Source organism: Falsirhodobacter xinxiangensis, from assembly GCF_004959935.1.
In the GTDB taxonomy this organism is placed as follows: Bacteria; Pseudomonadota; Alphaproteobacteria; order Rhodobacterales; family Rhodobacteraceae; genus Falsirhodobacter; species Falsirhodobacter xinxiangensis.
Genome location: NZ_SMYN01000003.1, coordinates 230,090 through 338,155, shown reverse-complemented (window position 1 = coordinate 338,155; position 108,066 = coordinate 230,090). Strand labels below are relative to the sequence as shown.

Annotated in this window: 118 protein-coding genes (1 of these 118 running past the window's edge); 60 read left to right on the top strand and 58 right to left on the bottom strand. The window is 66.4% G+C overall.

All coding sequences use genetic code 11. The features are described from left to right. Positions 1-700 carry the 3' portion of an ammonium transporter gene (locus E2K76_RS05715; RefSeq protein WP_136683307.1) on the top strand. The gene continues 608 nt to the left of window position 1, outside the view, so the window shows 700 of its 1,308 coding nt (coding positions 609-1,308); its start codon lies off the left edge, out of view; its stop codon occupies positions 698-700. Between the two features lie 34 nt (positions 701-734). Here E2K76_RS05715 and E2K76_RS05710 read toward each other — a convergent pair whose 3' ends face one another. From E2K76_RS05710 to dapA, 4 genes are all read right to left on the bottom strand, one after another. After that, positions 735-1,910 carry an amino acid aminotransferase gene (locus E2K76_RS05710; protein WP_136683306.1) on the bottom strand — a complete coding sequence of 392 codons (1,176 nt, stop codon included), beginning with the start codon at positions 1,908-1,910 and terminating at the stop codon, positions 735-737. 124 nt (positions 1,911-2,034) lie between these two features. Beyond that, positions 2,035-2,352: a hypothetical protein gene (locus E2K76_RS05705; protein ID WP_136683305.1), complete on the bottom strand. Its 318-nt coding sequence runs from the start codon at positions 2,350-2,352 to the stop codon at positions 2,035-2,037. Between the two features lie 69 nt (positions 2,353-2,421). After that, entirely contained in the window at positions 2,422-2,895 is a 474-nt protein-coding gene (gene smpB, locus E2K76_RS05700) for an SsrA-binding protein SmpB (protein WP_136683304.1), read from the bottom strand. A gap of 45 nt (positions 2,896-2,940) precedes the next feature. Further along, positions 2,941-3,816, bottom strand: a complete 876-nt coding sequence (gene dapA / locus E2K76_RS05695; RefSeq protein ID WP_136683303.1) for a 4-hydroxy-tetrahydrodipicolinate synthase — start codon at positions 3,814-3,816, stop codon at positions 2,941-2,943. 147 nt (positions 3,817-3,963) lie between these two features. Here dapA and E2K76_RS05690 point away from each other — a divergent pair, with 147 nt between their 5' ends. Then, positions 3,964-5,874 carry a lytic transglycosylase domain-containing protein gene (locus E2K76_RS05690; RefSeq protein ID WP_136683302.1) on the top strand — a complete coding sequence of 637 codons (1,911 nt, stop codon included), beginning with the start codon at positions 3,964-3,966 and terminating at the stop codon, positions 5,872-5,874. Here the strand turns inward: E2K76_RS05690 and E2K76_RS05685 are convergent. Then, positions 5,852-6,742: a DMT family transporter gene (locus E2K76_RS05685; protein WP_136683301.1), complete on the bottom strand. Its 891-nt coding sequence runs from the start codon at positions 6,740-6,742 to the stop codon at positions 5,852-5,854. The two genes, E2K76_RS05690 and E2K76_RS05685, sit on opposite strands and share 23 nt — an antisense overlap. Continuing rightward, positions 6,739-7,401, bottom strand: a complete 663-nt coding sequence (mnmD, locus tag E2K76_RS05680; protein WP_136683300.1) for a tRNA (5-methylaminomethyl-2-thiouridine)(34)-methyltransferase MnmD — start codon at positions 7,399-7,401, stop codon at positions 6,739-6,741. Before mnmD ends, E2K76_RS05685 begins: the two co-directional genes overlap by 4 nt. Before the next feature lie 74 nt (positions 7,402-7,475). Here mnmD and E2K76_RS05675 point away from each other — a divergent pair, with 74 nt between their 5' ends. After that, positions 7,476-8,477 (top strand): NAD(P)/FAD-dependent oxidoreductase, encoded by a 1,002-nt coding sequence (locus E2K76_RS05675; protein ID WP_136683299.1) that lies wholly within the window; start codon positions 7,476-7,478, stop codon positions 8,475-8,477. On the opposite strand, the gene E2K76_RS05670 is transcribed toward E2K76_RS05675, so the two are convergent. Together E2K76_RS05670 and leuD are read right to left on the bottom strand one after the other, a co-directional pair. Further along, positions 8,474-9,370 (bottom strand): endonuclease/exonuclease/phosphatase family protein, encoded by an 897-nt coding sequence (locus E2K76_RS05670; protein WP_136683298.1) that lies wholly within the window; start codon positions 9,368-9,370, stop codon positions 8,474-8,476. The genes E2K76_RS05675 and E2K76_RS05670 overlap by 4 nt on opposite strands. Before the next feature lie 54 nt (positions 9,371-9,424). Continuing rightward, on the bottom strand, positions 9,425-10,030 hold the full coding sequence (gene leuD / locus E2K76_RS05665; protein ID WP_136683297.1) for a 3-isopropylmalate dehydratase small subunit: 606 nt from the start codon (positions 10,028-10,030) through the stop codon (positions 9,425-9,427). Positions 10,031-10,200: 170 nt separating this feature from the next. On the opposite strand from leuD, the gene E2K76_RS05660 reads away from it, so the two are divergent. Then, a complete protein-coding gene (locus E2K76_RS05660; RefSeq protein WP_136683296.1) occupies positions 10,201-10,992 on the top strand; it encodes a VPLPA-CTERM sorting domain-containing protein in 792 nt (263 codons plus the stop codon). Between the two features lie 38 nt (positions 10,993-11,030). Here E2K76_RS05660 and leuC read toward each other — a convergent pair whose 3' ends face one another. Further along, the gene (leuC, locus tag E2K76_RS05655) at positions 11,031-12,458 is read right to left on the bottom strand and encodes a 3-isopropylmalate dehydratase large subunit (RefSeq protein ID WP_136683295.1); all 1,428 of its coding nucleotides are present in this window, start codon (positions 12,456-12,458) and stop codon (positions 11,031-11,033) included. Between the two features lie 255 nt (positions 12,459-12,713). Between leuC and E2K76_RS05650 the strand changes: the two genes are divergently transcribed. The 3 genes from E2K76_RS05650 to rlmH all read left to right on the top strand — a co-directional run bounded on the left by E2K76_RS05650 (position 12,714) and on the right by rlmH (position 14,161). Continuing rightward, on the top strand, positions 12,714-13,181 hold the full coding sequence (locus E2K76_RS05650) for a hypothetical protein (protein ID WP_136683294.1): 468 nt from the start codon (positions 12,714-12,716) through the stop codon (positions 13,179-13,181). Between the two features lie 132 nt (positions 13,182-13,313). Then, the gene (rsfS, locus tag E2K76_RS05645) at positions 13,314-13,691 is read left to right on the top strand and encodes a ribosome silencing factor (protein WP_246032902.1); all 378 of its coding nucleotides are present in this window, start codon (positions 13,314-13,316) and stop codon (positions 13,689-13,691) included. Then, on the top strand, positions 13,691-14,161 hold the full coding sequence (rlmH, locus tag E2K76_RS05640) for a 23S rRNA (pseudouridine(1915)-N(3))-methyltransferase RlmH (RefSeq protein WP_136683293.1): 471 nt from the start codon (positions 13,691-13,693) through the stop codon (positions 14,159-14,161). Before rsfS ends, rlmH begins: the two co-directional genes overlap by 1 nt. On the opposite strand, the gene E2K76_RS05635 is transcribed toward rlmH, so the two are convergent. Continuing rightward, the gene (locus E2K76_RS05635; RefSeq protein ID WP_136683292.1) at positions 14,149-15,744 is read right to left on the bottom strand and encodes an alpha-glucosidase; all 1,596 of its coding nucleotides are present in this window, start codon (positions 15,742-15,744) and stop codon (positions 14,149-14,151) included. The genes rlmH and E2K76_RS05635 overlap by 13 nt on opposite strands. An 89-nt stretch (positions 15,745-15,833) precedes the next feature. Between E2K76_RS05635 and E2K76_RS05630 the strand changes: the two genes are divergently transcribed. The 5 genes from E2K76_RS05630 to E2K76_RS05610 all read left to right on the top strand — a co-directional run bounded on the left by E2K76_RS05630 (position 15,834) and on the right by E2K76_RS05610 (position 20,378). Next, positions 15,834-17,069, top strand: coding sequence for an MFS transporter (locus E2K76_RS05630; RefSeq protein ID WP_136683291.1), 1,236 nt, complete (start codon positions 15,834-15,836; stop codon positions 17,067-17,069). A gap of 27 nt (positions 17,070-17,096) precedes the next feature. Continuing rightward, the gene (locus E2K76_RS05625) at positions 17,097-18,119 is read left to right on the top strand and encodes a glycosyltransferase family 4 protein (protein WP_136683351.1); all 1,023 of its coding nucleotides are present in this window, start codon (positions 17,097-17,099) and stop codon (positions 18,117-18,119) included. Then, on the top strand, positions 18,116-18,739 hold the full coding sequence (locus E2K76_RS05620; RefSeq protein WP_136683290.1) for a glycosyltransferase family 29 protein: 624 nt from the start codon (positions 18,116-18,118) through the stop codon (positions 18,737-18,739). The genes E2K76_RS05625 and E2K76_RS05620 overlap by 4 nt, the downstream gene beginning before the upstream one ends. Positions 18,740-18,806: 67 nt before the next feature. Next, positions 18,807-19,829 (top strand): aspartate-semialdehyde dehydrogenase, encoded by a 1,023-nt coding sequence (locus E2K76_RS05615; RefSeq protein WP_136683289.1) that lies wholly within the window; start codon positions 18,807-18,809, stop codon positions 19,827-19,829. Positions 19,830-19,910: 81 nt separating this feature from the next. Beyond that, positions 19,911-20,378: a GNAT family N-acetyltransferase gene (locus E2K76_RS05610; protein ID WP_136683288.1), complete on the top strand. Its 468-nt coding sequence runs from the start codon at positions 19,911-19,913 to the stop codon at positions 20,376-20,378. Positions 20,379-20,457: 79 nt separating this feature from the next. On the opposite strand, the gene E2K76_RS05605 is transcribed toward E2K76_RS05610, so the two are convergent. Continuing rightward, on the bottom strand, positions 20,458-21,105 hold the full coding sequence (locus E2K76_RS05605; protein ID WP_136683287.1) for a carbonic anhydrase: 648 nt from the start codon (positions 21,103-21,105) through the stop codon (positions 20,458-20,460). A gap of 148 nt (positions 21,106-21,253) precedes the next feature. On the opposite strand from E2K76_RS05605, the gene E2K76_RS05600 reads away from it, so the two are divergent. The 3 genes from E2K76_RS05600 (at position 21,254) to E2K76_RS05590 (ending at position 23,881) form a co-directional block, all read left to right on the top strand. Next, a complete protein-coding gene (locus tag E2K76_RS05600; protein WP_246032901.1) occupies positions 21,254-21,637 on the top strand; it encodes a hypothetical protein in 384 nt (127 codons plus the stop codon). Positions 21,638-21,698: 61 nt separating this feature from the next. Next, the gene (locus tag E2K76_RS05595; RefSeq protein WP_136683349.1) at positions 21,699-23,069 is read left to right on the top strand and encodes a leucyl aminopeptidase family protein; all 1,371 of its coding nucleotides are present in this window, start codon (positions 21,699-21,701) and stop codon (positions 23,067-23,069) included. Positions 23,070-23,071: 2 nt separating this feature from the next. Continuing rightward, positions 23,072-23,881, top strand: coding sequence for a C40 family peptidase (locus E2K76_RS05590; RefSeq protein WP_136683286.1), 810 nt, complete (start codon positions 23,072-23,074; stop codon positions 23,879-23,881). On the opposite strand, the gene E2K76_RS05585 is transcribed toward E2K76_RS05590, so the two are convergent. Continuing rightward, positions 23,878-24,210 (bottom strand): DUF2794 domain-containing protein, encoded by a 333-nt coding sequence (locus E2K76_RS05585; RefSeq protein WP_136683285.1) that lies wholly within the window; start codon positions 24,208-24,210, stop codon positions 23,878-23,880. The two genes, E2K76_RS05590 and E2K76_RS05585, sit on opposite strands and share 4 nt — an antisense overlap. A 157-nt stretch (positions 24,211-24,367) precedes the next feature. On the opposite strand from E2K76_RS05585, the gene E2K76_RS05580 reads away from it, so the two are divergent. The 4 genes from E2K76_RS05580 (at position 24,368) to E2K76_RS05565 (ending at position 27,545) form a co-directional block, all read left to right on the top strand. Next, positions 24,368-24,883, top strand: a complete 516-nt coding sequence (locus tag E2K76_RS05580; protein WP_136683284.1) for an invasion associated locus B family protein — start codon at positions 24,368-24,370, stop codon at positions 24,881-24,883. A 103-nt stretch (positions 24,884-24,986) separates the two neighbouring features. Then, positions 24,987-26,165 carry a 23S rRNA (adenine(2503)-C(2))-methyltransferase RlmN gene (rlmN, locus tag E2K76_RS05575; protein ID WP_136683283.1) on the top strand — a complete coding sequence of 393 codons (1,179 nt, stop codon included), beginning with the start codon at positions 24,987-24,989 and terminating at the stop codon, positions 26,163-26,165. A gap of 34 nt (positions 26,166-26,199) precedes the next feature. Then, a complete protein-coding gene (locus E2K76_RS05570; protein WP_136683282.1) occupies positions 26,200-26,415 on the top strand; it encodes a hypervirulence associated TUDOR domain-containing protein in 216 nt (71 codons plus the stop codon). Beyond that, positions 26,412-27,545 carry a winged helix-turn-helix domain-containing protein gene (locus tag E2K76_RS05565; RefSeq protein ID WP_136683348.1) on the top strand — a complete coding sequence of 378 codons (1,134 nt, stop codon included), beginning with the start codon at positions 26,412-26,414 and terminating at the stop codon, positions 27,543-27,545. The genes E2K76_RS05570 and E2K76_RS05565 overlap by 4 nt, the downstream gene beginning before the upstream one ends. On the opposite strand, the gene E2K76_RS05560 is transcribed toward E2K76_RS05565, so the two are convergent. After that, on the bottom strand, positions 27,542-28,381 hold the full coding sequence (locus E2K76_RS05560; RefSeq protein ID WP_136683281.1) for an LOG family protein: 840 nt from the start codon (positions 28,379-28,381) through the stop codon (positions 27,542-27,544). The genes E2K76_RS05565 and E2K76_RS05560 overlap by 4 nt on opposite strands. 69 nt (positions 28,382-28,450) lie before the next feature. Between E2K76_RS05560 and dapD the strand changes: the two genes are divergently transcribed. From dapD to dapE, 5 genes are read left to right on the top strand one after another with little or no spacing between them, the layout of a single operon-like run. After that, on the top strand, positions 28,451-29,272 hold the full coding sequence (gene dapD, locus E2K76_RS05555) for a 2,3,4,5-tetrahydropyridine-2,6-dicarboxylate N-succinyltransferase (RefSeq protein ID WP_136683280.1): 822 nt from the start codon (positions 28,451-28,453) through the stop codon (positions 29,270-29,272). Positions 29,273-29,332: 60 nt separating this feature from the next. Beyond that, positions 29,333-29,581 carry a GlsB/YeaQ/YmgE family stress response membrane protein gene (locus E2K76_RS05550; protein ID WP_136683279.1) on the top strand — a complete coding sequence of 83 codons (249 nt, stop codon included), beginning with the start codon at positions 29,333-29,335 and terminating at the stop codon, positions 29,579-29,581. Then, complete coding sequence (locus E2K76_RS05545) at positions 29,582-30,241, top strand: DUF421 domain-containing protein (RefSeq protein ID WP_136683278.1); 660 nt, start codon at positions 29,582-29,584, stop codon at positions 30,239-30,241. Positions 30,242-30,284: 43 nt separating this feature from the next. Next, positions 30,285-30,605: a hypothetical protein gene (locus E2K76_RS05540; protein WP_136683277.1), complete on the top strand. Its 321-nt coding sequence runs from the start codon at positions 30,285-30,287 to the stop codon at positions 30,603-30,605. Beyond that, positions 30,598-31,734 (top strand): succinyl-diaminopimelate desuccinylase, encoded by a 1,137-nt coding sequence (gene dapE / locus E2K76_RS05535; protein ID WP_136683276.1) that lies wholly within the window; start codon positions 30,598-30,600, stop codon positions 31,732-31,734. Before E2K76_RS05540 ends, dapE begins: the two co-directional genes overlap by 8 nt. Here dapE and E2K76_RS05530 read toward each other — a convergent pair. Beyond that, the gene (locus E2K76_RS05530; protein WP_136683275.1) at positions 31,731-32,444 is read right to left on the bottom strand and encodes an NYN domain-containing protein; all 714 of its coding nucleotides are present in this window, start codon (positions 32,442-32,444) and stop codon (positions 31,731-31,733) included. The genes dapE and E2K76_RS05530 overlap by 4 nt on opposite strands. 84 nt (positions 32,445-32,528) lie before the next feature. On the opposite strand from E2K76_RS05530, the gene E2K76_RS05525 reads away from it, so the two are divergent. Then, positions 32,529-32,804 carry an I78 family peptidase inhibitor gene (locus tag E2K76_RS05525; protein WP_136683274.1) on the top strand — a complete coding sequence of 92 codons (276 nt, stop codon included), beginning with the start codon at positions 32,529-32,531 and terminating at the stop codon, positions 32,802-32,804. 1 nt (position 32,805) lies between these two features. Here E2K76_RS05525 and E2K76_RS05520 read toward each other — a convergent pair whose 3' ends face one another. The 7 genes from E2K76_RS05520 to ilvD form a co-directional block, all read right to left on the bottom strand. Continuing rightward, positions 32,806-33,219: a c-type cytochrome gene (locus E2K76_RS05520; RefSeq protein WP_169053212.1), complete on the bottom strand. Its 414-nt coding sequence runs from the start codon at positions 33,217-33,219 to the stop codon at positions 32,806-32,808. Positions 33,220-33,286: 67 nt separating this feature from the next. Then, entirely contained in the window at positions 33,287-34,522 is a 1,236-nt protein-coding gene (locus E2K76_RS05515) for a lytic murein transglycosylase (protein ID WP_136683272.1), read from the bottom strand. Between the two features lie 64 nt (positions 34,523-34,586). After that, positions 34,587-36,788 carry a ribonuclease R gene (gene rnr / locus E2K76_RS05510; protein WP_136683271.1) on the bottom strand — a complete coding sequence of 734 codons (2,202 nt, stop codon included), beginning with the start codon at positions 36,786-36,788 and terminating at the stop codon, positions 34,587-34,589. A gap of 38 nt (positions 36,789-36,826) precedes the next feature. Continuing rightward, positions 36,827-37,186: a hypothetical protein gene (locus E2K76_RS05505; protein ID WP_136683270.1), complete on the bottom strand. Its 360-nt coding sequence runs from the start codon at positions 37,184-37,186 to the stop codon at positions 36,827-36,829. A gap of 1 nt (position 37,187) precedes the next feature. Then, positions 37,188-37,946 carry a DUF6478 family protein gene (locus E2K76_RS05500; protein WP_246032900.1) on the bottom strand — a complete coding sequence of 253 codons (759 nt, stop codon included), beginning with the start codon at positions 37,944-37,946 and terminating at the stop codon, positions 37,188-37,190. A 75-nt stretch (positions 37,947-38,021) separates the two neighbouring features. Beyond that, positions 38,022-38,495, bottom strand: a complete 474-nt coding sequence (locus E2K76_RS05495) for a cation transport ATPase (protein ID WP_136683269.1) — start codon at positions 38,493-38,495, stop codon at positions 38,022-38,024. After that, positions 38,476-40,209 carry a dihydroxy-acid dehydratase gene (gene ilvD, locus E2K76_RS05490; RefSeq protein WP_136683268.1) on the bottom strand — a complete coding sequence of 578 codons (1,734 nt, stop codon included), beginning with the start codon at positions 40,207-40,209 and terminating at the stop codon, positions 38,476-38,478. The genes E2K76_RS05495 and ilvD overlap by 20 nt, the downstream gene beginning before the upstream one ends. 126 nt (positions 40,210-40,335) lie before the next feature. Between ilvD and trhA the strand changes: the two genes are divergently transcribed. Then, entirely contained in the window at positions 40,336-40,992 is a 657-nt protein-coding gene (gene trhA, locus E2K76_RS05485) for a PAQR family membrane homeostasis protein TrhA (RefSeq protein ID WP_136683267.1), read from the top strand. Here the strand turns inward: trhA and E2K76_RS05480 are convergent. From E2K76_RS05480 to rbfA, 4 genes are read right to left on the bottom strand one after another with little or no spacing between them, the layout of a single operon-like run. Continuing rightward, positions 40,968-41,477: a DUF1643 domain-containing protein gene (locus tag E2K76_RS05480; RefSeq protein WP_136683266.1), complete on the bottom strand. Its 510-nt coding sequence runs from the start codon at positions 41,475-41,477 to the stop codon at positions 40,968-40,970. The two genes, trhA and E2K76_RS05480, sit on opposite strands and share 25 nt — an antisense overlap. Next, complete coding sequence (truB, locus tag E2K76_RS05475; protein WP_136683265.1) at positions 41,474-42,379, bottom strand: tRNA pseudouridine(55) synthase TruB; 906 nt, start codon at positions 42,377-42,379, stop codon at positions 41,474-41,476. Before truB ends, E2K76_RS05480 begins: the two co-directional genes overlap by 4 nt. A 50-nt stretch (positions 42,380-42,429) precedes the next feature. Then, the gene (locus tag E2K76_RS05470) at positions 42,430-43,167 is read right to left on the bottom strand and encodes a phosphodiester glycosidase family protein (RefSeq protein WP_136683264.1); all 738 of its coding nucleotides are present in this window, start codon (positions 43,165-43,167) and stop codon (positions 42,430-42,432) included. Beyond that, complete coding sequence (gene rbfA / locus E2K76_RS05465) at positions 43,157-43,570, bottom strand: 30S ribosome-binding factor RbfA (RefSeq protein WP_136683263.1); 414 nt, start codon at positions 43,568-43,570, stop codon at positions 43,157-43,159. Before rbfA ends, E2K76_RS05470 begins: the two co-directional genes overlap by 11 nt. A gap of 69 nt (positions 43,571-43,639) precedes the next feature. Here rbfA and dapB point away from each other — a divergent pair, with 69 nt between their 5' ends. Beyond that, complete coding sequence (dapB, locus tag E2K76_RS05460) at positions 43,640-44,425, top strand: 4-hydroxy-tetrahydrodipicolinate reductase (protein WP_136683262.1); 786 nt, start codon at positions 43,640-43,642, stop codon at positions 44,423-44,425. On the opposite strand, the gene E2K76_RS05455 is transcribed toward dapB, so the two are convergent. Further along, complete coding sequence (locus tag E2K76_RS05455) at positions 44,422-44,589, bottom strand: DUF1674 domain-containing protein (RefSeq protein WP_136683261.1); 168 nt, start codon at positions 44,587-44,589, stop codon at positions 44,422-44,424. The two genes, dapB and E2K76_RS05455, sit on opposite strands and share 4 nt — an antisense overlap. Before the next feature lie 68 nt (positions 44,590-44,657). On the opposite strand from E2K76_RS05455, the gene E2K76_RS05450 reads away from it, so the two are divergent. From E2K76_RS05450 to mutL, 8 genes are all read left to right on the top strand, one after another. Next, positions 44,658-45,881, top strand: a complete 1,224-nt coding sequence (locus E2K76_RS05450) for an RsmB/NOP family class I SAM-dependent RNA methyltransferase (RefSeq protein WP_136683260.1) — start codon at positions 44,658-44,660, stop codon at positions 45,879-45,881. 44 nt (positions 45,882-45,925) lie between these two features. Then, positions 45,926-47,500 carry a heparinase II/III family protein gene (locus E2K76_RS05445; RefSeq protein WP_136683259.1) on the top strand — a complete coding sequence of 525 codons (1,575 nt, stop codon included), beginning with the start codon at positions 45,926-45,928 and terminating at the stop codon, positions 47,498-47,500. Beyond that, positions 47,497-49,074: a bifunctional phosphoribosylaminoimidazolecarboxamide formyltransferase/IMP cyclohydrolase gene (gene purH / locus E2K76_RS05440; protein ID WP_136683258.1), complete on the top strand. Its 1,578-nt coding sequence runs from the start codon at positions 47,497-47,499 to the stop codon at positions 49,072-49,074. Before E2K76_RS05445 ends, purH begins: the two co-directional genes overlap by 4 nt. Before the next feature lies 1 nt (position 49,075). Beyond that, the gene (gene lspA / locus E2K76_RS05435; protein WP_136683257.1) at positions 49,076-49,570 is read left to right on the top strand and encodes a signal peptidase II; all 495 of its coding nucleotides are present in this window, start codon (positions 49,076-49,078) and stop codon (positions 49,568-49,570) included. A gap of 54 nt (positions 49,571-49,624) precedes the next feature. Continuing rightward, positions 49,625-50,137 (top strand): DUF3035 domain-containing protein, encoded by a 513-nt coding sequence (locus E2K76_RS05430; protein ID WP_136683256.1) that lies wholly within the window; start codon positions 49,625-49,627, stop codon positions 50,135-50,137. A gap of 74 nt (positions 50,138-50,211) precedes the next feature. Further along, positions 50,212-51,543 carry a M16 family metallopeptidase gene (locus tag E2K76_RS05425; protein WP_136683255.1) on the top strand — a complete coding sequence of 444 codons (1,332 nt, stop codon included), beginning with the start codon at positions 50,212-50,214 and terminating at the stop codon, positions 51,541-51,543. Beyond that, positions 51,540-52,844, top strand: a complete 1,305-nt coding sequence (locus tag E2K76_RS05420) for a M16 family metallopeptidase (protein WP_136683254.1) — start codon at positions 51,540-51,542, stop codon at positions 52,842-52,844. Before E2K76_RS05425 ends, E2K76_RS05420 begins: the two co-directional genes overlap by 4 nt. A 28-nt stretch (positions 52,845-52,872) precedes the next feature. Then, positions 52,873-54,639: a DNA mismatch repair endonuclease MutL gene (gene mutL / locus E2K76_RS05415; RefSeq protein ID WP_136683253.1), complete on the top strand. Its 1,767-nt coding sequence runs from the start codon at positions 52,873-52,875 to the stop codon at positions 54,637-54,639. On the opposite strand, the gene E2K76_RS05410 is transcribed toward mutL, so the two are convergent. Continuing rightward, entirely contained in the window at positions 54,636-55,667 is a 1,032-nt protein-coding gene (locus tag E2K76_RS05410; protein WP_136683252.1) for a saccharopine dehydrogenase, read from the bottom strand. The two genes, mutL and E2K76_RS05410, sit on opposite strands and share 4 nt — an antisense overlap. Then, entirely contained in the window at positions 55,664-55,888 is a 225-nt protein-coding gene (locus tag E2K76_RS05405) for a WGR domain-containing protein (RefSeq protein ID WP_136683251.1), read from the bottom strand. The genes E2K76_RS05410 and E2K76_RS05405 overlap by 4 nt, the downstream gene beginning before the upstream one ends. A gap of 410 nt (positions 55,889-56,298) precedes the next feature. Between E2K76_RS05405 and E2K76_RS05400 the strand changes: the two genes are divergently transcribed. Continuing rightward, positions 56,299-56,979, top strand: a complete 681-nt coding sequence (locus E2K76_RS05400) for a sugar transferase (RefSeq protein WP_136683250.1) — start codon at positions 56,299-56,301, stop codon at positions 56,977-56,979. Here E2K76_RS05400 and E2K76_RS05395 read toward each other — a convergent pair. From E2K76_RS05395 to E2K76_RS05370, 6 genes are read right to left on the bottom strand one after another with little or no spacing between them, the layout of a single operon-like run. Further along, positions 56,976-58,058, bottom strand: a complete 1,083-nt coding sequence (locus tag E2K76_RS05395) for a flagellar basal body P-ring protein FlgI (RefSeq protein ID WP_394343926.1) — start codon at positions 58,056-58,058, stop codon at positions 56,976-56,978. The two genes, E2K76_RS05400 and E2K76_RS05395, sit on opposite strands and share 4 nt — an antisense overlap. Beyond that, positions 58,058-59,047 (bottom strand): flagellin, encoded by a 990-nt coding sequence (locus E2K76_RS05390; protein WP_136683248.1) that lies wholly within the window; start codon positions 59,045-59,047, stop codon positions 58,058-58,060. Before E2K76_RS05390 ends, E2K76_RS05395 begins: the two co-directional genes overlap by 1 nt. Before the next feature lie 2 nt (positions 59,048-59,049). Beyond that, positions 59,050-60,336 carry a flagellar hook-associated protein FlgK gene (flgK, locus tag E2K76_RS05385; RefSeq protein WP_136683247.1) on the bottom strand — a complete coding sequence of 429 codons (1,287 nt, stop codon included), beginning with the start codon at positions 60,334-60,336 and terminating at the stop codon, positions 59,050-59,052. Positions 60,337-60,346: 10 nt separating this feature from the next. Further along, positions 60,347-61,624, bottom strand: coding sequence for a flagellar hook protein FlgE (locus E2K76_RS05380; protein ID WP_136683246.1), 1,278 nt, complete (start codon positions 61,622-61,624; stop codon positions 60,347-60,349). A 58-nt stretch (positions 61,625-61,682) separates the two neighbouring features. After that, entirely contained in the window at positions 61,683-62,507 is an 825-nt protein-coding gene (locus E2K76_RS05375) for a flagellar motor protein MotB (RefSeq protein WP_136683245.1), read from the bottom strand. Between the two features lie 52 nt (positions 62,508-62,559). Continuing rightward, positions 62,560-63,369, bottom strand: a complete 810-nt coding sequence (locus E2K76_RS05370; protein ID WP_136683244.1) for a hypothetical protein — start codon at positions 63,367-63,369, stop codon at positions 62,560-62,562. Positions 63,370-63,466: 97 nt separating this feature from the next. Here E2K76_RS05370 and E2K76_RS05365 point away from each other — a divergent pair, with 97 nt between their 5' ends. Beyond that, on the top strand, positions 63,467-65,128 hold the full coding sequence (locus E2K76_RS05365) for a glycosyltransferase family 2 protein (RefSeq protein WP_246032899.1): 1,662 nt from the start codon (positions 63,467-63,469) through the stop codon (positions 65,126-65,128). Here the strand turns inward: E2K76_RS05365 and E2K76_RS05360 are convergent. From E2K76_RS05360 to E2K76_RS05340, 5 genes are all read right to left on the bottom strand, one after another. Next, positions 65,121-68,195, bottom strand: a complete 3,075-nt coding sequence (locus E2K76_RS05360) for an efflux RND transporter permease subunit (RefSeq protein WP_136683243.1) — start codon at positions 68,193-68,195, stop codon at positions 65,121-65,123. The two genes, E2K76_RS05365 and E2K76_RS05360, sit on opposite strands and share 8 nt — an antisense overlap. A 3-nt stretch (positions 68,196-68,198) precedes the next feature. Beyond that, positions 68,199-69,305, bottom strand: coding sequence for an efflux RND transporter periplasmic adaptor subunit (locus E2K76_RS05355; RefSeq protein ID WP_136683242.1), 1,107 nt, complete (start codon positions 69,303-69,305; stop codon positions 68,199-68,201). 66 nt (positions 69,306-69,371) lie between these two features. Continuing rightward, complete coding sequence (locus E2K76_RS05350; RefSeq protein WP_136683241.1) at positions 69,372-70,421, bottom strand: N-acetylglucosamine-6-phosphate deacetylase; 1,050 nt, start codon at positions 70,419-70,421, stop codon at positions 69,372-69,374. After that, positions 70,418-71,227, bottom strand: a complete 810-nt coding sequence (locus tag E2K76_RS05345; RefSeq protein ID WP_136683240.1) for a BadF/BadG/BcrA/BcrD ATPase family protein — start codon at positions 71,225-71,227, stop codon at positions 70,418-70,420. The genes E2K76_RS05350 and E2K76_RS05345 overlap by 4 nt, the downstream gene beginning before the upstream one ends. Positions 71,228-71,284: 57 nt before the next feature. Further along, on the bottom strand, positions 71,285-72,310 hold the full coding sequence (locus E2K76_RS05340) for a 3-carboxy-cis,cis-muconate cycloisomerase (RefSeq protein WP_136683239.1): 1,026 nt from the start codon (positions 72,308-72,310) through the stop codon (positions 71,285-71,287). 187 nt (positions 72,311-72,497) lie between these two features. Here E2K76_RS05340 and exbB point away from each other — a divergent pair, with 187 nt between their 5' ends. Genes exbB through E2K76_RS05320 form a run of 4 tightly spaced genes read left to right on the top strand, consistent with a single transcriptional unit; the run spans position 72,498 to position 75,048 of the window. Then, positions 72,498-73,466: a tonB-system energizer ExbB gene (exbB, locus tag E2K76_RS05335; RefSeq protein WP_136683238.1), complete on the top strand. Its 969-nt coding sequence runs from the start codon at positions 72,498-72,500 to the stop codon at positions 73,464-73,466. A gap of 3 nt (positions 73,467-73,469) precedes the next feature. Continuing rightward, complete coding sequence (gene exbD, locus E2K76_RS05330) at positions 73,470-73,910, top strand: TonB system transport protein ExbD (RefSeq protein WP_136683237.1); 441 nt, start codon at positions 73,470-73,472, stop codon at positions 73,908-73,910. Further along, positions 73,907-74,776 (top strand): energy transducer TonB family protein, encoded by an 870-nt coding sequence (locus E2K76_RS05325; RefSeq protein ID WP_136683236.1) that lies wholly within the window; start codon positions 73,907-73,909, stop codon positions 74,774-74,776. The genes exbD and E2K76_RS05325 overlap by 4 nt, the downstream gene beginning before the upstream one ends. Further along, positions 74,773-75,048 carry a DUF2218 domain-containing protein gene (locus tag E2K76_RS05320; protein WP_136683235.1) on the top strand — a complete coding sequence of 92 codons (276 nt, stop codon included), beginning with the start codon at positions 74,773-74,775 and terminating at the stop codon, positions 75,046-75,048. Before E2K76_RS05325 ends, E2K76_RS05320 begins: the two co-directional genes overlap by 4 nt. Positions 75,049-75,050: 2 nt before the next feature. Here the strand turns inward: E2K76_RS05320 and E2K76_RS05315 are convergent, their stop codons facing one another. After that, a complete protein-coding gene (locus E2K76_RS05315; RefSeq protein WP_136683234.1) occupies positions 75,051-75,224 on the bottom strand; it encodes a DUF1328 domain-containing protein in 174 nt (57 codons plus the stop codon). A gap of 164 nt (positions 75,225-75,388) precedes the next feature. On the opposite strand from E2K76_RS05315, the gene E2K76_RS05310 reads away from it, so the two are divergent. From E2K76_RS05310 to E2K76_RS05295, 4 genes are read left to right on the top strand one after another with little or no spacing between them, the layout of a single operon-like run. After that, positions 75,389-75,592, top strand: coding sequence for a PLD nuclease N-terminal domain-containing protein (locus tag E2K76_RS05310; protein ID WP_246032907.1), 204 nt, complete (start codon positions 75,389-75,391; stop codon positions 75,590-75,592). A gap of 10 nt (positions 75,593-75,602) precedes the next feature. Further along, on the top strand, positions 75,603-75,848 hold the full coding sequence (locus E2K76_RS05305; RefSeq protein ID WP_136683233.1) for a hypothetical protein: 246 nt from the start codon (positions 75,603-75,605) through the stop codon (positions 75,846-75,848). Further along, positions 75,845-76,246, top strand: coding sequence for a phage holin family protein (locus tag E2K76_RS05300; RefSeq protein WP_136683232.1), 402 nt, complete (start codon positions 75,845-75,847; stop codon positions 76,244-76,246). Before E2K76_RS05305 ends, E2K76_RS05300 begins: the two co-directional genes overlap by 4 nt. After that, a complete protein-coding gene (locus tag E2K76_RS05295; RefSeq protein ID WP_136683231.1) occupies positions 76,230-77,069 on the top strand; it encodes a hypothetical protein in 840 nt (279 codons plus the stop codon). Before E2K76_RS05300 ends, E2K76_RS05295 begins: the two co-directional genes overlap by 17 nt. A gap of 51 nt (positions 77,070-77,120) precedes the next feature. Here E2K76_RS05295 and E2K76_RS05290 read toward each other — a convergent pair whose 3' ends face one another. Beyond that, positions 77,121-77,318, bottom strand: a complete 198-nt coding sequence (locus E2K76_RS05290; RefSeq protein WP_136683230.1) for a CsbD family protein — start codon at positions 77,316-77,318, stop codon at positions 77,121-77,123. Between the two features lie 114 nt (positions 77,319-77,432). Between E2K76_RS05290 and E2K76_RS05285 the strand changes: the two genes are divergently transcribed. Further along, entirely contained in the window at positions 77,433-78,479 is a 1,047-nt protein-coding gene (locus E2K76_RS05285; RefSeq protein ID WP_136683229.1) for an AI-2E family transporter, read from the top strand. Here E2K76_RS05285 and E2K76_RS05280 read toward each other — a convergent pair. From E2K76_RS05280 to E2K76_RS05270, 3 genes are read right to left on the bottom strand one after another with little or no spacing between them, the layout of a single operon-like run. Further along, positions 78,476-80,233, bottom strand: coding sequence for a sensor histidine kinase (locus tag E2K76_RS05280; protein WP_136683228.1), 1,758 nt, complete (start codon positions 80,231-80,233; stop codon positions 78,476-78,478). The genes E2K76_RS05285 and E2K76_RS05280 overlap by 4 nt on opposite strands. Beyond that, positions 80,230-80,805 carry an RNA polymerase sigma factor gene (locus E2K76_RS05275; RefSeq protein WP_136683227.1) on the bottom strand — a complete coding sequence of 192 codons (576 nt, stop codon included), beginning with the start codon at positions 80,803-80,805 and terminating at the stop codon, positions 80,230-80,232. The genes E2K76_RS05280 and E2K76_RS05275 overlap by 4 nt, the downstream gene beginning before the upstream one ends. After that, positions 80,802-80,957: a NepR family anti-sigma factor gene (locus E2K76_RS05270; RefSeq protein WP_136683226.1), complete on the bottom strand. Its 156-nt coding sequence runs from the start codon at positions 80,955-80,957 to the stop codon at positions 80,802-80,804. The genes E2K76_RS05275 and E2K76_RS05270 overlap by 4 nt, the downstream gene beginning before the upstream one ends. A gap of 102 nt (positions 80,958-81,059) precedes the next feature. Here E2K76_RS05270 and E2K76_RS05265 point away from each other — a divergent pair, with 102 nt between their 5' ends. Further along, positions 81,060-81,869 carry a response regulator gene (locus E2K76_RS05265; RefSeq protein WP_136683225.1) on the top strand — a complete coding sequence of 270 codons (810 nt, stop codon included), beginning with the start codon at positions 81,060-81,062 and terminating at the stop codon, positions 81,867-81,869. An 82-nt stretch (positions 81,870-81,951) separates the two neighbouring features. Here E2K76_RS05265 and E2K76_RS05260 read toward each other — a convergent pair whose 3' ends face one another. Further along, on the bottom strand, positions 81,952-82,329 hold the full coding sequence (locus tag E2K76_RS05260; RefSeq protein ID WP_136683224.1) for a hypothetical protein: 378 nt from the start codon (positions 82,327-82,329) through the stop codon (positions 81,952-81,954). Between the two features lie 81 nt (positions 82,330-82,410). Between E2K76_RS05260 and E2K76_RS05255 the strand changes: the two genes are divergently transcribed. Both E2K76_RS05255 and E2K76_RS05250 read left to right on the top strand, forming a co-directional pair. Next, on the top strand, positions 82,411-83,142 hold the full coding sequence (locus E2K76_RS05255) for a Crp/Fnr family transcriptional regulator (protein ID WP_136683223.1): 732 nt from the start codon (positions 82,411-82,413) through the stop codon (positions 83,140-83,142). A 93-nt stretch (positions 83,143-83,235) separates the two neighbouring features. Continuing rightward, positions 83,236-83,727: a hypothetical protein gene (locus E2K76_RS05250; RefSeq protein WP_136683222.1), complete on the top strand. Its 492-nt coding sequence runs from the start codon at positions 83,236-83,238 to the stop codon at positions 83,725-83,727. 45 nt (positions 83,728-83,772) lie between these two features. Here E2K76_RS05250 and E2K76_RS05245 read toward each other — a convergent pair whose 3' ends face one another. Continuing rightward, the gene (locus tag E2K76_RS05245) at positions 83,773-85,290 is read right to left on the bottom strand and encodes a phospholipase D-like domain-containing protein (RefSeq protein ID WP_136683221.1); all 1,518 of its coding nucleotides are present in this window, start codon (positions 85,288-85,290) and stop codon (positions 83,773-83,775) included. After that, complete coding sequence (locus tag E2K76_RS05240) at positions 85,287-86,009, bottom strand: endonuclease/exonuclease/phosphatase family protein (protein ID WP_136683220.1); 723 nt, start codon at positions 86,007-86,009, stop codon at positions 85,287-85,289. Before E2K76_RS05240 ends, E2K76_RS05245 begins: the two co-directional genes overlap by 4 nt. A gap of 126 nt (positions 86,010-86,135) precedes the next feature. Between E2K76_RS05240 and E2K76_RS05235 the strand changes: the two genes are divergently transcribed. Genes E2K76_RS05235 through E2K76_RS05215 form a run of 5 tightly spaced genes read left to right on the top strand, consistent with a single transcriptional unit; the run spans position 86,136 to position 90,760 of the window. Continuing rightward, a complete protein-coding gene (locus tag E2K76_RS05235; RefSeq protein WP_136683219.1) occupies positions 86,136-87,101 on the top strand; it encodes an ABC transporter substrate-binding protein in 966 nt (321 codons plus the stop codon). Then, on the top strand, positions 87,098-88,087 hold the full coding sequence (locus tag E2K76_RS05230) for a FecCD family ABC transporter permease (protein WP_220432173.1): 990 nt from the start codon (positions 87,098-87,100) through the stop codon (positions 88,085-88,087). Before E2K76_RS05235 ends, E2K76_RS05230 begins: the two co-directional genes overlap by 4 nt. Continuing rightward, on the top strand, positions 88,084-89,022 hold the full coding sequence (locus tag E2K76_RS05225) for a FecCD family ABC transporter permease (RefSeq protein WP_136683218.1): 939 nt from the start codon (positions 88,084-88,086) through the stop codon (positions 89,020-89,022). The genes E2K76_RS05230 and E2K76_RS05225 overlap by 4 nt, the downstream gene beginning before the upstream one ends. Next, a complete protein-coding gene (locus E2K76_RS05220) occupies positions 89,019-89,789 on the top strand; it encodes an ABC transporter ATP-binding protein (protein ID WP_136683217.1) in 771 nt (256 codons plus the stop codon). The genes E2K76_RS05225 and E2K76_RS05220 overlap by 4 nt, the downstream gene beginning before the upstream one ends. Then, a complete protein-coding gene (locus E2K76_RS05215) occupies positions 89,786-90,760 on the top strand; it encodes a siderophore-interacting protein (RefSeq protein WP_136683216.1) in 975 nt (324 codons plus the stop codon). The genes E2K76_RS05220 and E2K76_RS05215 overlap by 4 nt, the downstream gene beginning before the upstream one ends. Here E2K76_RS05215 and E2K76_RS05210 read toward each other — a convergent pair. From E2K76_RS05210 to E2K76_RS05200, 3 genes are all read right to left on the bottom strand, one after another. Continuing rightward, positions 90,757-92,460, bottom strand: coding sequence for an ABC transporter ATP-binding protein (locus E2K76_RS05210; RefSeq protein WP_136683215.1), 1,704 nt, complete (start codon positions 92,458-92,460; stop codon positions 90,757-90,759). The genes E2K76_RS05215 and E2K76_RS05210 overlap by 4 nt on opposite strands. Before the next feature lie 81 nt (positions 92,461-92,541). Continuing rightward, the gene (locus E2K76_RS05205) at positions 92,542-94,479 is read right to left on the bottom strand and encodes a MacB family efflux pump subunit (RefSeq protein ID WP_136683214.1); all 1,938 of its coding nucleotides are present in this window, start codon (positions 94,477-94,479) and stop codon (positions 92,542-92,544) included. Beyond that, positions 94,479-95,648 carry an efflux RND transporter periplasmic adaptor subunit gene (locus E2K76_RS05200; protein ID WP_220432172.1) on the bottom strand — a complete coding sequence of 390 codons (1,170 nt, stop codon included), beginning with the start codon at positions 95,646-95,648 and terminating at the stop codon, positions 94,479-94,481. Before E2K76_RS05200 ends, E2K76_RS05205 begins: the two co-directional genes overlap by 1 nt. Positions 95,649-95,768: 120 nt before the next feature. Here E2K76_RS05200 and E2K76_RS05195 point away from each other — a divergent pair, with 120 nt between their 5' ends. From E2K76_RS05195 to E2K76_RS05185, 3 genes are read left to right on the top strand one after another with little or no spacing between them, the layout of a single operon-like run. Further along, complete coding sequence (locus E2K76_RS05195; protein ID WP_136683212.1) at positions 95,769-96,710, top strand: MGH1-like glycoside hydrolase domain-containing protein; 942 nt, start codon at positions 95,769-95,771, stop codon at positions 96,708-96,710. Positions 96,711-96,747: 37 nt separating this feature from the next. After that, on the top strand, positions 96,748-97,650 hold the full coding sequence (locus E2K76_RS05190; RefSeq protein ID WP_136683211.1) for an NAD(P)H-dependent flavin oxidoreductase: 903 nt from the start codon (positions 96,748-96,750) through the stop codon (positions 97,648-97,650). Positions 97,651-97,677: 27 nt separating this feature from the next. Beyond that, positions 97,678-98,544 (top strand): SDR family oxidoreductase, encoded by an 867-nt coding sequence (locus E2K76_RS05185; protein ID WP_246032898.1) that lies wholly within the window; start codon positions 97,678-97,680, stop codon positions 98,542-98,544. Here the strand turns inward: E2K76_RS05185 and E2K76_RS05180 are convergent. Further along, positions 98,433-99,629 (bottom strand): MFS transporter, encoded by a 1,197-nt coding sequence (locus E2K76_RS05180; RefSeq protein WP_136683210.1) that lies wholly within the window; start codon positions 99,627-99,629, stop codon positions 98,433-98,435. The genes E2K76_RS05185 and E2K76_RS05180 overlap by 112 nt on opposite strands. Positions 99,630-99,866: 237 nt before the next feature. Between E2K76_RS05180 and E2K76_RS05175 the strand changes: the two genes are divergently transcribed. Both E2K76_RS05175 and E2K76_RS05170 read left to right on the top strand, forming a co-directional pair. Beyond that, entirely contained in the window at positions 99,867-100,646 is a 780-nt protein-coding gene (locus tag E2K76_RS05175) for a ThuA domain-containing protein (protein WP_136683209.1), read from the top strand. A gap of 1 nt (position 100,647) precedes the next feature. Next, complete coding sequence (locus E2K76_RS05170; protein ID WP_136683208.1) at positions 100,648-101,730, top strand: Gfo/Idh/MocA family protein; 1,083 nt, start codon at positions 100,648-100,650, stop codon at positions 101,728-101,730. Here E2K76_RS05170 and dxs read toward each other — a convergent pair. The 6 genes from dxs to E2K76_RS05140 are packed head-to-tail and all read right to left on the bottom strand — an operon-like array spanning position 101,727 to position 106,786. Next, positions 101,727-103,637: a 1-deoxy-D-xylulose-5-phosphate synthase gene (gene dxs, locus E2K76_RS05165; protein ID WP_136683207.1), complete on the bottom strand. Its 1,911-nt coding sequence runs from the start codon at positions 103,635-103,637 to the stop codon at positions 101,727-101,729. The two genes, E2K76_RS05170 and dxs, sit on opposite strands and share 4 nt — an antisense overlap. 12 nt (positions 103,638-103,649) lie before the next feature. Next, a complete protein-coding gene (locus E2K76_RS05160) occupies positions 103,650-104,495 on the bottom strand; it encodes a polyprenyl synthetase family protein (protein ID WP_136683206.1) in 846 nt (281 codons plus the stop codon). After that, positions 104,492-104,728, bottom strand: a complete 237-nt coding sequence (locus tag E2K76_RS05155; RefSeq protein WP_136683205.1) for an exodeoxyribonuclease VII small subunit — start codon at positions 104,726-104,728, stop codon at positions 104,492-104,494. Before E2K76_RS05155 ends, E2K76_RS05160 begins: the two co-directional genes overlap by 4 nt. Next, on the bottom strand, positions 104,725-105,597 hold the full coding sequence (locus E2K76_RS05150) for a histone deacetylase family protein (RefSeq protein ID WP_246032897.1): 873 nt from the start codon (positions 105,595-105,597) through the stop codon (positions 104,725-104,727). The genes E2K76_RS05155 and E2K76_RS05150 overlap by 4 nt, the downstream gene beginning before the upstream one ends. Continuing rightward, entirely contained in the window at positions 105,597-106,298 is a 702-nt protein-coding gene (locus tag E2K76_RS05145; protein ID WP_136683204.1) for a response regulator, read from the bottom strand. Before E2K76_RS05145 ends, E2K76_RS05150 begins: the two co-directional genes overlap by 1 nt. Further along, positions 106,295-106,786 (bottom strand): MarR family winged helix-turn-helix transcriptional regulator, encoded by a 492-nt coding sequence (locus tag E2K76_RS05140; RefSeq protein WP_136683203.1) that lies wholly within the window; start codon positions 106,784-106,786, stop codon positions 106,295-106,297. Before E2K76_RS05140 ends, E2K76_RS05145 begins: the two co-directional genes overlap by 4 nt. 140 nt (positions 106,787-106,926) lie before the next feature. On the opposite strand from E2K76_RS05140, the gene E2K76_RS05135 reads away from it, so the two are divergent. Further along, entirely contained in the window at positions 106,927-107,796 is an 870-nt protein-coding gene (locus tag E2K76_RS05135) for a branched-chain amino acid aminotransferase (RefSeq protein WP_136683202.1), read from the top strand. A gap of 16 nt (positions 107,797-107,812) precedes the next feature. Here the strand turns inward: E2K76_RS05135 and E2K76_RS05130 are convergent, their stop codons facing one another. After that, positions 107,813-108,010: a hypothetical protein gene (locus E2K76_RS05130; RefSeq protein ID WP_136683201.1), complete on the bottom strand. Its 198-nt coding sequence runs from the start codon at positions 108,008-108,010 to the stop codon at positions 107,813-107,815. Positions 108,011-108,066: the final 56 nt, after the last annotated feature.

The window sequence follows — 108,066 nt, the reverse complement described above, 5'->3', positions numbered from 1 at the left end:
GGCGCTGGTCGGCTCCATCGTCGTCGGCAAGCGCGTCGGCTACGGCAAGGACAACATGGCTCCGCATTCGATGACGCTGACCATGGTCGGGGCTTCGATGCTGTTCGTCGGCTGGTTCGGCTTCAACGCGGGCTCGGCCCTCTCGGCTGGTGCAGGCGCGGGTCTGGCGATGATCAACACCTTCACCGCGACGGCTGCCGGCGTTCTGGCATGGGCCATCGTGGAAGGCATGGCACGCGGCAAGGCATCCATGCTGGGCGCAGTGTCGGGCATGATCTGCGGTCTGGTCGCCGTCACCCCCGCCGCCGGCTGGGTCGGCCCGATGGGCGCGATCGTTCTGGGCGCCGTGGCTTCGGTCATCTGCTACTACTTCGTCGCCGTCGTGAAGCCGAAGCTGGGTTATGACGACAGCCTCGACGTGTTCGGCATCCACGGCATCGGCGGCATCGTCGGCGCGATCGGCACCGGCATCTTCGCAGCCCCCGGCCTCGGCGGCGCAGGCTTCCCCGAGGGTGTGACCATGGGCGGCCAGCTTTGGACACAGATCCTTGCGGTCCTGATCACCATCGTCTGGTGCGGGGTCGTCTCGTTCATCCTGTTCAAGCTGGTGGATGCGATCGTCGGTCTGCGCGTCTCCACCGATCAGGAACGCGAGGGGCTGGACACCACCAGCCATGGCGAAAGCGCCTACCACACCTGAAAACGAAAGGGCGCCCCTCGGGGCGCCCTTTGCATTACAGAACCGCTGCCACGGCCTTGGCCAGAACCGGCACGGTCTGCGCGTTCAGCCCCGCGATGTTGATGCGGCTGTCCCCCACCATATAGATCCCGTGATCCGCCCGAAGTTTCTCGACCTGATCCGGCGACAGGCCCAGACGCGAGAACATCCCCCGATGCTCGGCCACGAAGCCGAAACGGTCCGACCCGGTCGCATCGCGCAGCGCATCCGCCAGTGCCTGACGCAAGGTCAGCATGTTCAAGCGGACCTCCTCCAGCTCGGCCTTCCAATCGGCGCGCAGGGCGTCATCCTCAAGGATCATCGTCACCAGCCGCGCACCGTGATCCGGCGGGAAGGAATAGTTCTGCCGGTTCAGGAAGGCGAGGTTCCCCTGCGTCACCGTCCGGTCGGCCGAGCCGATGGCGATCAGGATGCCCGTCCGCTCGCGATAGATGCCGAAGTTCTTCGAACAGGAGGCCGCGATCAGCACCTCGGGCAATTCGCGTGCCACCAGCCGCGTCGCCTCGGCATCCGCATCCAGCCCGTCACCGAAGCCCTGATAGGCGATGTCGACGAAAGCGACTGCCTGCTTGGCCTTCAACAGCGCCACGACTTCGCGCCATTGCACCAAGTTCAGGTTGGCGCCGGTCGGGTTGTGGCAGCAGCCGTGCAGCAGAACCACGTCGCCGGGTTTCACGCGGTCCAGATCGGCCAGCATCCCGTCGAAATCGACCCCGCCGGTTTCCGCGTCGAAATAGCGGTATTCCTGCATCGCAATGCCAAGGAACTTGATGATCGAAGGGTGGTTCGGCCAGGTCGGGTTGGAAATCCACACCGTCGCATTGGGCGATGCCATCTTGACCAGCTCCAGCGCCTGACGGATCGCGCCCGTGCCGCCGGGGGTCGCGATGGCGGCGACCTTCTCGGCCGGGACTGCATCGCCAAGGATCAGCCTCGTCAGCGCCGAAAGATAGGCAGGCTCGCCCGCAAGCCCGGTATAGGCCTTGGTCGTCTCGGCTTCCCACAGCTTCTTCTCGGCCGCCTTCACGGCGCGCATCACCGGGGTCAGCCCGGTCGCATCCTTGTAAACGCCCACACCGAGGTCGATCTTCACCTCGCGCGGGTCGTCCTTATACATCTGGATCAGTTGCAGGATCTTGTCCGCAGGTTGCGGCTTCAGTTCGGTCAGCATCTCGGCTCCCTCCACCATGGCGATGCGACGACGCCCGCGGCAGGAGGATATTCCGCATGCGGCGCGCGCTCGCCGCAATTCGATAGCCCGCCGCAGCCCCACGTTCAAGGCTGCGGCGGATCGATCATTTGGCCATAGACCGGCGGATCGCGCCGACGATCGCCGTCAGCACACCGCCGCTGACGCCGCCCGACAGGACCGAGGCGATAATGCTACCGAAATCGAGACCGCCACCCGCGACCGCATCGGCGGCTGCACCCGTCGTCGCCGGATCGACCCCCGCCGTGCCCCCAAGCAGCGCCGCAAGAATTTGCCCGCCGACACCGCCGCCGATCAACCCGACGACCGCGTTCAGGACGGGACCGAGGCTGATGTTCTTCGCAGCACCCCCGGCAGCGGTGCCGCCCAGCGCGCCTGCGATCAGTTGGATCAACAGTTCCATCACATACTCCCTCATACGGCGTTGTGCCGCAGGGTAAGCATGCGCCCGGCCTGTAAAATCACAAAGAGATTAAGCGTTCTGTTTCAGCAGCCGCTGTTTCTGGCGGTTCCAGTCACGCTTGGCCGACGTCTCGCGCTTGTCGGCCAGCTTCTTGCCTTTGGCGATACCGATGGCGACCTTCACCATGCCGCGGTCGTTGAAATACATCCGCAGCGGCACCAGCGTCATCCCTTCGCGCGCGGTGGCGGACCACAGGCGCGACAACTCCTTGCGCGACACCAGCAGCTTGCGGCGGCGGCGTTCCTCGTGCCCCCAGGTCTTGGCCTGAAGATAAGGCGCGATATAGCCGTTGATCAGCCACAGCTCGCCATTTTCGACCGAGGCATAGCTTTCGCCGATGTTCGATCCACCCTGCCGCAGAGACTTCACCTCGGACCCGAGCAGGATGATCCCCGCCTCGATATCGTCCTCGATGGCGTAATCGAACCGCGCGCGGCGGTTTTCTGCGATGAGCTTGCTGTTGGGGTCGGATTTCTGGGCCATGATCTGGCCCAGATAGGTGACGCCGCGCCCTTAGTCCAGAGGCGCCTAGTTGATCAGGCCCGCGTGACGCATCGCAGCGTCCATCCGCGCCTTGGCATTGTCGGTCAGCCCGACCAGCGGCAGGCGCACCTCCTCCGAGCACAGGCCAAGCCGCGACAGGCCGTATTTCGCGCTGACCAGACCCGGCTCGATGAAGATCGCCTCGTGCAGCGGCATCAGACGGTCCTGATATTCCAATGCCTTGGCATAGTCACCCGACAGCGTCGCCGCCTGAAACTCGGCGCACAGACGGGGGGCGACGTTGGCGGTCACGGAAATGCAGCCGATGCCGCCATGGGCGTTGAAGCCCAGCGCCGTCGCATCCTCGCCCGAAAGCTGGATGAAATCCGCGCCGCAGGTGATGCGCTGCTGGCTCACCCGTTCCAGCTTGCCGGTCGCGTCCTTGACGCCGACGATGCGCGGCAGCTTGGCCAGAGCGCCCATCGTTTCCGGCGTCATGTCCACGACCGAACGGCCCGGAATGTTATAGATGATGATCGGCAGGTTGCACGAATCGTGGATCGCCTTGAAATGCGCGATCATCCCCGCCTGCGTCGGCTTGTTGTAATAGGGGGTCACGACCAGCGCGGCATCGGCGCCCACGGCCTCGGCATGTTGGATCAGTCCGATCCCCTCGGCCGTGTTGTTCGACCCTGCGCCTGCGATGACCGGGATGCGGCCAGCAGCGAATTCGACGGTTTTCGCCACCACGAGCTGGTGTTCCTCGTGGCTCAGCACCGGGGTTTCGCCGGTGGTGCCGACGGGAACGATGCCCGACGATCCTTCGGCCACGTGCCAATCCACCAGCTTCTTCAGCGTATCAAGATCCACGGCGCCGTTCTTGAACGGCGTCACGAGGGCTGGAATGGACCCTTTGAACATGACACGCTTCTCCTGTGGATCGGGCAGACTGGCCCGGTTTCGAATCCGCTCTCCTTATCCGCGTGCGCGGGGCTTGCCAAGCTGCCCTGCCGCTGCTGTCGTCGTTGTGTGTTGCCGCGCGGGCGCGGGTTTGGCACAGTCCGCGCCATGATCCGCCTTGCCCTCGCCCTTGCCCTGCTGCTCCCCGCTCCCGCCATGGCGCAGGACGGCACCGCGCTGAAGGCCGCGCTGCGCCTTGCCGCCGCGCGCGACTGGTCCGCCGCGCTTGGCCGGGCCGAAGCGGGCGTTCCGCGCGACATCGTCGAATGGCAGCGGTTGCGGGCGGGCAACGGCACCGCGGGCGAATACGAGGCGTTCCTTGCCCGCAATCCCGATTGGCCGGGCATCGCCCTTCTGCGCCGCCGGGGTGAAGGGGCCATCGCGGGGTCGGGCGACGCCCAGCGCATCATCGCCTATTTCGCGCAGCAGGCTCCGCTGACCGCCGAAGGGGCCATCGCCCTGTCCCGCGCCTTTCTTGCCGCCAACCGCGCACCGGAGGCCGAGGCCGAGGCCATCCGCGCCTGGCGCGACATGGCCCTGACCGAAGGCGAAGAAGCGATTCTGCGCCAGATGTATCCGGTGCCGCTGGCCGGGGCCGACATCGCGCGCACCGACCGCCTGCTTTGGGATGGCGAGATGAACGAGGCGCTGCGCATGGTGCCGCGCCTGTCCGCTGGGTGGCAGGCGCTGGCCCGCGCCCGCATCGCGCTGCGGTCGGGCGACGATGGCGTGGATGCCATGATCGCCGCGGTCCCGGAGGGGCTGTCGGACGATCCCGGCCTTGCCTATGAACGCTTCATGTGGCGCATCCGCAAGGGCCGCGATGCCGATGCCGCCGCCTTGATGCTGAACCGCAGCGGCAGCGCCGAATCTCTGGGCCGCCCCGCCGAATGGGCCTCGCGCCGCGCCTATCTTGCGCGCGAGTTCGAGGAGGCGGACCCGACGCTGGCCTATAGCCTTGCGGCCAGCCATCACCTGACCTCGGGTGGCAGTTTCGCGGATCTGGAGTTTCTGGCCGGGCACATCGCGCTGCGGCGGCTGAACCAGCCATCACTGGCGCTGGACCATTTCCGCCGTCTGGGACAAGGCGTATCCACCCCGATCAGCCTGTCCCGCGCGCTGTATTGGGAAGGCCGCGCGTTGGAGGAGATGGGCAATTTCGACGCCGCCATGGCCGCGTTCGAAGAAGCGTCGATGCATTCCTCGGCCTATTACGGCCTTCTGGCGGCGGAACGGCTGGGGAAAAGCATCGACCCCGCGCTGCTGTCCGACGCCCGCCCCGCCGATTGGCGGCAGGCAGGCTTCGCGCAGTCCAGCGTGTTTCAGGCGGCGCAGATGCTGCTAGACGCGGGCGATTACGATCAGGGCCGCCGCTTCATCCTGCATCTGGCCGAATCGCAGGATGCCACCGGGCTGGACCAGCTTGCCGACATGGCGCTGGCGATGAACGAGCCGAACATCGCCGTCTTGATCGGCAAACAGGCGGCAGAGCGCGGGATCATCCTGCCCCGTGCCTATTACCCCGTGCCAGCGATGGTGCCGGACGATCTGCCCGTGACCCGCGCGCTGGCGCTGGCGATCAGCCGCCGCGAATCCGAATTCAACCCGGTCGTCGTGAGCCCCGCCGGGGCGCGCGGGCTGATGCAGGTGATGCCGGGCACCGCCAAGCTGATGGCGACCAAGCTGGGCACCGACTATGCGGCCTCGCGCCTGTCGGACCCCGCCTATAACGTCCGTATGGGCACCGCATACCTCGCACAGTTGATCGAGGAGTTCGGGCCTTCTGTCGCACTGGTCGCCTCGGGCTACAACGCCGGGCCGGGGCGTCCGCGGGGTTGGGTGACGCAGTTCGGCGATCCGCGCGATCCTGGCGTCGATGTGGTGGACTGGGTCGAGGATATCCCGTTCGGCGAAACCCGCACCTATGTGATGCGGGTCGTCGAATCGCTGGTGATCTATCGCGCCAAGCTGGCCGGAGTTTCGATCCCCGTCCGCGTCACCGCGGAGCTGCGGGGGTAACCTCGCCCTTGACCTTGGCGCGCCACAGCGTGAACAGCCCCGCCGCGATGACGACGCCCGCACCGACCAGAATGTTCAGGTGCAGCTCTTCGTGGAAGAAGAACACGCCCACCCCGGTCGCCCAAAGGATCTGAAGGAACGAGAAGGGCTGCACCGCGCTCGCCTCGGCCGCGTCGAAGGACCGGATCAGGCACCAATGGCCCAGAACCCCGGTGCAGCACAGCGTCGCCATCAGCGGCCAATCCTCGGGCCGCAGCGGTTGCCACGAAATCAGCCCGACGATGGTGATCGCCACGGCCCCCACCGTGCCCGCCCAGAAGAAGCTGACCGCGGGCCCGTCCCCCCGCGCAACATAGCGGGTCAGCAGACCATAGATCGCGAACATCGCCGCCGCCGCCAACGGCACCAGCGACCAGAAGGACAGCACCCCCGCGCCCGGGTTCAGGATGATGATGACCCCGACGAAGCCGATCGCCACCGCCGTCCAGCGCCGCCAGCCCACCGTTTCCCCCAGGACCGGACCCGAAAGGGCCGAAACCAGCAGCGGATAGCAGGCAAACACCGCATGGGTCGCGATCAGGCCCAGCTTCACGAAGGCGATGACCATTACGCAGATCTCGGCCACCAGAAGCAGCCCGCGCAGGGATTGCAGCACCGGATACCGGCTGCGCAGCACCCCGCGCAGCCCGCCCGAAGACCGAAGCGCCAGCGCGATGACGAAGGCGGCGAAGAACCAGTATCGGATCATCACCACGACGAAGACGTTGTTATGCGCCCCCAGCATCCGCGACAGCGCATCCTGCGCCGTGAAGACGAGCGTGGCGGCGATCATGAAAAGGATACCGAGGCGGGTATTCTGCTGGGTCATGCTGCACCTGGGGATGCCAGCCTTCCGGCCGACATATGTCTTTTCCCCCCATATCCCGGCAAGCGTGTGACCGCAAACCCTGCCGACTGCAAGGCCCGCCGCACATGGCCGGCAGCGGTATATGTGGCAAAGCTGCCACCGGGCGCGGTATGGGCGGCGACGGCGGCCATCATCTCCTCGCCCCAAAGCTCGGGGTTCTTGGCGGGCGAGAACCCGTCGAGGAACCACGCATCCGCCCGGCCCTGCCATGCAGGCAGCGTCTCGCGCGCGTCGCCCACGATCACCTCCACCTCCATCGCGCCGAGGCTGAACCGCGTCCGGCCTGCCGCCCACGCCGCAAGGAACGGCGCGGCGACGGCTTCCGCCTCGGGAAAGGCGGCAAGGGCGCGGACGATCTGGGCGGCATCCATCGGAAACGCCTCGAACGAGGTGAATCGCACCGGCACACCGTTCGAGGCGATCAGCAGTGCCAGCATGTTCAGCCCGGTGCCGAAGCCCAGTTCCGCCACATGGAACCCGCCGCGCAGCCGTTCGGGCAACCCGTTGCCGCGCAGGAAGACATGCCGCGTCTCCTCCAGCCCGCCGTTCAGCGAGAAGTAGGGATCGTCGAACCGGGTGGAGACCGGAATCCCGCCGTCCCGCCATTCAAGTTCCGCCATGCCGCACCTCCGTTCCCCTCATTCCATGCGCCCGCAGGCTGGAAAGCGCAACCACGCCGCGATATGGCGGGGGGATGAGCGGACCAGACATCATCATCAACGGGGCAGGCATCTTCGGCCTGTCCATCGCGTGGGAGGCCGCGCGGCGCGGCGCGGGGGTGCTGGTCGTGGACCCGAACGGCATCGGCGCGGGCGCCTCGGGCGGGATCGTCGGCGCCATGGCCCCTCATGTGCCGGAGAACTGGAACGCGAAGAAGGCGTTTCAGCTGGAGAGCCTGCTGATCGCCGCGGAGTTCTGGGCGGGCGCTCAGGCGGCGGGCGGGGCCGATCCCGGCTATGCCCGAACGGGGCGGCTGCAACCCGTGGCGGATGATGCGGCGCTGGATCTGGCGCGGGCGCGGGCGGGCTCGGCCCGCGATCTTTGGCGGGGGCTGGCGGAATGGCGGCTGGTGCCCGCGCGGCGCGGCTGGTTCCCGGCAGCGCCCACCGGCTGGCTGATCGAAGACACGCTGACCGCACGCATCCATCCGCGCATGGCGCTGGCAGCGTTGGCAGCGGCGATCCGGGCCAAGGGTGGCGCGATCGTGGCGCATACCGATGCCGTTGCGCCCACGATCCACGCCACCGGGGTCGCGGGCCTGCGCGAGATGGGTATCGGCACCGGCATCAAGGGACAGGCGCTGAGCCTGCGGCACGAGGCGCGCGATCTGCCGCAGATCTTCGTCGATGGGCTGCATGTCGTGCCCCATGCGGATGGCACCGTCGCCATAGGATCGACGACCGAACGGGACACCGACGATCTGACCACCGACGCGCAATGCGACGCGCTGCACGCCCGCGCGGTGGCGGCGCTGCCGGTTCTGGCCCATGCCGAAGTGGTCGAGCGTTGGGCGGGCCTGCGCCCCCGCGCGAAATCCCGCGCTCCGGTTCTGGGGGCGTGGAAGGACGGGTTCGTCGCCAATGGCGGCTTCAAGATCGGCTTCGGCATGGCCCCGATGGTCGCGAAGGTCATGGCCGATCTGGTGCTGGAGGGGCGCGACGCGATCCCGGACGGCTTCCGGGTCGAGGATAACTAGCGCAGGTCGATCCAGACCGGGCGGTGGGTGCCGCCGCCCTCGCCCATCCCTGCTGCCGCTACATCCAGATCGCTGGACGGCAGGACGTAATCGACCCGCAGCGCCCCCACCTCGAATGTCGCGGTCGGCCCGGAATGCAGATCCTGCACCTTCGGATGCGCCAGCAGCGCGCGGATCGCCTCCGGGATGCCATCGCCCCGATCCGGGTCGGCATTGGCATCGCCAAGGATCACGAAGGGCGGCGCAGGCGGAGCAAAGGGCAAGCGATCGTCGATCAGCGCGGTCCAGAACGCGGTTTCGTCATGGTTGCGGGGGGCGTTGCGCGGCTCGAACACCGGCGGGGTCGCGTGGAAGGCCAGCAGGGTCAGGATGCCGTCTGGCGTTTCGATTGGCACCTCCCAATGGCCGGTGGTGGACAGGCGCTGGATGTCGTCCCCCGGCAGAAGCGCCCCCGGCAGATCGCGCCACAGGAAGGCCGAAAAGTCCCGCCCCTCGCCAAGGGGAAAGCGCGACAGCACCGCCATCCCGCCCTGCCCCGAAAACCAGCCATAGCCTTGGCCATCGCGTGGCCCGCCGATGCGCCCGTCGCCATCCATGTCGCGCCCCGTCTGCATCCCCGTATTGGGCCTCCGCGCGAACAGGTGGGGATAGCCGAGGTCCAGCGCCCGCAGCGCCACAAGGTCCAGATCGTAATCCACATTCGTCAGCAGCAGCACATCCGCATCCAGCGCGGCGATGGTGGCACGGGCGGCCTCCACCTCCGGCTCGCCCTTCTGGATGTCGCGCAGAAGCAGCCCCGGCCCCTTGCGCGACAGGCCCGCATTCCACGTCGCTACCCGAATTTCCGCGAATGCGGGCTGGGACAACAGCAAAAGGATCAGGATGAAGCGCATGAAAAATCCCCGCCGCAGGTGCGACGGGGATGGGGCAATACGGTTAACGAAGCATTAAATCCAGGGCCGCGCGGTTTCCATCTTCGCCTCGAACCCGTCGATGGCCGAGGATTTCTCCATCGTCAGGCCGATATCATCCAGACCGTTCAGCAGGCAGTGACGGCGGAACGGGTCCAGCGTGAACGGAAATTCCTGCCCGTCCGAGGTGACGACCTTCATCTCCTCCAGATCCACCGTGATGCGAGCGTTCGATCCGCGGCGGGCGTCGTCCATCAGCACATCGACCACCTCCTGCGGCATCACGATGGGCAGGATGCCGTTCTTGAAGCAGTTGTTATAGAAGATGTCGGCAAAGCTGGTGGAGATCACGCAGCGGATGCCGAAGTCCAGAAGAGCCCAAGGCGCATGTTCGCGCGACGATCCACAGCCGAAATTGTCGCCCGCCACGATGATCTCGGACGCGCGATAGGCGGGCTGATTCAGCACGAAATCCGGGTTCTCGTTGCCCGCCGCGTCATAGCGCAATTCGTCGAACAGGTTCTTGCCCAGACCCGAACGCTGGATCGTCTTCAGGAACTGCTTGGGGATGATCATGTCTGTGTCGATGTTGACCAGCGGCATGGGAGCGGCAATTCCGGTCAGCTTGGTGAATTTGTCCATCGCGGATGTTCCTAGCGCTTCTCCGCGCGATGCGCGGCGGTTGAGTTAACGAAATGTTTACCGACTCGGGGGCCGGTGGTAGCTTTCATGCGCGACGCTTTGTCGCGCCGCCCCGATCCCGGGCGGCTGTTTTCGGAATGATTGCAACCTTTACCGAGGGAACAACCCAAATGAAACGTCATCTGAGCCGTGCGCTCGGCGCGCTTGCATTTGCTGGGGCCGCCGGTGTCGGCCTTTCGGCCTCTGCCGCGGTCGTGCGTGTCAACGCCGAACAATTCCTGCCCTCTGCCGGACTGATAACCTTCTCGGAATTCTCGATCGGAACGGCGAACCCGACCTACAACCCGTCCGATTACGGCGGCGGCGCGGGCGCGCCGGTCGTGACCACCGGCGGCTACTTCGTCGGCCAATCGCTCAGCACCCAGCCGGGCGTCGATTGCCCCGGCTCGGCCCCGACGGCCTGCATCAAGGGGTCGCCCACCGGCACGCTGACGCTGGATGCGGATTCGCCCGACACCTTCATCACCACCGACGGCGCTTTCCCGACCTCGCCCACGCTCAGCGGCTCGCCCCAGTTCAACGGGCCGATCGCGCTGCTGTTCAGCGTGGACCAATTGGCCGTCGGCTTCGAGGGCGGCTTCTTCGACGGCGTGGGTTCGACCGGGATCACCGCGTTCGGCCGTGATGGCACCCTGCTGGGCACCGTAAAGAACGAGGGCACGGGGATCGAATTCCTCGGCCTCGCCTCGGCCACCGGCATTGCCGAGATCGCAGGCGTCTTCCTCGATCTGGTCGGATCGGAACCCGCAGGCTTCAACATCGACAACGTCGCCTTCGGTCAGGCCGGACAGGTCGTGATCCCGCCGGTCGATCCGGGCCCCGCCCCGGTACCGCTGCCCGCCGCGCTGCCGCTGTTGCTGGCCGGTCTTGGCGGGCTTGGCCTGCTGCGTCGCCGCTGCTGAACCGATGGGGCTGCCGGGCATACCGGCAGCCTTTTCCATCAGACCGGCTCCGCCATGAGCGTGCGCACATCGGTCAGCCGCCCCGTCACCGCCGCCGCCGCCGCCATCGCGGGCGAGAGCAGATGCGTGCGCCCGCCGCGCCCCTGCCGCCCCTCGAAGTTGCGGTTCGACGTCGCGGCGCAGCGGTCCCCGGGGCTCAGCTGGTCGTCGTTCATGCCAAGGCACATCGAGCATCCGGCCAGACGCCATTCGAAGCCCGCGTCGATGAAGACCTGCGCGATGCCCTCATCCTCGGCCTGCTTGCGCACGAGGCCCGATCCCGGCACGACCATCGCGCGGATGCCGTCCTTGACCTTGCGACCGCGCAGGATGTCGGCGGCGGCGCGCAGGTCCTCGATCCGGCCATTGGTGCAGGAGCCGATGAATACCGTGTTGATCTCGATCTCGTCCAGCTTTTGCCCCGGCTGCAGCCCCATGTATTCCAGCGAGCGGCGGGCGGCGTCGATCTTGCCGCCCTTGAACTCCTCGGGCGAGGGAACGACGCCGGTGATCGGCAGCACATCCTCGGGCGAGGTGCCCCAGGTCACGACCGGCGCGATGTCTTCGGCGCGGATGGTGATGACCTTGTCGAAATGCGCGCCCTCGTCGGTGAACAGGGTCTTCCAATAGGCGACTGCGGCATCCCACTGCTCGCCCTTGGGCGCGTTCGGGCGGGTCTTGCAATAGTCGAAGGTCGTCTCGTCCGGTGCGATCAGGCCCGCGCGCGCGCCGCCCTCGATCGCCATGTTGCAGACGGTCATGCGGCCTTCCATCGACAACTCGCGGATCGCCTGCCCGCAATATTCGATCACATGGCCCGTGCCGCCCGCCGTGCCGGTCAGCCCGATCACCGTCAGGGTGATGTCCTTGGCCGTGACACCGGGCGGCAGGCTGCCGGTGATCTCGACCTTCATGTTCTTCGACTTCTTTTGGATCAGCGTCTGGGTGGCCAGAACATGCTCCACCTCGGACGTGCCGATGCCATGCGCCAGCGCACCGAATGCACCATGCGTCGCGGTGTGGCTGTCGCCGCAGACCACCGTCATGCCCGGCAGCGTCCAGCCCTGTTCCGGGCCGACGATATGCACGATGCCCTGACGGATGTCGTCGATGGGGTAGTAATGCACCCCCGTTGCCCGCGCATTGGTATCCAGCGCCGCGACTTGAATGCGGCCTTCCTCGTTGTCGATATGCTTTTCGCGGCCTTCGCTGGTCGGCACGTTATGGTCCGGCACGGCGATGGTCTTTTCCGGCGCGCGGACCTTGCGGCCCGTCATGCGCAGCCCTTCGAAAGCTTGCGGGCTGGTGACTTCATGCACCAGATGGCGGTCGATATACAGCAGACAGGTGCCGTCGTCGTCCTGCTGGATGACGTGGTCATCCCAGATCTTGTCATACAGAGTGCGGGCTTTGTCCTGAGCGGTCATGGCTCTTCCTTGGGTATCAGGATGGCTGTGATGGGGGTTCGGCAAGCGGCGTCAGGGGCGCGCATGCGCACCCCGCCGCATCAAAGCCGCGATAGGACGTTGCGGGTCGAACCGAAGAAACGCGCCGGAAGACGCGCATGATCGGTGATGTTGAAATAAATGAACCCTTGCATGGGGTCGTTTTTTAACTCTCTTTCGCTTGGCTGGCAATATCCGGCTTTTTAGTGGAGAAGCGATTTGTTCAAGTGGTTGTTTTTGGCGACGATGCTGCCCGTTTCGGCGATGGCGCAGGGAACGCGGCACGACATCGGATCGAAGGCGGGCGAGTTCGGCATCGACATCACGCTGACCGATGGAATCGGCCTTTCCCAACCGCGCGGAGGCCTGACATTCGAGCTGGAGAAGACCGGGGCGACGGAAACCTTCGAATTGTCGCAGATCGGCGCGCGCCGGGTTGAAGGTGGCACGGCCTATCGCCTCCGGGTTGCCGCAAACGAACGCGAGCGTGCCACCGCATTCTGGGACCGCCACGGCGCGGTCGAGGATTTCACTCCGAACTTTCCGCTATGCCGCACCTCGGCGCGTGCCCCGCGGGAAAGCATCCGATACAGCCTCTATCTCCCCGGCTTCGGCTCCACCCCACAGCAGGAGATGAGCGGGCCTCGCCTGGCCCGCATCCTGCGCCAGATCGCCCCCTGTCCCACCCCCGAACGCGCGGATTGAGGTTCGGCGCCCTTCCTGATAAACTCAGGCCCGATACCCCCGCGCCCGGGTCAGAGGCGCGCAACCCAGGAGGACGATGTCCTGTCTCATTCCGATCCTTCGACCGGGCTTCCGGTCGGGCCGCGCCCTGACATGAGTGCTGCGGAACCTCTCGTGGATGCGTCCGAGCAGATGCTCGACCGCGTTCTCGCCTCGCTCGACGATGACAAGGCCGAGGATATCGTGCAGATCGACCTGCGCGGTCGCTCCGACATGGCCGATTACATGGTCATCTGCTCGGGCCGTTCGTCGCGTCAGGTCGCGTCCATCGCCGAAAAGCTGATGGACCGCGTGAAGCAGGAATTCGGTCGCATTTCCAAGGTCGAAGGCAAGGAAACCGGCGACTGGGTGCTGATCGACACGGGCGATGTCATCGTCCACGTCTTCCGCCCCGAAGTGCGCGAATTCTACCAGCTTGAAAAGATGTGGCTGCCGAACGGCACGGACCAGCAACACTCCATCCAGGACTGATGCGCGTCCATCTTTGCGCGGTGGGGCGGCTTCGCAGCGGCCCCGAGCGCGAGATCATCGACGATTACGTGCAGCGGTTCGACCGCACGGGCCGGGCGCTGTCGCTTGGCCCTTTCGCGTTGCACGAGGTCGAGGACAAGAAGAACCTTGGCATGGAGGCCGAGGCGGATCTGCTGTCGCGGGCGATTCCCTCCGGCGCGCTGATCGCCTGTCTGGACGAACGCGGCAAGGTCCTCAGCAGCCCCGAATTCGCGACCCAGCTTGGCACCTGGCGCGATGGCGGGCGGCAGGATGTGGCCTTCGTCATCGGCGGGGCGGACGGGATCGCGCCCTCGCTGCGCGCCCGCGCCGATTTCAGCCTGTCCTTCGGGCGCATGGTCTGGCCGCATATGCTGGTCCGCGTGATGCTGGCCGAACAGCTTTACCGCGCGGCTAGCATTCTTGCCGGATCGCCCTATCACCGGGCCTGAAGCGTCCCGCCGGGCAGCCATGCGAAGCCGTTCGGGCCAAGGGTCAGCGCCCCGCCTTCCTGCGTTGCATGGAAGGATGGGGCAGTCGGATGCCCCTCCACCGCCACCGTCACCGGCGCGGTCCCAAGGTTGAAGATGCACAGCATCTCCTCGGCCCCCAGATGGCGGGTGAAGGCCAGCACAGGCTCCGGCAGGTCGTGGAACCGGCTGGCACCCAGCCGCAGCACCGGATTGGCGCGCCGGAATGCCAGCACCGCGCGATAGGTTTCCAGCACCGACCCCGCAACGCCCTCCTGCGCCGCGACGTTGCGCCCGATCTGCGGTGGCTTCACCGGCAGCCACGGCGTGCCGGCGGTGAACCCACCATGGGTCGTTCCATCCCAGACCATCGGCGTGCGGCACCCGTCGCGGCCCTTCTCCTCAGGCCAGAAGCGCAGACCCTTGGGGTCGGTCAGATCGGAATAGTCCAGCTCGGTATCCGTCTGGCCCAGTTCTTCGCCCTGATAGAGGCAGACGGACCCTTCCAGCGACAAAAGCACCGCCGCCGCCTGCCGCGCGACATCCGCCATCGCCCCATGCCCCGCCCATCGCGAGGCATGGCGCGTCACGTCGTGGTTCGAGAATGCCCAGCACGGCCAGCCATCCGGCGCGCCCTTGAAGAACCCTTCGATCGCGCGGCGGAAGAAGGCAGCGTTGTAATGATCGCCCAGCATCTCGAAACTATAGGCCATGTGCAGGCGGTGCTGGCCCGAGGTGTATTCGCCCATCACCTCGACCGCGCGCTGGGCGTCGCCCACCTCGCCCACCATCATCCGGTTCGGGAATTCGTCCGTCAGCGCCCGCAGCCGCTCCAGAAACGCCAGGTTCTCGGGCTGGGTCTTGGAATACAGATGATCCTGCATGTCATAGGGGTTCACCGGCACCGCATTCAGCGCCAGCGGCGGATTGGACCGCAGCTTCGCATCGTGGAAATAGTAGTTCACCGTGTCCAGCCGGAACCCGTCCACCCCGCGTTCCAGCCAGAACCGCATGGTGCCAAGCAGATAGTCCTGCACCTCGGGATTGTGGAAGTTGAAGTCGGGCTGCGAGGCGAGGAAGTTGTGCAGGTAATACTGCCGCCGCCGCGTGTCCCATTCCCAGGCCGACCCGCCGAAGACCGACAGCCAGTTGTTCGGCGGCGATCCGTCGGGCTGCGCATCGGCCCAGATGAACCAGTCCGCCTTGGGGTTCGTGCGGTCGCGGCGGCTTTCGGCGAACAGCGGATGTTCGGACGAACAATGGCTGATGACCTGATCGATGATGACCTTCAGCCCCAGCTCATGCGCGACCGTCAGCAGGGTGTCGAAATCGGCCAGCGTGCCGAACAGCGGCTCGATGTTGGTGTAGTCGGACACGTCGTATCCCATGTCGGCCATGGGCGAGGGAAAGATCGGCGACAGCCACACCGCATCGGCCCCAAGCGCCGCGATATGCCCCAGCCTGCGCGTGATTCCCGGCAGATCGCCGATGCCGTCGCCATCCGAATCCTGAAACGATCGCGGATAGACCTGATAGGTTACCGATCCGCGCCACCAATCCGTCATGTCATGCTCCTTGAATCCGGTTGCGACAATAGGATGGAAAGCGACGATAGCGTATGACAGATTGACGCATTCTTGATCCCGAGGCCGAGATGACCGCGAAACCTGCGCTTTTCACCCCCGTCCTGATCGCGGGCTGCGTCATTCTGATGCTGTCCTTCGCGGTTCGCGCCAGCTTCGGCATGTTCCAGATCCCCATCGCCACCGAATTCGGCTGGGCACGGGCCGAGTTTTCGATGGCCATCGCGATCCAGAACCTTGCATGGGGAATCGGGCAGCCGATCTTCGGCGCGGTGGCGGAACGGTTCGGCGACCGGCGGGCGATCATCCTTGGCGCGCTGTTCTATGCCGCCGGGCTGGTGCTGTCGTCGCTTGCCGTGACGCCGGGCCAGCACCAGATGCTGGAGGTTCTGGTCGGCTTCGGCATCGCGGGAACCGGGTTTGGCGTGATTCTGGCCGTGGTGGGCCGCGCGACCTCGCCCGACAACCGCTCGCTGGCGCTTGGCATCGCGACGGCGGCGGGATCGGCGGGTCAGGTCTTCGGCGCGCCGACGGCGGAATTCCTGATGGGGTTCTTTTCGTGGCAGACGGTGTTCGTGATCTTTGCCGGCGTCATCCTCGCCTCGCTTTTGGCGCTGCCCTTCATGCGCGCCCCGGCGCTGGCCTCGAAGGCCGAGCTGGAGGAATCGCTCGGCACTGTGCTGATGCGCGCGCTGAAGGACCCCAGCTTCACGATGATCTTCCTCGGGTTCTTTTCCTGCGGCTATCAACTCGGCTTCATCACCGCGCATTTCCCCGCCTTCATCACCGAGTTCTGCGGGCCGATCGACCCGTCCGGGATGCTGTCGGGCATCGGGATCACCACCACCTCGGCGCTCGGGGCGCTGTCCATCGCGGTGATCGGCATCGCGAACATCGTGGGCACGGTCACGGCGGGCTGGTTGGGCAAGAAATACACCAAGAAATATCTGCTGGTCGCAATCTATGTCGGGCGCACGATCATCGCCGCATGGTTCATCATGACGCCGATGACGCCCGCGACGGTGCTGGTCTTTTCAGCCGTCATGGGCGCGCTTTGGCTGGCGACGGTGCCGCTGACCAGCGGGTTGGTCGCCCATATCTACGGGCTGCGCTACATGGGCACGCTTTACGGGCTGGTGTTCCTGTCGCACCAGATCGGCGGGTTCCTTGGCGTCTGGCTGGGCGGGGCGCTGTATGACATCTATGGCAACTACACGCTGGTCTGGTGGTTCGGCGTCGGGATCGGCGCGTTTTCGGCCATCGTCCATCTGCCGATCCGCGAGCATCGCGCGCCCGCGCTGGCCTAAGCGCGGCGGGGGCATTACATGGGCAGCATGGAACCCGTGCTCGTCATCGCCCCGAACCTGAAGCGCCGCCTTTCGGGCGTCACCGCCACCATCGCGCGGCTGGTGCCCGTGCAGGCGCGCAGCATCGGCATCCGCGCCACCGGCCCCGGCCTGCCGCCCGAAGTGCCCCATCTGCCGCTGGCCCGCGTGGCGATGATGCCGCGCGACCGCTGGCGGGTCTGGCACGCACGGCGGAACACGGAAATGCTGATGGGGCTTTTCCTGACCCGCGTTCTGCGGCGCAAGTTCCGACTGCTGTTCACCTCCGCCTCGCAGCGCAGGCATTCGGGCTATACCAAATGGCTGATCGGGCAGATGGACGCGGTGGTTGCGACTTCGGCCAAGGGGGCGGCTTATCTTGACCGCCCCGCCGATGTGATCCTGCACGGCATCGACACCGAAACCTTCACCCCCGCCGAAGACCGCCGCGCGCTGCGCGAAAAGTTGGGGCTGCCGCATGTGACACTGGTGGGCTGCTATGGCCGCATCCGCAAATCCAAGGGCACCGACAATTTCGTCAAGGCGATGATCGAGCTTCTGCCCTCGCGCCCCGGCGTGACGGCGGTGGTCATGGGCCGCGCCTTGGACAAGGACCGGCAGTTCATGGAGAACATCATGGCCCGCGTCGCGCAGGCGGGGCTGCAAGGCCGCATCCTTTTCAAGCCAGAGGTTTCCGTGGACCGCATGGCCGACTGGTATGCCGCGCTGGATCTGTATGTCGCGCCCCAACGCTGGGAAGGCTTCGGCCTCACCCCGCTGGAGGCGATGTCCTGCGGCGTCCCGGTGGTTGCCACCGACACCGGCGCCTTCAAGGAACTGCTGGGCGATACCGGCCTGCTGGTCCCCACCGACGACCTTCCGGCGCTGGTGGATGCTGCAGCGCGGATGATCGACGACCAGCCCCTGCGCGAGCGGATGGCGGAGGCCGCCCGCGCGCGGGTCGAAGGGGGCTTTCGCATCGAAGATGAGGCGAACGCCCTGATCGCCGTCTATCGCCGGATGCTGGCATGAACCGGCTGTCCTTCGCCCTTGCCCGCCTGCGCCGCGACGAAGGCAAGCTGGCTGCCCTGTCCGTTCCGCAATCCGAATTGCTGGCCGACTATGCGGGCCGCAGCGTCGCGCTGATCGGCAACGCCCGCGGCCTTGCTGACGCGCGCCTGGGCGAGATGATCGAGACCGCCGATCTGATCATCCGCATCAACCGCGCGCCCAAGCCCTTTGCCCATTCCCACGGCACACGCACCGATCAGCTGGCCCTGGCCGTCGCGCTGGACGCGGCGAAGCTGGACGCTCTGCAGACCCGGCGCGTGCTGTGGATGTCGCACAAGCGCAAACGCCTGCCTTGGCATGTCGCAAACCGCCCCGGCTTCTATCTGCACCCGCAGGCGGATTACGAACGGCTGAAGACGGCTCTTGGATCGCAACCGACCACGGGAGCGATGATGATCGACCTTCTGGCCCGCTCGGACGCAAGGCGGATCGATCTTTACGGTTTCGACTTCTTCGCGACCCTGTCGCTGACCGGCAGCCGCACCGCCGAACAGGTGCCCCACGATTTCAACGCAGAGGCGGCGTGGGTCCATGCCCTGATCGCGCGCGATCCGCGTTTCCGCCTGCATTCCCACGGATAAACCTTCCCCCCAAGGCCGCCTTGGGTTAAGGGGGCACCGTCATCTTGACACCAAGGAGGGTTCTTGAATGGGCTATAAGGTCGTCGTCGTTGGCGCCACGGGCAATGTGGGCCGCGAAATGCTGAACATCCTCGCTGAACGCGAGTTTCCGATCGACGAGATCGCCGCACTGGCATCGCGCAAGTCGATGGGCACAGAGATCAGCTTTGGCGACAAGACAGTCATTACCAAGGACCTCGACACCTTCGACTTCACCGGCTGGGACATCGCCCTGTTCGCCGTCGGGTCCGAGGCGACCAAGATCTATGCCCCCAAGGCCGCGGCCACGGGCTGCGTCGTGATCGACAACTCCTCGCTCTATCGCTACGATCCGGCGGTTCCGCTGGTCGTGCCGGAGGTGAATGCCGAGGCTGTGGACGGTTACACCGCCAAGAACATCATCGCGAACCCCAACTGCTCGACCGCGCAGATGGTCGTCGCGCTGAAACCGCTGCATGACCGCGCCAAGATCAAGCGCGTCGTCGTCTCCACCTATCAGTCGGTTTCCGGCGCGGGCAAGGAAGGCATCGACGAGCTGTGGGACCAGACCAAGGGCCTCTACGTCCCCGGTCAGGAAGTGGAACCTTCGAAATTCACCAAGCAGATCGCCTTCAACGTGATCCCGCATATCGACGTCTTCCTTGACGATGGTTCGACCAAGGAAGAATGGAAGATGGTGGCCGAGACGAAGAAGATCCTCGACAAGTCGATCAAGGTGACCGCGACCTGCGTGCGCGTTCCGGTCTTCGTCGGCCATTCGGAATCGATCAACATCGAAACCGAGGAGTTTCTGGACGAGGCCGAGGCCCGCGACATCCTGCGCGAAGCCCCCGGCATCCTCGTCGTCGATAAACGCGAGGCCGGCGGCTACATCACGCCCATCGAATGCGTCGGCGAATACGCGACCTACATCTCGCGCATCCGTCAGGACAGCACGATCGACAACGGGTTGAACCTGTGGTGCGTGTCCGACAACCTGCGCAAAGGTGCCGCACTGAACGCGGTGCAGATCGCAGAAGTGCTGGGCAAACGCTGCCTCAAGAAAGGCTGACCGGGAAAGCGCCCTGCGGGGCGCTTTTTCAATGTCGTCGAAACAAGACGCATGACTTGCTTGTTCGTAAAGTAGAGGCCCATGCCGGATTTCATCTTTCGTAAAGCGTCCATCGAAGATCTGCCGCATATCGTTGCAATGCTGGCAGATGATGCCTTGGGGACGAGCCGCGAAATCGCAAGCGATCCGATAGCAGAGGAATATGCGGTCGCATTCGAGATGATCGACGCGGACCCCAACCAGTTTCTTGCGGTTCTGACCGAAGTGGACGGGCGCATGGTGGGAACGCTGCAAATCACCTTCCTGCATCATCTGACGCATCGCGGAATGAAGCGCGCTCAGATCGAAGGTGTCAGGGTTGCCAGCGGGACGCAAGGGCAGGGCATCGGCACCGAACTGTTTCGCCATGCAATCGCGGAAGCTCGGGCGAGGGGATGCAGCGTGGTGCAACTGACCACGGACAGACAGAGACCAGAAGCGCACGCCTTCTATGAGAAGCTTGGATTCAAGCCGACACACACAGGCTTCAAACTCAGAATGAATTCTTGACCCTTGCTGGCGGATGAAAGCTTCGCCCCGGTAGGGTGATCGAAGCCGCACCCCTCTCGGACGCGGCTTCGTTTCGCACTCACACCGGCTTGAACGCCCGCGCCGACGGGTCGAACTGCTCGATCGTGCCTTCGCCGATGTCGTTCCAGACGCCGTGCAGCGACAGGACCTCATCTTCGACCGCCTTGGCGACGAAGGGGAAGGTCATCAGGTTTTCAAGGCTGACCAGCACCGCCTCGTTCTCCAGCGCGCGCAGACGCGACGCTTCGGGCAGGTCCTTCACACGCTCGTATCCCGGCTTCAGCAGGTCCATCCAGCGGCCGACGAAGCTCGTCTGCTCCTCCAGCGCGGGGGCGTTGCCTTCGCACATGTCGCAGCATCCCTTGACGCCGCCGCAGTTGGAATGGCCCAGCACGACCACATGCGCGACCTTCAATGCCGTCACGGCATATTCGATCGCCGCCGAAGTGCCGTGATAATCGCCGTCGGGGTTATAGGGCGGCACGAGGTTCGCCACGTTGCGGTGGATGAACAGCTCGCCCGAATCCGCGCCGAAGATCGAAGCGACGTCCACGCGGCTGTCGCAGCAGGCGATGACCATGGCGCGGGGGTGCTGGCCTTCCTGCGCCAGCCGGCGGAACCAGGCGCGGTTGCCCTGATAGGTCGTCGCGCGCCATCCGTGGAAACGCTGCACCAGGTAAGAGGGGAGTGGAGTTGCTTTATCCATCGCTCGGTCCTTTTCGCAGTTGCAGCATCGGCATAGCCGCATATCCACTTCAATTCGAGTGAAATTTCCGGGAACTATCCGTGACATCGAACCTTTCCTTCAGCGGTTGCCGCGCAAGCTGCGGAACCCGGAACGGGAGAGAGCGGACATGACGGCCATCATCACCAAGCTGACGCCACAGGATCACGTCGCCCACGACCCCGCGCCGATTGCGCGGATCTTTCGCGAAATGGATGCGGACTCGGCGGAAAAAGTCGTCAACCGCGCGTTGGGAGAGCTTGCATTGTCGGTGGCCGCGCTGTCGAAACAGGTCGCCGCGTCCGAGCTTTCGGAGGCGCCGCGCCAGCTTCGCCGCCTTGCGCGGATGGCCGACCATCTGGGCATGACGACGCTGGCACATACAGCGCGGGATGCCGATCACTGCCTCGATCACGCGGATGCGACGGCGTTCGGCGCGGTCTGGGCGCGGCTGCTGCGCATTGCCGGATCGCAGATCGCGGCGGGCGAGACGCAGCGCGGACGCCGCGTCTGAGGGTCTTGCAGCCGCCGATCAAAGGGCTAGGCTCTGCCCCGCAGACAGCCGGAGCCCGATGATGGACCTTGCCATTTCCGCCCCTTCCGCCGAATCCCGGCCCGTTCACGCCGTGGCATCGGACGATCTGGAAGGCTGGCTCGCCACCCGCACCCCCGCCGAGGCGGCGTGGCTGCGCGGCAGCGGATTCACCGCCGCGCTTGGCGAAATGCGGCTGATCCCCGGATCAAATGGCGCACCCGCAGCCGCCGTCATCGGTCGCGGCACCGCCGCCGCCCGCCGTCGCACGCGGTTCGGACTTGCCCCCGCCGGACAGCTTCCCCCCGGCGACTGGCATTTCGAAGGCGTGCCGGAGGATGAACGCGACGAGGCCGCGCTCGGATGGCTGTTGGGCCAATACCGTTTCGACCGTTACCGCAAATCCGCCAACGACCGCGCGCGGCTGAAGCTGCCCGACGACGCGCAGGGCAGCCGGGTTCTGACGATGGCGCGGGCGGAATACCTGACGCGCGATCTGATCAACACCCCCGCCAGCGACATGGGCCCGAAGGAGCTTGGGCAGGCCGCGGCCTCCTTGGCCGAATGGCATGGCGCGAAGATCGAGGTCATCAAGGGAGCGGCGCTGGAGCAGGGTTTCCCCATGATCCACGCCGTCGGCAAAGGGTCCAGCCGCGCGCCGCGCCTTCTGGACATGCGGTGGGGCGAGGCGGGTCCGAAACTGACGCTGGTCGGCAAGGGCGTGTGTTTCGACACCGGAGGGCTGGACATCAAACCCGCCGCCGGAATGCTGCTGATGAAGAAGGACATGGGCGGCGCCGCGACCGTTCTGGGCCTTGCGCAAGCGATCATGGAACTGCGCCTGCCGGTGCAGTTGCGCGTGCTGATCCCGGCGGTCGAAAATTCGATCTCGGGCGATGCGATGCGGCCCAAGGACATCCTGACCTCGCGCAAGGGCCTGACGGTCGAGGTGAACAACACCGATGCCGAAGGACGGCTCGTGCTGGCCGACGCGCTGGCCTATGCCTGCGAGGATGCGCCGGATCTGGTCGTGTCGATGGCGACGCTGACCGGCGCGGCGCGGGTGGCGGTGGGGCCGGACCTCGCGCCCTATTTCACCGATGATGCGCAGGCCGCCGCCGCCCTGGAACAGGCCGCCGCCGCCGCCCGCGATCCTGTCTGGCGCCTGCCCTTCCACGACCCCTACGAGTCGATGCTGGAGCCGGGGATCGCCGATCTGGACAACGCGCCGTCGGGCGGGTTCGCAGGGGCGATCACGGCGGCGTTGTTCCTGCGCCGCTTCACCGATGCGCGATACATCCATTTCGACATCTATGGCCATCAGCCCAGCGCCCAGCCGGGGCGCCCGCAAGGCGGGGCCGGCCAAGGGGCGCGGGCCATACTGGGCGCCCTGCCCGCCATGCTGGGACTGTGACGATGGACCGCCGCACCACCCCCGCCACCAACCGCATCGCCCATGTCTCGATGAAGGGCAACACCGATCTGCCGCTGACCGAGGGGGAGCCGATGCAGGTTTCGGTCGCACTGACCGATCTTCTGTCCGGCCCCGCCGGGCACCGCGAACGCCAGCTTGCGATGGGCGAAGGCTTCACCGTGATAGAGGTGGACGGCACCCACGCCTTCGGTTTCTCCACCCGCGACGGCTATTGCGGCTATGTCAAACTGGTGCATCTGGAGCCGGACATCGCGCCGTCGCACTGGCTGGCCTTTCCGGCCACGCATCTCTACCCCGAACCGAAGCTGAAATCGCGCGAGATCGAGAGTCTGACCATGGGCGCACGCCTGCGGGTGCTGGAGGATTTCGGCGACTGGGCGGAAACCACCAAGGGCTTCGTCTGGAAACAGCATCTTCGCCCGGTCGGTGAATGGATGGCGGACCCGGTCGCGGTGGCGGAACGCTTCCTCGGCACGCCCTATCTCTGGGGTGGGAACAGCCGTGCGGGGATCGACTGTTCGGGGCTCGCGCAAATCTCGCAACTGGCTTGCGGGCGCGACTGTCCGGGCGACAGCGATCTGCAACAGGCGGTGGGGACCGAAGCCAAGGGCCAGCCGAAGCGCGGCGATCTTTTGTTCTGGAAAGGCCATGTCGCGCTGGCGATGGATGCGCGGCGGATCATCCACGCCACCGCCGCCTTCATGTCCGTGGTGGTCGAGGAAACCAACGCCGCCATCGCCCGGATCGAGGCGGCGGGCGGCGGCCCGGTCATCGCCCACCGCCGTCCCTAATCGACGGGCCGGATCAGCTTCCGCTCCAACACCCGCAGAACCTGCGCCAGATCATGCCCCCGGCGCAGCACCTGCCCGTCCATCCCGACCACCGAATACATCCCCTGCCGCGCGCGCAGCTTGGGCCGCTTTTCGATCCGATACAGCGGATGTTCCGCCGTGCGCCGGAACACCGAAAACACCGCGAATTCGCGCAGCGACGAGATGCCGTAGTCCCGCCATTCGCCCATCGCCACCATCCGGCCATACAGCGAAAGGATCGTGCCAAGCTCTCGCCGGTCGAAGCTGATCTGTTCAGGCAGCGGAAAAGGGATCGGCGGCTGGATCATCCTTCGGAGTTTATGACGGCTTCGTGTCAAATCAAGCGGGGATGCGCCCTCACAGATGCGCGATTTTTCGTGTGAAGGGCTTTGAACCCCCGCATCTTTCACGTTAAGAACCACCAGAGAAACAGGCCCGACAAGCGGCCCGAACCGGAGGCTGGACATGAAATCCCTGATCGGCGGCGCCATGCTTGCCCTTGCCGCGACCGGCGCATTCGCGCAGGAATCGACCAACCGCGTGGCGACCAAGACCGACTGGAGCGTTTTCACCGAAAACCAGCCCAGCAAGGAATGCTGGGGCGTTTCCAGCCCCAAGAACACCGTGAACACCCGCGACGGCCAACCGGCCGAGGTGCAGCGCTCCGACATCCTGCTGTTCGTCACCTTCCGTCCCGGCGCGGGTGCGGCGGGCGAGATTTCGTTCACCGGCGGCTATCCCTTCGCGCCCGGATCGACGGTCGAGATGAAGATCGATTCGAACAGCTATAACCTGATGACCGATGGCGAATGGGCCTGGCCGTCCAGCGCGGGCGACGATGCGGCGATCCTCGCGTCCATGCGCCGCGGATCGAATGCCATCCTGACCGCACGTTCGGCGCGCGGCACGCAGACGGTGGACACTTTCTCGCTCATGGGCTTCACCGCCGCCATGACCGAGGCCGAGAACCGCTGCAAGTAAGCCATGCGGCATGTGCAAGGCGCCCCGGCACCGTCCGGGGCGCTTTTGCATTTAAATTTCCGGCCGGATCGCTTATATGCCTGCCTTCAGCCAAGGATTCGCCATGAACGCCACAGCCCCCATCACGCAAGACGTGCTGACCATTCCGCGCAAGCTGCCGGAAGGGGCCAAGCGCAACATCGTCGGTCTGACCCGCCCGCAGCTTCACGCCGCGCTGGTGGAAATCGGCACGCCCGACCGTCAGGCCAAGATGCGCGTCGGGCAGGTGTGGCAGTGGATCTATCACTGGGGCGTGCGCGATTTCGCGCAGATGACCAACCTTGCCAAAGACTATCGCGCGAAACTGGCAGAACATTTCGAGGTGACGATCCCCGAGGTCGTGAACCGCCAGATTTCCGAAGACGGCACCCGCAAATATCTGGTCCGCATCGCCGGCGGGCACGAGGTCGAAACCGTCTACATCCCCGAAGAAGGGCGCGGCACGCTTTGCGTGTCCTCGCAGGTGGGTTGCACGCTGACCTGTTCCTTCTGCCACACCGGCACGCAGAAGCTGGTCCGCAACCTGACCGCCGGGGAAATCGTCGGCCAGTTGATGCTGGCCCGCGACGATCTGGGCGAATGGCCGGTCATGGGCGCGCCCAAGGACGAACAGCGCCTTGTGTCGAACATCGTGCTGATGGGCATGGGCGAGCCGCTCTACAATTTCGACAACGTCCGCGACGCGATGAAGGTCGTGATGGATGGCGAGGGGCTGTCGCTGTCCCGCCGCCGCATCACCCTGTCAACATCCGGCGTCGTGCCGGAAATCGCCAAGACGGCGGAAGAAATCGGCTGTCTTCTGGCCGTGTCGTTCCACGCCACCACCGACGAAGTGCGCGACAAGCTGGTTCCGATCAACAAGAAATGGAACATCAAGGCACTGCTGGACGCGCTGCGCGATTATCCGAAACTGTCGAACTCCGAACGCATCACCTTCGAATACGTGATGCTGAAGGATGTGAACGACACGGATGCCGACGCGAAACGCCTGGTGAAGCTGATCCAGGGCATTCCCGCCAAGATCAACCTGATCCCGTTCAACGAATGGCCGGGCAGCGCCTATCAACGCTCGGATTGGGAGCGGATCGAGAAGTTCGCGGACATCATCTATCACGCGGGCTATGCCTCGCCGATCCGCAAACCGCGCGGCGAAGACATCATGGCCGCCTGCGGCCAGCTGAAATCCGCGACCGAGCGCGAGCGCAAATCCCGCGCCCAGATCGCCGCGGAAACCGGCGCATAAGGGAACCTTTGCGCCCCTGCCCCGTTCACGCGGCATGGGCAAGTTTTCCAAAGGCGACAAGGTTCACTGGAAATGGGGCAGCTCCACCGCCAAAGGGTCGGTGGAGGAGGTCTTTGCCCGCAAGGTCAGCCGCACGATCAAGGGCCGCAAGATCACCCGCAAAGGCAGCCGCGAAAAGCCCGCCTACTTGCTGAAGCAAGAGGATGGCGGCAAGGTGCTGAAGCTGGAATCCGAACTGTCCAAGGGCTGATGATCCCCAACGCGACCGCACGCCGCATCTTCCTTGACCGTCACGCGCTGACCCGGAACCCGACGGAGCCGCTGGCGGAGCTGATAGACCGCATCGGCTTCGTCCAGCTGGACAGCATCAACACGGTCGAACGCGCGCATCACATGATCCTGTCGGCCCGCCGCCCCGGATACAAGCCGGACGATCTGGGCAAGCTCTATGCCAGAGGCGGTTTGTTCGAACATTGGACGCATGACGCCTCTGTCCTGCCGATCCACCTGTTCCCGCACTGGAAGCACCGTTTTGCCGCCGCCGAGCGGAAGCGCGACAGATGGCAGGACCTTTCGCAGGCGCTGCTGGACGAAACGCTGGCCCATATCGCCGAACACGGCCCCGTCATGGCCGCCGATATGGGCGGCGAGGAGCCGAAGAATTCCGGCGGCTGGTGGAACTGGCATCCGTCGAAAACCGCGCTGGAATGGCTGTGGCGCACGGGACATCTGTCGATCAAGGGGCGGCAGGGGTTCCAGAAGATCTATGACCTGACCGAACGCGTGATCCCCGAGCCGTTTCTGTCCGCCACCACGACGGCGCAGGACACGCTGGACTGGGCCTGCAATTCCGCGCTGGACCGTCTGGGGTTCGCGACCAGTGGCGAGATCGCAGCCTATTGGCGCGCCGTCACCCCCAGCCAGGCCGCCGACTGGTGCCGCGCCGCACTGCACCGGGGCGAGATCGCGGAAACCCGCATCGAATCCGCCGATGGCACCCTGCGCCGCCACTATACCCGCGGCCCGCTGGACGCGCCCGATCCACCCAGCCGCATCCGCATCCTGTCCCCGTTCGACCCTGCCCTGCGCGACCGGGGCCGGGCCGAGCGGTTGTTCGGCTTCCGCTATCGCATCGAGGTCTTCGTGCCCGAGGCGAAGCGCCAATACGGATATTACGTCTTCCCCGTGTTGGAAGGGGCGGAGATCATCGGCCGCATCGACATGAAGCGGCAGGGCACGCTGAACATCCGCGCCTTCTGGCCCGAAGCCGGCATTCGCATGGGCAAGCTGCGGCTCGCGCGGCTGGAGGCGGAACTGGCCCGCATCGCCCGCAATGTCGGCGCGACGGGCATGACCTTCGCGCCGGACTGGCTGCGTTAGCGGACCAGCGGCCCAAGCGGCGGTTTCACCCAGGCGTCGATGGCGGCGATCGCCTCCTCGGCGGTTTCCACGAACTGGAACAGCTCCAGATCCTCGGGGCTGATCGTGCCGGAGTCTTCCAGCGCCTGCCAGTTGATGATCTTTTCCCAGAATGCCCGCCCGAACAGAACGAACGGGATGCGCGACATGCGGCGGGTCTGGATCAGGGTCAGCGCCTCGAACATCTCGTCCAGCGTGCCGAAGCCGCCGGGGAAGACGCAGACCGCCTTGGCCCGCATCAGGAAATGCATCTTGCGGATCGCGAAATAGTGGAAGTTGAACGACAGGTCCGGCGTCACATAGGCGTTCGGCGCCTGTTCGAACGGCAGCACGATGTTCAGCCCCACCGAGTGCCCGCCCGCATCCATCGCGCCGCGATTGCCTGCCTCCATCACGCCCGGACCGCCGCCGGTGCAGATGACATCCTCGCGGCCATAGCTGTCGATGGACCGCCGCGTCATCAGATAGGCAAAGCGCCGCGCCTCCTCATAGAAATGCGACAACTCGGCCAGCGCCGGGGTCCGCGCCCGCGCCTTGTGTTCGGGATCGGGAATGCGCGCGCCGCCGAACAGCACAATGGTGCTGTCGATGCCCTTCTCGTCCAGGATCAGCTGCGGCTTCAGCAGTTCCAGCTGCAACCGGACCGGGCGCAGTTCTTCGCGCTGCAAGAAGTCGGTATCGGTGAAGGCCAGCCGATAGGCCGGGGACCGGCTTTGCGGCGTATCCGGCACCCGTTCGGCGCTGCGGACATCCTCGGTGGAATCGCGAAGGGGCTGGTTCCGGCTTTCGTCGGTCATCTTGTCCTCGTTGCAGGGCCTTGGGGCAGGGTTTATAGGCGTTGGCAGCACAAGGAAAGGGATGCCACCATGACCGCCGCTCTGGAAACCGCCATCGAAGCCGCGTGGGACGCCCGCGACACCATCACCCCCGCCACCCGCGGCGAGGCGCGCGACGCCATCGAGGCGACCCTGAACGCACTGGACGGCGGCACCCTGCGCGTGGCCGAAAAACGCGGCAATGACTGGCATGTAAACCAGTGGGCCAAGAAGGCGGTGCTGCTGGGCTTCCGCCTGAAGGACATGGAAATCCAGACCGGCGGCCCGCAGGGCGGCACCTGGTGGGACAAGGTGGACAGCAAGTTCCTGAATTGGGGCGAGGCGGAATGGAAAACCGCAGGCTTCCGCGCCGTTCCCAACTGCGTCGTGCGCCGGTCGGCCTTCATCGCCAAGGGCGTGGTGCTGATGCCGTCCTTCGTGAACCTTGGTGCCTTCGTGGATGAAGGCACGATGGTCGACACCTGGGCGACCGTCGGCTCCTGCGCGCAGATCGGCAAGAACGTCCACCTGTCGGGCGGCGTCGGCATCGGCGGCGTGCTTGAACCCATGCAGGCCGGCCCGACGATCATCGAGGACAACTGCTTCATCGGCGCCCGGTCCGAGGTGGTCGAGGGCGTGATCGTCCGCGAAGGCTCGGTCCTTGGCATGGGCGTCTATCTGGGCCAATCGACCAAGATCTTCGACCGCGAAACCGGCGAGGTCAGCTATGGCGAGGTTCCGGCCGGATCGGTCGTCGTCTCCGGCTCGCTGCCCTCCAAGAACGGCGTCCACCTCTACTGCGCGGTGATCGTCAAGAAGGTCGACGCCAAGACGCGCTCCAAAACCTCGATCAACGAACTTCTGCGCGACTGAGCGGAACCTTGCCGTATCCCCTTGCGTTGGCAGCCAAGAACCAATGCAAGGGGTTATGAAATGCAAGGTCTTGGCTGGATTGCCGCAATCATCGTCGGTGCGCTTGCGGGCTGGATCGCGGAAAAGCTGATGAAGTCCGACCATGGGCTGCTGATGAACATCATCCTCGGCATCCTTGGCGCGGTCATCATGAACTTCCTGCTGGTCACGCTCATGGGTGCGACGCTGGGCGGCTGGCTGGGCCAGTTGGCAGTGGGCGTGCTGGGCGCCTGCATCCTGATCGGGCTGGGCCGCGCCCTGCGCCGGTAAATGGACGTCCAGCCCTTCGACTGGGCAAGGATCGCCTTCGGCGAGGAGCCTCCGTGGTTCCTCGCCGAAATTCTTTTCCGCACCGGGGTCATCTATATCTATACGCTGGTGCTGCTGCGCTGGATCGGGGGCCGGTCCATCGCGCAACTTTCCGTTGTCGAATTTCTTCTGGTCATCGCGCTCGGTTCTGCCGTCGGGGACGCGATGTTCTATGCCGACGTGCCCTTGCTGCATGCGATGCTGGTCATCACGTTGGTCGTGTTCATCGACAAGGCCATCGACATGGCGATCCGCAGATGGGGGCCGGTCAAGAACTTCGTCGATGGCAAACCGACCGAGATGGTCCGCGACGGCCGCATGTCCATGCATGGCCTCAGCGCCCGCGGGATGGGCGCATACGAGGTGATGGAGATGCTGCGCCGTCAGGGCGTGCGCAATCTGGGCGAGGTCAGCCACGCCTACCTGGAGGCGACGGGCGGGCTTTCGGTGTTCAGGGACGGCCCCGGCATCGGCCTGCCGCTGGTGCCGCCACCCGAGCTTGGCCCGCCCCCCCCTGCCGCTGGCGAGCAAGCCTGCTGTATCAACTGCGGTCTGCTGGATCCGCCCGCCCCCTGCCCCGAATGCGGCGAAGACCGCCAGACAGGCGCCAAGACTTGCTAAGCCCGCGCCGACCTGCCAATCACGGGGGCAAAGGGGACGCGCCATGACCGAAAAACGCCCACAACAGGTCTTTACCCTCGTGATCGAGGTGGGCCGCAAGGAAAACGACGGCCTGCCGCCCAAGGCGACGGGTGCGGCCCTGATCTGCTACGCCTCGGGCGTGGACGAGGCCGAAGCGGTGCGCGAAACGGTGGCGATCCTGAAACAGGCCGACCTCGCCCCGCTGGACGTGTCCGGCTACGGCACGCTGGACGAACGCCTGAAGAATGGCGAGGAGATCGATGAGGAGGAACGCGCCCTGATGGACCGCGCATTGGCCGAAAACTCGGTCGTCGTTGCACAAATGACGCCGTTCTATGACTGATCCCGTTCGCCTCACCGCCGATCTGGTCCGCTGCCCGTCGGTCACCCCCGCCGAAGGGGGCGCGCTGGTCCTGCTGGAATCCGTGCTGACCGCTGCGGGCTTCGACTGCACCCGCGTGGACCGGGGCGGAATTTCCAACCTGTTCGCCCGCTGGGGCCGCAAGGGCGCGAACCGCAGCTTCGGCTTCAACGGTCATACCGATGTCGTTCCCGTGGGCGACGTCGCCGCATGGACGCATGACCCCTTCGGCGCGGTGATCGAGGATGGCTGGCTCTATGGTCGCGGATCGACCGACATGAAATCCGGCGTCGCGGCCTTCGTCGCGGCAGCTGTGGATTTCGTCGCCACCAAACCCGACTGTGCGATCCTTCTGGCCATCACCGGCGACGAGGAAGCCGATGCCGACCACGGCACCCGCGCCCTGCTGGACTGGATGGCGGAGGCGGGCGAAAAGATGGACGTCTGCCTCGTGGGCGAGCCGACCTGCCCTGAAAACATGGGCGACATGATGAAGATCGGGCGTCGCGGATCGGTCAACATCCGCTTCACCGCCCGCGGGGTGCAGGGCCATGCCGCCTATCCGCACCGTGCCAAGAACCCCGTCGCCGCCCTCGCCCGCCTGATCGCGCGGTTGGAGGAGGTGCCGCTGGATCAGGGGAACGATCATTTCGACGCATCGTCCTTGGCCACCGTCACCTTCGATGTCGGCAACCCGGCCACCAACGTCATCCCGGCCGAGGCGCGGGCGACGGTGAACATCCGCTTCAACGACATCCACACCGGCGAGAGCCTGATTGCCCAGCTTCGGGCCGAGGCGGATGCCATCGCGGCCGAGACCGGCGTGCAGATCGAGCTTGCGACCAAGATCAGCGGCGAAAGCTTCCTGACCCCGCCCGGCGATCTGTCGAACCTGATCGCGGATGCGGTGCAGGCCGAAACCGGACGCAAGCCAGAGCTGTCGACTTCGGGCGGCACCTCGGATGCGCGGTTCGTCAAGGATCACTGCCCGGTGGTGGAGTTCGGCCTTGTCGGCCACCGGATGCACGGCGTTGACGAACGCGTGCGGGTGGAGGACATCCACACGCTCAAACGCATCTACACCCGCATCCTGACCGACTACTTCGCCTAGGCCCGATCGCGGGCAAGCAATTGCCCGTCATCGCCCAGCACCACCTCGAACCGGCTGACCTTGCGGATCAGGTCCGACAGCTTGGCGCTGCCATAGGTGCGGGTGTCGAAATCGGGGTTCGCCTGCGTGATGTATTGCCCGATCTGGCCCAGCGAATACCACTCGCCCTCGGGATCGATCGCACGCATGGCGGCGGCGATCAGCGGGATCGCGTTGGCGGGCGCATCCTTGGCCGGGCGCGGCGGCGCTTCGGGCTCGGGTTCGGCCTTGCCGGTCAGGTTCTCGACATAGATGAAGCGCTTGCAGGCCATACGGAACGCCTCGGGCGTCTTCTTCTCGCCGATGCCGTAAACGTCCAGCCCCTGTTCGCGAATCCGCGCCGCCAGCCGCGTGAAATCGCTGTCCGAGCTGACCAGAACGAAGCCGTCGAACAGCCCCGAATGCAGAAAATCCATCGCCGCGATCACCAGCCCGATGTCGGATGCGTTCTTGCCCCGCGTGTTCGAGAACTGCTGATCGGCCACGAGGCCCAGCGCCGCGACCTTCTCGGCCCAGTTCTTCAGGCGCAGCGCGGACCAGTCGCCATAGATGCGGCGCACCGACGCCTCGCCCAGGGACGCGATCTCTTCGAAGATGGCTTCGGCATAGCCGGCGGGGACGTTGTCGGCGTCGATCAGGACGCAAAGGCGGGGGGCGCGTGTCTCGGGCATGGAATGTCCTTTTCCCATGACCTTATCGTCATGCTTGCCGAGCGCCAAGACCCTGCTACGTCCTGATCCACAGGAGGACCATTCATGAAAACCATTGCACTCATCGCCGTCGCCACGCTGGGCCTTGCGGCCTGCGAAACGACCCGCACGACCACCACCGTGATCGAAGCGCCCACTTGCCAAACCACGCAATACGCCACCCTGATCGGCCAGCCGCGCAGCGTCCTGTCCGCCGTCACGGTTCCTGCCGGCACCCGGATCATCACGCCGGACACAGCGGTCACGATGGATCACAACCCATCGCGCCTGAACATCGAGATCGACGCCCGCAACCGCATCTCGGCCGTGCGCTGCGGCTGACCTATTCGCGGTAATCCGTGTGGCAGGCGCGGCAGGTCGGACCGATCTGTGCCATCGCCGTCTGCACATCCGACAGGCTGCCGGTGGTCGCATCGGCAGCCGCCTTTTCCAGCGCCGCCCCTTTGGCCGCGAAGTCGTCCCAGTTTTCCCAGATCGCGGGCAGCGCCTCGGTTTCGCCCTCGATCACGTTCGGCTCGAACAAAGCCGGGATACGGGCCGCGTTTTCCTGCATCGTGACGCGCGCCTGTTCCGCCAGTGCCGCATCGAACGGCGCCTTGTCGGTGGCCATATCGCCAAGCGTCTTGGCGCTGGCGGCGATGCCCTTCATCGCCTGCTGCCGATCCTTCACGGCATCTTGGGCAAAGGCCCCGGTTGCAAGGCATGTCAGGATAACGGCAACGGTCAGGCGTTTCATCATCTGGCTCCCATGCTGGACGATGAAGCGTAACGCGGGCACCCCTGCCCGCGCCATCACGAATATGTCAGCGCAGCGCCGCCAGAAGCGAGGTGCTGGCATACCCGTCCGGGATCAGCCCCGCGCTGCGCTGGAACGCGGTGATCGCAGCGATGGTGTTCGGCCCGATGCGCCCGTCGGTGCCTTGGGTGTCGAAACCGCGCCGGGTCAGGCGTTCCTGCAATTCGGTCCGCTCGGCACGGCTCAGCGCCCGCTCGCCCGCCGGCGGCACGCGCTGGATCGGCCCCAGCCCGCGCAGACGGTCCGCCAGATGCCCCACGCCGATGACATAGCTGTCGGCGGCGTTATACCGCTCGATCGCGCGGAAGTTGGGATAGATCAGGAAGGCCGCGCCCTTTGCCCCGCCCGGCAGCAGAATCGACGCCTCGCCCGCGGGCAAGCTGCGCCCATCGACCGAACGCACCCCCTGCGCCGACCAGTTCGATGCGGGCAGACGGTTGGTCTTGCCGACGCGGCTGTAATCGAACCCTTCGGGAAGCGTGACTTCCATCCCCCAGATCCCGCCGCGCTGCCATCCCGACCGCGCCAGATAGGCGGCGGTCGAGGCCAGCGCATCCGTCGGATCGTCAGACCAGATATCGCGCCGCCCGTCGCCGGTGAAATCCACCGCATGCGCCAGATAGGAGGTTGGCATGAACTGCGTATGCCCCATTGCGCCCGCCCAGCTTCCGGTCATGGCGGCAGGGGCGACATCGCCCGCCTGCACGATCTTCAGCGCGGCGATCAACTCTCCCTCGAAGAACGCGCCGCGCCGCCCGTGATAGGCCAGCGTCGCAAGGCTGTTCATCAGCGCCATGCTGCCGCGGTTGGTGCCGTAATTCGACTCCATCCCCCAGATCGCGACGACGATCTCCTTGTCCACGCCGTATTGCGCCTCGATCCGGCCCAGCGTTCCGGCATGGCGGGCCAGCGCGGCGCGGCCATTCTCGATCCGGCTTTGGGACACGGCCCCCGCCAGATAATCCCAGACGGTCTTGTTGAACTCGGCCTGATTGCCGTCCAGCCGGATCACTTCGGTGTCATAGCGCAGCCCGGTCAACGAACGGTCCAGCACGGCCGGAGAGATGCCCTGCGCCATCGCGCGCGGACGGAATTCCACCAGCCAGCGATCCAGCCCTGCCTGCGATCCCGGTTCGTTGAAGGGCGCCGCCTGCGGGCGAAGCGAGGTCGTGATGTTCCCCGCGCCCGGCCCGGCGCAGGCCGCCAGCGCAAGGACGCTAATGGAAAGGATGGTCGTCCGCATTGCTCTCACCGCTCGATTTTATCGTTGCGGCCAGCTTAACGACTCGCGCCCCGCGCGTGAAGCGTCAGTGCCTGCGGCGGATGATCCGTTTCTTGCGTTCGGGCTTGAACGGCTTGCCCCGGCGTCCCCTTTGCGGCCCGCGTGGCATCTTTCCGCCCTCGATCTCCAACAGCTCCAGCATCAATCCGCCGGTGACCGGAACAGCCTCGGTCAGCCGCACCAGCACGCGCTGGCCGGGGCCGATGATGGTGCCGGTATCCGCCCCCATCAGCGTCTGCGTGTCGGGGTCGAAATGGAAGAACTCGCGCCCGACGCTGCGGATCGGGATCAGCCCGTCGGCCCCCGTCTCGTCCAGCTTCACGAACAGGCCGAACCGCTGCACGCCCGACACGCGGCCCGTGAATTCGGCCCCCACCCGGTCCGACAGCCACGCCGCGAGGTAACGGTCGTTGGTGTCGCGTTCGGCCAGCATCGACCGCCGTTCCGTGTCAGAGATCTGCTTCGCCGTATCGCCCAGATGTTCCACATCGAAGGGCGACAGCCCGTCATCCCCCCAGCCATGCCCCGCGATCAGCGCCCGATGCACGATCAGGTCCGAATACCGCCGGATGGGCGAGGTGAAATGGGCATAGCTGCGCAGGGACAGCCCGAAATGCCCGAAATTCTCGGGGTGGTAATAGGCCTGCGTCATCGACCGCAGGGTGGTGATGTTGATCAACTCGTCGAAGTCCGTGTCCTGCGCCTGATTCAGCAGCCGGTTCAGATGCGCCGTCTTCAGCACCTGCCCCTTGGCAAGCGTAAAGCCCGACGCCTCGGCCACCTCGCGCAGCGCGTCCATCTTCTCCGGGCTGGGTTCTTCGTGGACGCGGAACAGAAGCGGGCGCTTCAGGCGGGTCAGCTCCTCGGCCGCGGCGACGTTGGCGAGGATCATGAACTCCTCGATCAGCTTATGCGCGTCGAAGCGTTCGCGGAAGGCGACGGACGTGACTGCGCCTTCGTCCGACAGTTCGATCTTGCGTTCGGGCAGGTCCAGCTCCAGCGGCTGACGGCGTTCGCGCGCCTGTTTCGCAGCCTCGTATGCGGCATAGAGCGGCGCCACGATCGCCATGTCGGCGCGGCTGGGCTTGCCGTCGCGGGCGTCCTGCACCTCGGCATAGGTCAGGCTGGCGGCGGATCGCATGATGCCGCGCACGAAACGGTGGCTGACCTTGTTGCCGTCGGCGTCCAGCTTCATCCGCACCGCGATGCAGGGCCGGTCCACGCCTTCGTGCAACGAACACAGATCGCCCGACAGCACATCGGGCAGCATCGGCACGACCCGGTCGGGGAAATAGCTGGAATTGCCGCGCCGCCGCGCCTCGCGGTCCAGACCGCTGCCGGGGCGGACGTAATGCGCGACATCGGCAATGGCGACCCAGACGACATGGCCGTCGCCATCGGCTTCGGCAAAGACCGCGTCGTCATGGTCGCGCGCGTCGGGCGGGTCGATCGTGACCAGCGCCAGATCGCGCAGATCTTCCCGGCCCTTCGGGCTTGCGGGCTTCGCCGCCTTGGCCTCGGCGATGACCGCATCGGGGAAATGGTCGGGGATGCCGTGCTGGTGAATCGCGATCAGCGAGATCGCACGCGGCGCTGTCGGATCGCCCAGACGCGAGACGATGCGCGCACGCGGCAGGCCCATGCGTTTGGGTCCGGCCTGTTCGGCCTCGACCAGTTCCCCGTCCTTGGCGCCCATCGTCATGTCGGACATGACGATCCATTCCTTGTCCGATCCCTTGTCGATGGGCACGATGCGCCCGCCTTCGGACCCGGCGCGGAACACGCCCAGCACCCGCAGGGGGTTGGCGCCGATGCGGCGGATCAGGCGGCCTTCGTGGCTGTGATCCTCGGCCACCACTTCGGTCAGGCGGGCAAGGATACGGTCGCCCTTGCCCAAGGCCGGATCGGATTTCTTCAGGATCAGCTGGATGCGCGGCTCCGCCCCCTCGCCCGTCCATTCCAAGGGCTTGGCGAACAGATCGCCGTTGTCGTCGGGGGCCAGAACCTCCAACACCGAAACCGGCGCAAGGGTCGCGGCATCGCGATAGACGCGCCGCTTCTTGGCCAGCGCGCCATCCTCCTCCAGCTCTTTCAAAAGCCGCTTCAATTCGATCCGCAGCGCACCCCCCTTGATGCCGAAGGCGCGGGCGATGTCGCGCTTGGCGGTCTGGGTCGGGTTTTCAGAGATCCATTGCAGGATCTGCGCTTTCGAGGGGAGCTGTTCCATGTCCAGCGCCTATCACGAAGGGCGATGCCGAACCAGCGTCAACCGCCGGTTTCAAGGCAGTGGCGGCGGAAGGCGCGTTTCAGCAGGTCCAGTTCCGCGCGCAAAAGGTCCACCTCGGCGCGCAGGTCGTCTTCGTTCGCACCGCCGGTCGCGATGCTGAAATGACCCAAGGTGGTCCCCCGCGCGGCATCGCGGATCACGAAGGTCTGGATGCCGTCCTCCAGCAACTCGCGCGGGATCGGAACCTGCACCGTCTGCTCGCCCGCCGCGCCGCGCGTCAGCGCCACTTCGGGCAACGGCTCGCCCTGGTGCAGCACCTCCACCTCGGCCACGTCGCTGTCCTTCAGCACGCCTTGCCAGACGCCGGCGCGGATGCCTTCGCGGATCAGGGTCGCCATCTCAGAACTCCGCACGCGGGCGGCGCACCATGGTCAGGTCGCGCAGCACGATCTGGTTCATCTGCGGCTGTTCGAATATCAGGTCCACCCACATCTTTTCGGCCCTTGCCTCGTTCAGCTTGGTCGAGGTGAGGTCGAATTCCGCCACCGCCTCATCGACGCCCATCGGCAGGGCGCATGTCAGCTGTTCGGTATTCGGTCCGTGGCGGACGTTCAAGCGGGCAAAGATGCGCAGCGGACGCTCCACCTCCAACCGGGCGCGCAGCACGATCAGATGCTTGCGCCGCAAACCACGCACGGATTCGGGCGGCAGATCCAGCGCGACGGACAGAAAGCTGCCCTCGAATGCGAAGATGTCCATCTGCAATCCAAAGGGCGCGGAGTCGGCGGCGCGGCCGTTGCGGACCTGACGCGCCCCCGTTTCGCACAGGCGGCAATCGTGGAACACCGCCGTCATGCCGTCCAGCTGCGCCCGGCTGGAGCGGACCAGCCCCGGCTGCGACACCGGCGCCGTCCAAAGCGGCGGGCGCCAGGCCCAGTCGGTGCCAAGCGGGCGGCGGATCGCGGGCGCCTCCTGCAACCGGGGTTCGGCGGCCATCAGCAAGCGATCAAGCTGCGCCCGAAGCGTGCGGGCGCGGCGGCGCAGAAGCCGCAGGCGCGGCAACCCCATGGCATCGGCATGGTCGGCGTCGCGCGTCCAGCGGTTCATGATCCGCTGGTGCAGCAAGCCATCGATCATTCCGCCACGATTGTCCGCCAAGGCACACCCCTTATCCGATCCACGCGATTCGCAGTTTCGCGCCTCCGCGACACTCGCGCAACGGTTGATCTGGGTTCAAGGGCGATTGGCGGCGCGCATTCCGTCCAAGAATTTTTCCGCCAATTCGCGGGATTGCCCGCCGCTGGCGGTCAGCGTGACCATGCGCCCGGCCAAGGGCACCAGCACGCGCCAGCTTTCGTCGCGCGTTCCGGCATCGGCGATGCGGATCAGAAGCGCATCGCCCCGCCCCCGCAATTCGCGCACCGTCACATCGCGCGCACGGCCCCGGCGCGACAGGGCGGCGCGGCCCGCATCGGTCTGGAACCACCGGGCAACCGCCCCCTGATCGGCCAGCGCCGAGGCGCTGCCCTCGGCCCCCGCCATCACGGTCAGCATTGCGCCGGTCCCTTCGCAGGGACGCAGCACGGTCATCGCGCCGGGATCGCCCGCGCAATATCCGGCGGGCGGCGCGATGCGCAGCGCCTCTGCCGCCGCCGGGACAGGCAGCAGCAGGGCCAGCGCAAGGACCTTACTGGTCCATATAGACATGCTTCTCGGCCTTGGCGCCGGGATGGGTGGTCGCTCCGAACCGCGCACCGCCGACCAGCCGCGCGTATTTCCAAAGCGCGCCGGATTCGTATTCGGTCGGCTTCGGGCCTTTCCACGCCTGACGGCGGGCGTCCAATTCCGCATCGGTCAGATCGACCGACAACTCCCCCGTGACCGCGTTCAGCGTGATCATATCGCCGTCCTGCAGCAGCGCGATCGGCCCGCCATGCGCCGATTCCGGGCCGACATGGCCGACGCAGAACCCGCGCGTCGCGCCCGAGAAGCGCCCGTCGGTGATCAGCGCGACCTTCTTGCCCATCCCCTGCCCCGACAGCGCGGCGGTGGTGGACAGCATCTCGCGCATCCCCGGCCCGCCTGCGGGGCCTTCGTTGCGGATGACGATCACGTCACCTTCTTTATACTCGCGGCGCTGGACGGCCTCGAACGCCTCCTCCTCGCATTCGAACACGCGAGCGGGGCCTTTGAAGACCTGCTCGGCCTCGGACATCCCGGCGACCTTCACGATCGCGCCTTCGGGGGCGAGGTTGCCCTTCAGCCCGACGACGCCGCCGGTCTTGGTGATCGGCTTGTCGATGAAGTGGATGACCTTGCCGTCCGGCTCATGCGTGATGCGGCCAAGCGCGTCACCCAGCTCCTCGCCCGAGGCGGTCAGGCAGTCCAGATGCAGCAGACCGGCGCGGGCCAGTTCCTTCATGACGACCGGCACGCCGCCCGCCTCGAACAGGTCCTTGGCGACATAATCGCCGCCCGGACGCAGGTTCACGAAATAGGGCGTGTCGCGGAAGATGTCGCAGACGTCGAACAGGTCGAACTCGATCCCCGCCTCGTGCGCGATGGCGGGCAGGTGCAGACCGCCATTGGTCGAACCGCCGGTGCATGCGACGACGCGCGCCGCATTCTCCAGCGCCTTGCGGGTCACCACGTCACGAGCGCGGATGTTCTTCTCGATCAGGTGCATCACCGCCTGACCCGAGAAATCGCCATACTGGTCGCGCGATTCGTAAGGCGCGGGCGCGCCGGACGAGTTCAGCAGCGCCAGACCGATGGCCTCGGACACGCAAGCCATCGTGTTCGCGGTATATTGCCCGCCACACGCGCCCGCCGAAGGACAGGCCACACGTTCGAGGATCTGCAACTCGGCATCCGACATGGTGCCGGCGGCGTGTTTGCCCACGGCCTCGAACACGTCCTGCACCACGACATCCTTGCCGTTCAGCTTGCCCGGCAGGATCGACCCGCCATAGACGAAGACCGACGGCACGTTCAGCCGCACCATCGCCATCATCATCCCCGGCAGCGACTTGTCGCAGCCCGCAAGACCAACCAGCGCGTCATAGCAATGCCCGCGCATGGTCAGTTCCACCGTGTCGGCGATCGCATCGCGCGAGGCGAGCGAGGACCGCATCCCCTCATGCCCCATGGCAATGCCGTCGGTCACGGTGATGGTGGTGAATTCGCGCGGCGTGCCGCCACCCTTCTTCACGCCCATCTTCACCGACTGCGCCTGACGGTTCAGCGCGATGTTGCAGGGCGCGGCCTCGTTCCAGCAGGTGGCGACGCCGACCCAGGGCTGGTGAATCTCTTCCTCGGAAATCCCCATGGCATAGAAATAGCTGCGGTGCGGGGCGCGCGACGGCCCTTCGGTCACGTGGCGGCTGGGCAGCTTCGACTTGTCGAAACGCGAGTTCTGCATGGGAATCCCTCCGGCTCTCTGGCTGGGGCTTGGCATAATCCGCAAGATCGGGAGGGGCAAGACGTAGTTTTATTGCTCGCCACATCGTCAATTTACGGAATCAATTCGGACGCATAGTTTGATCCCATGAACGAACCCACACGCAAGCGGACCCTCTATACCCGCCCCGAGCGGATCAGCGATGCCGCAGTCCATGTGATCGGCACCGCACTGGCCCTGATGGCGGTGCCGGTGCTGATCACCCTGACCGCCACGCGCGCGCCGGGGCCGCACGCGATTGCCGGTATCGCGATCTATGGTGCGGCGCTGATCGCCTGCATGGGCTGCTCGGCCGCCTATAACATGCTGTCGGTGCCGGGCTGGAACGGGGTGCTGCGGCGGCTGGACCATTCGGCGATCTATATCAAGATCGCGGGCACCTTCACCGCCTTCATCATGCTGGCGGGAACCGGTATCTGGCTGATCGTCGCGCTTTGGGCGGCGGCACTGACGGGCGTCGTGCTGAAGGTCGTCGCCCCGCACCGTTTCGAATGGTTCGGCTTTGGCCTTTACATCGCGATGGGCTGGGTCGGGGTGGGCCTCGGCTGGCCGATCTTTGCGCAGATGTCGGGGCCGGTGCTGGCGCTGGTGTGCCTGGGCGGGCTGACCTATACCACGGGGACGCTGTTCTATCTGCGGCACATGATGCCGTTCCACCGCACGATCTGGCATGTGTTCGTGCTGGTCGCCAGCGGCACCTTCTATGCCGCCGTCACCGTTCAGATGGTCCAGAGCACCGGCTGAACAGCATATCCGATGTAAAGCGGGTGCTTTGGATGCCCCCCTGCCGACAGGCCCAGATGGTGCAGCGGCAGGCCCGTCTCGCGCAGCAGCGCCTCCACATGCGCGCCGCGGTTCAGGAACGCGCCATGCGTGCCCCATGCGCAGACGATGGTGTCGGCCCAAGGCGCGCTTTCGACGATGGCGGTATCGTTGTAATCGCCCACCGGATCGGCGGCGGCGCGCATCTTCTTGGGGTCGGTGTCACGCCACGCAAAGATGTTGCACACCCGGAACGCGCCGAAGCCCAGCGTCCGCGCGCGCCGCTCGCACCGTTCGACGGTGGGGTCGTTCTGGTATTCCGTCGCGGTGGACGGGTTCAGCATCACGAACAGCGCGCGTTTGCCGCCCGCATCCCATGTGCGGGTCAAAAGGAAACGATACCGCTCGCAATCCGAATAGACGGCGGTCGAGGGCGCATCGCCCTTGATATGGGTGCGTTCGATCATTCGCTGACGAAGACGCGGCTGGGATGCAACTCGCCGCCCTTATAGACGCCGACCGCCACCGCGCGGCCCTGATAGGAGGCCCACGCCTCGTCACCGTAATCGGCGCCGGTCAGCACCATGCCGGGATTGCCGTTCTTCAGCTTTGCCGCACCTTCGGGCGTCGCCTGCAATTCCGGCAAATCGGCCAGACCCATCTCCAGCGGCTTCAGATGCGTGTCCAGTTCCTCGGTCTTGGCCATGCGGTCGATCTCCTCGATAGAGATCCCACCCTCGGCCACGAAGGGCCCCGACCATGTCCGGCGCAGCCAAAGCACATGCCCGTGACAGCCAAGCGCCGCCCCCAGATCGCGGGCGATGGAGCGGACATAGCCGCCCTTGCCGCAGACCATCTCCAGCTCGACATGGTCCGCATCGGGGCGCGACAGCACGATCAGGCTTTCGACGAACAACGGGCGGGCGGCCAGATCCATTTCCTCGCCCGCGCGGGCGATGTCATAGGCACGCTCGCCATTCACCTTCACGGCGGAAAACTGCGGCGGGACCTGCATGATGTCGCCGCGGAACGGGGCCAGCGCCTTGGCGATGTCATCATCCGAAGGCCGCGCGTCGCTGCTGGCGATCACCGTCCCTTCGGCATCGTCGGTGTTGGTCGCCTGCCCCAACCGCACCATGAAGCGGTAGCATTTCAGCGCATCGGTGATGTAGGGCACGGTCTTCGTCGCCTCGCCCAGCGCCACGGCCAGAACGCCGGTCGCCGCCGGGTCCAGCGTGCCCGCATGGCCCGCCTTCTGCGCGCCGAAGGCCCAGCGGACCTTGTTCACCACGGATGTCGATGTGATCCCGGCGGGCTTGTCCACCACCAGCCAGCCCGATACGACCCGGCCCTTGCGCTTGCGTCCCATGATGCCCCCAGAAACCAAAGGCCGCGTGCTACTGCCCCGCGGGCTGTTGGTCAACCATCGTCGCGCCCCTCCGGAGCGACTACCGTCCCGACGATGGGACCCAGCGGAAAGCCGATATCGTCACGCCCCATCTCCGGCGCATGCAGGCGCGATATCGAACCGTCGAAATACAGCGCGTCCGGCGTGCCAAGATGATCCTGGAACAGCCGCGCGAATTCGTAAAAGGTCACGTCGTCCGAGCTGATCGCGAAATAGGCGGTCCGACCGTCCGCACTGACCCCCACGCCGTTGCGAATGTAGCGCGAATCGCTGTCGGCCAGAAAGCGCGGATGCAATTCGCCGTCGATCACCAGCATCGGCCCCGACTGCGTGGCATAGCGGCATTCGGGCGGATCGGCCTGATAGGCCCGCGTCTCGATCACGCTGAACCCGTCGCCGATGCAGAAGACGCCGTTCGGCTCCATTCCGAAATTGCCCCAGCTTTCCCCGACGACGAGGTCCTTCTCCATCACGCCATCGACGATCAGAAGGCCCACCGGGCGGCGGTCGGGGTGATACATCCCGGCATTCATCGCAAAACCCAGCCGCTTGCCGTCAAGGTTGCGGTTGATGGCGGAAAATGCGCCGAAAGGCTTTCCCTCCGGGCCATTCTGGAAGATTCGCAGATCCTCGCCCGCCTGCACTTCGCAAACGGTGTATTCCTGCCCCTCGAACGTGACCTCGCGGCATCCGGCCCAAGCGGGCGCGCCGACAAGAAACAGCAGGGCGGCAAGAAGCCTAGTCTTCATCATCCTCGCCCTTGGCGATGTCGCGCCGCACCGCCTCGTCGGAAAACAGCCGCCGCGTCTCGTCCAGCCGATCGAACGTCTCGTCGGGGCGGAACCGCAGGTCGGGCGCGTATTTCAGCGCCATTTCCTTGGCGATGCGGTGGCGCAACTCGCCCTTGTTGCGGGCCAGCGCCTCGATCGCAGCAGCCACGTCCCCGCCGCCCAAAGGCATCACGAACACCGTCGCGATCTTCAGATCGTTGGACATGCGCACTTCGCCCACCGTAATGGAAAAGCGGTTCAGGTCGGGATCGTGCACCTCGGCCCGGTTCAGCACGTCCGAGAGGACGCGGCGGATCAGTTCGCCCACGCGAAGCTGACGTTGCGAAGGGCCGGTGCCCGTGGTGTGAGAGTTCTTTGCCATTCCCGGGCAGATAAGGGTTTCCGCGCCTTTCCGCAATGTCGTAACAGGACACGAAAGAAGGAGAGTGCCATGTCAGAACTGCCGGGTATCGTCGTGACCGGGGCCTCGGGCCGGATGGGTCAGATGTTGATCAAGACCGTGCAGGAATCGGGCAAGGCGCGGCTGGTCGGCGCGGTGGACCGCCCCGGCAGCGACTGGATCGGGCGCGAGATCGGCGGCGTGACCGTGACGGACGACCCGCTGGAGGCGTTCGCGAAGGCGCAGGCGGTGATCGACTTCACCACACCCGATGCGACGGTCAAATTCGCCGCGCTGGCGGCGCAGGCCCGCTGCACCCACGTCATCGGCACCACCGGGCTGGAGGAGGCGCATCTGCAAAAGATCGCCGCCGCCGCCCGCCATGCCGTGATCGTGCGCGCCGGAAACATGTCGCTTGGCGTCAACCTGCTGCTGGGCCTGACGCGCAAAGTGGCCGAGGCGCTGGACGCCGACTGGGATATCGAGATCGTCGAGGCGCATCACCGCCACAAGGTCGATGCCCCCTCGGGCACCGCGCTGATGCTGGGCGAGGCGGCGGCGGCAGGCCGGGGCGTCGCGCTGAAGGATGTGCGGGATTCGGGCCGCGACGGCATCACCGGGGCGCGGACGCGCGGCGATATCGGATTTTCCGCCATTCGCGGCGGCGATGTCGTGGGCGAACATGACGTGATCTTTGCCGGCGAGGGTGAACGCATCGTCATCCGCCACCTTGCCACCGACCGCACCATCTTCGCGCGCGGCGCGCTGAAGGCCGCGATCTGGGGCCAGACCGCGAAACCGGGCGAATACGACATGCTGGACGTGCTGGGGCTTTAGAAGTCGACCGCGAGGCCCTTCTTCTCGTAATCCCCGAACCGCACCGGCTCGGGGCCGTCGCGCCCGCCAAGCTCGGTCGGAAGGTCCAGCGGTTTGGCGGTCCGGCGGCGTTCCTCGGCTTCGGCCAGGGCACGCTGGGCGGCCGGGGGAAGGTCCTTGTCCATTGCGCTCTCCTTGAGACTTCGCTTCCGTTGATATACGCCCGCCGGATCATCGCGCAAGGAGAGGGACCATGACAGACGAGGTGCGCGCCGCCGCCATCGACCTTCTGGGCGCGGTGCTGTCCGAAGGGGCGCTGCTGGCGCAGGCCCTGCCCGTGCTGGACCACCTGCCCCCGCCCGACCGCGCAAGGGCGCAGCGGCTGGCCGCGACCACGCTGCGCCATGTCGAACAGGCCGACCGCGTGCTGGCCGCGCATATCCGCCGCGCGCCGCCGCCCGCCGTGCGCGACGCGCTGCGCCTTGCCGTGACGGAAATCGCGCTGGGCGCCGCGCCGCACGGCGTCGTCAATGCCGTCGTCGGCGTGCTGCGCGCGAACCGCCGCACCGCGCATCAGGCCGGATTCGCCAATGCCGTCCTGCGCAAGATCCCCGAGGATGCCTTCGCGGGCCTTCCCGCCCAGCGCCTGCCGAAATGGCTGCGTCAACCGCTGGTGCATACCTATGGCCGCGATATCGTCTCGGCGATCGAGGCTGTGCAGGCCGAAGCCCCGCCGATCGACCTGACGCCCCGCCCCGGCGCGACCGAACTGCCCGAGGGCGCCGTTCTGCCTACCGGCAGCATCCGCGTGGCGGCGACTCAGGTGTCCGCGCTTCCCGGCTTCGCCTTGGGGCATTGGTGGGTGCAGGACGCCGCCGCCGCGCTGGCCGTGCGCCTGCTGGACCCCAAACCGGGCGAGCGTATCGCCGACCTTTGCGCCGCGCCGGGCGGCAAGACGTTGCAGCTGGCGGCGGCGGGGGCGGATGTGACGGCGGTGGACATCTCGGCCCCGCGGCTTGAGCGGCTGGCCGAGAACCTGACCCGCACGGGCCTGAGCGCGAAGATCGTGGCCGCCGATGTGCTGGGCTGGCAGGACGAGCCCTTCGACGCGATCCTGCTGGATGCGCCTTGTTCGGCCACCGGCACCATCCGCCGCCATCCCGACCTGCCCTTCGTCAAGGGTGACGACGATGTTGCGGCGCTGGCGCAGTTGCAATCGCAGATGATCGACCATGCGCTTGGTTTGCTGAAACCCGGCGGGCGGCTGGTCTTCTGCACCTGTTCGCTGCTGCCCGAGGAAGGCGAGGCGCAGATCGCCGCCGCCTTGACCCGCCATTCCGGCCTTCGGCTGGACACCCCCACCGTGCCGGGGATGGAGCCGCGCTGGCTGTCCGGCGGCGGGCTGCGGCTGCGACCCGATTTCTGGGCGGATCGCGGCGGGATGGACGGGTTCTTCATGGCGCGCTTTACCCGCTGACGGCTCGGGGCTAATCTCGGCCAGCTTCAGGGGGATAGGCGCATATGGCAGGCTGGCTCGCAGCGCATCTAGGCAGCCGCAAGGACCGGATCGAGGCGCAGCGCGCGGGCGATGCGCCGGTCGCGACCGCGCTGCGCCAGATGCCGCAGGGGCGCTGGACCGGCGATCCGGCGCTGGGCCGCACCGCACCCGAAAGCCACGATTTCGCATGGCTGGACCATCTGGCCGCCATCGGAGACGAAGCTGCGGGGCGGCTTGCGCATCGCCGCCTGACCGATTGGGCAGCGCAGTTCGGACGGGGCATCGGGCCCGGCTGGACAGCCGAAGCGGCGGCCTGGCGGCTGCTGCGCTGGCTGGACCATGGCGGTTTCGCCGATCCACGCCAGACGGTTCCTGACACGCTCGCGATCCTCTCGCGCCATGTCGCCTTCCTTCATCGCCGTTGGGAATCGGCGCCCGAGGGGATGCCCCGCATCGCGGCGCTTGCCGCGTCCATCACCGGAACGCTGGCGCTGAAGGGTCTGCCGAACCGCGTCGGGATCGAGGCGGATGCGCTGGCGAAGCTGAGCGACAGCGCCCGGACGCGCAACCCCGAGGAATTGCTGGACCTGCTGGTGCTGCTGCTGACCGCCGATGCCGCCCTTCGCCACGCGGGGCACGAGGCGCATTTCCCCGCCATCGGGCGCATCGTGGGGGAATTGCGCTGCCTTGCCCATTCCGACGGACGGCTGGCGCGGTTCCATGGCGGCGGCGCGGGCATCCCCGGTCGGCTGGATTCGGCACTGGCCGAGGCGCGGTCGCGCCATCCCGCGCCGCATCAGGCGCTGGGCTTTCACCGCCTTCACGCGGGGCGCAGCAGCGTGATCGTGGACACTGCCCCGCCGCCCGCCACCGCGCTGGCCCATGCCTCGTCGCTGGCGTTCGAGCTGACATCGGGGCGCAGGTCCATCGTCACCAGTTGCGGCCCCGGACAGGACCTGCCCGAGTGGGCGCGCGCCTGCCGCGCCACCGCGTCCCATTCCACCCTGGCGCTGGAGGGTCACTCGTCCTCGCGCCTCGGTCCCGCAGAAATGTTCACCGAAACAGCGAAGGTCCACGGCATCCACCGCCAGACCCTGCCCGAAGGCACGCATCTGCAAGCCTCGCATGACGGGTGGAGCGTCAGCCACGGGCTGAGCCATACGCGCGATCTGCTGCTGTCGCCCGATGGGCGGCGGCTGGTCGGGCAGGATATGCTGGCCGCGCATTCCATGGCCGAACGGCGGCGCTTCTTCCGGCTGAACGCCCCGCGATTCCACATCCATTTCCACCTGCACCCCGATGTGCGGCCCATCCACCACCCCGGTGCCGACAGCGCCGCCCTGCACCTGCGCAGCGGCGAGGTCTGGACCCTGACCTTCGAAGGCCCCGCCCATCTGGAACTGCGCCCGTCCAGCCATCTGGAACGCGGGCTGACCACGCCCCGCCCCTCGCATCAGGTGGTTCTGTCGGGCATCGCTGCGGAAACATCGACGCAGATCGGCTGGACCTTGGCGAAAACGCAGGATACTCCGCTGGCGATCCGCGACCTTGCGCGGGACGAAGATCCCGCAAGCCCAGACGATTTGGAGCCGACATGACCGATCTCGTATATATTGGACGGGCCCTCCTGTCCGTGTCCGACAAGACGGGTCTTCTGGACCTTGCCCGCGCCCTTCACGCAAGGGGGGTCGAACTGCTGTCCACCGGCGGCACCGCCACCGCCCTGCGCGGCGCGGGCCTTCCGGTGCGCGACGTGTCCGAAGTGACGGGCTTCCCCGAGATGATGGACGGGCGCGTCAAGACGCTGCACCCGAACGTGCATGGCGGTCTGCTGGCCCTGCGCGACGATGACGAGCATCTGCTGGCCATGGCCGCCCACGGGATCGAGCCGATCGACCTGCTGGTCGTGAACCTTTACCCGTTCGAGGCGACGGTGGCGCGCGGCGGCAGCTATGACGACTGTATCGAGAATATCGACATCGGCGGCCCCGCGATGATCCGCGCCGCGTCCAAGAACCACCGTTTCGTCAACGTGGTCACCGATGTGCAGGATTACGGCGCGCTGCTGGAGGAACTGGAACGCCACGACGGCGCGACCAGCTTCGCCTTCCGCCAGCGTCTTGCGCTGACCGCCTACAGCCGCACCGCCGCCTATGACGCCGCCGTGTCGGCATGGATGGCCGAGACGCTGGGCGAAGTGCCGCGCCGCCGCGCCTTTGCCGGAACGCTCGCCTCGACGCTGCGCTATGGCGAGAATCCGCATCAGTCCGCCGCCTTCTATACCGATGGTTCGGGCCGCCCCGGCGTTGCCACCGCGAAACAGTGGCAGGGCAAGGAGCTGTCCTACAACAACATCAACGACACCGACGCGGCGTTCGAGCTGGTGGCCGAATTCGGCACCGAGACCCCTGCCGTGGCGATCATCAAACACGCCAACCCCTGCGGCGTCGCAACGGGTGCCACGCTGGCCGAGGCCTACGGGCGCGCCTTCGACTGCGACCGCACCTCGGCCTTTGGCGGGATCATCGCGGTGAACCAGCCGCTGGACGGCCCGACCGCGGAAAAGATCTCCGAAATCTTCACCGAGGTCGTGATCGCCCCCGGCGCGGACGATGCGGCCAAGGCGGTCTTCGCCAAGAAGAAGAACCTTCGCCTGCTGACCACTCTGCGCCTGCCCGACCCCACCGCGCCGATCCTGTCGTTCAAGCAGGTCGCGGGCGGCTTCCTCGTGCAGGACAAGGACACGGCTGGCGTGCCGGACTTGAAGGTCGTGACAAAACGCCAACCGACCGAGGCCGAGATGGCCGATGCGCTGGTCGCGTGGAAGGTGGCGAAACACGTCAAGTCCAACGCCATCGTCTATGTCAAGGACGCCGCCACCGTCGGCATCGGCGCGGGCCAGATGAGCCGCGTGGACAGCACCCGCATCGCCGCCCGCAAGGCCGAAGATGCCGCCGAGGTTCTGGGTCTGGCCGAGCCGCTGACCAAGGGCTGCTCTGCCGCGTCGGATGCGTTCTTCCCCTTTGCCGATGGTGTCGAAGTGCTGGCCTCCGTGGGCGCGACCTGCGTGATCCAGCCGGGCGGGTCCATGCGCGACGCCGAGGTGATCGAGGCCGCCGACCGACTGGGCCTTGCGATGATCTTCACCGGCCAGCGCCATTTCCGGCACTGACATGCGGCTCGTCGCGCTCGTCTCGCTGATCGTCTTCGCGCTGGATCAGGTCACCAAACTGGCGGTCGTCCACGGGCTGGACCTGATCCGCACCGGCTCGATCGAGGTTTTCCCACCTTACCTGAATTTCCGCATGGCGTGGAATCAGGGGATGAACTTCGGCCTGTTCGCGGGCGACAGCAATGTCACCCGCTGGGTCCTGATCGTGATCTCCATCGCGATCACGGCCTGGGTGCTGCACTGGATGCGCAAGCCGGGGCACTCCAAGCTGGCGCAAATCTCGGCCGGGCTGCTGGTCGGGGGGGCCTTGGGCAATGTGATCGACCGCTTCGTCTATGGCGCGGTGGCCGATTTCCTGAACATGTCCGTGCCGGGGATCGAGAATCCCTATGCCTTCAACGTGGCCGACATCGCGATCTTTGCCGGGGCCATCGGCCTCGTGCTGTTCACCGGCGATCCCAAGCCGCCGAAAAAGAGCCGCCGAAAGACCGCGTGACCTGCCCGTGGCTTTGGGCTAAAGACGGAACGAAAGACGGATACGGAGGCGGAAATGCAGGCAGCGCGCGGCGCACTCGCACTGGCGGGGATCCTGACGCTGGCGGCATGTGGCGGGGGCGATCCCCAGCTGATGCGCGTCCGCTCGGACGGGAACGGGCCGGATGCGTTTTCCGTGGTGCCGTCCAAACCGCTGGAGATGCCACAGACGCTGGCCGACCTTCCCACCCCCACGCCGGGCGGTGCGAACAGGACCGATCCGAACCCGTCCGCCGATGCGATCGTGGCGCTGGGCGGCAACCCGAACGCCGCCCGCAGCGTGCCCGCCGCCGACGGTGCCATCGTCGCCGCCGCCTCGCGCTATGGCCGCGAGGATACGCGCGCCGCGCTGGCGACCGAGGATCTGGAGTATCGCCGCGCCAATCCGGGCCGCTTCCTGAACCGGCTGTTCAACAACACCACTTATTATCAGGCTTACGAGCCGCAATCGCTGGATCAACGGCAAGAGCTGGAACGCTGGCGCGCCTCTGGCCGGCGCACGCCCGCGGCACCGCCGCCGGCGGAATAATCAACTCCGCGTCAGGCCCTTGCCCCCGCCCCTTCGTCGGGTCAGGGTCTGGCCAAGCAAACGCGGAGACACATATGCCAACCCGCCTGCCGGCCCTGCTGGCCTTGTCCCTGACCGCCGCCCCTGCGCTGGCGCAGGACGTGACCGATTTCACCCTTGAAAACGGGATGGAGGTCGTGGTGATCGAGGATCATCGCGCCCCGGTCGTGACCAACATGGTCTGGTATCGCACCGGATCGGCGGACGAACCCCCAGGCGAATCCGGCATCGCGCATTTCCTTGAACACCTGATGTTCCAGGGCACGAACACGATGGAACCGGGCGAGTTTTCGTCCACCGTGGATGCGCAGGGGGGCAGCGACAACGCCTTCACCTCCTATGACTATACCGCCTATTTCCAGCGCGTGGCCGCCGACCGGCTGGACCTGATGCTGTCGATGGAGGCGGACCGGATGCGGAACCTGACCCTGTCCGAAGACATCGTCGCCAACGAGCGCAACGTCGTGCTGGAGGAACGCAGCCAGCGCGTGGACAGCGATCCGTCCTCGATCTTCAGCGAACAGCAGCGGGCGGCGCAGTTCCTCAACAGCCCCTATGGCATCCCGATCATCGGCTGGCGCGCGGAAATGGAGCAGATGGACCGCGACGATGCGCTGCGGTTCTATCGCACCTATTACGCGCCGAACAACGCGGTGCTGGTCGTCGCGGGCGACGTGACGCCGGATGCGGTGCTGGAGATGGCGAAGAAGCATTTCGGCAAGCTGGAGCCCTCGGACCTGCCCGTCCGCCTGCGCCCGCAGGAGCCGCCGCAACTGTCCGAGCGGCGGATGGAATATGCCGATCCGCGCGTGGCGCAGCCCTATGTCATGCGCAGCTATCTTGCCCCCGAACGAAACCCCGGCGACCAGCAGAAGGCCGCCGCGCTGACCGTGCTGGCCGAATATCTGGGCGGCAGCCCGACGACATCCGTCCTTGCCCGCGCGCTGCAATTCGGGCCGGACGCGCCCGCCGTCTACACCAGCGCCTATTATGACGGGACGGCGGTGGACCAGACGACCTTCAACCTGGCCGTCGTGCCGCGCCCCGGCCTGTCCTTGGACGATGCCGAGGCTGCGATGGACGCCGCGCTGGACCAGTTCCTGAAGGGCGGCATCGACCCCGAAGCCTTCGCCCGCATCATGACGCAGGTTCGCGCGGGCGAAATCTATGCCCGCGACGATTCGGACGGGCTGGCTCGCCGCTATGGCGCCGCGCTGGCCGTGGGGCTGACGGTCGAGGACGAACGCGATTGGCCACAGGTCCTGCAATCCGTGACCCCCGAACAGGTGATGGAGGCCGCGCGCGAAGTCTTCGACAAACGCCGCGCCGTCACCGGCCATCTGCTGCAAGAGGAGGCTGCGGAATGAAGATGCTGCGCCACGTCGCCGCCCTGATCCTGTTCGCCCTGCCCGCGCATGCGGCGGTGGACATCAAGCAAGTCACCTCGCCCGGCGGCATCACCGCATGGCTGGTCGAGGAACACGAAATACCCTTCACCGCGTTGGAGATCCGCTTTCAGGGCGGCACCTCGCTGGATGCGCACGGCAAACGCGGGGCGGTGAACCTGATGACCGCCACGCTGGAGGAAGGCACGGGCGAGATGGACGCCCAAGGCTTCGCCAATGCCCGCGACAGCCTTGCCGCCAGCTATCGGTTCGAGGCGGGAACCGACAGCGTCGCCGTCTCGGCCCGCTTCCTGTCGGAAAACCGCGATCAGGCAGTGGACCTGCTGCGTCAGGCACTGGTCGCGCCCAGCTTCGAGCAAAGCGCGGTTGACCGCGTGAAGGGACAGGTCCAGTCGATCCTCCAGTCCGACGCGCAGGACCCGAACGCCATCGCCGCCCGCATCTTCGACACCGAAACCTTCGGCGATCACCCCTATGCCACATCCGGCAATGGCACGGCGGACAGCGTCGCAGCCCTGACCCGCGATGATCTGGTGGCCGCGCACAAGGCGGCGATCACGCGCGAACGTATCTATGTCTCGGCCGTGGGCGACATTTCCGAGGCGGAACTGGGCAAGCTGCTGGACGATCTGTTGGGCGATCTGCCAGAGACGGGCGCGGCCCTGCCCGACGCGGCCCCGTGGAACATCAAGGGCGGCGTGACGGTGCATGACTTCCCCACCCCGCAATCGGTCGTCTATTTCGGCCATCAGGGCATCAAGCGCGACGATCCCGACTTCTTCCCCGCCTATGTCCTGTCGGAGATCCTTGGCGGCGGGCGTTTCACCGCGCGGCTGATGGACGAATTGCGAGGCAAACGCGGGCTGACCTATGGCGCCTATGCCTACCTCGCACCGATGGACCATGCCGAACTGCTGGTCGGGCGTTTTGCCACCGCGAATGCCACGGTGGGACAGGCCATCGACGTCGTGCGCGAGCAATGGTCGAAACTGGCGACCGAGGGTGTGACGCAGGCCGAACTGGACGCGACCAAGACCTATCTGACCGGCTCTTATCCGCTGCGGTTCGACAGCAACGCCGCCATTGCCAACATCCTTGTCGGCATGCAGATGGAGGGGCTTCCCATCGACTATGCCCTGACCCGCAACGAAAAGGTGGAGGCCGTGACGCTGGACGACGTGCGCCGCGTCGCCGCCCGTGTGCTGCGCCCCGATGATCTGCATTTCGTCGTCGTCGGTCAGCCGGAGGGGCTGGAGCAGTAACGCGCCCGGTGCTAGGGTTGGTGGCATCATGCTCGATCACCACAAACCCTCGCGCCCGATCATCCGCCAGCTTGACGAAGCGGCGATCAACCGCATCGCCGCGGGCGAGGTGGTGGAACGCCCCGCCTCGGCAGTGAAGGAGCTGGTGGAGAACGCGCTGGACGCCGGCGCGAAGCGGATCGCGGTTGATTTCGCCGATGGCGGCAAGACCCTGATCCGCGTCACCGACGACGGCTGCGGGATGAGCGCGGAGGACCTGCCGCTGGCCCTGTCGCGCCATGCCACGTCCAAGATCGACGGCACCGACCTTCTGGACATCCGGTCCTTCGGCTTCCGGGGCGAGGCTCTGCCCTCGCTGGGCGCTGTGGGGCGGCTGACGATCACCTCCCATGCGGGCGGGGGCGGCCATGCGATCACCGTGAATGGCGGGCGGATAGAGGGGGTGCGCCCTGCCTCGGCACGGCCCGGCACGGTGGTCGAACTGCGCGATCTGTTCCACGCCACCCCCGCGCGGCTGAAATTCATGCGGTCCGACCGGGCCGAGGCGCAGGCCATCGCCGAGGTCATCCGCCGTCTTGCCATGGCCGAGCCCACGGTCGGGTTCACCCTGACCGACACAGGCACCGAACGCGTGGTCTTCCGCGCCGATCCGCAGCCGGGCGATTTCTTCGATGCGCTGCACGGGCGGCTATCCTCGATCCTCGGCGCGGATTTCGCCGGGAATGCGCTGCGGCTGGATGCGGAGCGCGAGGGGCTGCGCCTGTCCGGCTATGCCGCGCTGCCGACCTATTCGCGCGGGTCTGCGGTCGCGCAGTATCTGTTCGTGAACGGTCGGCCGGTGCTGGACCGGATGCTGATCGGCGCGCTGCGGGCGGCCTATATGGACGTGCTTTCGCGGGACAGGCATCCGGCGGCAGTGCTGATGCTGACCTGCGATCCGCAATTGGTGGACGTCAACGTGCATCCGGCGAAATCCGAGGTCCGGTTCCGCGATCCCGCCGCCGCCCGCGCGCTGATCGTGACGGGCATCCGTCATGCGCTGGCAGGGGCGGGGCACCGCGCCTCGACCACCGTGGCGGCGGAAACCATCGAAGCGATCCGGCCAGAGGCCCCTCGCGTCTATCAGATGGACCAAGCCTCGCTGGCGCGCGCGACGACATGGCAGGCCCCTCTGGGCTTCGCCGAGGCCCCGTCCGCGCGGATGGAGCCGGACCTGCCCGCCGATGGCCCATTGGGTGCGGCGCGGGCGCAGCTTCACGGCAACTACATCATTGCGCAGACCGAACGCGGCATGGTCATCGTCGATCAGCACGCCGCGCATGAACGGCTGGTCTATGAACGGCTGAAGGCCCAGCGCGATGCGGCTGGCGTTGCGGCACAGGCCCTGCTGATCCCCGAAATCGTGGAGACGCCGGACGCGGCGGCACTGCTGGAGATCGCGGATGATCTGTCACGCCTCGGCCTGACGATCGAAAGTTTCGGCCACGGCGCCATCGCGGTGCGCGAGACGCCCGCGATCCTGGGGCAGGTCGATGCGGCGGCGCTTTTGCGCGACATCGCGGACGAGCTGGCGACGGGCGACAGCACGACGCTTCAGGCGCGGATGGATGCGATCCTGTCGCGCATGTCCTGCCACGGCTCGGTCCGGTCGGGCCGCGCCATGCGGGCCGAGGAGATGAACGCCCTCTTGCGCGAGATGGAGGCGACACCGCTTTCCGGCCAGTGCAACCACGGCCGCCCCACCTATGTCGAGTTGAAGCTGCACGACATCGAAAGGCTGTTCGGCCGGCGTTAGTGCCGATCGAACTCCGCCTTCGCCCGCCCCCAAACGCCGGCATCCAGCGCATCCAGCGCCATCAGCGACGGCAAAAGCTGCGCGGCATAGTCCTGCGAGCTTTCGACCGGCAGAAGCGACGGCAGATTGTCGATGGCGGTCACGTCCAGCACCGGGTCCGTCGCCACGCGCAGCGCGGGCGCGGTCCAGTCGGTCACGCGGTCATAGACCTTGATGGGCGAGAAATCCGAGGTCGGATCGCAGGCGATATCCCCGATCACCCGCAGCGCCCGCGTCTTCAGCAGCGCCGATTCCGGCACGAAGACGGGCGCGCCCGGACGGGCAAGAATGCAGTTGAAGAACAACTCATGCGCCAGAACCTCGGGGAACGGGCCGCCGGATGCGGTTTCCTCGATATCCCAGCGGGTGACGGAAAGGCCCATCGCCTCGCACAGATCGGCGGCGCCGGTGCCGACACGGCCCTTCGCCCCGATGACCAAGGCGCGCGGATCGCCCGTGACCTCGGCCCGCAGATCGGCCAGCAGCGCATCGCGGCCCGCATAGGGCGCAAGCGGCCCGCAGATCGTGCCGCGCCCCTGCGCCGCCCAGCATTTCAGCGCCACGGCCGCCCCGGCATAGCCCGCCCAATAGCCGAAGGCCGCGACCCGCCGCCCCGTTTCATCCACCAGCGATTCCAGATCGTAAAGCACACCGCCCCCCGCGCGGAACCGCGCCAGAAGCACCTGACCCGCAGGCTGCCCCTTATAGGCGTGGCCGAACAGGATGTGGCGATGGCGCAGGGGGGTGCCATCCTCGGGCAATTCCTTCAGACCGAAGACGATCGCATCCGCCGGCGCGTCGGGCCAGCTTTCCGCCGGCGCAATCTCGGCCCCCGCATTGGCATAGGCAGCGGTGAGGATGCAGCGGGTGGGGCTCTCCTCGACCGTGATGCGGAAGCCTTTCGCGATCAGCCGTGCCGCACCCTCGGGCGTCAGGCCGACGCGCTCCTCATGCGGGCGCTGTTCGTGGCGAACCCAAAGATGCGTCATGCGACCCGGTATCCGCGACGTAGCGCCCGGCGGTTCCAGCGTTCCGCCGCCATGCACGCGTCCCGCAGGTTGGAAAACCACGACACGCGACGGCGCCCCTTGCCGCGCCGCCCACCCCATTCGCGCAGGACCGAGTATTCCCCGAACAGGTTATAGGCCAGCTCGACCCGATAGAAGCGCATTGCGGCGCCCGCGTTGCGCAGATGGATGAAGGTCAGCATGGTCGTCCCTCGGTGTTCGCATGTGATTCTATCAAATCGCAGGGCGTGTGAAAGGGGCTGTTCCGTTAACGCCGTCTTCACCATTCACCCGAAGCGAATCGCAGGTCAGTGGCCGCCCCTATGCTTAAAATCTGGGCGTTCTTAAACTCTGGATTGCGCAATGCTGCAACTGCTCAGCCACAGAAGAATGCGATGCCGGGGATTTCCGCTTAAGATTGGGTTAACGTCCGTTTTTAACCCTGATCCTTGTCGCCAAGACCGGATCGGAGGTCTAGAACCGTTGCTGGGGGCACTCTTCGCGAGTGCAAAATGTTACGATTTTTAAGAGTTGATGACGCGGCTGCAGGGCGTTTGCCCATGGCCGGAGACGGCAGACCGGGCCCTTCATCCAGTATTGTGGAGATGATTTCATGACCCTCAACTACCCGCAATTCGAAGCGGACGGCGCGATCCATGAAACCACGGCTGCACCGATCCCCCGCAAGGGAGTCTATCGCATGATCGTCAAACGACTGTTGGACGTCGCCCTGATCGTGCTTTCGGCACCGTTCGTGTTGCCGGTCGTGCTTCTGCTGGCCTTCGCGGTCAGCCGGGATGGGGGCAGCGCCTTCTACACGCAAGAACGCATCGGTCGCGGCGGTCGGATCTTCCGCATGTGGAAGCTGCGCAGCATGGTCCCGAATGCCGACGATCATCTGGAACGTCACCTTGCCGCGAATCCCGAGGCGCGGGCCGAGTGGAACTCCACCCAGAAGCTGCGCAACGATCCCCGGATCACGCCGCTTGGCCGTCTGCTGCGGAAAACCTCGCTGGACGAGCTGCCGCAGCTTTGGAACGTGTTCATCGGGCAGATGAGCCTTGTCGGCCCCCGCCCGATGATGGTGTCGCAAAAGAGCATGTATCCGGGCAAGGCCTATTACCTGATGCGTCCGGGCGTGACGGGCCTGTGGCAGACCGCCGGGCGTCACAAGACGACCTTTGCGGCCCGCGCGGATTTCGACACGCAATATGCACGCGAGTTGTCCTTCGCGAACGACCTGCGCATCCTTTGGCGCACCGTTGCCGTCGTGCTGCGCGGCACCGGCTGTTAACGCACCATGAAATCGGCATGCAGCGCGCCTGCCGCGTTGATGCTTTTCAGAATGTCGATCATGTCATAGGGCGCGACGCCCAGCGCGTTCAGCCCCGCGACGACCTGGCTGAGGTTGGTGCCGCCCGCCACCTCGGCCAGACCGATCCCCTGCTCCTGTTCGATCGCGGCATTGGTGCGCGGCAGAACGATGGTTTCGCCCGGCGAAAACGGGTTGGGCTGCACCGCGACAGGCGACTCCTCGATCCTCAGCGTCAGGTTGCCCTGCGAGACGGCAACGCGGCTGATCCGGACATCCTCGCCCATGACGATGGTGCCGGATCGCTGATCGACCACGACCCTCGCCCTCGTCTCTGGCTCCACCGTAAGGTTTTCGACCTGTGCCAGCACATGCGCCGGTGATCCGGACAGGCGCAACTGCACCGTGCCCGCATCCATCATCGCCGCCGTTCCCCGACCCATCTCGCGGTTGATGGCGGTTTCGATCCGCGCCGCCGTGGTAAAGTCCGGGTTGCGCAGTGCCAGCCGCAGGGATTCGAGCGAGGTGAAATCGAACTCCACCTCCCGCTCCACCCGCGCGCCTGCGGGGATGGTCCCGGATGTCGGCACCCCCTGCACCACGCGCGCCGCGTCCCCCTCTGCCGAAATGCCGCCTGCGATGATCGTCCCCTGCGCCACGGCATAGATCGCGCCGTCGGCGCCGTTCAGCGGCGTCATCACCAGCGTCCCGCCGAGCAGGCTTTTCGCGTCGCCGATGGCGGAAATCGTCACGTCGATCCTGCTGCCCGCCCGCGCGAAAGGCGGAAGCGAGGCCGTCACGAACACCGCCGCCACGTTGCGGGGCCGAAAATCCTCGCCCGCGACGTTCACGCCCAGCCGTTCCAGCAGGTTTGACATGATTTCCTCGGTGAAGGGCGCGTTCCGCAGCCCGTCCCCCGTGCCGTTCAGGCCGACGACAAGGCCGTAACCGACCAGATCGTTGCCGCGCACGCCGTCGAATTCCACCAGATCCTTGATCCGGATCGGCTCTGCCGCGACCGGGAGCGCCAAGAGCAGCAGGGCGAAGACCGCGCGCAGCATCACAGGAAATCCACCAGCGAAAGCTTCGACAGCCGCGCCGTCACCGCGTGCAACGTCTCGATCTGTGTGCTGACAGCTTCGAACCGGACCGCCGTTTCATAGGGATCGACGGCCACCATGCCATTGCGCGCGATACCGAGGGCCGAGCGTTCCGCCTCGTTGCGCGTCTGGACCTGCGCGATCCGCGCCTCGGCTGCGCCGACGCGGGTCTGGAGATCGATACGCGCGTCTTTCCCGGCGATCAGCGCCGCGCCCACCCGCTCTCCCAAAGCCGACCGGGCTTTTCCGTCCAACGCACCGCGATCCAAGAGCGCCCCCATCGACAGCGCCTTGAGCGTATCGCGGATCGCCGGGTCCATCGGGGTCACGTCGACTGCGACGCTTTCGCCGGTGCCGATCGCGGATGGGGCGCGAGCACCCTCGCCCCGCCAAGCGACGGTGGCATAGCCCGCCGGATCGTCGAACCAGGCCGACACCGCAGCCTCGAACTCCGCCGCCGTTGCCGCGCCTGCCGTCGCCGCCTCCAGCGCCGCAAGGATCGTATCCGCATCCGCCAGCGCCGGCCCCGTCGCCGCGCCCGAGAAAAGCTGCTGCCCGCCGACATCGCTGTTCAAAAGCCCGATGGCCGACCGAAACCTTTGACCAGCATCGGCGGCGGCCCCGTTCAGCCCCGCCGCCGTTCCCGACATCGCAGGGTCGGAAAACAGCGTGGCCAGATCGTCCGACATTTCCGTCAGCGCGGAAAGCACGCTTTGCGCCCCCTCGGCCCGCATCGCGGCGGATGTCAGCGCGCCCTTGTAAGCCTCCAGCCGCGACAGCGAGGCGTCGATCGCCCCGATCCCGCTGAACGCGCCCCGCAGATGTTTGCCGGTATCCGCGACAAGGCCGGTGGTCATCTCCGAACCTAGGCGCTGCTGCTCGGCCTTCAGCGCCCCGCCCTGCCGGCGAAGCGCGAAACTTTGAGCCATGTCTCCAAGCGAAATCGTCATTCTCAGATCCTCAGCAAGGCTTGCATCATCGCGTCCACGGTCTGGATGACCTTGGCATTCGCAGCATAGGCCTGTTCGATCAGCAGCAGCTTCTGCATTTCGGTATCGGTATCGACGCCGCCCTGAAGCTCTGCCACGCGCAGGGTTTCGGCGCGCGCAGTGGAGAAGGCGGCTGCGCTTTCGGCCGCAACGCGCTTGGCGGAAACGCCGGACAGAACCTCGGTCGCGGCGCCCGAAAGCACGGCCATCGCGGACAGCATCCCGTTCAGACGCGACGCATCGCCGCCCGCCCCCGGCGCGGCGGAATCCAGACCGTCGCGCAGTCGCCACGGCTCGGCGGCGGCTTCGCCGGTGAACAGGCCCGTCCCCGCGAAGCGGGCGCGAAGATCGGCACCGAAAGTGTCCAGCGCCGCCTGCGCATCGGGCGCGAGCCTGTCACGGATGGCAAACCGGGCTGCCAGATCGCCGCCGCCCGCGCCACCCGGCCCCGAAAGCGGCAAAGCTTGCCCATTCAACGTCAGGCCGGACAGCGCGCCGCTTTCGACGCTCATCCCCGGCACGATCACCCCCGCCTTCTGGAACCCAAGGACCGCCGCCTTGCCGTCCAGCAGCATCGCTCCGTCCTTGGTCATCAGCGCGATCTGCCCGTTGCCCCGGTCGATCTCGCGCAGTGGCACATGCGCGGCGATGCGGTCCACCGTCTGCTGCCGCTGATCCAGAAGCGCGCCGACGTCCCGGCCCTGACTGCCATCGACCGCGATACGGGCGTTCAGATCCTCAAGCTGTTTCAATGCGGTGTTGATCTCGTCCACCGCCGACGCGATGCCGGTTTCAGCATCCTGCCGGACGCCCTGAATCTGATCCGTGATCCCGCGGATATGCCCCGTCAGCGATTGGCCAGCCGACACCACCGCCGACAGCCGAGCGTCCGACTGCGGCTGCGAGGCGGCGTCGATCAGCGCCGTCTCCAGCCCGGAAACCATCCCGCCAAGCGAACCCGCCCCGGCCGTCCCGATCGCCTTTTCGATCTTGGACAGGAACGCCGCGACGCTGCCATCCGCCGCCGCAACGGCATCGGCGATCCGCCGGTCCCCGATCAGCGCGCGGTCGGCAAAGCGGGTGACGCCGGTGACCTGCACCCCGCCCGTCATGCGCGACGACAGCGCCAGTTCGCGCAGACCGTAACCCTCGGTCAGTGCATTGGCCACGTTCTGCGACGTCATCTCGGCCGATCGGGACGATACGGTCAGGCCCGAACGGGCGATGGAAAGGGCAGCGGTCAGCGACATGGATCAGCCCCTAGCGTTTGAGGTTGGTGGTTTCCTGCAGCATCTGGTCCACCGTCTGAATGATCTTGGCGTTGGACGAATAGGCGTGCTGCGTCTGGATCAGATGCGTCAGTTCCTGCGCGACATCGGTGGCCGATTCCTCGCGCATGTAACCTTGGGTCGTGCCCGTCGGCCCCTCGCCCGCCGTCCAAAGATAGAAGTTCCCGGCGTCGGGCGTGATGCGATAGGTCTGCCCTTCCATCGAGTGCAGCCCGTTCGGGTTGGTCACATCAACCACCGGCACCTGATAGATCACGCGCGAGAAGCCTTGGTCATACAGCGCGTGCACCATCCCCTTTTCGTCGATCTCGACCGAGACGAGGCTGCCGACAGCCGATCCGTTCTTGGTCACGATGGTCGGGGCATAGGTGTCGGACAGTTGCGTCATGCCGTTGGTCGCGCCCGGCTTTCCGATCTCGAACGAGACGGGGCCGTCGGACAGGCCAAGCACCATCTTGCCCGTCGCCGGGTCATAGGCGCCGCCCGAAACGGTCGTGACGCTGGCCAGCGTCCCGCCGCCGACCTGGCTTTCGTCGAAGGTCAGCACATACTCGCCAACCTCGGCCCCCGTTGCGCCGTCGGTGACCGTCATCGTCCATTCGTTCGACCCGCCGGCCGCCGGGACCGTCGGCGTGAAGGTCATCGTCAACTTTTGCGATGTGCCGAGGTTGTCGAAATATTCCATCGTCTGGCTGATGGGCGCGCCGTCCGCCCCCGCCACAGTGCCCGTCGCAGGCAGGTTCACCGCCATCTTCATCGCCGTCGTCGGGTTCGACACGAATTGGTTGCCGTTCACCGTCACCGGCTGAAGCGCCGCCAGCGAATCGCGCGCCATCGCCGGGATCGTCCCGTCGGGGTTCGCGGGCCAGCCCAGCAGGGTCAGGCCCGAATCCGTGGTCAGGATGCCATTCTCGTCCGCGCGGAACGATCCGGTCGTGGTCAGAAGCGTATCGCCCCCCGTCGTCTGCACGGGCAGGAACCCGCGCCCGTTGATCGCGATGTCGGTGGCGTTGGTGGTCCCGATCAGCGCGCCGCGTTCGTCGATCAGCCGCATGGTGCTGGTGCGCACCCCCCCGGCGGAATAGCTGCCCGAGTTGTTCCCCGCGTTCACCATCTGGAAGAAATCCGCCTCGGCCCGCTTGTAGCCATAGGTGCCCGAATTCGCGATGTTGTCCGAGATGCTGGCCAGCCGCGCCGCATTGGCGTTCAGCCCCGCCACGCCGGCGTTCAGCGATGATGATATCGTCATGGGAATCGCACCTTTCTGCTGCTTGCCCCGACATTCGGCGGGCGGGCTTAATTTTGACCTAACGGTCGCGGCGAAGCAGGATCACCTTGATCCGGTTGTTGCGGATCGCCATCGGATTGGCCGTCACGGGCTTGCGGTCGGCATGCCCGGTCACGCGCTTCATCCGCGCAGGGTCCAGACCCGACGCGTCCAGCACCTGCCGCATCGCCTGCGCCCGCGCGGCCGACAAATCCCAGACCGGGTTGCGGATCATCATCATGGGATAGGCGCGCACATGCCCCGACACCGCCAGATCGTTGGTGGTGACCGGCAGCGTATCGGCCAGCAGCCGCGCGATGTCGCGCAGGACGGGGCGCGGCTCTGCCGTGTCGGCGTGGAACAGTGGCACGCCCTCCAGATCGAAGATCTCGATCACCAACCCTTCATCCGTGACCTTGGTGACGACGTGGCGCAGCGCCTGCTCCATCGTCATGCTCTCGCCGCCCCGCGCGCGCAGCATGTCCTCCAGCGCGGCGCGTTCCTGCTCGCCACTGCCGGTATCGCCGCGGCCCGCATCGCCGCGTGCCTGCTCCACCTCGGTTGGCATGACGCGGGATGCCCCGGCCCCGCTTTGCGCCATGGTGTCTTCGGAAAACACCGAATCGCCGCCGAACACATCGGCCCCGCCGCCCGAGATCCGGTTGATCGGGATCGTCGGGCTGAAGTAATCCGCCAGCCCCTTGCGCTGTTTTTCCGTGGTGGCGTTCAGCAGCCACATCAGCATGAAGAACGCCATCATCGCCGTCACGAAGTCGGCATAGGCGACCTTCCACGCGCCGCCGTGATGGCCACCGCCGCCCACGACCTTCTTGCGCTTGATGATGATCGGGCGGTTGGCCTTCATCGCGGATCTCCCTCTTGCCGGGGCATCTGACCCCGGCAAGGTGAAGATCGGCTTAATCCTCCAGCGCGCCCGCGGGATCGACCCCGATCTCCGCACACATCCGCGCGGCATATGACCCGGCCAGTGGCACATTCCGGCGCCACCACGGGCGCGTGCCATTGGTGTAAAGGTGGACCGAAAGCGTCGCGTCGGTGAAATGCCCTTCCACCCGGCCATGCGGGTCGAAGAACACGTCGTTCAGCTGGAACGGCACCGGATAGAGCACGTCCGGCGTCAGCGCCTTCTCATAGTCCCCGGTCTGTTGCGCGAACCACGTGAACGCCTGGGGCCCGAAGGCCGTCCGTTCCGCATTATAGATCCGCACAGACTGCGGCAGCGAGGTGTCCTGCTTGTCCAGCTTCTTGCGTTGCTGCTTGTTGAACCAGCCCGGCGCATCCGGCAGGTTCTCGTAGTAATCCAGCAGCCGGTCCATCAACTCGCCCTGCTGCGGGATATAGACGACCCCGCAATTCAGCGCGCCGCGAAAGCCGTGACCGGCAAAGATGTTGTCCATCTCGTCCGGGAACGGCTTGTAGCAGAAGGCGTCGCAGTCGATCCAGACCGCGTTCGTCTTTTGGATCATCTTGTAACGGAAGACGTTCGACAGGAAGCTGGCGCTGGTCTGCCCGACCACGCCCATGTCGATCTCCATGATCTCGGACGCGGGGCGGACGGTAACGCCCTCGGGCACGTTCGACACTTGATGCGTGCAATACAGCGTCGTCGGATGCCCGTGGCGGATATGCGACAGCAGGCAAAGCTGGTTCAGATATTGCAGCTTCTCGCCGATCCAGAGCGAGGCGACGGGGCGGCGGGTGGTCATGCGGAACCTATGTCTATCGGCGGTTGCACCGACCCTGCCGCATACGCTTCACTCTGTCCAGCGGCGGTGGTAGCTTCCGGCGGAACAAGGGTGACCCATGACGAAAGTTCCGCTGCCCCAAGGTCTTGCCAAGCGCGTCAGCCCGCATGGCCGCATCACCGCCGTGTCGATGATGAAGGACGAAGGCCCCTTCGTGCTGGAATGGGTTGCGCATCATCTGGCGGTCGGGTTCACCGATCTTGTCGTCTATACCAACGACTGTTCCGACGGCACCGACACGATGCTGATGCGGCTTGAGGCGATGGGACTGGCGCATCACCGCGTCAACACCATCCCCGAAGGACTGCGCCCCCAGCCCTCCGCCCTGAACCACGCGCAGGAGGAACCCGTCGTGGGGGACTCCGATTGGGTGATGGTCTTCGACGCGGACGAGTTCCTGTCGATCCGCCACGGCGACGGTACGCTGGACCCGATGATTTCGGACGCCAAGGCCCAAGGCGCGAACGGCATCGTCATCACTTGGCGCATCTTCGGCTCGGGTGGGGTGCAGCACTGGTCGCGCGATCCGGTGACGGAACAATACCTGATGGCCGCGCCGCCCGACTGGAACAAGGGCTGGGGCGTCAAGACGCTGTTCCAGTTCGACCCCGAATATTGGAAGCTGGGCATCCACCGCCCCAAGATGAAGTCGAAATGGCTGGAGACCGAGTTCCCCGAAACCGTCAAATGGCTGAACGGATCGGGGCGCGAGATGGAAAGCTATTTCAAGTTCCGCGGCTGGCGGTCGATCACCCGTACGATCGGCTATGACTGGGCGCAGTTGAACCACTATGCGGTGAAATCCATCGACAGCTACGCCATCCGCAAGTTCCGCGGCAACGTGAACAACAAGAAGGACAAATACAACGCCGACTACTGGTCACTTCAGGACCGGAACGAGGTGCGCGACGATACGATGCTGCGCTACAGCGCCGAGCGGAAGCGCATCTTCGACCTGCTGCTGACCGACCCCGAATTGAACCGTTTGCACTTCGCAGCCGTGGACCGCGCCGAGGCGCGGCTGGCCGAGTTCAAGGGCACGCCTGCCTATGACGAACTTGTGGCGGGGCTTCTGACCGCGTCGCAGGTGCCGATCAGCGCGGTCGAGGCAAAGCCCCCGCAGGCGCGCGATCCCGAAAAGATCGCCGCGCTGATGAGCCGGGTGGAAAAGGACAGTAACGCCAAGGCCAAGGCCGAACGGGAAAAGGCCCCCGCCGCGCCCGCGCCCCCCGCCTATGTCCACGGCATCGACCTGACAGACCCCGCCGATGTCCAGTGGTTCGCCAGCCACGGGATCGAGGTTCCCGCCGACCCCCGCGCCTTTACCGCGACGGGGCTGGAGCTGGTCACCACCGGCAAGCTGGAGCGCAACCTTGCCCGCAACCTGCCGCGCCTGATCACCGAAGGGCAGCGGCATATGGAGATCGGCGGCGTCGGTTTCATGCCCGCCCGCATCTTCCGCGAATGCCCGCACCTGTCGCAAATGGTGGTGGAACCCGACCCTTCGCGTGCCGCCTTCATCCGCCGCATCTGGGCGCGGAACGGCATCGAGGAAAGCGAACGGCTGACCCTGACCGATGCCCCGCTGGCCGAGGCCATCGCCGCCTTCCGCCCGGATTCGATCCTGATCACCGACCCGGATGGCCCCATCGCCCAGCTTCACGCGGCGCTGGCCGGGACCGGGCTGCACCCCAAGGTCTTCCACCACGGGGTCAGCTGAACATCCGCTCCTGATCCTTGTGCTTCATCGCATGGCGCGCATCGGATTCCGCGATGAAGGTATAGAACATCGGCACGACGAACAGCGTGAACACCGTGCCGATCAGCAGCCCGGTGAAGATCACCATCCCCATTGCCTGACGCGCCGCCGCCCCCGCGCCTTCGGCAATCAGCAGCGGCACCACCGCCAGCGCCATCGCCGCCGTGGTCATCAGGATCGGGCGCAGCCGCACCTTGGCCGCCGCCACGATCGCCTGCCTGCGCGACATGCCATGTTCGTCCCGCTGCTGGTTGGCGAATTCCACCATAAGAATGCCGTGCTTGGTGATCAGCCCGATCAGCGTGATCAGCCCCACCTGCGTATAGATGTTCAGCGTGCCGACCCCGAAGAACAGCGGCAGCACCGCGCCGAAGATCGACAGCGGCACCGACATCATGATGATGAACGGATCGCGGAAGCTTTCGAACTGCGCGGCCAGCACCAGATAGATGACCAGAACCGCCGCCCCGAAGGCCAGCAGGATCGTGTTGCCCTGTGACACTTCCAGCCGCGACTGGCCGGAATAATCGATGAAGAACCCCTCCTCCATCTTGTCGCGGGTGATCCGCTCCAATTCGGCCAGCGCGTCGCCCGTGGATGTTCCGATGGCCGGAAGCGCGGTCAGCGTCGCGGCGTTCAGCTGGTTGAACTGTTCGATCGATGCCGGCGACGCCTCGGTCCGCACCTGCGTGACCGAGGACAGCGGCACCATTTCCCCGGTCGAGGCGCGGACGAAGAATTTGGTCAGATCCTCGGGGTTGGCGCGGAATTCGCGCGGCACCTGCGTGATGACGTCATAGCTGTCGGATTCCAGATCGAACTCGGCCACCGAAGCGCCGCCGACCAGAACGCCAAGCGTGGTGCCGATATCTGACACCGGCACGTTCAGCGCCGCCGCCCGGTCGCGGTCGATGGTCACGCGCACCTGCGGCGCATCGAAGGACAGCGAGTTCTGCACGATGATGAACCGCCCCGAAGCCATCGCCTCGTCCACGATGGCGTCCGACACCTCGACCACCCGCTCGGGCGAATGGATGGATTGCAGCACCAGCGACACCGGCAGACCGCCCCCCGTCCCCGGCAGCGTCGGCGGCGCGAAGACGAAGGCCTGCATCCCGTTGCCTGCGTCCAGCTTGCCTTGGATCTCCTGCTGGATTTCGGCTTGGCTGCGGTCGCGGTCGGCCCAGTCCTTCAACGCCCAGATATAGAAGCCAGAACTTTCCTGCCCCCCGAACCCCGCCAGCGAAAACTCGGTCCGCACTTCTGGGATGCCGGATGTGTTCTTGGAAATGTCGTCGGTATAGAGTTTCGTATAGGCCTTGGTCGCGTATCGCGGCCCCTCGATCAGCGAGAACAGCGCGCCCTGATCTTCCTCGGGGGCGAGTTCCGTCGTGGTGTTGACGAACATGAACGCCGTCACCCCCATCAGCGCCGCGACCATGATCGCCGTCACCGGGCGATAGTCCAACGACGACGCGACCCGCCGCTCATACCAGTCCGACACGCGGTCCGAGGTGCGGTCCACGATCCGCTGGAACCGGCTGGTAGTGTCATGCTTCAGCAGCCGCGCGGCCATCGCGGGCGTGATGGTCAGCGCCACGATGCCCGAGATGATGACCGACCCCGCCAGCGTCAGCGCGAATTCGGCGAACAGCGCCCCGGTCAGCCCGCCGGTGAAGGCCAGCGGTGACAGCACCGCCGCCAGCGTGATCGTCATGGCGATGACTGGGCCGGTGATCTCCTTCATCCCTTGGATCGCAGCGCGGGCGGGCTTCATCCCGTCCTCGATATGGCGGTGGATGTTTTCGACCACCACGATGGCGTCATCCACCACCAGCCCGATGGCCAGCACCATCGCCAGCAGCGTCAGAAGGTTCAGCGAATAGCCCAAGGCCAGCATGATCGCGCAGACGCCGACCAGCGACAGCGGGATCGTCGCAATCGGCATCAGCACCGAGCGGAACGAGCCAAGGAACAACAGGATCACCACCACCACGATCACGATCGCCTCGGCGATGGTCTTGAACACCTCGTAGATGGAGGCGCTGATCGTCTCGGTCGAATCGTAGACCATGGTGATGGTCATGCCCTCGGGCAGCGTCGCCTCGATGGCCGGGAGTTCGGCCAGAACGGCGGCGGACACGTCCAGCGGGTTCGCGGCAGGCGTCTGCGTCAGGCCGATGAAGGTGCCCGGCTCGCCGTTGAAGGTCACGATCTCGTCCGGCGTCTCGGATGCCAGTTCCACCCGCGCGACGTCGTGCAGGCGGACCACGCCGCCAGCATCTGTGACCACCAGCGGCAACATCCCGAACGCCTCGGCGGTTTGCAGCGTCGATTCCAGCGTGATGGGATAGGTGACGTATTCCCCTTCGGTCTTGCCCGGCGCGGACAGGAAGTTGGACGCATTGATCGCGGCCAGTATCTCGTTCGCGGTGACGCCGCGCGCGGCCAGCTTGTCGGGGTCGATCCAGACGCGCATCGCATAGTTGGCCGCGCCAAGGATCTGCATCTCGGCCACGCCCTGAATCGTGGACACGCGCGGGCGCACCACACGTTCCAGATATTCCGTCAGCTGTTCCTGCGTCATGTTGGGGTTCTGCACCGCCAGATACATGAGCGCGAAATCGTCGCCCGTGCCCTTCACGATCACCGGATCGTCGGATTCGTCGGGCAGATCGCCGCGCACCTGCTGCACCTTGGACAGAACCTCGGCCAGCGCGGTGTCGGGGTTCGCGCCCAGTTCCATCTGCACCGTCACGACCGAGGCCGAAGGCCGCGACTGGCTGGTGACGTAGTCGATATTTTCGGTCGTGGCCACGGCGCGGGCGATGGGCGCGGTGATGAAGCCTTGGATCAGGTCGGGCGCCGCACCGGGATAGGTGGTGGTGATGGTGATCGCCGTCTCCTCCACCTCGGGGTACTGGCGCACGGGCATGTTCAGCACCGACGCGATGCCAAGGAACAGGATCATGGCCGCCAGCACCGTGGACAGCACCGGGCGGCGGATGAAGATTTCCGAGAAATTCATCGCTCAGTCCGCCGTGACTTCGGGGGCGACGGTGTTGTCGATCTTCACCACGCCGCCGCTGGTCAGCCGGTTCTGGCCGGCGATCACCACCTGATCGCCCGCCTCGACGCCTTCGCGAATCTCGATCCGCCCGCCGGCGCGGCGCCCGGTCTGCACGAAGACCTGTTCGACCTTCAGCACCGGCTCGCCGTCCTCGGGCTGTTCCTCGCGCACGATGAAGACGCTGTCGCCATAAAGGTTGGAACTGACCGCCGTCTGCGGCAGGGCGATGACATCCTGTTCGGGCGGCAGTTCCACCGTCACGCGCATGAACTGGCCGGGCAGCAGGGCGCGGTTCGTGTTCTCCACCTCGGCCCGGACGGCAACCAGACGCGACCCCGGATCGACACGCGGCTCCACCGCGATGATCCTGCCCGCCACCGTCAGATCCCCCACCTCGGTCGAGGCGGTGATCGGCATTCCGATCTTCACCGTCACGATGTCCTGCTCCGGCACCGAGAAATCGACCTGCATCCGGTCAAGGTTTTGAAGCGTCGCGAACGCGGTTCCGGGCGCGATGTAATCGCCCACCTCGACCTTGGGGATGCCGATGACACCGTCGAAGGGGGCCAGAAGCTGCTTCTGTTCCAGCACCGCCGTCAGACGCGCCACCTGCGCGCGGGCGCTGGCCGCGGCGGCCTGCTGCGTCTCCAACGTGTTCACCGCGCCGACGCCGCGTTCGCGCAGGGTGCGGATGCGGTTCAGTTCGGCCTCGGCCAGTTGCAGCTCGGCCTCGGCGGCGGCAAGATCGGCCAGCTCGATCCGTTCGTCGATCTGGATCAGCAGCGCGCCTTTCGTCACCTCGTCGTTCCCGACGAAATCGACCTCGCGGACGATGCCCGCGGCCTGCACCGCCAGATCCACGCCCTGAAGCGAGACCGACGTGCCGATGGCCCCGATCCCGCCGCGCCATTCGCCTGCCCTTGCCTCCTCGACGGCGACGGGAACGGGGGGCGGCGTCATGTTGGCGAAGTAATCCGAGATTGCCTTCGCGCGGAACGCATTGAAGCCGACGATCCCGCCCACGACCAACGCAAGCAGGATGACCGCGATAATCAGACGTTTGACCATGAAGCGCGCCCTCCCCAGGTGCAGGAGGTCAATCTAGCCGCGAATGGCCAAAGCGCCACGGGAATTTCACAAAGGCACGCCTGCCCGCCAGACGCGTTTTGCCGCACCGCCCTCCAGCAGCACCAGATCGGCAGGCAACCCCGGCGCGATCCGCCCCCGGTCCGACCGCATCAGCCCCGCCGGGATACTGGTCGCCATGGCAAGCGCGCGGGCATCGCCGCCCATCCGCGCGATGGCCTGCGGCAGCGTCAGATCGGCCCCGGCGAGCGTTCCATCCTCCAGCGTCAGCCGACCGTCCCGGCGCAGGATGCGACGACCGCCCAGCGTAAATTCCGCAAGGTCCGTCCCCGCAACGGCCATGCAGTCGGTCACGAGGAACAGGCGCGGGTTCGTCATCGCCAGACGCAGCAGCAGCGGGTCCACATGGATGCCGTCCGCGATGATCCCCGCCGCGATGTCGAAGGACGCGCCAGCCAGCCCCGGCGCACGGGCCGTCACCCCCGCCATGGCGTTGAACAGATGCGTCGTGCAGGACGCGCCCGCCGCGATGGCCGCCTGCGCCTCGGGCGCCGTGCAATCGGTATGCCCGAGGCTGACCACCGCCCCCGCCGCCGCAAGCGCCCCGATCTGCGCCGCCGTCGCCGCCTCGGGCGCAAGCGTCACCATCAGCGCGGGCAGCCCCCGCGCGGCGCGCAGCAAAAGCGCAAGGTCGCGATCCTCCATCGGGCGGATCAGGGCGGCGTCATGCGCGCCCTTGCGGCGGGGGTCCAGATGCGGCCCTTCCAGATGCAGGCCCATGAAACCGGGATGCGTGCAGTCCAGACCCACCTCGACCACCGCCCGCGTGGCATCGAACGTATCGGTGATCAGCGTCGGCAGGATGCCGGTCGATCCCATGCGCCCATGCGCCTCGCAGATCGTGTCGAGCGTCTCCGGCCCGACCATGACGCCGCCGCCGCCATTCACCTGCAAATCTATCAGCCCCGGTGCAAGCGTGCCGGGCATCACCTCGCCACGTGCCGGGCGAAGCGCGACGATGCGGCCTCCCTCGGTCTCGACCTCGGTATCGTGGTGCAGGTCCGTTCCGTCAAAGACCCGTTCGGCGGCAAGGATCATGCCGCCTCCTGCGCCAAGGCAAGCGCACCGTCCAGCGAACTGCCCAAGGGCGCGCGCACATCCCAGCGGCCCGCCATCCGCGCGGCGAAATGTGGCCCGAGGCCGCCAAGGAACACCACGGGCATATCCTCACCCTGCCGCAGATGGTCGATGGCGGCGGCGATCTCGGCCTCTGCCTCGGCCAGAATGGCCAGTGCGGCGTGATCGTTGCTGCCGACGATGCGCGGGGCCAGCGCGGCGTAATCGGGCGCACGGGCCGTCACACCAAAACGAACGATGCCGCCCGGTCCGTCATGGGCCGCCGTGACCTCGCGCAAAAGCGGCGTCGTATCGGCCCAGCCTTCGGACGCGGCCAGCGCACGTTGCAGCAGGCGGCGGCCCAGCCACGCACCCCCGGCCTCGTCGCCAAGTCCGAAGCCCCAGCCCCCCGACTGGCGCAAGACGCCATTCCGCTGCACGGCAAAGACCGACCCGGTGCCGATGGCGGCCACGACCCCGTCCGCCGCGCCAAGCGCCCCACGCGCGGCGGTGATCGCATCCGACACGATGCGGCAAGGAAAGGGCAGCGCCGCCAGAAGCCGGTCCGCCGCGCCCGGCACATTCGCCCCGGCAAGACCCATCACGGTTGCAGGCGCGCCAGTCACCCCCGCCTCGACCATCGCGTGCAGGATGGCGGAAACCGCACCAGCCGGATCGCTGGCGATATTCGCAGGCCCGCCGGTGCCGCACCCCAGAATCCGCACCCCGTCCGACAGGATGGCGCGGCAGCCCGAACCGCCGCCGTCGATGCCCAGATAAAGCGCCATTCGCCCCCTCGTGCCTTTGCGCCCGTTCGTAGCCGATCGGAGCGCGTCACGGAAGGTTCAGAACGAGATGCGGTCCAGAAGCCGCTGCGCCAGCCGCAGGCTTGCACCGGTGGTTTGGATCATCTGCGGCAGCACCAGCCATTCCAGCGTCAATGCCGCGCCAGAGCTTTCATTCTCGTGCACCAGCGCCTGATGCAGCGTGCCCAGCGATCCGGCGTTATAGCGGGCCAGCGCGACCAGCACCTCAGCCGCGACCGGGTTGGCCTTGTCGGCGATGGCCGAGGATGCGCCCGCCTCCTCCACCCGCACCTGCCCGTGCTCGCCCTGCGCCATGAGCGAGACATCGGTGCCGAACTTGCCGAGCACGCCCGACACCTTCGCCAGCTCCGCCGCGAATCCGGCGACCCGGTCGCGCTCCGAATGCCAGGGGGGCGCCACCCCAAGGCCAAGGCGCGGCCCGAGTTGTTCGGCCAGAAGCCGGTCGTTGCCCTTGAAGCTGCCGCCATCCCCGACCGGGCCGCCCAGTTGCACCATCGTCAACTCTCGCCCCGCCTCCGACAGCATCGCCCCGGCCCGGCGCAGGGGCGCGCGCCAGGTCTTGACCTTGGCCGCGACGGGAATCGGAAGCGCCCGCTGCATCCGCGTATGGGCAAGAAGGTTCTGCCCTTCGTGCCGCGCGGCCAAGGCGTCGAAGCCGTTCAGCAGCCCGTCGATACGCGCGGAGAACACCGGCAGGATCGCGCCGACCTGCATGGCCATCGCCGAATCGATCACATCCTGCGAGGTGGTTCCCCGGTGAAGCGATCCGCCCGCCTCGCCCAGCACCGCGCGCATCTGGCGGACGAGTTCCGGCACCACGACCCCATCACGCTCCATCCCCGCCGCAAGCCTTGCCATGTCCGGCGCGAAATCCTTCAGTTCCTGATGGATACGGCGCGCGTGATCCTCCGGGATCATGCCAAGTTCACCCTCGGCCATCGCAAGCGCCCGTTCGAATTGGACCATATGCGCGATCATCGCCTCGTCCGACAGCAGCGCTTCGATTTCGGGATCGCCGGACAGCGAGGTCAGCAGGGGGCTCATCGGTTCTCCTTCGGCAGACATTCGGGCAAGGACAAAGGTTTACAGGTTCAGTAGGGCATTTATTCTTGACTGTTTAACTCAATAATCCTAAGGCGTGGACCCGACCGCTCGGGCCGGCGCGAAAGCATGCCCCAGTCCTGACGCGTGAAACCGGTAATTGTTCCATTCGTGCGGAAAGGTGGGCAACATGAACATGACCAAGACGCTTCGGCGGATCGCCCCCATTGTCCTGGCGCTTTGCCTGACCCCGGCATTCGCGCAGGAAACCGCCCCAACGGTTCCGACCGAAGCCCCGGCCGAAAACACGGCCCCCGCCGCCGGCCCGGCCCCGATCGCGCCTGCCGCCGACGCGCCTGCCCTGCCGACGACCGAAGTTGCGCCCACCGCAACCGACCCCACCGCCGCCGCGCCAACCGCGGCCGCACCCGCCCCGCAAGCCGACGCGCCGATCCTGCCCACCCACGATCTGTCGCCGATGGGCATGTATGAACAAGCCCACTGGGTCGTGAAGGCGGTGATGATCGCGCTGCTGGTCGCCTGCTTCGTCACCTGGACCGTGCTGGTGTTCAAGACGGTCGAGATGATGGTCGCCAAATCCCGCCTGCGCCGCGCCACCCGCGCGATCCGCGAAGGGCAGACGCTGTCCTCGACCGCCGGTTCGGTGCAGGGTCGCCGCGATCCCGCCAGCTTCATGGTCCTTGCCGCGCTGGACGAGATGCACCGCTCGGAACCCGCGCTGAAAGAAGCCGGAAACGCGGGCGCCAAGGAACGCGTGCGCTCGATCCTCGACCGGATCGAGGCGCAGGCGGGCCGCCGTCTGCGCAAGGGCACCGGGGTTCTGGCCTCCATCGGGTCGGTCGCGCCCTTCGTCGGGCTGTTCGGCACCGTCTGGGGCATCATGAACTCGTTCATCGGCATCGCCGAAAGCGGCACGACCAACCTTGCCGTCGTCGCCCCCGGCATCGCCGAGGCGCTGCTGGCCACGGCCATCGGCCTTGTCGCCGCCATTCCCGCGGTGGTCATCTACAACGCCTTCGCGCGCCAGATCACCGATTACCGCGCCGGTCTGGCCGATGCCGCCGCCGGTGTGGAACGCCTTGTCAGCCGCGATCTGGACTTCGGCAAGTCCGGCCGCCTTTCCCTCGCTGCGGAGTGAACCATGGCAGGTAGCGTCAGAGATACCGGCGACGATCTGGAAGAAAGCCACGAGATCAACGTCACGCCCTTCATCGACGTGATGCTGGTCCTGCTGATCATCTTCATGGTGGCAGCGCCCATGTCCACGGTGGACACGCCCGTGGACCTGCCCAGTTCCAACGCAGCGCCGCAGGAACGCCCGCAAGAGCCCGTCTATCTGTCGGTGCAATCGGACCTGACCGTGACGTTGGGCGATCAGCCGGTGGCGGCGGGTGGTCTGGCGGCGGTGCTGGACGCGCGCACGGGCGGCGACAAGGAACAGCGCATCTTCCTGCGCGCCGACCAGACGGTTGCCTATGGCGATCTGATGGGGGTGATGAACCAGCTTCGCGATGCGGGATACCTGAAGGTCGCGCTGGTCGGATTGGAGGCTGCGCCCGCCGGCACGCAGGCCGCGCCATGAAGCGCCGCCTGACCACCTGCGACTGGCATGCCTGGCTCGGCCCCGACGCGCGCCGCCGCGAATGGATGGGCTGGGCGGGGGCTGCCATTTCCGTTGCCGCGATGCTGGCGGCGACCACCGCGATCGCGCTGCAACTGGAAAACCGCGAAGGGCTGAAGGACGCCGCCGAAGACGCGATCCTGCTGGATCTGGAAGCGTCCGCCCCCGCACCGCCCGCGCTGGCGATGTCCGCCCCTGCGCCCGACGTGCCGCAGGTCGATGCGTCCGAAGCACCCGAGTTGATCGAGGAAGATCCGACCCCGCCCGAACCCGTGGCCGAGGAAGAACCCCTGCCCGAACCCGAGGACGTCGCCGAGCTTCTCGAACCCGAGCCGGACGAGATCGCCCTTCCCGATGCCCCGCCCCCGCCGCCGCCGAAGGTCAAACCGCGCGAGCGGCCCGAACGCGTGGTCGAACGCGTGGTCGAACGCGAGGAACCGCGCCGCGAACCACGCCGCGAGGCCGCAGCCCCCCCGCCGCAGCAACGCCAACAGGCCGCTCCCTCGCAGGCGCAGGGCACGGCACAGAACGCGGTGTCCGCAGGGCAGCTTCAGAACCTGGAACAGCAATGGGGCGGCGCCATCCGCAACAGGGTCGAACGGCGCAAACGTGCATCGCGCGAAGTCGGCGCTGTCAGCGTCAGGATCACCGTTACCCGCAATGGCGAACTTGCCGGCGCATCCGTCCAGCGCAGCTCGGGCAACCCGACGCTGGACCAGTTGGCGATCCGGACGGTCCAAAGCGCAGGGCGTTTCCCCGCCGCGCCGGATGCCCTGACGAAAGCCACCTACAGCTTCACCTTGCCGCTGGAGTTCCAGAGAAGATGACCATTTCCACCGCATCCGTTCCGACGACGAAGCCGTCGGCCTATCTTCAGCAGCTTTGCAAGCATTTCGGCCACAAGATCCCGGTCGAATTCACGCCGGAGGCAGGTCGCATCACCTTCGAGATGGGAATCGCGGAGCTGGAAGCAGCCGATGATGCGCTTATCCTGCGTGTCACGGGCGACGATATCGAGCGGCTTGAAAACGTCGTCGCCAGCCACCTGGAACGCTTCGCCTTCCGCGAGGAGTTGAAGGTCGTCTGGACCCGCGCCTGACCTCAGAACGGCGGCTTGCCCCGTGCCAACCGCCGAAGCATCGTCCCGGCGGCCAGCGCCAGAAAGACGAAGAACATGACCTGCGCGATCGTCGCCTGAATTCCGACGATTCCACCAAAACCAAGCGGCGCCGCGAAAAGCGCCGCAACAAGGAACGTGAGCGCCCAACCAAGCATGGGGCCTCCTGTTTGCTGCCATCGCGCGTAATCCCGCGCTGTCATCACAAACCGTTGCATTCCGTCGATTGTTCCCACCCCGCAAGGGAACCGCAGGGGAAAGTGTGACGTTTCACCGCCATGCATGACCCATGGGTGGTCATGATGAAAGCGGGGACGCGATGATCGAAGCGAACATGTTCGAACTGCGGGGCCTTGGCGGCCTTGTCATTCTGGCGCTGGACCTTTGGGCGCTGATCTCGATCTACAACTCCAGCGCGACAAGCGGGAAGAAACTGCTCTGGGCGCTGCTGGTCATCATCCTGCCGATCCTGGGCTTCCTGATCTGGCTGGTCGCAGGCCCCCGCGGCACATCCCGCAGGATTTGAAAGGCAGGGCATGAACAAGGTGAACTCGACCCGCAAGAACGCCGCCGAGGCTGTCGAAGACGTAATCGCCGAGGCGACCAGCAAGGCGCGGCGCGTGCGCGATGCCGCAACCAAGACGCTAGATCAGACGCCGGACGGCGATATCCGCACTGACCTGCGTGATCTGGTGCGCCGTCATCCGACGGCGGCGCTGGCCGGGGCCGCGATGGCGGGGGCCATCCTGACCAGAATGGTGCTGCGCGCAGGCCGCAGATGATGACCCCGCAGGACCGGCAGACCGAGATCGGCGATCTGGTCCTCACGCTTTCGCGCCTTGTGCGCGGCGAGGTCGAACTGGCCCGGGCCGAGATTCGCCAGAATCTGCGCGCCATGGCGATGGGCGCGGTGCTGCTGGTCGTCGCGCTGGTGCTGGCCTTGGTCGCGCTGAACCTTCTGGCCGAGGCTTTGGTTCTGGCGGCGATCCTTGCGGGCGTATCGGCCCCCTGGGCGCCGGTGCTGGTTGCCGCGGTCCTGCTGATCGTGGCGGCGGTGCTGGCCAAGGTTGCAATTTCGGCGCTGAGGCCCTCGCGCCTCGTGCCTTTGAGGGCGGCGGCGCGGATGCGCCGTGACGCCGAAACGTTGAAGGAGATGATGAGACATGACTCGCAAACGTGACTATCGCTCGATCGAAGAAGGCCTCGACCGCGACCGCGCGCGCCTCGGCTCGACGCTGGAATCGCTGTTCAACCGTTCGACGGTGGATCTTCTGGCACGCGAGGCGTCCGCCTATTTCCGCTCTCATGGCGGGTATCGCGAGACGGCGGAACATATCGTGCGCCGCAACCCGCTGGCCGTTGGCGTCGTCGGTCTGGGCCTTGCATGGTTGGCGCTGGGCAGCAGCCGCAACCGCATCGAGGATGACGAGGACGATCTGCGCGCAGGCGTGCGCCGCACCGCCCGCCGCGCCCGCCATGCCGTCGAGGATGAGGCGGACCTGATCGCCGACACCGACTGGGCCGAAGCCATCGACCGCCTGCGCGCCCGCGCCTCCTCGCGCCTGCGCAAGCTGGAAGACGATGCGCGCGCTTATCGCGACGACGTGGCCGAGGGGCTTTCGGACCGCGCCGACGAGGCGCGCGATTACATGGCCGAACGCGCCGCGCTGCTGTCGGATCTGGCCGAAGATCTGCGCGAACGCTTCGCCGATGGGCTGGACCACCTGTCGCACAATGCGCGCGAACGCATCGTTCAGGCGCGCGAGGATGCCTATGCCGCACGGCTGCGCGCCGAAGAAGCACTGGGCAAGGGCGGGCGCGAGGCGAAACGTCTGGTCGAGGATCACCCGATGGTCTCGGCCGCCGTGGCGCTGGCGCTTGGAACCGCGCTGGGCGCTGCCGTTCTGCATCGCCGTCGCTCCTCTGCCGACGACGCTGCCGACACCGTTTCGGACCGTCTGGACGAAGTGCGCGAGAAGTGGCGCAGCAAGACCCGCCGGTGATATAAAAAGGCCCGCCGGAAGGCGGGCCTTTTTCGTTGGTGGCAGCGCAGATCAGATGCGCCCGAAGAAGTCGTCGACCTCGCGTTCCGCTTCTTCTTTCGTGCGGCCATAGCGCTGCTGCACGAGGCCCACGATCTCGTCCCGTTTGCCAGCGGCACGGTCGAAGTCGTCATCGGTGATGTCGCCCCATTTCTGGCGCGCCTGACCCTTCAGTTCCTTCCACTTGCCGGCGATTTGGTCCCAGTTCATGTCTGATCTCCTTTTCATCGGGTTGCGGAGACCAACGCCGCCCCGCCCCCGCCTGTTCCGCGCAGGAACCTTCGCTTTCCCCCCGCGTTCCCTGCCCGAAGAAGGAGATCGCGAATGGAACGTGTGGACCGGCTGTGGCGCTATTCGCTGATCTTCCTTGGCGTCTTCGCCCTGTTCGCGGCCTTGCGGATTGCAGAGGGTATCCTCGCGCCGCTGGTGCTGGCTCTGGTCGCCGGGGTCGTGCTGTCGCCCTTGTCCGACCTTGTGGAACGCTGGGGAATGCGGCCCGTCGTGGGCGCGCTGACCTGCCTGTTCGTCACGCTGCTGCTGGTCGGCATCATCGCCGCCGCGCTTCAGCCGATGGTGGCGCGGCTGGTCGAGGCGGCGCCGAAGATCTGGTCCGACATGCAGGATGCGGTCGAAATCTTCCGCCGCCTGCTGTCGGGTTTTTCGCAATTGACCAACGGGCTCGGCCAATCGCTCAGCAGTCCTGCCGAAGCGCAAACCGGCGCGGGCGACGGGCTGGACATGGCGATGCCGTCCATCTCGGACGCGCTGCTCTATGCGCCTTCGGTCGCGGCGCAGATGCTGATCTTCGTCGGCGCGCTGTTCTTCTTTCTGCTGACGCGGGTGGAGATCTATGACTGGGCCGCCCGTCGCCTTTCGGCCCCCAGCCAGCGCGCGCAGACGGCGAACCGCCTCCGCGGGGCGGAGCGGCTGGTCGCGCGGTATTTCCTGACCATCACCATCATCAACATGGCCGAGGCATTGATCGTCACCGTCGTCCTCCAGCTTCTGGGGATGCCCGGCGCACCGCTTTGGGGGCTGGTGGTGTTCCTGCTGAACTATCTGCTCTATATCGGCCCGGCGATCCTGACGGTGGCGCTGATCTTCGGCGGCGTCGCGGCTTTCGACGGGGGCTATTCCCTGCTGCCCGCTGCCGCCTATCTGGTCGTCAATGCGATCGAGGGGCAGTTCGTCACCCCCGCCCTGATCGGCAAGCATACCGAGGTGAACCCGCTTCTGGTCTTTCTGGCGCTGGTCTTCGGGATGTGGCTTTGGGGGCCAGTGGGCGGGATCGTCGCAATCCCGATCCTGCTTTGGGTGCTGCAACTGCACAACGGCCAGCGCGCGGCCCGGCTGCCGCCTTCGGAAGCCTAACCCTCCTGCGCGCCACCCGAGATACGAGCCTCGCCCTCGGTCAGGGGCCGCACCTCGAACTCGACCCGCAGGACATAGCTGTCCGCCGTCTCCTCGGTATGAAGCTTGCCGCCAAGCTGCTGTGCAAAGGCCGACAGAAGCTGCGCACCCAGCCCGGTCCCGACATCGATGCCCGAAGCCGCCGCCGGTCGCTCGCCCGTGGAATTGGCGACCTCCAGCATTGCGGTCGCGGAGCCGGTGCGGTGCAGCGACACCGAAAGCCGGGGCGCCCCGTCGCGCGCACCCGCATATTTCATCGAATTGGCCAGCGCCTCGGTCAGCAGCAGCGCCAGTGGCACCGCCTGATCGGGGGTCAGCCGCAGATCGCCGAAGTCCTGCCGCACCTCGATCCGCCGCCCCGGCCCGGTGGCCAGCCGCACCACTTGCCGCGTGATGTCGGTCAGCAGCTCGTCCGCGCGGATGTCGGTCAGGCCGGTGGTCTGGTAAAGGCCGCGGTGGATGGTCGCAAGGCTCATCACCCGTTCCTGAAGACCCTTCATCAGCACCTTCGCTTCGGCGCTGCGGGCCTGGCGCATCTGCATGTTCATGATCGACGCGATAAGCTGAAGGTTGTTCTTCACGCGGTGATGCACCTCGCGCAGCAGAACCTCCTTCTGGTGGATCATGTCCTCCATCTCCGCCTCGTCATGCAGGATGGTGTCGGTCATCTGCTGGAACGTGTCCGAAAGCTCGCGGATTTCGATCGGGGCGGTGTTCATGTCCATCCGCACCACCTCGCGCTTGCCGCCCGCGAAGCCGGTCATGGCGGATCGAAGCGAGCGCACATGCGTCGTGACCAGCCGTTCGACCGCCAGGAACGCCACCAGAAGGCACGCCCCCCACATGGCCGCAGGCAGCATCAGCGACGGCAGCACGCGCATATACCACACACTGTCGTCATCGACCGCCCAGCTTCCCAAGGCATAGAGCAGGTCCGGGATGATCGGGATCACGGAGTAGACGCGCACACGACCGCCATTCGACTGTGCCGTGAAGGCCAGGTCCTGCTCGCTCATCAACGCCTTCAGCGAGCGGTTCGCGGGCAGCACGTCCTCGCTGCCGTCCAGCCCGACGCTGGAGGTGAGGATATCGCCTTCGGCATTGTAGGTGATGAGCGCCGGCGGCGTCGCGCTGGAGGATGTCGTCTGCGGTTCCGCCGTCAGCGCCGAATGCGGCAGCGATATGGTGACGAAACCTGCAAGATCCCCGCCGACATAGACCGGGTTCGACACGTTCACCACCGCCTGACCCGAGATCGAGCCCTCATCGCTCAGCAGGATCATCGGCCTTGGGTTTTCGATCAGCCGTTGCAGCCGTTCGCTGCCGTGAAGATCATGCGTCTCTCCGGTCGAGGAACAGGTCATCACACCGCTGACCGGCACGAAGCCAACGAAGGTATAGACCTGCGAGTCGCGTGCCATCGCCCGCATCGTGGCCGAACAGTCCAGCGGATACCCGATCAACGGCACGACGAGGCTGGCCAGCGTCGAGGCCGCCCCCCGCGCGCGCTGCACCAGCCGCAATTCGGCTTCGGCCGCGCGCATCGTCTCGCCCATCAGCGCGGCCTCGGACCGCGCGCGCGCCTCCTTCAAGGTGGCGGCGGACTGGATGGCGGACACCATGCCCAGCGGCAACAGCGCCACCGCAAGCAAAAACGCCAGGCGAAAGCCCAGCGTTTCCGTCATCCTGTTGATGCGGGCCTTTAATTCATTCATGCAGCATTCATTCCGGATCTGGACATGACGGCCATGGTGGCCCCGTCCACACCGGAAAACATCTGCTCGCCGTTGTCCAGATGCAGAAGTTCTGCAAGCCGCGCACGGGCACGGTTTGCGCGGCTTTTGACCGTGCCCACGGCCACGCCCATCATCTGTGCCGCATCTTCATAGGAAAAGCCCGACGCGCCCACGAGGATCAGCACCTCGCGATGTTCGGGCGTCAGCTTGTCGAAGGCGGCACTGAATTCGGTGAAGGCCATCCGCCCGTCATGGTCGGGCTTCACGAACAGGCTGGCGGCATGTGCGCCTTCGGGGTCCGGGACCTCGCGACGGTTCTTGCGCTTGTCGGAATAGAAGGTGTTGCGCAGGATCGTGAACAGCCACGCACGCAGGTTCGTGCCGACCGTGAATTTGTCGAAATTCGTCCACGCCTTGACGATGGTGTCCTGCACCAGATCGTCGGCAACGGATACGTTGCGCGTCAGCGAGATGGCAAAGGCGCGAAGGGCGGGCAAATGCTCCGGCAGCTCGTCGCGCGGGTCGCGATGACCGGCGGTCTGCTCGTTCATTTGCTGTCCCCCCCCTGCGCCTTGTCGCGAAGCTGGGCAAGCAGTTGGGTAAAGCGGTCGGGCAATTCCTGCTCCAGCGCCTCATCGTAAACCCGCTTCAGATTCTGGTCGATCTGATTGAAGATGGCGGGCTTGTCGCGCTCTTTCGTCATTTCATCCAATTCTCGCCACATCCAAAATTGCCACCTTGTCGGGAACCGAACGCGATGCCAAGAGTTTGGTTCCCGAGAAAATGAGCTTGAAGGGGACAATCAATGCCGTCAGACGACACGCCCGACCTTGCCTTGCTGATCGGGGCGAACCTTCCCTACCTGCGTCGATACGCGCGTGCCCTGACCGGAAGCCAAGGAACGGGCGACCGTTTCGCCGCTGCGACCCTTGAAGCGATCCTTGAAGATGCGTCCATCTTCGATTCCGTCCACAACGAGAAGGTGGCGCTGTTCCACGCCTTCCATCTTGTCTGGGCCAGCGCCGGCGCCCCCTTGGGCGAACCCGACACCCGGCTGTCGGCAAAGGCGCAGGACCATATGGCGCACCTGACGCCGAACACGCGCGAGGCGCTGCTGCTGCACGCCATCGAAGGGTTCACCCATGAAGAGATCGGCGCAATCATGCAGATCGAGGGCAGCGAGGCTGCCGAACTGATCGAGATCGCGCAGCGCGAGATGGCCGATGCCGTCAGCGGCCGCGTCATGATCATCGAGGACGAGGCGATCATCGCCATGGACATCTCGGCCATCGTGTCCGAAATGGGTCACACGATCACCGGCGTCGCCCGCACCCGAACCGAAGCCGTCGCCCTTGCCGCCCGCGACAAGCCCGACCTGATCCTTGCCGACATCCAGCTTGCCGACAACTCGTCCGGCATCGACGCGGTCAACGACATCCTCAAGCAGTTCGACGACCTGCCCGTGATCTTCATCACCGCCTTCCCTGAACGGCTGCTGACCGGCAAGCGGCACGAACCCGCGTTCCTGATCACCAAGCCCTATCACGAGGACCAGGTTCGTTCGGCCGTCAGCCAGGCGATGTTCTTCTCCTCGACCGAGACTCTGGTCGCCTGATCGACCGGCGCGTCCTTTCCGGGTCATGAGATCCTCCGTTTCGATTCGGAGGGTCAACCCCGGAGGGCGCCGAACGTTCCCGTCATCGCCCTTGCGGAACGGCGGCGCGCATCAGCGTCGCGACCACCAGATCGGTCGTGAAGGGGCGCGGCAGCACAAGATAGCCGTCCCGTTCGCCCTCCACCTCCGCCTCGTCATGGATCAGCACGATCTGCCCGCCGCGGGCGCGTGCGGCCGTGCCCAGCCGATCATCCGCCAGAAGCCGCGGAGGCGTGTTGATGAACACCGCCGCCAGTCGGCCCTCCATTCCATACAGCGCCGCAACGGCATCCTCGCGCCGGGGGGTCGTGATCACCGTCGCACCCGGATCGTGTTCCGCGATGGCCTGCGCGATGTCCTGCGCCACCACCACCTGCCCCAGAACGATCACATAGATCGTCCGCCCGTCATGCCCGTCCATGAGATCATCCTTCTTCTTGCCTGACTTATGGAACCGGGACGAGGACCGCGCATTTAACTGCGACATAGGCGGGAACAAAACATGACGCGCGTGAACTGCACCCATTGCCCGCTCCGAAGCTTTAACGTCTTCACGCCCTTCACCGAAGGAGAGGTCGCGTTTCAGCAAAGCTTCAAGGCGGGCGAGCTGACGATCAAACGCGGCACGACCGTGCTGGCCGAAGGGTCCAGCAGCCCCCAGCTTTATACCGTGCTGGCCGGGCAGGGCGTTCGATACAAGACGCTGGAGAATGGGCGGCGGCAGGTGTTGAACTTCGTCTTCCCCGGCGACTTCCTTGGGCTGCAAGCCGGTCTGATGGGCGAGATGAAGCATTCGGTCGAAGCCTCCACGCCGATGGTGCTGTGCGTCTTCGACCGGGCCGAACTGTGGCAACTGTTCCGCGCCCAGCCCTCCCGCGCATATGATCTGACATGGATCGCCGCCGCCGAGGAGCATTTCCTGGGCGAGACGATCGCAACCCTTGGCCAGCGCGACGCAATCCAGCGGCTGGCCTGGGCGCTTTTGCGCATTCACGAACGGCTGGAGGCGGTGGGGCTGGTGCAGGACGGCGCGGGATCGATGCCCTTCCGCCAGCAGGATTTGGCGGATGCGCTGGGCCTGTCGCTGGTCCACACCAACAAGACCCTGTCGCGCCTGCGAGAGCGCGAATTGTGCGACTGGTCCGACGGCAGGCTGCGGATCATGAACATGGATGCGATGGCGCGGCTGGGCACGACCGAACGCGAAAAACCAGAACGCCGCCCGCTGATGTAAAGGGAACCGAAAGAGCCGATCCTGCGTTCCTCCGCCATAACTCACGGCGGCGAAGTCGCCAGCTTCAAAGAATTTTTCGCAGGAGAACACGAGATGTTTGCCAAACTGCTTGCCCCCGCCCTTCTGGCCGCTTCGGTCGCCATTCCCGCCCATGCGGTCGAAGCCGTCCGCGCGATCGAGGTCGAGGTTGATCTGTCCGCCATCTCCAACCCCGAGGCCGCCAAGCGTTACGCCTCGCTGGACGACGATCTGACCAATGCGATCACTGCCGCTGCGGTGGGCCTCATCAGCGACGACGAAGACGCCGCGACCCTGCGCGTCGATGTGTCCGAAGTGTTGCTTCAGGACCAGTTCGAAGTGTCCACCGGCATCGACGCCTCGTCCATGGCGGGCAGCGTCAGTGTGCTGAACAGCAACAACAACACAGACTATCAGGCGTTCGATCTGACGGTGACGCTGGCGCAGGCGATGCCCTACATCCCCGAAGGCGTGGACGTTGCCGTCCTGACCCCGTCCAGCGACGAGGTGTATCAGGCGCTGGTGCAGGCCTTCGCCGCCGAAGCCGTGGCACGCCTGAACGATTGACCCCACCCCCATCGCGAAAAGGCCCCGGTAAATCCGGGGCCTTTTTCACAGGTAGCTCTGGATCGGAAGATGCCCCGCGATCCAACTGACCGCCCGCAGGATCGGCGGTGCCTCGGGGTCGCGGTCCATCACCTCGGGCAGACCCGCGCGGCGAACGCGGAACCGGTGCCGCCCCTCATGCAATTCCAGCGCATAGGCGGCCTCGGGCGCGATATGAGCGTCGAACTCGGCCATCAGCTCGGCCACCACCTCAGGCTGTTCGAACAGCAGCCCCAGCTCGGTATTCATATAGGCCGATCGCAGGTCGTAATTCACCGAACCGATCAGCGCCCGCTTCCCATCGATCAGGAACAGCTTGGTGTGCAGCAGATCGCGGCGCCCGTCGCGGCGCGGGATCGGGCCGTATTCGAACATCCGCACCCCGGCCTTCAGCAATGGCAGGCGGTATCGGCCATAAGCGCCATGGACCACCAGCATGTCGGTGGTGCACAGCGCGTTGGTCAGCATCTCGACCCTGGCACCCCTACCGGCCAGATCGGTCAGCACTTCCATCCCCTCGTTCCCCGGCACGAAATAGGGGGTGATGAGGCGAAGGTCCCGCTCCGCTGCGCCAAGGATGTCCGGCAGGCGGTCCACCAGCCAAGGGGCGGAACGGCGACCATAGGCCTTGTCGGGCGGGTCCGCGATCAATTCAATCTGATTGGTGAAATGAAACCGGCGCGACAGCACCCCCTCGGGCAGCTTGCGGCCGATGAAGTCCCGCGCCTCGATCCGGGTCACGTGCCGCGCGATCCGGCGGCGAAAGGCGGCTGAACTGACGGTGAATTTCGGCCACAGCGTCAGGATCGGCAGCGACAGGCCAAGGTTCCAGTAATCGTCGAAGCTGCGTTCGGCGTCCTGCACCACCGGGCCGATGGCGGCGACATCGATGTCATGCGAATTGCGCACCCCGCTGCCCAGCGCGCCGAAATAGGTATCGCCGATGTTGCGCCCGCCCAGCACCGCGATCCGCCCGTCCGCGATCCACATCTTGCCGTGCATGCGCCGGTTGAAGCGGGCGATGCCCAACAGCATCTCGACCGTGCGGCGGATGGCGTGGCCGCGGCTGCGGGTCGGGTTGAACAGCCGCACCTCGATCCGGGGATGTTGGTTCAGCGCAAGGAAGGTCCGGTCGAACCCCTGCACGTTCACATCGTCCAGCAGCAGCCGCACGCGCACGCCCCGATCCGCCGCCTTCACCACCTCGGCCAGCAGCAGCCAGCCGGTCGTGTCCAGCCGCCAGATGTAATACATCAGGTCCAGACTGCGCCCCGCCATCGCTGCCGATTCCGCCCGTGCGGCATAGGCGTCCGGGTTCTTCAGCAGCGCCAGAAGCCCGCTGCGATCCGAAGTGAACCCTTCGTCCAGCAGCGTGCCTGCGCCCAGCGGCAGCGCGTGCGACACCGGCCCCCGCGCCCGTTTCGCCCAGCGGCGATAGGACCGGAACGTCCACCAGGACGCCAGAAGCAGCAGTGCCGCCGCCAGCAGCGCCCAAAGGATCAGATCGACGCCATCCGCGATCATCCCGGCACACCGACCGGCAGCCGCAGCCGCGCCTTGATCGGCAGATGGTCAGACGCGCGGCGCGCCAGCGGCGATCCATGAGCCTCGATCGCCGCGATCTCTCCGCGGCTCAGCATCACGCGGTCCAGCGGCAGCATCGGGTATCGGGCGGGAAAGCTGGGCACCACCGGGGCGGGAGGGAAATGGCGCAGGAACCCCGCCAGCGGCCCCGTCTCCACCCGCCATTCGTTCAGATCGCCCATCAGCAGCGTCGGGCGATCCGTCAGCGCCGCCAGCTTTTCCAGCACCGCCGCCGTCTGCCTTGTGCGCGACCGGGGCAGCAGCCCGAAATGCGCGCCGATCACCCGCAGGGGCGCGCCGTCGATCACGATGTCGGACATCAGCGCCCCGCGCGGCTCGAACCCCGGCAGGGCCATCTGGTGGACTTCCTCGATCTCGATTCCCTCGCGCACCAGCACCACGTTGCCGTGCCAGCCGTGGGACACGCCGCGCCCGGCCACCTCCACCTCGCGCAGGCCCAGATCGCGGCGCATCGCGGTCAGGTCCAGCAGGCCCTTGCGGTCGCCGAAGCGGCGGTCTGCCTCCTGCAAGGCGATCACATCGGCCTTCAGCTCGGCGATGACGGCCGCCGTGCGATGAAGATCGCGGCGGCGGTCACTGCCGACACCTTTGTGGATGTTCCAGGAAGCTACGGAGATTTCGCGGATCGGCTCGGTCATGGTCCGTTGGATATGGGTGCCGCGCGAAGCAAGACAACTTGACTCGGGTGCCAAGGCCGCAGAAACACGCGGCAAAGACGCGCAAGCCAGATGCCAGTGCGAACCGACCCGAGCCCCGGAGCGTTCATGCGCCTATCCCTGCTTGCGCTGGCCCTGTTGCCGCTGCCTGCCCTTGGGCAGTCGTTTCCCCAGGCCTTCACCCACCGCTATGGCGAAACCCTGCTGCCCGCCGCGCCCGAACGGGTCGTCTCGCTGGGCTATGTCGGGCATGACAACATTCTTGCGCTGGGCGTGGTGCCGGTGGGGCTGCGATACTGGTATGGCGACAATCCGGACGGCGTCTGGCCATGGGCCGAACCTGCGCTGCAAGGCCAGCATCCGATCGTCCTGCGCGGCGAGGTGTCGCTGGAACGCATCGCGGTTCTGGACCCCGACGTGATCATCGCCGTGTCGTCCGGCATCACCGCCGAGGAATATGCCGTCCTGTCGCGCATCGCCCCCACCATCGCGTCCGAGGCGCAGTATGGCGACTTCACCTCGCCGTGGCAGGTCCATGCCCGCACCATCGGGCGGGCGCTGGGCCGCGAAGCGGAGGCTGAGGCGCAGATCGCCGCGATCAAGGCACGCTTCGCCGCGATCCGCGAAGATCACCCGGACTGGCAGGGCGCATCGGGCATCGCCGCCTATCTCTGGGCCGGATCGCCGGGGGCCTTCACGGCGGGGGACGGGCGGGTGGAGATCCTGCAGGACATGGGCTTCGCCCTGCCCGCCGCGCTTGCCACCGGAAGCAGCTTCTTCACCGAGTTTTCGTCCGAGGATCTGTCGATCTTCGACACCGACCTGCTGGTCTGGATCAATGCCGGCGACGACCTGGCCCCGCTTCGAAACCTGACCCTGCGCAAGACGCTGGCCGCGCATCGCGAAGGGCGCGAGGTCTATGCCGATTACCTGCTGGCGGGGGCGATGGCGCATGGAACGCTGCTGTCGCTGCCATGGACGCTGGACCGTCTGGTGCCGCAGATCGAGGCGGCTATGGACGGCGATCCCGCAACCCCCGTCTCCTCGGCGGCCGAAGCGGGGCTGGCACCATGAGGGTCGTTCTGGTCATCGCCCTGCTGGTCGCCGGGGTCATCCTCAGCCTGTCGCTCGGTGCGCGCGCCGTCCCGCCGGCCGAGATATGGGCGGCGATCACCGCCTTCGATCCCTCCGATCCGAACCATCTGGTGATCCGCGATCTGCGTCTGCCGCGCCTTTGCGCCGCGCTGATCGCCGGGGTCGGGCTGGCACTGGCAGGCGTGCTGATGCAGGCGGTCACGCGCAACCCGCTGGCGGAACCGGGCATCCTTGGCGTGAACGCGGGCGCGGGTTTCGCCGTGGTGCTTGGCGTCTATGCCTTCGGGCTGTCGGGGGCGGCGCCGTGGCTGGCCTTTCCGGGGGCGGCGCTGGCGGCGGCGGCGGTGTTTCTTCTGGGCGGCGGCGCGCGGGCCGGATCGGGCGGCGGCGCGACCCCGGCGCGGCTGGCGCTGGCGGGGATCGCGCTGAACGCGCTCTTGATTTCGCTGATCTCGGCGCTGGTCCTGATGCGGGCCGAGGCGCTGGACGTCTATCGCTTCTGGATCGTCGGATCGCTGGCCGAGGCGCAGATGCGCCCGCTGTTGCCCATGGCGGCAACCGTGGCCGCAGGGGTGGTTCTGGCCTTCGCCTCGGCCCCCGGCCTCGATGCGCTGGCGCTGGGCGACGAGGCGGCGCGGAGCCTTGGCACCCGCACGGGACTGGTCCGCGCCTCGGTGCTGCTGGCGGTGACGCTGCTGTGCGGCGGGGCCGTGGTGGTGGCGGGGCCGATCGCCTTCCTTGGCCTTGCGGTGCCGCATCTGGCGCGGATGATCGCGTCGCGGTCGGTCGTGGCGACCTTGGCGGTGGCGCTCCCGCTTGGCCCTGCGATCCTGCTGGCGGTCGATGTGTTCGGTCGCGTCGTCATGCCCCCGGCAGAGTTGCGCGTCGGCACCACGGCGGCCGCGCTGGGCGGCGTCATCTTCATCCTGATCGCGCGCCGGATGCGCCCCGGAGAGGTCACATGATCCGCCTGTCCGGCCTGCTTCTGGCCGCCATACTCCTCGGCCTCGCCTTTGGCGAGGTGCACCTGCCCCCTTCCGCGATCCTGCGATGGGACGGCGCGGCGGAACTGCTGATCGGCGTGATCCGCGCCCCCCGCGTCGCGGTTGCGGTGCTTGCAGGCGCAGCCCTTGGGCTGGCGGGGGCGCTGCTCCAATCGCTGCTGCGCAACCCGCTCGCCTCGCCCGATGTGCTGGGCTTCACCTCGGGGGCGGGGCTGGGCGCGATGCTGGTGGTGGCCTTGGGCGGCGGGGCGCTGTCGATCACGCTGGGCGCGGCCTCGGGCGGGGTTCTGGCGGCGCTGGCGGTGACGGCGCTGTCGTGGAAAAGCGGGATCGTGCCGCTGCGGATGATCCTTGTGGGCATCGGCGCGTCCTTCACGCTTCAGGCGATCACGCAATTCATGATGACCCGCCTGACCGGGGCCGAGGCGGTGGAGGCGGCACGCTGGCTGTCCGGATCACTGGCCGCGCGGCATTGGGGGCATGCGATGCAGATCGGCCTGTGCCTTGCCGTTCTGCTGCCGCTTGCGGCGCTGTCGCTGCGGGCGTTGCGGCTTCTGGAACTGGGGGACGAGGTGGCGACCGGCCTTGGCCTGCACGTCACCCGCGCCCGTGCCGGGATCGCGGCGCTGGCCGTGGCGCTGGTGGCAAGCGCGGTGGCTGTGGCGGGGCCGGTGCCGTTCGTTGCGCTGCTGGCCGGGCCGCTGGCGGTGCGCTTCGGCGCGCCGATGCTGCTTGGCGCGGCGGTGGTGGGTGCGATCGTCACCGTGCTGGCCGATCTTGCGGCGCGCGGGTTGATCGACGGGGTGCAACTGCCGCTGGGCGTGATGACGGGCATCCTCGGCGCGCCGTATCTTTTGTGGATGCTGTCGCGGGAAATGGAGAGGGGAAGGCTATGAGGCTTCAGGCGAAGGGCATCGACGTCGCCTATGACGGGCGCCGCGTGATCGAGGGGCTGGACCTGACCATCCCCGACGGCAAGGTGACCGCGATCATCGGCCCGAACGGCTGCGGTAAATCGACGCTGCTGAAGACGCTGGCGCGGCTGATCCGCCCGACAAAAGGGCAGGTGTTTCTGGACGGGCAGGACATCCACGCCGCCCACACCCGCGACGTCGCGCGCAAGCTGGGCCTGCTGCCGCAATCGCCGCTGGCCCCCGAGGGAATCACCGTGGCCGATCTGATCGCGCGCGGCCGCGCACCGTGGCGCAGCATCCTGGGCCGCTGGTCCCCCGCCGACACCGCCGCCCGCGATGCCGCCCTTTCCGCGACCGGGCTGGAGGCGCTGGCGGACCGCCCCATCGCCGCGCTGTCGGGCGGACAGCGCCAGCGGGCATGGATCGCGATGACGCTGGCGCAGGACACGCCGATCCTGCTGCTGGACGAGCCGACGACCTATCTGGACCTGCCGCATCAGGTCGATCTGCTGCGCCTTCTGGGCCGGTTGAACCGCGATTCAGGCCGCACGGTGGTGTCGGTGCTGCACGATCTGGGACTGGCGGCACGGTTTTCGGATCACGTCATCGTCATGTCGGCCGGCAAGGTGCTGGCCGAAGGCCCCCCGTCCGAGGTAATAACCACGCAGACACTCGCCACCGCCTTCGGGCTGGAAGCCGTGGTCATCCCCGACCCGATTGCCAACACTCCGCTTGTGGTGCCCGTTTGACCGAATCCATCGCCGCCCGCATCACCCTTCCCGCCGAGGCTGCCGCCAGTGCGCTGCGCCGCCATCTGGCCTTCTATGAAATCGAATGCGAGGAGATCGCAGGGGGCCTTCGCGCCACCGTCTGGGGCGGCACGCTGCGCCTGCTTTGGGGCGATGGCGGCGTGCGCGTGATCGCCGAAGCACCCGACATGACCATGCTGTTCGCCTTGCAGGAAGGCGTCGCCCACGCGCTGGACCACGAGGGCGGCACCGCCATCTGGGAACAGGTGACCGAAGGCGCGCTGGCCCCGAACCTGTCGCTGGTGCGGGTCGAGAGCGTCACGCAGATCTCGCCCGGATACCGCCGCATTCGCGTCGTGGGCGACGTGGAACGGTTCGAGGCGAACGGGCTGCATTTCCGCGTCCTGATCCCGCCGGACGGGATCGCGCCGGAATGGCCGCGCCTTGATGCCAATGGCCGCGCCCGCTGGCCCGAGGGCGCGGCGGAGCTGCACCGCCCCGCCTTCACCACCCGCGCGCTGGGCGACGGCTGGCTGGATTTCGACGTGTTCCTGCACGAAGGCGCGCGCACGACCGAATGGTCAAAGACGGCGGTCGGCAAGACGGTGGGGCTGATCGGCCCCGGCGGCGGCTGGCTGATCGAGGACAGTTGGGTCGCGCTGTTCGGGGACGAGACCGCCCTGCCCGCCATCGCCCGGATGCTGGCGGGCCTGCCGCGCGAGGCGCAGGGCTGCGCCTATCTGAAGGTCGCCGAATGTGACATGCAGGATCTGGCACATCCGCCGGGCGTCAGGCTCGCGCGAACGGATGATCTGCTGTCGGCGCTGCTGCGGACCGAAGCGCCGACCGGCCCGCGCCGATTCTGGTTCGCGGCCGAGAAATCCGAGGCCACCCGTGCCCGCGAGTTGATGAAGGCCAAGGGGCTGGCGAAGACCGAGATGGTCGCCGCGGGCTACTGGTCCCGCGATTAGGCAGCGCTCAGCCGCGAATACCGCCCGCCCGAGGCTTCAAGCTGCGAATGGGTGCCGATCTCGGCCACGCGCCCTTCCTCCATCACCACGATCCGGTCGGCATGGCGGATCGTCGCCAGACGGTGCGCGATGATCAGCGTCGTGCGCCCCACCGCCAGCGCGTCCAGCGCCGCCTGAATCTCGCGCTCGGTTTCCGTGTCCAATGCCGAGGTCGCCTCGTCTAGAATCAGGATCGGCGGGTTCTTCAGGAACGCCCGCGCGATCGCCACGCGCTGTTTCTGGCCGCCCGACAGCATCACGCCACGCTCGCCCACCACCGTGTCCAGCCCCTCGGGCAACATGGCGATCATGGGCCCAAGCTGGGCGCGGGCCGCAGCCTCATTGATTTCGGCCTCGGTTGCCTCCAGACGGCCATAGGCGATGTTCTCGCGCAGGGTGCCGCCGAACAGGAACACGTCCTGCGACACGATGCCGATCTGGCGGCGCAGCGATTCCACCGTCATCTTGTTCAGCGGGATGCCGTCGATGGTGATCTGGCCTTGGTCCGGCTGATAGAATCGCGGCACCAGTGCCAGCAGCGTCGTCTTGCCCGCGCCGGACGGGCCGACGAAGGCCAGCGTCTCGCCCGGACGGACGTCGATGTCGATGCCATGCAGGATCGGGCGGGCCTGGTCATAGCCGAAGCCTACCCCCTCGAACCGGATCGCGCCTTTCAGATCCGGCGCGGGGGTCGCATCGGGCGCATCCGCGATTTCCGGCTCGATCTCCAGCAGGTCGAGATAGCGGCGGAAGCCCGCGATCCCGCGCGGATAGGTCTCGATCACCGAAGCGATCTTGTCCAGCGGGCGGAAGAACACGCCGACCAGCAGCAGGAACGCCACGAACCCGCCGGTCGAAAGATCGCCCGACAAGACGTATCCCGCCCCCGCAACCATCACGACCACCTGAATCGCGCGCATGCCCATGTAGTTCAGTGAAACCGACTGCGCCATGACCTTGTAGGCCGCCAGCTTCGTCGCGCGATAGCTGTCGTTGTCCTTGGCGAACAGCGCCTTTTCGTGCTCCTCGTTGGCGAAGGCCTGAACGACGCGGATGCCGCCCACGTTCTCCTCCAGCCGGACGTTGAAGGAGGCGACGCGGGCATAGATCGCCTGCCACGTCTTGGTCATCCGCCCGCCGAAATAGATTACGATGGCCATGGTCGCCGGCACGATCACCGCCGTCATCAGCGCCAGATCGAGGTTGATCGACGCCATCAGCAGGAACGCCCCGACAAAGGTCATGATCGCGATGAACAGGTCTTCGGGGCCGTGATGCGCGACCTCTCCGATCTCCTCCAGATCGCGGGTGACGCGCGCGACCAGCTTGCCCGTGCGCTGCCGATCGAAATAGCGGAAGGACAGCTTTTGCAGATGGGCAAAGGCCTTGCGGCGCATCTCCGTCTCGATGTTGATGCCCAGTTTGTGGCCCCAATAGGTCACGATCGCCATCAGCCCGGTGTTCAGCGCATAGATCGCCAGAAGCCCCACCGCCGCCATGATCGTCAGCGACCAGTCGCCCTGCGGCAGCAGGTAGTCGATGAACCCCTTGATCGCCAGCGGGAAGGCCAGCTCCAGCAGACCCGACGCCACCGCGCAGCCGAAATCCAGCCAGAACAGACCGACCCAAGGGCGGTAATAGGAGAAAAACTGGCGCAGCATCGGTCGAACCCTTCGGAAGCCGGGACGGTGGGCCATCCCAAGTCAAACAGTCAGGTATTGGAACCGCCGCCCGATGGCAAGTTATTCCCGTGTCAGCGCCTCCACCGGGTCCAGCCGCGATGCGGCACGAGCGGGCAGGAAGCCGAAGGTGATGCCGATGATGGTCGAGGATGCCACCGCCGCAACGATTGATGCCGAGGAGTAGACCAGCGCGAAATCGGCGGAAATGGCGCGGATCGCCTGCCCCATGCCCAGCGCCAGAAGAATGCCCAGCACCCCGCCGATCAGGCAGACCAGCACCGCTTCGATCAGGAACTGGGTGATGATGTCGCCCTGCCGCGCCCCCACGGCGATCCGCACCCCGATCTCCTTGGTGCGTTCGGTGACCGAGACCAGCATGATGTTCATCACCCCCACGCCCCCCACCAGAAGCGAGATGACGGCGATGCCCGAGATCAGCAGCGTCAGCGTGCGCGTCGTGGCCGTGATCGTCTCGCGGATGGTGTCGGTGTTGGTCAGGAAAAAGTCCTGCTTGCCGTGGCGGGTGGTCAGCAGCTTGGTGATCAGCGCCTCCGCCGTCGCCATTTCGAAATCGTCGGCCACGCGGACGGATATGGTGTTCACGTAATCCTGCCCCGACACCCGCGCCATCGCGGTGGTGAAGGGGATGAACATCGTCAGCGCCGAACGCGGCCCGAAGCTGACGCCCGACGCCTCGACCACGCCGACGATGCGGACGGGCACGCGGCCCATCATCACCACCTGCCCCACCGGGTCCGTGCCATCGGGAAACAGTGCCTCGACGCCTTCCTTCTCGATCACCGCTTCCTGAGCGTGATCGCGGATGCCGTCGTCCGAAAAGGTGACGCCTTCGATGGTCTTGAACGACTTGGCCTGAAAGTAATCCACCCCGACACCGGTGATCGAGGCCGACACCTCCACATTTCCGCGCCGGACGGTCGCGCTGGCCGACACCTCGGGCGAGACGCCGAACGCATAGGGCTGCTGCGACAGGGCGACGGCATCTTCCGCCGTCAGCGCCCGCACGCGGTTCGCGCTTCGGTCGCCAAAGCCCGATCCGTTGCGGATGTCGATCGTGTTCGACCCCATCCCCGAGATGTTTTTCAGCACCTGTTCCTGCGTGCCCGTGCCCAGCGCCACCACCGACACGACGGATGCGATGCCGATGATGATGCCCAGCATCGTCAGGAAACTGCGCATCCGATGCGCCGCCATCGACCGCACCGCCATGACCAGCGCCTCGCGGAAACGGTCCAACCCGGCGGCCAGCACCTTCTTCTGCGGGCGGTCGGGGCGCAGGGGCGGGGCGGCCTGCGACGCGCGCGTGTCCGACACGACCTCTCCGTCGCGCATCTCCACGATGCGTTCGGCCATGGCGGCGACGCCCGGATCGTGCGTGACGATGACGATGGTGTGCCCCTCGGCATGAAGTTCCTGCAGCAACTTCATCAGTTCCGCGCCCGAGCCGCTGTCCAGCGCCCCGGTCGGCTCGTCGGCAAGGATCACCTCGCCACCGTTCATCAGCGCCCGCGCGACCGACACCCGCTGCTGCTGCCCGCCCGACAGCGCGCCGGGGCGGTGGTCCAACCGCTCTCCCAGACCCAGCCGGGTCAGCAGCGCCTCGGCCCGCGTCCGGCGTTCTGCCCGCGCGACGCCCTTGTAGATCGCCGGAACCTCGACGTTCGACACCGCGTCCAGATCGGGCAGAAGCTGATACCGCTGGAAGATGAAGCCGAAATGTTCGCGGCGAAGTTCCGCCAGATCATCCGGCCCAAGCTCCGAAATCTCGCGCCCGGCAAAACGGTAGCTGCCCGCCGACGCCCGGTCCAGAAACCCGAGGATGTTCATCAGCGTCGATTTGCCCGACCCCGACTGGCCGATGATCGCGACCATTTCCCCGGCACGGATGTCGAGGTCGATGTCCTTCAGAACCGTGATCGTCTGGTCCCCGGCGGCAAATTCGCGCCGGATGCCGCGGATGGAGATGAGCGGCTCCATCAGAAGCCCATCGGCCTGCCACGCGGGTTGCGCGCGGCGCTGGCCAGCCCCTCGGCGGCACCGGAGGCGAGGATCTGCTCGCCCTCCTCCAGCCCGGATATCACCTCGGCGCTGACGTTGTTGTTCATGCCCACCACGATCGCGCGACGCGCGACGGCCTGGGTGGCGGGGTCATAGACGCTGACGGTATAGCCCTGCCCCGACCGCGCCCCAAGCGCCGCCGACGGCACGATCAGCACATCTCTTGCGGCGGCCAGCGCGATGGTCACTTCGGCCGTCATGCCGATGCGAAGCTGCCCGTCCGGGTTTTCCACATCGAACAGCCCGTTGTAATAGATCGCCTCCTCGGTCGAGATGGTATCGGCATCCTTGATCCCCGCAGGCGCAGGTTCGATCGCGCGCACGCTTGCCTCGAACACCCGTTCGGGATCACCGAGGATGGAAAACGTCACGTCCTGCCCCGATTTCACGCGCACCACGTCGGCCTCGGAAATTTCGGCTTTGACGACCATGTTCTCCAGATCGGCCAGTTTCACGATGGTGGGGGTGGATTGGTTGGCGTTCACCGTCTGGCCCTGCTGGGTGACGATGGCGACAACTGTGCCGTTGATGGGCGCGGTGATGCTGGTGCGGTCCAGCGCGGTCTGGGCCGTGGCGACGGCGATCTCGGCGCTGGTCTTCTGCGCGGCCAACTGTTCGATCTCGGCCTTCAGCACATCCAGGTTCGCCTCCGCCGTCTCCAGCGCCTCCTCATAGCTGTTGCCTTGGGCGCGCAGGCGGACCTGCCGTTCGAACGCAAGCTGGGCCGCGCGTTCGTTCGCATTCTTGGCGGCGATCTGGGCGTCGATCTGGGCCAGTTCCGCCTCGGCCCGGCGCACGTCGTTCTTCTGGTCCAGATTGTCGATCTGCGCGATCAGATCGCCTTCGGCCACCTTGTCGCCCAGCCGCACGGCCAGCGTTTCGACCGTGCCCGACACCTGCGCACCGACGCTGACGAGGTTCGAGCTTTCGACCTGCCCGGATGCCAGCACGTTCACCGTCACATCCCCCCGCGCAACCTTGTAGGTTGCCGGACGGATCGCCGCCTCGCCGCTGCTGCCCTGCCAGAACCACCATCCGCCCAGCAGGACGGCGGCGGCCAGTGCGGTGATCCAGAACTTCTTCTTCATTGTGGCCCCAAGGCTTGTCACGCATCCCATATGGGCATCAACGCAAAGGCGCGCCAGTTCCGTCGCAGGGAACCGCAACGCCCGCGCGTGGATTGTTCCCGCAACATGAGGGGGTTTTCCATGACCGATCTTTCCGCCGCCGACAAAGGCACCCATTTCGCCAGAACCGGAATGCCGCAGGGCGCGATGGCATCCATGCTGGCCGCGTTGGCGCTGGCCGAAACCGACCCCGTCCGCGGCTGGACCGAGATGGAGACGCTGCTGGAAAACCAGTGGCCCGACGGGATGGTGCCGCACCTGATCTATCACCAACCGTCGGAGGCGTTCCCGGCAGACAGCCTGTGGGTCACGGGCCGCCCGGTCACGACATCGGGGCTGACGGTGCCGCCGCTGGCGGGGATGGTGCTGCTGCGGCTTCATCGCGCCGCACCCGACCCGCGCGCGGCGGCGCTGGTCGCGGCGGTGGACCGCTGGCACGGCTGGTTCGGCACCCATCGCGACCCCGAGGGCGAGGGGCTGGCCGCGATCCTGCACCCGTGGGAATCCGCGCGCTCGGATGCGACCGACTGGGCGGAGCCTTTCGCACAAGTCCCGACCGAAGGCGTCGCGCAATACCTGCCCGAAGGCGCAGGCCCGGATCAGGCACGGGCGGTCTGGCTGATCGAACGCTTCCGATCCTTGGGATGGGAGACGGCGGAACTGCACAACGGATCGCCCTTCTGCGTCGTCGATCCCGGTCTGAACGCCGTTCTGATCCGGTCCTGCGAGGATCTGGCGACCGTGGCCGAGGAGTTGGGCGATGCGGAGACAGCGGCGTCGAACCGCGAACGCGCCGTGCGGATGCGGGCCGCGCTGGAGAATCTGGCCGAAGACGGACGCTATCTGCCGCTGGACCGCATTTCCGGGCGGCTGATCGGGACGGCTTCGGCGGGGACGGTCCTGCCGAAGATCGCTGGACTGCCCGTCACCGCAGAGGCGCTTGGCCCGGTGGAGCCTTGGGTGGCGTTCCTGCTGAACGGCGGTCCTGCCCTGCCTGCCGCCACGTCCGCGTTGACAGGCTGACCCAGCCGCGCCACGCAGGGGCAAACGGAGGACTTTCATGCCCCTGCCCGCCGCCCTGACCGGACTGCGCATTCCCGTCGTCGCCGCGCCGATGTTCCTTGCCTCGGGGCCGGATCTGGTCGTGGAAACCTGCCGCGCCGGGGTTCTTGGGACCTTTCCCGCCCTGAATTGTCGCACGACCGAAGGTTTCGGCGACTGGCTGACAGAAATCCGCGCGCGCGTGGGCCGTGCGCCCTATGGCGTGAACCTGATCGTGCATCGGTCGAACCCACGTCTTCAGGCCGATCTGGAGATGGTCGTGCAGCACCGGGTGCCCGTCGTCATCACCTCGCTTGGGGCCGTGGTCGAGGTCGTGGCGGCGGTGCAATCCTATGGCGGGCTGGTGTTCCACGACGTCATCAACGCCCGCCATGCCGAAAAGGCAGCCGAGGCCGGTGTGGACGGCATCATCGCCGTCTGCGCGGGGGCGGGCGGGCATGGCGGCACGCTGTCGCCCTTTGCGCTGATCCCGGAAATCCGGCGCGTATTCGATGGCACGCTTCTGGTGGCGGGGGCGATCTCGACCGGGGCGCAGGTGGCGGCGGCGCGGGCGATGGGGGCGGACCTAGCCTATCTGGGCACACGGTTTCTGGCGACGCGGGAATCGCTGGCATCCGAGCCGCAGAAGGCGATGACCGCCGGGGCGCGGGCTGCCGACATCGCCTATACGCCCGAAGTGTCGGGGGTGGCGGCGAACTTTCTTGCCGCCACGGTCAAGGCCGGCACCCACGGCGCGATGAACCTTGCGGACGAGGCGAAGGCATGGCGCGATGTCTGGTCCGCCGGGCAGGGCGTCGCAGGCTTCGACGACATCCCGGCGGTGGCCGATCTGGTGGACCGTCTGGCGGCGGAATACCGGCTGGCGATGCAGGCGGCGGGGGCCGATCCTTTCTTGCGCTGATCCCCTGTTCGCGGCAGGGTCGTGCGCATGACGATGCTGCTCTCGCTTGGACATGGATACACGGCCTCTGCCCTTGCCGAACGGCTGCAAGGCTGGCGCATCATCGGCACGACGCGCGATCCTGCACGCAAGCTGAACGTGGAGACGCTGGTCTGGCCCGCGCCGATCCCCGAGGGCGTGACGCATCTTCTGGCCTCTGCCGCGCCGGACGATGCGGGCGATCCGTTTCTGGCAACCCATTCGGCGCACATCGCCGCGCTACCGCTGTCATGGGCGGGGTATCTGTCCACGACCGGTGTCTATGGCGATCACGGCGGCGCTTGGGTGGACGAGGATACGCCCCCTGCCCCCACGACCAGGCGCGGCCAGCAGCGGCTGGCAGCGGAACGGCAATGGCAGGCGCTGATGCCGGTCCATATCTTCCGCCTCGCGGGCATCTACGGTCCCGGTCGCGGTCCGTTCGAAAAGGTCGCGAACGGCACCGCCCGCCGGATCGTGAAACCCGGGCAGGTCTTCAGCCGCATCCATGTCGACGATATCGCCCGCGTTCTGGAAGCGTCGATCGCCGCACCCGCCCCCGGCATCTACAACCTCTGCGACGACGATCCCGCCCCGCCCGAGGATGTGCTGGAACATGCGGCCCATCTGCTGGGCCTGCCCCCGCCCCCGGCCATTCCCTTTGCCGAGGCCGAGATGACGCCGATGCAGCAAAGCTTCTATGCCGAATCGAAACGGGTCAGGAATGACCGGATCAAGCGGTTGGTCCGGCTGAAATTCCCCGATTACCGCGCGGGTCTTGCCGACCTCTTGGCGTCCCAAAGCGTGATGGTGAAGCAGACCAGCCCCGCCGCGCCCAGCGCCGCGCCGACATATCCCGACGACGGCAGACCGTAACCCGCGCTGATCGAGGCCGCGGCCAGTGCCGGGCCAAGCGCGTTCGCCGCGTTGAAGGCCGAATGGTTCATCGCCGCCGCCATGGTCTGCGCGTCCCCCGCCACATCGGCCAGCCGCGATTGCAGCACCGTGCCCATGCTGCCCGTCATCCCGATCAGGAACAGCACCGGCACCATCAGCCACAGGCTGTGCACCGTGGACGGATAGATCAGCATCAGAACGACCGAGCCGCCAAGGATGACATAGCCCGTCAGCGCCGGCGCCCGGTCCGTCGCCCAGCCCGCGGCCAGCGTGCCAAGCGTCATGCCGACGCCGATCACGCCCAGCACGATGGGTTCCGCCGCCTGGCCCGCCTCGGTCACGCGGATCAGGATCGACGCGACATAGGTATAGACGGCGAAGAACCCGCCGAACCCGATCGCACCCGTCAGCAGCGTCAGCAGAACCTGACGGTTGGCCAGCGCCGAAAGCTCGGACAGCGGGCTGGCGGTGCGGCGCACAGCCTCGCGCGGGGCGTGCAGGAAGATCAGCAGCGCGGTCACCGCCGCAAGGATGCCCACCATGCCGAAGCCGAAGCGCCAGCCGACCGTCTGGCCCAGCACGCTGGCAAAGGGCACGCCAAGAACCGTCGCGACCGTCAGCCCGATCATCACCCGTGCCATCGCCTGACTGCGCTGGTGACTCGGCACCACGCTGGCGGCCATCAGCGCGGCCACGCCGAAATAGGCGCCATGCGGCAGACCGGCCATGAAGCGCATCGCCAGCATCTGTTCGTAATTGGCGGCAAAAGCCGACAGCAGGTTCACGACGCCATAGAACAGCATCAGCGCGATCAGCAGCGTGCGGCGCGGCAGACGTGCGCCCATCACCGCCAGCACCGGCGCGCCGATCACCACGCCCAGCGCATAGGCCGAGATGACATGGCTCGCCACCGCTTCGGAGATGCCGAGGTCGGGCGAGAAATAGGGCACGAGGCTCATCGCCGCGAATTCCGCCGTGCCGATGGCAAAGCCGCCCAGCGCCAGCGCCAGATGCACGATGCCCGGACGTTTCTCGACCCCGGAGGGGCAGGTGATGTCAGCCATGATTCCCTCGTAGGCCGTGATATGGGATTTGCTCACGCCTTATCGGGCAATTCGCGTTCCGCCAAGCCCCCGCACGTGTTGCACATGGCGGGAATGACGCATCTGCATGCCTGCCCGCCGCGAAAGAATCACGTGCTGCGCGGGAACCCGCCCCCATCAGGGTTTCTTGATCCATGAATGTCTTGAAACATTTCAGCTGCGGCCAAAGGTCATTGGACGGCAAATGAAGGAGGTCAGATGATCCGCGCAACCATCTGGGGCGAGAACGTCCACGAGAAGGAAAGCGACATCGTCGCCGAAATCTATCCGAACGGGATGCACAGCTGCATCGCCGACGCCATTCGCGGCGACGGGATCGAGGCGATCACCGCCACCATGGACCAGCCCGAACACGGGTTGACCGAAGCGCGGTTGGCGGAAACCGACGTGCTGGTCTGGTGGGGCCACAAGGCGCATGGCGATGTGGACGACCGCATCGTCGAACGCGTGGCCGAGGCCGTCTGGTCCGGCATGGGCGCGATCTTTCTGCATTCGGCGCATTTCTCGAAACCGTTCAAGCGGCTGATGGGCACGCCCTGCAACCTGTCCTGGCGCGAGGCCGGAGAGCGCGAGCGCCTTTGGCTGACCTCGCGCAACCACCCCATCGCGGCCGGCCTGCCCGACAGTTTCGAGCTGGAATACGAGGAGATGTATGGCGAGCCCTTCGGCATCCCCGAACCGATGGAGACGGTCTTCATCAGCTGGTTCCAAGGGGGCGAGGTGTTCCGGTCGGGCGTGACCTATAAACGCGGGGCGGGGAACGTCTTCTACTTCCGTCCGGGGCACGAGACCTATCCGACCTATCACGACGGCAACGTGCACCGTGTGCTGCAGAACGCCGTGCGCTGGGCCTACAACCCCGCCGCGCGGATCGCGCAGCCGACCCATGCACCCAACGTCCCCGTGGACAGCGCCCCCGAGCCGCTGGAGGAACGCGGCCCGAAACTGCACAAACCCGGCGAGGAAGGGTATCGCTGACATGATCCGGCTTCTGATCCTCGGCACCGGCGGAATGGCGGGCAGCCACGCCTCGGCCTTCAATGCGATTCCGGGGGTGGAGGTCGTGGCGGGGGTGGACACCAACCCCGAAAGGCTGGCCGCCTTCTGCGCGGCCAACAACATCCCGCATGGCTTCGCGACCTTGGGCGAGGCGCTGGACTGGGACGGCTTCGACGCCGTGACCAACGTCACGCCCGACGGCGCGCATTACATCACGACCATGCCGCTGCTGGCGGCGCGCAAGCATGTGCTGTGCGAAAAACCACTGGCGACCAATTACCCCCACGCGGCCGAGATGGCAGCCAAGGCGCAGGCGGCGGGCGTGGTGAACATGGTCAACCTGACCTATCGCAACGTGCCTGCGGTGCAGAAGGCCGCGCAGATGGTGGCAGACGGTGCGATCGGCAATGTGCGCCATTTCGAGGCGTCTTACATGCAAAGCTGGCTGACCCAGCCCGCTTGGGGCAACTGGTCCACCGAAAGCCAATGGCTGTGGCGGCTGTCCACCGCGCACGGCTCCAAGGGGGTGCTGGGGGATGTGGGCATCCATATCCTCGATTACGCGACCTTCATCGCGGGGTCGGACCCGGCAGAACTGTCCTGCCGCATGGGCACGTTCGAAAAGGCGCCGGGCGGGCGGATCGGCGATTACGTTCTGGACGCCAATGACAGCTTCACGATGCATCTGGCGCTGCACAACGGCGCGCTCGGGTCGGTCAGCGCGACGCGCTTTGCCTCCGGGCACCTGAACGATCTGCGCTTGCGGCTCTATGGCGACAAGGGCGGGCTGGAGGTGCTGTTCGAACGCCGCGTCAGCCGTCTGAACGCCTGTCTGGAGCCGGATCTGCAAATCGCCCGCTGGCTGGAGGTCGCGACGGACGAGGTGCCTTCGGTCTACCAGCGGTTCATCGGCGCGATCAGGGGCGAGAATGCCTGCGATCCCGATTTCAACCGCGGCGCCGAATTGCAACTGGTGCTGGACATGGCCGAGGATTCGGCGCGCAACCATTCCGCCAATCTGGAACTGCCGGACCTTGCGGCGGTGCAGACGCCCGCCGCCTAGGCGCGCTTGGACACCACCGCGACGCCCAAGGTCGCCAGCACCTTCGCCTCGATCTGCGCCGCGTCCATTCCGGCGATGCGATACATCGCCTCGGGCGAGGCTTGGTCGATGAAGGTGTCGGGCAGAACCATGCTGCGGTATTTCAGGCCGTGGTCGAACACGCCCTCATCGGCCAGCAGCTGCGAGACATGGCTGCCGAAACCGCCAACCGCGCCTTCCTCGATGGTGATCAGCGCCTCGTGGTTCCGGGCAAGGTTCAGGATCAGGTCGCGGTCCAGCGGCTTGGCGAAACGGGCATCGGCCACGGTGGGGCTGATCCCGCGCGCGGCCAGCGCCTCGGCGGCTTTCGAGACTTCGGCCAGACGGGTGCCGAAGGACAGCAGCGCCACGCGGCTGCCGGTCCGGATCACCCGGCCCTTGCCGATCTCCAGCGGGATGCCGCGGGCGGGCATCTCCACGCCCACACCCTCGCCGCGCGGGAAGCGGAAGGCGATCGGCCCGCTGTCATGCGCGGCGGCGGTGGCGACCATGTGGACCAGTTCCGCCTCGTCCGCCGCGGCCATGACCACGAAATCGGGCAGGTTGGCAAGGAAGGCGATGTCGAACGACCCCGCATGGGTTGCGCCATCCGCGCCGACCAACCCCGCCCGGTCGATGGCGAAGCGCACCGGAAGCCGCTGGATCGCGACGTCATGCACAACCTGATCGTAGCCGCGCTGCAGGAAGGTCGAATAGAGCGCGCAGAACGGCTTCAGCCCGCCCGCCGCCATCCCCGCCGCGAAGGTCACGGCGTGCTGCTCGGCGATACCCACGTCGAAACAGCGGTCCTTGAAGCGTTCGGCGAACAGGTTCAGCCCGGTGCCATCCGGCATCGCCGCGGTGACGGCGACGATCTTGTCGTCCCGCTCCGCTTCGGCCACCAGCGACTGCGCGAAGACCTTGGTATAGCTGGGGGCGTTGGATTTCGCCTTTGCCTGCTCGCCCGTCAGCACGTCGAACTTGGCGGTGGCGTGGCCCTTGTCGGATGCACGCTCGGCGGGGGCGTAACCCTTGCCCTTCTTGGTGATCGCATGGATCAGTACCGGACCCGTCGCCCGCGCCTTCAGCGTGCGCAGAACCGGCAGCAGCGCGTCCAGATCGTGCCCATCCACCGGGCCGACATAGGTGAAGCCCAACTCCTCGAACAAGGTGCCGCCAAAGGCCATGCCCTTGAGCATCTCCTTCGCCCGCCGCGCGCCTTCTTGCAACGGTCCGGGCAGGAAGCCGACCGCGCCCTTGGCCGCCGTCTTCAATTCATGGAACCGCGCATCGCCGTAAAGGCGCGACAGGTAGGCCGACAGCGCGCCGACCGGCGGGGCGATCGACATCTCGTTGTCGTTCAGCACCACGAACAGCCGCTTGCCCAAGTGGCCGGCGTTATTCATCGCCTCGAACGCCATGCCCGCGCTCATGGACCCGTCACCGATCACGGCAATCGCATCGCCGGGCTGTCCGCCCAGATCGCGGGCGGCGGCAAAGCCCAGCGCCGCGCTGATGGACGTGCTGCTATGGGCCGCGCCGAACGGGTCATACGGGCTTTCGGAACGTTTGGTGAATCCCGACAGCCCCCCTTCTGTCCGAAGGGTGCGGATGCGGTCGCGCCGCCCGGTCAGGATCTTGTGCGGATAGCATTGATGGCCGACATCCCAGACAATCTTGTCCTTCGGCGTGTCGAACACGGCATGAAGCGCGACGGTCAGTTCCACCACGCCCAGACCCGCGCCCAGGTGGCCCCCGGTGACCGAAACGGCGGAAATGGTTTCCGCGCGCAACTCGTCGGCAAGCTGGTGCAGTTCGCGGTCGGTCAGCCGTTTCATGTCGGCGGGAATCGTCACGCGGTCCAGCGTCGGGGTCTTCGGGTTGGTCATAGCCTGCCTCTGTCAGCTTTCGCGCGCGATCACGAAACGCGCAGCCTCGCGCAGTATCTCGGCCTGATGGCCATAGGGGTCAAGGGCGGCACTTGCGATATCGACCAGTTCCCGCGCACGCAGCTTCGCGCCGTCCAGTCCCAGAAGCGAAACGAAGGTCGCCTTGCCTGCCGCCGCGTCCTTGTTCAGCCGCTTGCCCGCCTTGGCGGAATCCCCGATCACATCCAGAATGTCGTCGGCGATCTGGAACGCCAACCCCAGCGCATCGGCATAGGCGCGCAGCGGAGCCGTGTCCGCCCCCGCCATGATCGCCCCCACCTGCGCGGAATAGGAGATCAGCGCCCCGGTCTTGCCCGCCTGAAGCCGGGTGATCTCCTCCAGCGTCAGCGGCTCCTCGGCCGTTTCGGCGGCGATGTCCAGCGCCTGTCCCAGCACCATTCCCTGCGCGCCGGAGGCCCGCGCCAGGCCCGCCACCAGCGCCAGCCCGTTCGGGGCTTCGGTCAGCAATTCAAAGGCCAGCGTCTGAAGCGCGTCGCCCGCCAGAACCGCCGTCGCCTCGTCCCATTGGATATGGACGGTCGGCTGGCCCCGGCGCAGGTCGTCATCGTCCATGCAGGGCATGTCGTCATGGACGAGGCTGTAGGCATGCAGCGCCTCGACCGAGGCTGCCGGGTCGATGGCGTCCAGCCCGTGCAGCCGCGCCGATTCCAGCGCAAGGAACCCGCGCAAACGTTTGCCGCCGCGCAGAGCATAGCGCATCGCGTGGACCACCGGCACATCCGGATGACCCGCCAAGGCGGCGGTCAGGCGGGCGTCGATCAGCGCGGCATCGTCGGCCAGCCGCTGCGGAAAGCTCACAGCCCCTCCGCCGGGGTGGTGCCGGTGGCGCGGCCTTCCTGCGAGCGGATCATTTCGACCTTTTCCTCGGCCGCCTTCAGCTTGGCTGCGCAATGCGATTTCAGCGCCGCGCCGCGTTCATACAGCTTGATCGATTCTTCCAGCGGGACGTCGCCCTTTTCCAGCGCCGCGACCACGCGCTCCAGCTCGGTCATGGCGGCTTCGAAGGTCATATCGGCAATCGTCTCGGTCATTCCCGCTCCTGCAACACACGAAGATGCGCCGCAAGCGACGCCTCCAGTCCGGCCAGATCATAGCCGCCTTCCAAAGCAGAGACCACCCGTGCGCCGCAAGCATCCGCCACGTCGCAGATGCGGTGGGTCAGCCAGGCGAAATCCTCCGGCTCCCATTCAAGGCTGGCCAGCGGATCATCCTTGTGCGCGTCGAAGCCCGCCGAGATCAGGATCAGCTCCGGCGCGAAATCCTGCACGCGCTGCAAGGCGGGCATCCACGCACGGCGCATGGCCGCACCATCGCTGCCGGGCGGCAAGGGCAGGTTCACGATCTGCCCATGCGCGCCTGTTTCGCGCGCCGATCCGGTGCCGGGGAACAAAGGCATCTGCTGGCTGGAGACGAACATCGCGCGCGGCTCGTCCCACAGCAGATCCTGTGTGCCGTTGCCGTGGTGGACGTCGAAATCCAGCACAGCAACCCGCGTCATCGTCTCCAGCGCGTGCATGGCCCCGATTGCGGCGCTGCCGAAGATGCAGAATCCCATCGGCGTTTCGCGTTCCGCATGGTGCCCCGGCGGACGGCAGGCGACGAAAGCGCGCTCGCCGCAGTCCACCGCCGCGATGACGCCGCCCACCGCGCGCAGGGCGGCACCCAGCGTTCCGGGCGACATCCACGTATCGCCATCCAGCGGACCCATCGGCGCATTGCGGATACGGTCCAGATACCGTTGCGGATGGCAGCGCAGGATATCGGCATCGCTGGCCAAAGGTCCCTCGCGCAGCGGCAGATCGCCCACCGCCCGCATCACCGCGCCCATCCGCGCACTGCGTTCGGGATGGCCCTCGGGCGTCTCGTGCAGTACGAAATCGGGGTGGGCGAAGACCAGCACTAGTCGGGCGCCAGCATATAGCCCGCGCCACGCACGGTTTGCAGATAGCGCGGCTGTTTCGGATCGTTCTCGATCTTGCGGCGCAGGCGGGTGATCTGCACGTCCACGGCGCGTTCCTGTGTCTCGGCGCCCTCGTCGCCCGCCAGATCGCCGACAAGACGTTCACGGCTGACGGCTTCGTTCGGCTGGGCGGCGAAGATCCGCATCAGCGCCGATTCGGTCGAGGTCAGGCGCACCGGATCGGTCCCACGCCACAATTCGCCCCGTTCCATGTCGTAACGCACCTCGCCCAGATGCAGAACCTTCGGCCCCGCCGCCTCGCGCACGGTGGGGACGCGGCGCAGGATGGCGTTGATCCGCAGCAGCAGCTCCTTCGGCTCGAAGGGCTTCGCGAGATAGTCGTCGGCCCCCGCCTCCAGCCCCTCGATCCGCGATTGCGTCTCGCCCCGCGCGGTCAGAAGCAGGATCGGCGTCGCCATCTTTTCGCGCAAGGAACGGGTCAGCGAGACGCCATCCTCGCCCGGCATCATCACGTCCAGCACGATCATGTCGAATTCCAGCCCCGCGAGCAGACGCCGGGCCTTGGCCGCATCATGCGCGACGGACACCATGAAGCCATTCCGCACGAGGAACTTCTGCAACAGCCCCCGGATGCGTTCGTCGTCATCCACCACCAGAAGATGCGTCTGCGTATCGGTCATGAACCACTCTCCTTGAGCGATTGATACTGTCTGCGCATCTCGGGGTCCATCATCGCTTCAAGCACTTGGCGGAAACCTTGCACCGCGACCGGCCCCGCCGCGCGATAGGCCGCCCGCATCCGTGCCCGCTGCGCATCCGACAGCGCCCGTTCCAGCGCATCGCCCTTTTCGGTCAGCTTCAGGTTGCGTTCGCGCTTGTCCTGCCGTCCGACGCGGCTTTCGACCAGCCCATCCTCGATCAGCGTCCGCAGCACCCGGTTCAGGCTTTGCTTCGTCACGCCAAGGGTGGACAGAAGGTTCGTGACCGTCGTGCCGGGGGCGCGGTGGATGAAGTGGATCGCACGGTGATGCGCGCGGCCATATCCGTATTCCTCCAGTATCCGGTCGGGATCGGCGGTGAAGCCGCGATAGGCGAAGAACATCGCCTCGATCCCCTTGCGCAGCTGCTCGTCCGTCAGGAACAGCAGCGCCTCGCCGCGTTCGGCCATGGCCTTCCTCCGTGTTTCATCACGTTTTACGTCAGGCTTGTTGACTTTCCAAGATACGACTGTTAGCGAAACACCCGGTTTGGCGCAATTTTATGTCCACTACGGACCTATCAGGCGCAATTTTGTGAAGGATGGACCAAATGGCTGGGGCCTATGACGACCGCGACGGCAAGATCTGGATGGACGGGAAACTGGTGGAATGGCGCGATGCCAAGGTCCACATCCTGACCCACGCCCTGCACTATGCCAGCTCGGTATTCGAAGGCGAGCGCTGCTATAACGGCAAGATCTTCAAGGGTGTGCAGCATTCCGAACGCCTGCTGAAATCGGGCGAGCTGCTGGACATGCCGATCCCCTATTCGGTCGAGCAGATCGAGGAAGCCAAATACGCGATGCTGAAGGCGAACGGCTGGACCGACGCCTATGTGCGCGCGGTGGCCTTCCGCGGCGCGGGCGACGACATGGGCGTGTCCGCGGCGCGCAACCCGGTCCGTCTGGCGATCGCGGGCTGGGAATGGGGCGCCTATTACGGCGACGCGAAGATGAAGGGCGCGAAGCTGGACATCTCCAAATGGAAGCGTCCGTCGCCGGAAACGATCCCGTCGCAGGCCAAAGCTGCAGGTCTGTATATGATCTGCACCATGTCCAAGCACGCGGCGGAAGCCAAGGGCTGCTCGGACGCGATGATGTTCGACTATCGCGGCTATGTGGCCGAAGCGACCGGCGCGAACATCTTCTTCGTCAAGGATGGCGAAGTGCACACGCCGATCCCGGACGCGATCCTGAACGGCATCACCCGCCAGACCGTCATCGGCATGCTGCGCGAAAAAGGCATCACCGTGAACGAGCGCCGCATCGAGGCGTCCGAACTGGAAGGCTTCGAGCAGTGCTGGCTGACCGGCACCGCCGCCGAAGTGACCCCCGTGGGCCAGATCGGCGACTATTCGTTCGAGGTCGGCCAACTGACGCGCGACATCGCGACGGATTACGAAAAGCTGGTCCGCTCGTAACCCTTTGCGGGGGGCATCAGGCCCGATGCCCCCTGTCGATCCGCGCATATTCGGCGGCCCGGCGATTGGTCTCGGGCGCATCCTTGGGGCGACGGTGCAGCACGGCCGTGGCCGGATGGCTGCCCTCCTCGCCCTGACGGCGTTCCACTTCGGCAAAGTTCTTCACGCGGCTCCCATCGGTGGGCTCGCGCTTGTCAATCGGATGACGGCTCATGGCTTTCCTCCCTTTCGCTGTCGAAAAGGGAATATAGGGCCGAATCGGTCCGATTG

What these genes read in the sequence shown, in the direction of transcription:
- E2K76_RS05660 (WP_136683296.1), top strand. Translation starts at nt 10,201, where the DNA reads ATGAAACGTCATCTGAGCCGTGCGCTCGGCGCGCTTGCATTTGCTGGG.
- E2K76_RS05180 (WP_136683210.1), bottom strand. Translation starts at nt 99,629, where the DNA reads ATGGCTGACATCACCTGCCCCTCCGGGGTCGAGAAACGTCCGGGCATC.
- E2K76_RS05245 (WP_136683221.1), bottom strand. Translation starts at nt 85,290, where the DNA reads ATGATCGCGGATGGCGTCGATCTGATCCTTTGGGCGCTGCTGGCGGCG.
- E2K76_RS05155 (WP_136683205.1), bottom strand. Translation starts at nt 104,728, where the DNA reads ATGACCGAGACGATTGCCGATATGACCTTCGAAGCCGCCATGACCGAG.
- E2K76_RS05130 (WP_136683201.1), bottom strand. Translation starts at nt 108,010, where the DNA reads ATGAGCCGTCATCCGATTGACAAGCGCGAGCCCACCGATGGGAGCCGC.
- E2K76_RS05705 (WP_136683305.1), bottom strand. Translation starts at nt 2,352, where the DNA reads ATGGAACTGTTGATCCAACTGATCGCAGGCGCGCTGGGCGGCACCGCT.
- E2K76_RS05360 (WP_136683243.1), bottom strand. Translation starts at nt 68,195, where the DNA reads ATGAATTTCTCGGAAATCTTCATCCGCCGCCCGGTGCTGTCCACGGTG.
- E2K76_RS05625 (WP_136683351.1), top strand. Translation starts at nt 17,097, where the DNA reads ATGGAACCCGTGCTCGTCATCGCCCCGAACCTGAAGCGCCGCCTTTCG.
- E2K76_RS05540 (WP_136683277.1), top strand. Translation starts at nt 30,285, where the DNA reads ATGACCGAAAAACGCCCACAACAGGTCTTTACCCTCGTGATCGAGGTG.
- E2K76_RS05315 (WP_136683234.1), bottom strand. Translation starts at nt 75,224, where the DNA reads ATGCTTGGTTGGGCGCTCACGTTCCTTGTTGCGGCGCTTTTCGCGGCG.
- leuC (WP_136683295.1), bottom strand. Translation starts at nt 12,458, where the DNA reads ATGACCGCTCAGGACAAAGCCCGCACTCTGTATGACAAGATCTGGGAT.
- E2K76_RS05365 (WP_246032899.1), top strand. Translation starts at nt 63,467, where the DNA reads ATGACGAAAGTTCCGCTGCCCCAAGGTCTTGCCAAGCGCGTCAGCCCG.
- E2K76_RS05340 (WP_136683239.1), bottom strand. Translation starts at nt 72,310, where the DNA reads ATGAGCCCCCTGCTGACCTCGCTGTCCGGCGATCCCGAAATCGAAGCG.
- E2K76_RS05305 (WP_136683233.1), top strand. Translation starts at nt 75,603, where the DNA reads ATGAACAAGGTGAACTCGACCCGCAAGAACGCCGCCGAGGCTGTCGAA.
- E2K76_RS05285 (WP_136683229.1), top strand. Translation starts at nt 77,433, where the DNA reads ATGGAACGTGTGGACCGGCTGTGGCGCTATTCGCTGATCTTCCTTGGC.
- E2K76_RS05445 (WP_136683259.1), top strand. Translation starts at nt 45,926, where the DNA reads ATGGCAGGCTGGCTCGCAGCGCATCTAGGCAGCCGCAAGGACCGGATC.
- E2K76_RS05260 (WP_136683224.1), bottom strand. Translation starts at nt 82,329, where the DNA reads ATGGACGGGCATGACGGGCGGACGATCTATGTGATCGTTCTGGGGCAG.
- E2K76_RS05175 (WP_136683209.1), top strand. Translation starts at nt 99,867, where the DNA reads ATGATCCGCGCAACCATCTGGGGCGAGAACGTCCACGAGAAGGAAAGC.
- dapD (WP_136683280.1), top strand. Translation starts at nt 28,451, where the DNA reads ATGACCGCCGCTCTGGAAACCGCCATCGAAGCCGCGTGGGACGCCCGC.
- flgK (WP_136683247.1), bottom strand. Translation starts at nt 60,336, where the DNA reads ATGTCGCTGACCGCTGCCCTTTCCATCGCCCGTTCGGGCCTGACCGTA.
- E2K76_RS05265 (WP_136683225.1), top strand. Translation starts at nt 81,060, where the DNA reads ATGCCGTCAGACGACACGCCCGACCTTGCCTTGCTGATCGGGGCGAAC.
- E2K76_RS05270 (WP_136683226.1), bottom strand. Translation starts at nt 80,957, where the DNA reads ATGACGAAAGAGCGCGACAAGCCCGCCATCTTCAATCAGATCGACCAG.
- E2K76_RS05225 (WP_136683218.1), top strand. Translation starts at nt 88,084, where the DNA reads ATGATCCGCCTGTCCGGCCTGCTTCTGGCCGCCATACTCCTCGGCCTC.
- E2K76_RS05300 (WP_136683232.1), top strand. Translation starts at nt 75,845, where the DNA reads ATGATGACCCCGCAGGACCGGCAGACCGAGATCGGCGATCTGGTCCTC.
- E2K76_RS05370 (WP_136683244.1), bottom strand. Translation starts at nt 63,369, where the DNA reads ATGACCACCCGCCGCCCCGTCGCCTCGCTCTGGATCGGCGAGAAGCTG.
- mnmD (WP_136683300.1), bottom strand. Translation starts at nt 7,401, where the DNA reads ATGGCGGAACTTGAATGGCGGGACGGCGGGATTCCGGTCTCCACCCGG.
- E2K76_RS05610 (WP_136683288.1), top strand. Translation starts at nt 19,911, where the DNA reads ATGCCGGATTTCATCTTTCGTAAAGCGTCCATCGAAGATCTGCCGCAT.
- E2K76_RS05140 (WP_136683203.1), bottom strand. Translation starts at nt 106,786, where the DNA reads ATGGCCGAACGCGGCGAGGCGCTGCTGTTCCTGACGGACGAGCAGCTG.
- E2K76_RS05495 (WP_136683269.1), bottom strand. Translation starts at nt 38,495, where the DNA reads ATGTCTATATGGACCAGTAAGGTCCTTGCGCTGGCCCTGCTGCTGCCT.
- E2K76_RS05200 (WP_220432172.1), bottom strand. Translation starts at nt 95,648, where the DNA reads ATGAAGAAGAAGTTCTGGATCACCGCACTGGCCGCCGCCGTCCTGCTG.
- E2K76_RS05570 (WP_136683282.1), top strand. Translation starts at nt 26,200, where the DNA reads ATGGGCAAGTTTTCCAAAGGCGACAAGGTTCACTGGAAATGGGGCAGC.
- E2K76_RS05595 (WP_136683349.1), top strand. Translation starts at nt 21,699, where the DNA reads ATGGACCTTGCCATTTCCGCCCCTTCCGCCGAATCCCGGCCCGTTCAC.
- E2K76_RS05410 (WP_136683252.1), bottom strand. Translation starts at nt 55,667, where the DNA reads ATGACGCATCTTTGGGTTCGCCACGAACAGCGCCCGCATGAGGAGCGC.
- E2K76_RS05220 (WP_136683217.1), top strand. Translation starts at nt 89,019, where the DNA reads ATGAGGCTTCAGGCGAAGGGCATCGACGTCGCCTATGACGGGCGCCGC.
- E2K76_RS05375 (WP_136683245.1), bottom strand. Translation starts at nt 62,507, where the DNA reads ATGAAGGCCAACCGCCCGATCATCATCAAGCGCAAGAAGGTCGTGGGC.
- E2K76_RS05580 (WP_136683284.1), top strand. Translation starts at nt 24,368, where the DNA reads ATGAAATCCCTGATCGGCGGCGCCATGCTTGCCCTTGCCGCGACCGGC.
- E2K76_RS05430 (WP_136683256.1), top strand. Translation starts at nt 49,625, where the DNA reads ATGCAGGCAGCGCGCGGCGCACTCGCACTGGCGGGGATCCTGACGCTG.
- E2K76_RS05395 (WP_394343926.1), bottom strand. Translation starts at nt 58,058, where the DNA reads ATGCTGCGCGCGGTCTTCGCCCTGCTGCTCTTGGCGCTCCCGGTCGCG.
- E2K76_RS05190 (WP_136683211.1), top strand. Translation starts at nt 96,748, where the DNA reads ATGCCCCTGCCCGCCGCCCTGACCGGACTGCGCATTCCCGTCGTCGCC.
- E2K76_RS05455 (WP_136683261.1), bottom strand. Translation starts at nt 44,589, where the DNA reads ATGGACAAGGACCTTCCCCCGGCCGCCCAGCGTGCCCTGGCCGAAGCC.
- rnr (WP_136683271.1), bottom strand. Translation starts at nt 36,788, where the DNA reads ATGGAACAGCTCCCCTCGAAAGCGCAGATCCTGCAATGGATCTCTGAA.
- exbD (WP_136683237.1), top strand. Translation starts at nt 73,470, where the DNA reads ATGGCAGGTAGCGTCAGAGATACCGGCGACGATCTGGAAGAAAGCCAC.
- E2K76_RS05685 (WP_136683301.1), bottom strand. Translation starts at nt 6,742, where the DNA reads ATGACCCAGCAGAATACCCGCCTCGGTATCCTTTTCATGATCGCCGCC.
- E2K76_RS05585 (WP_136683285.1), bottom strand. Translation starts at nt 24,210, where the DNA reads ATGATCCAGCCGCCGATCCCTTTTCCGCTGCCTGAACAGATCAGCTTC.
- E2K76_RS05290 (WP_136683230.1), bottom strand. Translation starts at nt 77,318, where the DNA reads ATGAACTGGGACCAAATCGCCGGCAAGTGGAAGGAACTGAAGGGTCAG.
- E2K76_RS05450 (WP_136683260.1), top strand. Translation starts at nt 44,658, where the DNA reads ATGACAGACGAGGTGCGCGCCGCCGCCATCGACCTTCTGGGCGCGGTG.
- E2K76_RS05520 (WP_169053212.1), bottom strand. Translation starts at nt 33,219, where the DNA reads ATGAAACGCCTGACCGTTGCCGTTATCCTGACATGCCTTGCAACCGGG.
- E2K76_RS05325 (WP_136683236.1), top strand. Translation starts at nt 73,907, where the DNA reads ATGAAGCGCCGCCTGACCACCTGCGACTGGCATGCCTGGCTCGGCCCC.
- E2K76_RS05630 (WP_136683291.1), top strand. Translation starts at nt 15,834, where the DNA reads ATGACCGCGAAACCTGCGCTTTTCACCCCCGTCCTGATCGCGGGCTGC.
- E2K76_RS05560 (WP_136683281.1), bottom strand. Translation starts at nt 28,381, where the DNA reads ATGACCGACGAAAGCCGGAACCAGCCCCTTCGCGATTCCACCGAGGAT.
- E2K76_RS05600 (WP_246032901.1), top strand. Translation starts at nt 21,254, where the DNA reads ATGACGGCCATCATCACCAAGCTGACGCCACAGGATCACGTCGCCCAC.
- trhA (WP_136683267.1), top strand. Translation starts at nt 40,336, where the DNA reads ATGAACGAACCCACACGCAAGCGGACCCTCTATACCCGCCCCGAGCGG.
- E2K76_RS05670 (WP_136683298.1), bottom strand. Translation starts at nt 9,370, where the DNA reads ATGCGCTTCATCCTGATCCTTTTGCTGTTGTCCCAGCCCGCATTCGCG.
- E2K76_RS05400 (WP_136683250.1), top strand. Translation starts at nt 56,299, where the DNA reads ATGACCCTCAACTACCCGCAATTCGAAGCGGACGGCGCGATCCATGAA.
- E2K76_RS05420 (WP_136683254.1), top strand. Translation starts at nt 51,540, where the DNA reads ATGAAGATGCTGCGCCACGTCGCCGCCCTGATCCTGTTCGCCCTGCCC.
- E2K76_RS05605 (WP_136683287.1), bottom strand. Translation starts at nt 21,105, where the DNA reads ATGGATAAAGCAACTCCACTCCCCTCTTACCTGGTGCAGCGTTTCCAC.
- E2K76_RS05480 (WP_136683266.1), bottom strand. Translation starts at nt 41,477, where the DNA reads ATGATCGAACGCACCCATATCAAGGGCGATGCGCCCTCGACCGCCGTC.
- E2K76_RS05635 (WP_136683292.1), bottom strand. Translation starts at nt 15,744, where the DNA reads ATGACGGATTGGTGGCGCGGATCGGTAACCTATCAGGTCTATCCGCGA.
- exbB (WP_136683238.1), top strand. Translation starts at nt 72,498, where the DNA reads ATGAACATGACCAAGACGCTTCGGCGGATCGCCCCCATTGTCCTGGCG.
- rlmN (WP_136683283.1), top strand. Translation starts at nt 24,987, where the DNA reads ATGAACGCCACAGCCCCCATCACGCAAGACGTGCTGACCATTCCGCGC.
- truB (WP_136683265.1), bottom strand. Translation starts at nt 42,379, where the DNA reads ATGGGACGCAAGCGCAAGGGCCGGGTCGTATCGGGCTGGCTGGTGGTG.
- E2K76_RS05230 (WP_220432173.1), top strand. Translation starts at nt 87,098, where the DNA reads ATGAGGGTCGTTCTGGTCATCGCCCTGCTGGTCGCCGGGGTCATCCTC.
- E2K76_RS05505 (WP_136683270.1), bottom strand. Translation starts at nt 37,186, where the DNA reads ATGGCGACCCTGATCCGCGAAGGCATCCGCGCCGGCGTCTGGCAAGGC.
- E2K76_RS05710 (WP_136683306.1), bottom strand. Translation starts at nt 1,910, where the DNA reads ATGCTGACCGAACTGAAGCCGCAACCTGCGGACAAGATCCTGCAACTG.
- E2K76_RS05320 (WP_136683235.1), top strand. Translation starts at nt 74,773, where the DNA reads ATGACCATTTCCACCGCATCCGTTCCGACGACGAAGCCGTCGGCCTAT.
- E2K76_RS05690 (WP_136683302.1), top strand. Translation starts at nt 3,964, where the DNA reads ATGATCCGCCTTGCCCTCGCCCTTGCCCTGCTGCTCCCCGCTCCCGCC.
- leuD (WP_136683297.1), bottom strand. Translation starts at nt 10,030, where the DNA reads ATGGACAAATTCACCAAGCTGACCGGAATTGCCGCTCCCATGCCGCTG.
- E2K76_RS05350 (WP_136683241.1), bottom strand. Translation starts at nt 70,421, where the DNA reads ATGATCCTTGCCGCCGAACGGGTCTTTGACGGAACGGACCTGCACCAC.
- E2K76_RS05185 (WP_246032898.1), top strand. Translation starts at nt 97,678, where the DNA reads ATGACGATGCTGCTCTCGCTTGGACATGGATACACGGCCTCTGCCCTT.
- dapA (WP_136683303.1), bottom strand. Translation starts at nt 3,816, where the DNA reads ATGTTCAAAGGGTCCATTCCAGCCCTCGTGACGCCGTTCAAGAACGGC.
- E2K76_RS05590 (WP_136683286.1), top strand. Translation starts at nt 23,072, where the DNA reads ATGGACCGCCGCACCACCCCCGCCACCAACCGCATCGCCCATGTCTCG.
- E2K76_RS05515 (WP_136683272.1), bottom strand. Translation starts at nt 34,522, where the DNA reads ATGCGGACGACCATCCTTTCCATTAGCGTCCTTGCGCTGGCGGCCTGC.
- E2K76_RS05620 (WP_136683290.1), top strand. Translation starts at nt 18,116, where the DNA reads ATGAACCGGCTGTCCTTCGCCCTTGCCCGCCTGCGCCGCGACGAAGGC.
- dxs (WP_136683207.1), bottom strand. Translation starts at nt 103,637, where the DNA reads ATGACCAACCCGAAGACCCCGACGCTGGACCGCGTGACGATTCCCGCC.
- E2K76_RS05390 (WP_136683248.1), bottom strand. Translation starts at nt 59,047, where the DNA reads ATGACGATTTCGCTTGGAGACATGGCTCAAAGTTTCGCGCTTCGCCGG.
- E2K76_RS05280 (WP_136683228.1), bottom strand. Translation starts at nt 80,233, where the DNA reads ATGAATGAATTAAAGGCCCGCATCAACAGGATGACGGAAACGCTGGGC.
- lspA (WP_136683257.1), top strand. Translation starts at nt 49,076, where the DNA reads ATGCGGCTCGTCGCGCTCGTCTCGCTGATCGTCTTCGCGCTGGATCAG.
- E2K76_RS05530 (WP_136683275.1), bottom strand. Translation starts at nt 32,444, where the DNA reads ATGCCCGAGACACGCGCCCCCCGCCTTTGCGTCCTGATCGACGCCGAC.
- E2K76_RS05355 (WP_136683242.1), bottom strand. Translation starts at nt 69,305, where the DNA reads ATGGTCAAACGTCTGATTATCGCGGTCATCCTGCTTGCGTTGGTCGTG.
- rbfA (WP_136683263.1), bottom strand. Translation starts at nt 43,570, where the DNA reads ATGGCAAAGAACTCTCACACCACGGGCACCGGCCCTTCGCAACGTCAG.
- E2K76_RS05425 (WP_136683255.1), top strand. Translation starts at nt 50,212, where the DNA reads ATGCCAACCCGCCTGCCGGCCCTGCTGGCCTTGTCCCTGACCGCCGCC.
- E2K76_RS05550 (WP_136683279.1), top strand. Translation starts at nt 29,333, where the DNA reads ATGCAAGGTCTTGGCTGGATTGCCGCAATCATCGTCGGTGCGCTTGCG.
- E2K76_RS05405 (WP_136683251.1), bottom strand. Translation starts at nt 55,888, where the DNA reads ATGCTGACCTTCATCCATCTGCGCAACGCGGGCGCCGCAATGCGCTTC.
- E2K76_RS05205 (WP_136683214.1), bottom strand. Translation starts at nt 94,479, where the DNA reads ATGGAGCCGCTCATCTCCATCCGCGGCATCCGGCGCGAATTTGCCGCC.
- E2K76_RS05195 (WP_136683212.1), top strand. Translation starts at nt 95,769, where the DNA reads ATGACCGATCTTTCCGCCGCCGACAAAGGCACCCATTTCGCCAGAACC.
- E2K76_RS05240 (WP_136683220.1), bottom strand. Translation starts at nt 86,009, where the DNA reads ATGACCGAGCCGATCCGCGAAATCTCCGTAGCTTCCTGGAACATCCAC.
- ilvD (WP_136683268.1), bottom strand. Translation starts at nt 40,209, where the DNA reads ATGCAGAACTCGCGTTTCGACAAGTCGAAGCTGCCCAGCCGCCACGTG.
- rsfS (WP_246032902.1), top strand. Translation starts at nt 13,314, where the DNA reads ATGAGTGCTGCGGAACCTCTCGTGGATGCGTCCGAGCAGATGCTCGAC.
- E2K76_RS05145 (WP_136683204.1), bottom strand. Translation starts at nt 106,298, where the DNA reads ATGACCGATACGCAGACGCATCTTCTGGTGGTGGATGACGACGAACGC.
- rlmH (WP_136683293.1), top strand. Translation starts at nt 13,691, where the DNA reads ATGCGCGTCCATCTTTGCGCGGTGGGGCGGCTTCGCAGCGGCCCCGAG.
- E2K76_RS05345 (WP_136683240.1), bottom strand. Translation starts at nt 71,227, where the DNA reads ATGGCGCTTTATCTGGGCATCGACGGCGGCGGTTCGGGCTGCCGCGCC.
- E2K76_RS05235 (WP_136683219.1), top strand. Translation starts at nt 86,136, where the DNA reads ATGCGCCTATCCCTGCTTGCGCTGGCCCTGTTGCCGCTGCCTGCCCTT.
- dapE (WP_136683276.1), top strand. Translation starts at nt 30,598, where the DNA reads ATGACTGATCCCGTTCGCCTCACCGCCGATCTGGTCCGCTGCCCGTCG.
- smpB (WP_136683304.1), bottom strand. Translation starts at nt 2,895, where the DNA reads ATGGCCCAGAAATCCGACCCCAACAGCAAGCTCATCGCAGAAAACCGC.
- E2K76_RS05275 (WP_136683227.1), bottom strand. Translation starts at nt 80,805, where the DNA reads ATGAACGAGCAGACCGCCGGTCATCGCGACCCGCGCGACGAGCTGCCG.
- E2K76_RS05170 (WP_136683208.1), top strand. Translation starts at nt 100,648, where the DNA reads ATGATCCGGCTTCTGATCCTCGGCACCGGCGGAATGGCGGGCAGCCAC.
- E2K76_RS05135 (WP_136683202.1), top strand. Translation starts at nt 106,927, where the DNA reads ATGGCTGGGGCCTATGACGACCGCGACGGCAAGATCTGGATGGACGGG.
- dapB (WP_136683262.1), top strand. Translation starts at nt 43,640, where the DNA reads ATGTCAGAACTGCCGGGTATCGTCGTGACCGGGGCCTCGGGCCGGATG.
- mutL (WP_136683253.1), top strand. Translation starts at nt 52,873, where the DNA reads ATGCTCGATCACCACAAACCCTCGCGCCCGATCATCCGCCAGCTTGAC.
- E2K76_RS05615 (WP_136683289.1), top strand. Translation starts at nt 18,807, where the DNA reads ATGGGCTATAAGGTCGTCGTCGTTGGCGCCACGGGCAATGTGGGCCGC.
- E2K76_RS05470 (WP_136683264.1), bottom strand. Translation starts at nt 43,167, where the DNA reads ATGAAGACTAGGCTTCTTGCCGCCCTGCTGTTTCTTGTCGGCGCGCCC.
- E2K76_RS05525 (WP_136683274.1), top strand. Translation starts at nt 32,529, where the DNA reads ATGAAAACCATTGCACTCATCGCCGTCGCCACGCTGGGCCTTGCGGCC.
- E2K76_RS05255 (WP_136683223.1), top strand. Translation starts at nt 82,411, where the DNA reads ATGACGCGCGTGAACTGCACCCATTGCCCGCTCCGAAGCTTTAACGTC.
- E2K76_RS05250 (WP_136683222.1), top strand. Translation starts at nt 83,236, where the DNA reads ATGTTTGCCAAACTGCTTGCCCCCGCCCTTCTGGCCGCTTCGGTCGCC.
- E2K76_RS05210 (WP_136683215.1), bottom strand. Translation starts at nt 92,460, where the DNA reads ATGCTGCGCCAGTTTTTCTCCTATTACCGCCCTTGGGTCGGTCTGTTC.
- purH (WP_136683258.1), top strand. Translation starts at nt 47,497, where the DNA reads ATGACCGATCTCGTATATATTGGACGGGCCCTCCTGTCCGTGTCCGAC.
- E2K76_RS05295 (WP_136683231.1), top strand. Translation starts at nt 76,230, where the DNA reads ATGACTCGCAAACGTGACTATCGCTCGATCGAAGAAGGCCTCGACCGC.
- E2K76_RS05380 (WP_136683246.1), bottom strand. Translation starts at nt 61,624, where the DNA reads ATGACGATATCATCATCGCTGAACGCCGGCGTGGCGGGGCTGAACGCC.
- E2K76_RS05545 (WP_136683278.1), top strand. Translation starts at nt 29,582, where the DNA reads ATGGACGTCCAGCCCTTCGACTGGGCAAGGATCGCCTTCGGCGAGGAG.
- E2K76_RS05675 (WP_136683299.1), top strand. Translation starts at nt 7,476, where the DNA reads ATGAGCGGACCAGACATCATCATCAACGGGGCAGGCATCTTCGGCCTG.